General features: G+C 49.1%; 103 protein-coding genes and 3 tRNA genes (2 of these 106 cut by a window edge). 54 read left to right on the top strand and 52 right to left on the bottom strand.

Going from position 1 to position 115343, the window contains the following annotated elements; genetic code table 11:
- A protein-coding gene (pbpC, locus tag R3187_RS01015; protein ID WP_318964837.1) for a penicillin-binding protein 1C crosses the window boundary here: on the top strand, positions 1 to 186 show its 3' portion. Its footprint begins 2205 nt before the window's first position; the window shows 186 of its 2391 coding nt (coding positions 2206-2391); the start codon falls outside the window, past its left edge; the stop codon is at positions 184 to 186.
- Here pbpC and egtD read toward each other — a convergent pair.
- Positions 183 to 1169 (bottom strand): L-histidine N(alpha)-methyltransferase, encoded by a 987-nt coding sequence (egtD, locus tag R3187_RS01010; RefSeq protein WP_318964836.1) that lies wholly within the window; start codon positions 1167 to 1169, stop codon positions 183 to 185. The two genes, pbpC and egtD, sit on opposite strands and share 4 nt — an antisense overlap.
- Positions 1169 to 2446 (bottom strand): ergothioneine biosynthesis protein EgtB, encoded by a 1278-nt coding sequence (egtB, locus tag R3187_RS01005; protein ID WP_318964835.1) that lies wholly within the window; start codon positions 2444 to 2446, stop codon positions 1169 to 1171. The genes egtD and egtB overlap by 1 nt, the downstream gene beginning before the upstream one ends.
- Positions 2447 to 2686: 240 nt before the next feature.
- Between egtB and R3187_RS01000 the strand changes: the two genes are divergently transcribed.
- The 7 genes from R3187_RS01000 to R3187_RS00970 all read left to right on the top strand — a co-directional run bounded on the left by R3187_RS01000 (position 2687) and on the right by R3187_RS00970 (position 11794).
- Positions 2687 to 4048 carry an amidohydrolase family protein gene (locus R3187_RS01000; protein ID WP_318964834.1) on the top strand — a complete coding sequence of 454 codons (1362 nt, stop codon included), beginning with the start codon at positions 2687 to 2689 and terminating at the stop codon, positions 4046 to 4048.
- A gap of 75 nt (positions 4049 to 4123) precedes the next feature.
- On the top strand, positions 4124 to 5269 hold the full coding sequence (rlmC, locus tag R3187_RS00995; protein ID WP_318964833.1) for a 23S rRNA (uracil(747)-C(5))-methyltransferase RlmC: 1146 nt from the start codon (positions 4124 to 4126) through the stop codon (positions 5267 to 5269).
- Between the two features lie 67 nt (positions 5270 to 5336).
- The gene (gene imuA / locus R3187_RS00990) at positions 5337 to 6089 is read left to right on the top strand and encodes a translesion DNA synthesis-associated protein ImuA (protein ID WP_318964832.1); all 753 of its coding nucleotides are present in this window, start codon (positions 5337 to 5339) and stop codon (positions 6087 to 6089) included.
- A gap of 1 nt (position 6090) precedes the next feature.
- Positions 6091 to 7491 (top strand): DNA polymerase Y family protein, encoded by a 1401-nt coding sequence (locus R3187_RS00985; protein WP_318964831.1) that lies wholly within the window; start codon positions 6091 to 6093, stop codon positions 7489 to 7491.
- Between the two features lie 20 nt (positions 7492 to 7511).
- A complete protein-coding gene (locus R3187_RS00980) occupies positions 7512 to 10703 on the top strand; it encodes an error-prone DNA polymerase (RefSeq protein WP_318965237.1) in 3192 nt (1063 codons plus the stop codon).
- Between the two features lie 95 nt (positions 10704 to 10798).
- The gene (locus R3187_RS00975) at positions 10799 to 11245 is read left to right on the top strand and encodes a YqaA family protein (RefSeq protein ID WP_413229000.1); all 447 of its coding nucleotides are present in this window, start codon (positions 10799 to 10801) and stop codon (positions 11243 to 11245) included.
- Between the two features lie 156 nt (positions 11246 to 11401).
- Positions 11402 to 11794, top strand: coding sequence for a DUF2750 domain-containing protein (locus R3187_RS00970; RefSeq protein ID WP_318964830.1), 393 nt, complete (start codon positions 11402 to 11404; stop codon positions 11792 to 11794).
- Between the two features lie 23 nt (positions 11795 to 11817).
- On the opposite strand, the gene R3187_RS00965 is transcribed toward R3187_RS00970, so the two are convergent.
- Positions 11818 to 12798 carry a 2-hydroxyacid dehydrogenase gene (locus R3187_RS00965; RefSeq protein WP_318965235.1) on the bottom strand — a complete coding sequence of 327 codons (981 nt, stop codon included), beginning with the start codon at positions 12796 to 12798 and terminating at the stop codon, positions 11818 to 11820.
- Positions 12799 to 12883: 85 nt separating this feature from the next.
- Positions 12884 to 13363, bottom strand: a complete 480-nt coding sequence (locus R3187_RS00960; RefSeq protein WP_318964829.1) for a glutathione peroxidase — start codon at positions 13361 to 13363, stop codon at positions 12884 to 12886.
- Positions 13364 to 13508: 145 nt separating this feature from the next.
- Here R3187_RS00960 and R3187_RS00955 point away from each other — a divergent pair, with 145 nt between their 5' ends.
- Positions 13509 to 14390, top strand: coding sequence for an NAD(P)-dependent oxidoreductase (locus tag R3187_RS00955; protein ID WP_318964828.1), 882 nt, complete (start codon positions 13509 to 13511; stop codon positions 14388 to 14390).
- Here the strand turns inward: R3187_RS00955 and R3187_RS00950 are convergent.
- The 10 genes from R3187_RS00950 to R3187_RS00905 form a co-directional block, all read right to left on the bottom strand.
- The gene (locus R3187_RS00950; protein WP_318964827.1) at positions 14379 to 14849 is read right to left on the bottom strand and encodes an RES family NAD+ phosphorylase; all 471 of its coding nucleotides are present in this window, start codon (positions 14847 to 14849) and stop codon (positions 14379 to 14381) included. The two genes, R3187_RS00955 and R3187_RS00950, sit on opposite strands and share 12 nt — an antisense overlap.
- Before the next feature lie 154 nt (positions 14850 to 15003).
- Positions 15004 to 15453, bottom strand: a complete 450-nt coding sequence (locus tag R3187_RS00945; RefSeq protein WP_318964826.1) for an antitoxin Xre/MbcA/ParS toxin-binding domain-containing protein — start codon at positions 15451 to 15453, stop codon at positions 15004 to 15006.
- Positions 15454 to 15576: 123 nt separating this feature from the next.
- Positions 15577 to 16236, bottom strand: a complete 660-nt coding sequence (locus R3187_RS00940) for a CoA transferase subunit B (RefSeq protein WP_318964825.1) — start codon at positions 16234 to 16236, stop codon at positions 15577 to 15579.
- Positions 16237 to 16246: 10 nt separating this feature from the next.
- Positions 16247 to 16948 carry a CoA transferase subunit A gene (locus tag R3187_RS00935; RefSeq protein WP_290616592.1) on the bottom strand — a complete coding sequence of 234 codons (702 nt, stop codon included), beginning with the start codon at positions 16946 to 16948 and terminating at the stop codon, positions 16247 to 16249.
- A gap of 387 nt (positions 16949 to 17335) precedes the next feature.
- Positions 17336 to 18250: a hydroxymethylglutaryl-CoA lyase gene (locus R3187_RS00930; protein ID WP_318964824.1), complete on the bottom strand. Its 915-nt coding sequence runs from the start codon at positions 18248 to 18250 to the stop codon at positions 17336 to 17338.
- Positions 18247 to 20232 carry an acetyl/propionyl/methylcrotonyl-CoA carboxylase subunit alpha gene (locus tag R3187_RS00925; protein ID WP_318964823.1) on the bottom strand — a complete coding sequence of 662 codons (1986 nt, stop codon included), beginning with the start codon at positions 20230 to 20232 and terminating at the stop codon, positions 18247 to 18249. The genes R3187_RS00930 and R3187_RS00925 overlap by 4 nt, the downstream gene beginning before the upstream one ends.
- A gap of 2 nt (positions 20233 to 20234) precedes the next feature.
- Positions 20235 to 21041: an enoyl-CoA hydratase/isomerase family protein gene (locus tag R3187_RS00920; protein WP_318964822.1), complete on the bottom strand. Its 807-nt coding sequence runs from the start codon at positions 21039 to 21041 to the stop codon at positions 20235 to 20237.
- Positions 21042 to 21364: 323 nt separating this feature from the next.
- Entirely contained in the window at positions 21365 to 22972 is a 1608-nt protein-coding gene (locus R3187_RS00915; protein ID WP_318964821.1) for a carboxyl transferase domain-containing protein, read from the bottom strand.
- Between the two features lies 1 nt (position 22973).
- Complete coding sequence (locus tag R3187_RS00910) at positions 22974 to 24143, bottom strand: isovaleryl-CoA dehydrogenase (protein WP_318964820.1); 1170 nt, start codon at positions 24141 to 24143, stop codon at positions 22974 to 22976.
- A 34-nt stretch (positions 24144 to 24177) separates the two neighbouring features.
- Positions 24178 to 24582, bottom strand: a complete 405-nt coding sequence (locus R3187_RS00905; RefSeq protein ID WP_318964819.1) for a MerR family DNA-binding transcriptional regulator — start codon at positions 24580 to 24582, stop codon at positions 24178 to 24180.
- 276 nt (positions 24583 to 24858) lie between these two features.
- On the opposite strand from R3187_RS00905, the gene R3187_RS00900 reads away from it, so the two are divergent.
- The 7 genes from R3187_RS00900 to R3187_RS00870 all read left to right on the top strand — a co-directional run bounded on the left by R3187_RS00900 (position 24859) and on the right by R3187_RS00870 (position 33324).
- Entirely contained in the window at positions 24859 to 26052 is a 1194-nt protein-coding gene (locus tag R3187_RS00900) for an acetyl-CoA C-acyltransferase (RefSeq protein WP_318964818.1), read from the top strand.
- A 213-nt stretch (positions 26053 to 26265) separates the two neighbouring features.
- Positions 26266 to 27762, top strand: a complete 1497-nt coding sequence (locus tag R3187_RS00895; RefSeq protein ID WP_318964817.1) for a CoA-acylating methylmalonate-semialdehyde dehydrogenase — start codon at positions 26266 to 26268, stop codon at positions 27760 to 27762.
- 193 nt (positions 27763 to 27955) lie between these two features.
- Positions 27956 to 29113, top strand: a complete 1158-nt coding sequence (locus tag R3187_RS00890) for an acyl-CoA dehydrogenase family protein (protein ID WP_318964816.1) — start codon at positions 27956 to 27958, stop codon at positions 29111 to 29113.
- A gap of 180 nt (positions 29114 to 29293) precedes the next feature.
- Positions 29294 to 30067: an enoyl-CoA hydratase gene (locus R3187_RS00885; protein WP_318964815.1), complete on the top strand. Its 774-nt coding sequence runs from the start codon at positions 29294 to 29296 to the stop codon at positions 30065 to 30067.
- A 5-nt stretch (positions 30068 to 30072) separates the two neighbouring features.
- Positions 30073 to 31209, top strand: coding sequence for an enoyl-CoA hydratase/isomerase family protein (locus tag R3187_RS00880; RefSeq protein WP_318964814.1), 1137 nt, complete (start codon positions 30073 to 30075; stop codon positions 31207 to 31209).
- A 29-nt stretch (positions 31210 to 31238) separates the two neighbouring features.
- A complete protein-coding gene (mmsB, locus tag R3187_RS00875; protein ID WP_318964813.1) occupies positions 31239 to 32129 on the top strand; it encodes a 3-hydroxyisobutyrate dehydrogenase in 891 nt (296 codons plus the stop codon).
- A 436-nt stretch (positions 32130 to 32565) separates the two neighbouring features.
- Complete coding sequence (locus tag R3187_RS00870) at positions 32566 to 33324, top strand: SDR family oxidoreductase (RefSeq protein WP_318964812.1); 759 nt, start codon at positions 32566 to 32568, stop codon at positions 33322 to 33324.
- A 53-nt stretch (positions 33325 to 33377) separates the two neighbouring features.
- Here the strand turns inward: R3187_RS00870 and R3187_RS00865 are convergent, their stop codons facing one another.
- Positions 33378 to 34919, bottom strand: coding sequence for a LytR/AlgR family response regulator transcription factor (locus R3187_RS00865; protein WP_318964811.1), 1542 nt, complete (start codon positions 34917 to 34919; stop codon positions 33378 to 33380).
- 255 nt (positions 34920 to 35174) lie between these two features.
- Here R3187_RS00865 and R3187_RS00860 point away from each other — a divergent pair, with 255 nt between their 5' ends.
- The 7 genes from R3187_RS00860 to R3187_RS00830 all read left to right on the top strand — a co-directional run bounded on the left by R3187_RS00860 (position 35175) and on the right by R3187_RS00830 (position 44708).
- Positions 35175 to 37586, top strand: a complete 2412-nt coding sequence (locus tag R3187_RS00860; RefSeq protein ID WP_318964810.1) for an alpha/beta fold hydrolase — start codon at positions 35175 to 35177, stop codon at positions 37584 to 37586.
- Positions 37587 to 37898: 312 nt separating this feature from the next.
- Positions 37899 to 38348 (top strand): hypothetical protein, encoded by a 450-nt coding sequence (locus tag R3187_RS00855; RefSeq protein WP_318964809.1) that lies wholly within the window; start codon positions 37899 to 37901, stop codon positions 38346 to 38348.
- Positions 38349 to 38593: 245 nt separating this feature from the next.
- Positions 38594 to 39496, top strand: a complete 903-nt coding sequence (locus R3187_RS00850; RefSeq protein ID WP_318964808.1) for a tetratricopeptide repeat protein — start codon at positions 38594 to 38596, stop codon at positions 39494 to 39496.
- A gap of 79 nt (positions 39497 to 39575) precedes the next feature.
- Positions 39576 to 40478 carry a tetratricopeptide repeat protein gene (locus R3187_RS00845; RefSeq protein ID WP_318964807.1) on the top strand — a complete coding sequence of 301 codons (903 nt, stop codon included), beginning with the start codon at positions 39576 to 39578 and terminating at the stop codon, positions 40476 to 40478.
- A 185-nt stretch (positions 40479 to 40663) separates the two neighbouring features.
- Positions 40664 to 41107: a nuclear transport factor 2 family protein gene (locus R3187_RS00840; RefSeq protein ID WP_318964806.1), complete on the top strand. Its 444-nt coding sequence runs from the start codon at positions 40664 to 40666 to the stop codon at positions 41105 to 41107.
- Between the two features lie 114 nt (positions 41108 to 41221).
- Positions 41222 to 43537 carry a sigma factor-like helix-turn-helix DNA-binding protein gene (locus R3187_RS00835; RefSeq protein ID WP_318964805.1) on the top strand — a complete coding sequence of 772 codons (2316 nt, stop codon included), beginning with the start codon at positions 41222 to 41224 and terminating at the stop codon, positions 43535 to 43537.
- Positions 43538 to 43670: 133 nt separating this feature from the next.
- Positions 43671 to 44708: a nuclease-related domain-containing protein gene (locus tag R3187_RS00830; RefSeq protein WP_318964804.1), complete on the top strand. Its 1038-nt coding sequence runs from the start codon at positions 43671 to 43673 to the stop codon at positions 44706 to 44708.
- Between the two features lies 1 nt (position 44709).
- Here R3187_RS00830 and R3187_RS18780 read toward each other — a convergent pair whose 3' ends face one another.
- The 3 genes from R3187_RS18780 to R3187_RS00820 all read right to left on the bottom strand — a co-directional run bounded on the left by R3187_RS18780 (position 44710) and on the right by R3187_RS00820 (position 47160).
- Positions 44710 to 44826, bottom strand: coding sequence for a type II toxin-antitoxin system CcdA family antitoxin (locus R3187_RS18780; protein WP_413229009.1), 117 nt, complete (start codon positions 44824 to 44826; stop codon positions 44710 to 44712).
- A 910-nt stretch (positions 44827 to 45736) separates the two neighbouring features.
- Positions 45737 to 46108 carry a hypothetical protein gene (locus tag R3187_RS00825; protein WP_318964803.1) on the bottom strand — a complete coding sequence of 124 codons (372 nt, stop codon included), beginning with the start codon at positions 46106 to 46108 and terminating at the stop codon, positions 45737 to 45739.
- Positions 46105 to 47160: a hypothetical protein gene (locus R3187_RS00820; RefSeq protein WP_318964802.1), complete on the bottom strand. Its 1056-nt coding sequence runs from the start codon at positions 47158 to 47160 to the stop codon at positions 46105 to 46107. The genes R3187_RS00825 and R3187_RS00820 overlap by 4 nt, the downstream gene beginning before the upstream one ends.
- 487 nt (positions 47161 to 47647) lie before the next feature.
- Between R3187_RS00820 and R3187_RS00815 the strand changes: the two genes are divergently transcribed.
- A complete protein-coding gene (locus R3187_RS00815; protein WP_318964801.1) occupies positions 47648 to 48022 on the top strand; it encodes a VOC family protein in 375 nt (124 codons plus the stop codon).
- A 16-nt stretch (positions 48023 to 48038) separates the two neighbouring features.
- Positions 48039 to 48488 (top strand): SRPBCC domain-containing protein, encoded by a 450-nt coding sequence (locus R3187_RS00810; protein ID WP_318964800.1) that lies wholly within the window; start codon positions 48039 to 48041, stop codon positions 48486 to 48488.
- A gap of 142 nt (positions 48489 to 48630) precedes the next feature.
- Here R3187_RS00810 and R3187_RS00805 read toward each other — a convergent pair whose 3' ends face one another.
- Positions 48631 to 49281: a NirD/YgiW/YdeI family stress tolerance protein gene (locus R3187_RS00805; RefSeq protein WP_318964799.1), complete on the bottom strand. Its 651-nt coding sequence runs from the start codon at positions 49279 to 49281 to the stop codon at positions 48631 to 48633.
- A 430-nt stretch (positions 49282 to 49711) separates the two neighbouring features.
- Between R3187_RS00805 and lepB the strand changes: the two genes are divergently transcribed.
- A complete protein-coding gene (gene lepB, locus R3187_RS00800; RefSeq protein WP_318964798.1) occupies positions 49712 to 50392 on the top strand; it encodes a signal peptidase I in 681 nt (226 codons plus the stop codon).
- A gap of 82 nt (positions 50393 to 50474) precedes the next feature.
- On the opposite strand, the gene R3187_RS00795 is transcribed toward lepB, so the two are convergent.
- The 3 genes from R3187_RS00795 to R3187_RS00785 all read right to left on the bottom strand — a co-directional run bounded on the left by R3187_RS00795 (position 50475) and on the right by R3187_RS00785 (position 53885).
- On the bottom strand, positions 50475 to 51125 hold the full coding sequence (locus R3187_RS00795; protein ID WP_318964797.1) for a hypothetical protein: 651 nt from the start codon (positions 51123 to 51125) through the stop codon (positions 50475 to 50477).
- A gap of 110 nt (positions 51126 to 51235) precedes the next feature.
- The gene (locus tag R3187_RS00790) at positions 51236 to 51892 is read right to left on the bottom strand and encodes a DUF5666 domain-containing protein (RefSeq protein ID WP_318964796.1); all 657 of its coding nucleotides are present in this window, start codon (positions 51890 to 51892) and stop codon (positions 51236 to 51238) included.
- Positions 51893 to 52232: 340 nt separating this feature from the next.
- Positions 52233 to 53885, bottom strand: coding sequence for a response regulator (locus R3187_RS00785; RefSeq protein ID WP_318964795.1), 1653 nt, complete (start codon positions 53883 to 53885; stop codon positions 52233 to 52235).
- Between the two features lie 224 nt (positions 53886 to 54109).
- On the opposite strand from R3187_RS00785, the gene R3187_RS00780 reads away from it, so the two are divergent.
- Positions 54110 to 54421, top strand: coding sequence for a DUF6482 family protein (locus R3187_RS00780; protein ID WP_318964794.1), 312 nt, complete (start codon positions 54110 to 54112; stop codon positions 54419 to 54421).
- Between the two features lie 4 nt (positions 54422 to 54425).
- On the opposite strand, the gene R3187_RS00775 is transcribed toward R3187_RS00780, so the two are convergent.
- The 3 genes from R3187_RS00775 to wecA are packed head-to-tail and all read right to left on the bottom strand — an operon-like array spanning position 54426 to position 58024.
- Positions 54426 to 55598, bottom strand: coding sequence for a polysaccharide pyruvyl transferase family protein (locus R3187_RS00775; RefSeq protein WP_318964793.1), 1173 nt, complete (start codon positions 55596 to 55598; stop codon positions 54426 to 54428).
- A 10-nt stretch (positions 55599 to 55608) separates the two neighbouring features.
- Positions 55609 to 56922, bottom strand: coding sequence for a flippase (locus R3187_RS00770; protein WP_318964792.1), 1314 nt, complete (start codon positions 56920 to 56922; stop codon positions 55609 to 55611).
- A gap of 37 nt (positions 56923 to 56959) precedes the next feature.
- Positions 56960 to 58024 (bottom strand): UDP-N-acetylglucosamine--undecaprenyl-phosphate N-acetylglucosaminephosphotransferase, encoded by a 1065-nt coding sequence (gene wecA / locus R3187_RS00765; protein ID WP_318964791.1) that lies wholly within the window; start codon positions 58022 to 58024, stop codon positions 56960 to 56962.
- 155 nt (positions 58025 to 58179) lie between these two features.
- On the opposite strand from wecA, the gene R3187_RS00760 reads away from it, so the two are divergent.
- Genes R3187_RS00760 through R3187_RS00740 form a run of 5 tightly spaced genes read left to right on the top strand, consistent with a single transcriptional unit; the run spans position 58180 to position 62971 of the window.
- Entirely contained in the window at positions 58180 to 59256 is a 1077-nt protein-coding gene (locus R3187_RS00760; RefSeq protein ID WP_318964790.1) for a glycosyltransferase family 4 protein, read from the top strand.
- A 3-nt stretch (positions 59257 to 59259) separates the two neighbouring features.
- Positions 59260 to 60000: a WecB/TagA/CpsF family glycosyltransferase gene (locus R3187_RS00755; RefSeq protein ID WP_318964789.1), complete on the top strand. Its 741-nt coding sequence runs from the start codon at positions 59260 to 59262 to the stop codon at positions 59998 to 60000.
- A gap of 13 nt (positions 60001 to 60013) precedes the next feature.
- Complete coding sequence (locus R3187_RS00750; RefSeq protein ID WP_318964788.1) at positions 60014 to 60916, top strand: glycosyltransferase; 903 nt, start codon at positions 60014 to 60016, stop codon at positions 60914 to 60916.
- A gap of 50 nt (positions 60917 to 60966) precedes the next feature.
- The gene (locus R3187_RS00745; protein ID WP_318964787.1) at positions 60967 to 62289 is read left to right on the top strand and encodes a hypothetical protein; all 1323 of its coding nucleotides are present in this window, start codon (positions 60967 to 60969) and stop codon (positions 62287 to 62289) included.
- Complete coding sequence (locus tag R3187_RS00740; RefSeq protein WP_318964786.1) at positions 62273 to 62971, top strand: hypothetical protein; 699 nt, start codon at positions 62273 to 62275, stop codon at positions 62969 to 62971. Before R3187_RS00745 ends, R3187_RS00740 begins: the two co-directional genes overlap by 17 nt.
- Here R3187_RS00740 and R3187_RS00735 read toward each other — a convergent pair.
- Both R3187_RS00735 and R3187_RS00730 read right to left on the bottom strand, forming a co-directional pair.
- Positions 62940 to 67091 (bottom strand): EAL domain-containing protein, encoded by a 4152-nt coding sequence (locus tag R3187_RS00735; protein ID WP_318964785.1) that lies wholly within the window; start codon positions 67089 to 67091, stop codon positions 62940 to 62942. The two genes, R3187_RS00740 and R3187_RS00735, sit on opposite strands and share 32 nt — an antisense overlap.
- A 92-nt stretch (positions 67092 to 67183) precedes the next feature.
- The gene (locus tag R3187_RS00730) at positions 67184 to 68407 is read right to left on the bottom strand and encodes an MFS transporter (RefSeq protein ID WP_318964784.1); all 1224 of its coding nucleotides are present in this window, start codon (positions 68405 to 68407) and stop codon (positions 67184 to 67186) included.
- A 110-nt stretch (positions 68408 to 68517) separates the two neighbouring features.
- On the opposite strand from R3187_RS00730, the gene R3187_RS00725 reads away from it, so the two are divergent.
- Positions 68518 to 69531: an amidoligase family protein gene (locus R3187_RS00725; protein WP_318964783.1), complete on the top strand. Its 1014-nt coding sequence runs from the start codon at positions 68518 to 68520 to the stop codon at positions 69529 to 69531.
- Positions 69516 to 70211 (top strand): gamma-glutamyl-gamma-aminobutyrate hydrolase family protein, encoded by a 696-nt coding sequence (locus R3187_RS00720; protein ID WP_318964782.1) that lies wholly within the window; start codon positions 69516 to 69518, stop codon positions 70209 to 70211. Before R3187_RS00725 ends, R3187_RS00720 begins: the two co-directional genes overlap by 16 nt.
- On the opposite strand, the gene rrtA is transcribed toward R3187_RS00720, so the two are convergent.
- The gene (rrtA, locus tag R3187_RS00715) at positions 70149 to 70754 is read right to left on the bottom strand and encodes a rhombosortase (RefSeq protein ID WP_318964781.1); all 606 of its coding nucleotides are present in this window, start codon (positions 70752 to 70754) and stop codon (positions 70149 to 70151) included. The genes R3187_RS00720 and rrtA overlap by 63 nt on opposite strands.
- 186 nt (positions 70755 to 70940) lie before the next feature.
- Between rrtA and ggt the strand changes: the two genes are divergently transcribed.
- A complete protein-coding gene (ggt, locus tag R3187_RS00710; protein WP_318964780.1) occupies positions 70941 to 72692 on the top strand; it encodes a gamma-glutamyltransferase in 1752 nt (583 codons plus the stop codon).
- Between the two features lie 32 nt (positions 72693 to 72724).
- A complete protein-coding gene (locus tag R3187_RS00705) occupies positions 72725 to 73468 on the top strand; it encodes an enoyl-CoA hydratase-related protein (RefSeq protein WP_318964779.1) in 744 nt (247 codons plus the stop codon).
- Positions 73469 to 73500: 32 nt separating this feature from the next.
- Here the strand turns inward: R3187_RS00705 and R3187_RS00700 are convergent, their stop codons facing one another.
- Together R3187_RS00700 and cysK are read right to left on the bottom strand one after the other, a co-directional pair.
- Positions 73501 to 73947 carry a hypothetical protein gene (locus R3187_RS00700; protein WP_318964778.1) on the bottom strand — a complete coding sequence of 149 codons (447 nt, stop codon included), beginning with the start codon at positions 73945 to 73947 and terminating at the stop codon, positions 73501 to 73503.
- Positions 73948 to 74054: 107 nt separating this feature from the next.
- Positions 74055 to 75029, bottom strand: a complete 975-nt coding sequence (gene cysK / locus R3187_RS00695) for a cysteine synthase A (RefSeq protein ID WP_318964777.1) — start codon at positions 75027 to 75029, stop codon at positions 74055 to 74057.
- Between the two features lie 137 nt (positions 75030 to 75166).
- On the opposite strand from cysK, the gene R3187_RS00690 reads away from it, so the two are divergent.
- From R3187_RS00690 to R3187_RS00680, 3 genes are all read left to right on the top strand, one after another.
- The gene (locus R3187_RS00690; RefSeq protein ID WP_318964776.1) at positions 75167 to 76012 is read left to right on the top strand and encodes a MoxR family ATPase; all 846 of its coding nucleotides are present in this window, start codon (positions 75167 to 75169) and stop codon (positions 76010 to 76012) included.
- Positions 76013 to 76183: 171 nt separating this feature from the next.
- Positions 76184 to 77353, top strand: coding sequence for a vWA domain-containing protein (locus tag R3187_RS00685; RefSeq protein ID WP_318964775.1), 1170 nt, complete (start codon positions 76184 to 76186; stop codon positions 77351 to 77353).
- A 33-nt stretch (positions 77354 to 77386) separates the two neighbouring features.
- The gene (locus tag R3187_RS00680; protein WP_318964774.1) at positions 77387 to 78448 is read left to right on the top strand and encodes a sulfite exporter TauE/SafE family protein; all 1062 of its coding nucleotides are present in this window, start codon (positions 77387 to 77389) and stop codon (positions 78446 to 78448) included.
- A gap of 149 nt (positions 78449 to 78597) precedes the next feature.
- Here R3187_RS00680 and atcC read toward each other — a convergent pair whose 3' ends face one another.
- The 6 genes from atcC to asnB all read right to left on the bottom strand — a co-directional run bounded on the left by atcC (position 78598) and on the right by asnB (position 84338).
- A complete protein-coding gene (atcC, locus tag R3187_RS00675; protein ID WP_318964773.1) occupies positions 78598 to 79491 on the bottom strand; it encodes a cold adaptation protein AtcC in 894 nt (297 codons plus the stop codon).
- Positions 79492 to 79515: 24 nt separating this feature from the next.
- Positions 79516 to 80277, bottom strand: coding sequence for a cold adaptation protein AtcB (gene atcB / locus R3187_RS00670; protein ID WP_318964772.1), 762 nt, complete (start codon positions 80275 to 80277; stop codon positions 79516 to 79518).
- Positions 80274 to 80873 (bottom strand): cold adaptation protein AtcA, encoded by a 600-nt coding sequence (gene atcA / locus R3187_RS00665; RefSeq protein WP_318964771.1) that lies wholly within the window; start codon positions 80871 to 80873, stop codon positions 80274 to 80276. Before atcA ends, atcB begins: the two co-directional genes overlap by 4 nt.
- A 78-nt stretch (positions 80874 to 80951) precedes the next feature.
- Entirely contained in the window at positions 80952 to 81233 is a 282-nt protein-coding gene (locus R3187_RS00660; RefSeq protein ID WP_318964770.1) for a J domain-containing protein, read from the bottom strand.
- Positions 81234 to 81345: 112 nt separating this feature from the next.
- On the bottom strand, positions 81346 to 82488 hold the full coding sequence (locus tag R3187_RS00655) for a hypothetical protein (protein ID WP_318964769.1): 1143 nt from the start codon (positions 82486 to 82488) through the stop codon (positions 81346 to 81348).
- 185 nt (positions 82489 to 82673) lie between these two features.
- Entirely contained in the window at positions 82674 to 84338 is a 1665-nt protein-coding gene (asnB, locus tag R3187_RS00650) for an asparagine synthase B (RefSeq protein WP_318964768.1), read from the bottom strand.
- 208 nt (positions 84339 to 84546) lie between these two features.
- Here asnB and R3187_RS00645 point away from each other — a divergent pair, with 208 nt between their 5' ends.
- The 6 genes from R3187_RS00645 to R3187_RS00620 all read left to right on the top strand — a co-directional run bounded on the left by R3187_RS00645 (position 84547) and on the right by R3187_RS00620 (position 89724).
- Entirely contained in the window at positions 84547 to 85377 is an 831-nt protein-coding gene (locus R3187_RS00645) for a DUF3025 domain-containing protein (RefSeq protein WP_318964767.1), read from the top strand.
- 44 nt (positions 85378 to 85421) lie between these two features.
- Positions 85422 to 86219, top strand: a complete 798-nt coding sequence (locus R3187_RS00640) for an ATP-binding cassette domain-containing protein (protein WP_318964766.1) — start codon at positions 85422 to 85424, stop codon at positions 86217 to 86219.
- Position 86220: 1 nt separating this feature from the next.
- Positions 86221 to 87423, top strand: a complete 1203-nt coding sequence (locus tag R3187_RS00635; RefSeq protein ID WP_318964765.1) for an ABC transporter permease — start codon at positions 86221 to 86223, stop codon at positions 87421 to 87423.
- A 127-nt stretch (positions 87424 to 87550) separates the two neighbouring features.
- Positions 87551 to 87757, top strand: coding sequence for a bacterioferritin-associated ferredoxin (locus tag R3187_RS00630; protein WP_318964764.1), 207 nt, complete (start codon positions 87551 to 87553; stop codon positions 87755 to 87757).
- A gap of 176 nt (positions 87758 to 87933) precedes the next feature.
- On the top strand, positions 87934 to 88824 hold the full coding sequence (locus R3187_RS00625; RefSeq protein ID WP_318964763.1) for an aspartoacylase: 891 nt from the start codon (positions 87934 to 87936) through the stop codon (positions 88822 to 88824).
- 87 nt (positions 88825 to 88911) lie between these two features.
- The gene (locus R3187_RS00620) at positions 88912 to 89724 is read left to right on the top strand and encodes a substrate-binding periplasmic protein (protein WP_318964762.1); all 813 of its coding nucleotides are present in this window, start codon (positions 88912 to 88914) and stop codon (positions 89722 to 89724) included.
- Between the two features lie 42 nt (positions 89725 to 89766).
- Here R3187_RS00620 and R3187_RS00615 read toward each other — a convergent pair whose 3' ends face one another.
- From R3187_RS00615 to R3187_RS00555, 13 genes are all read right to left on the bottom strand, one after another.
- Positions 89767 to 90252, bottom strand: coding sequence for a GNAT family N-acetyltransferase (locus R3187_RS00615; protein ID WP_318964761.1), 486 nt, complete (start codon positions 90250 to 90252; stop codon positions 89767 to 89769).
- A 31-nt stretch (positions 90253 to 90283) separates the two neighbouring features.
- A complete protein-coding gene (gloA, locus tag R3187_RS00610; protein ID WP_318964760.1) occupies positions 90284 to 90685 on the bottom strand; it encodes a lactoylglutathione lyase in 402 nt (133 codons plus the stop codon).
- Between the two features lie 8 nt (positions 90686 to 90693).
- Entirely contained in the window at positions 90694 to 91326 is a 633-nt protein-coding gene (nth, locus tag R3187_RS00605) for an endonuclease III (protein WP_318964759.1), read from the bottom strand.
- Between the two features lie 15 nt (positions 91327 to 91341).
- A complete protein-coding gene (locus tag R3187_RS00600; protein ID WP_318964758.1) occupies positions 91342 to 92046 on the bottom strand; it encodes an electron transport complex subunit E in 705 nt (234 codons plus the stop codon).
- Positions 92043 to 92675, bottom strand: a complete 633-nt coding sequence (gene rsxG, locus R3187_RS00595; RefSeq protein ID WP_318964757.1) for an electron transport complex subunit RsxG — start codon at positions 92673 to 92675, stop codon at positions 92043 to 92045. The genes R3187_RS00600 and rsxG overlap by 4 nt, the downstream gene beginning before the upstream one ends.
- Positions 92672 to 93739 (bottom strand): electron transport complex subunit RsxD, encoded by a 1068-nt coding sequence (gene rsxD / locus R3187_RS00590; protein ID WP_318964756.1) that lies wholly within the window; start codon positions 93737 to 93739, stop codon positions 92672 to 92674. Before rsxD ends, rsxG begins: the two co-directional genes overlap by 4 nt.
- Complete coding sequence (gene rsxC, locus R3187_RS00585; RefSeq protein WP_318964755.1) at positions 93736 to 95673, bottom strand: electron transport complex subunit RsxC; 1938 nt, start codon at positions 95671 to 95673, stop codon at positions 93736 to 93738. Before rsxC ends, rsxD begins: the two co-directional genes overlap by 4 nt.
- A gap of 3 nt (positions 95674 to 95676) precedes the next feature.
- Entirely contained in the window at positions 95677 to 96228 is a 552-nt protein-coding gene (gene rsxB, locus R3187_RS00580) for an electron transport complex subunit RsxB (RefSeq protein WP_318964754.1), read from the bottom strand.
- On the bottom strand, positions 96228 to 96809 hold the full coding sequence (gene rsxA / locus R3187_RS00575) for an electron transport complex subunit RsxA (protein ID WP_318964753.1): 582 nt from the start codon (positions 96807 to 96809) through the stop codon (positions 96228 to 96230). The genes rsxB and rsxA overlap by 1 nt, the downstream gene beginning before the upstream one ends.
- 177 nt (positions 96810 to 96986) lie before the next feature.
- A complete protein-coding gene (locus R3187_RS00570; RefSeq protein ID WP_318964752.1) occupies positions 96987 to 98912 on the bottom strand; it encodes a GGDEF domain-containing protein in 1926 nt (641 codons plus the stop codon).
- Positions 98913 to 99061: 149 nt separating this feature from the next.
- Positions 99062 to 99138: transfer RNA gene (locus tag R3187_RS00565), tRNA-Asn, on the bottom strand.
- 23 nt (positions 99139 to 99161) lie between these two features.
- Positions 99162 to 99238: transfer RNA gene (locus R3187_RS00560), tRNA-Asn, on the bottom strand.
- Positions 99239 to 99263: 25 nt separating this feature from the next.
- Positions 99264 to 99340: transfer RNA gene (locus R3187_RS00555), tRNA-Asn, on the bottom strand.
- A 554-nt stretch (positions 99341 to 99894) separates the two neighbouring features.
- On the opposite strand from R3187_RS00555, the gene R3187_RS00550 reads away from it, so the two are divergent.
- The 5 genes from R3187_RS00550 (at position 99895) to R3187_RS00530 (ending at position 108183) form a co-directional block, all read left to right on the top strand.
- The gene (locus tag R3187_RS00550) at positions 99895 to 101253 is read left to right on the top strand and encodes an MATE family efflux transporter (RefSeq protein WP_318964751.1); all 1359 of its coding nucleotides are present in this window, start codon (positions 99895 to 99897) and stop codon (positions 101251 to 101253) included.
- Complete coding sequence (uvrB, locus tag R3187_RS00545) at positions 101250 to 103253, top strand: excinuclease ABC subunit UvrB (RefSeq protein WP_318964750.1); 2004 nt, start codon at positions 101250 to 101252, stop codon at positions 103251 to 103253. Before R3187_RS00550 ends, uvrB begins: the two co-directional genes overlap by 4 nt.
- A 153-nt stretch (positions 103254 to 103406) precedes the next feature.
- On the top strand, positions 103407 to 104495 hold the full coding sequence (locus R3187_RS00540) for an efflux RND transporter periplasmic adaptor subunit (RefSeq protein WP_318964749.1): 1089 nt from the start codon (positions 103407 to 103409) through the stop codon (positions 104493 to 104495).
- Positions 104496 to 104497: 2 nt separating this feature from the next.
- Complete coding sequence (locus R3187_RS00535; RefSeq protein ID WP_318964748.1) at positions 104498 to 107557, top strand: efflux RND transporter permease subunit; 3060 nt, start codon at positions 104498 to 104500, stop codon at positions 107555 to 107557.
- Between the two features lie 191 nt (positions 107558 to 107748).
- Positions 107749 to 108183, top strand: coding sequence for a hypothetical protein (locus R3187_RS00530; protein WP_318964747.1), 435 nt, complete (start codon positions 107749 to 107751; stop codon positions 108181 to 108183).
- A 17-nt stretch (positions 108184 to 108200) separates the two neighbouring features.
- Here R3187_RS00530 and R3187_RS00525 read toward each other — a convergent pair whose 3' ends face one another.
- Positions 108201 to 108680: a DUF2231 domain-containing protein gene (locus R3187_RS00525; protein ID WP_318964746.1), complete on the bottom strand. Its 480-nt coding sequence runs from the start codon at positions 108678 to 108680 to the stop codon at positions 108201 to 108203.
- Positions 108681 to 108758: 78 nt separating this feature from the next.
- On the opposite strand from R3187_RS00525, the gene coxB reads away from it, so the two are divergent.
- Genes coxB through R3187_RS00505 form a run of 4 tightly spaced genes read left to right on the top strand, consistent with a single transcriptional unit; the run spans position 108759 to position 113155 of the window.
- Complete coding sequence (gene coxB / locus R3187_RS00520) at positions 108759 to 109460, top strand: cytochrome c oxidase subunit II (RefSeq protein WP_318964745.1); 702 nt, start codon at positions 108759 to 108761, stop codon at positions 109458 to 109460.
- A complete protein-coding gene (ctaD, locus tag R3187_RS00515) occupies positions 109453 to 111969 on the top strand; it encodes a cytochrome c oxidase subunit I (RefSeq protein WP_318964744.1) in 2517 nt (838 codons plus the stop codon). The genes coxB and ctaD overlap by 8 nt, the downstream gene beginning before the upstream one ends.
- A complete protein-coding gene (locus R3187_RS00510) occupies positions 111966 to 112337 on the top strand; it encodes a hypothetical protein (RefSeq protein ID WP_318964743.1) in 372 nt (123 codons plus the stop codon). The genes ctaD and R3187_RS00510 overlap by 4 nt, the downstream gene beginning before the upstream one ends.
- Positions 112328 to 113155, top strand: a complete 828-nt coding sequence (locus R3187_RS00505; protein ID WP_318964742.1) for a cytochrome c oxidase assembly protein — start codon at positions 112328 to 112330, stop codon at positions 113153 to 113155. Before R3187_RS00510 ends, R3187_RS00505 begins: the two co-directional genes overlap by 10 nt.
- A 64-nt stretch (positions 113156 to 113219) precedes the next feature.
- Here R3187_RS00505 and R3187_RS00500 read toward each other — a convergent pair whose 3' ends face one another.
- Together R3187_RS00500 and R3187_RS00495 are read right to left on the bottom strand one after the other, a co-directional pair.
- Positions 113220 to 114101 (bottom strand): transglutaminase family protein, encoded by an 882-nt coding sequence (locus R3187_RS00500; RefSeq protein ID WP_318964741.1) that lies wholly within the window; start codon positions 114099 to 114101, stop codon positions 113220 to 113222.
- Between the two features lies 1 nt (position 114102).
- Positions 114103 to 115343, bottom strand: the 3' portion of a protein-coding gene (locus R3187_RS00495; RefSeq protein WP_318964740.1) for a circularly permuted type 2 ATP-grasp protein. Its footprint extends 1219 nt past the window's final position; the window shows 1241 of its 2460 coding nt (coding positions 1220-2460); the start codon falls outside the window, past its right edge — the gene reads right to left on this strand; it ends in the stop codon at positions 114103 to 114105.

Here is a 115343-nt window from a genome sequence, read left to right as displayed (position 1 = left end):
CAAGCCAGTTTTGATGGCGCAGTAACCAAAGCGCACTGGTTTGCAGATAAACGCTATCTGGGGGCGATAGCACCGGGCGAGACCCTGTTCTGGCAAGGACAGCCTGGCCAGGTGCAGTTATCTGTGGTGGACGATTTAGGCGGTGCCGCCAGTGTCACCATCGCGATAAGCGTGGCGCCACTTTAACAGCGGTTTCGCAGCAGGTAGGTCGCGAATAAATCCTGCTCTGCCAGCCAGGTTCGCTCTACCTGCCAGCCGGCCGATTGCGCCAGCTGACAAAATTCATCCGGAGTATATTTATAAGAGTTTTCGGTATGAATACTTTCACCGGCGGCAAACGCCACGGCACTGCCAAAAACATCGACTACCTGTTGCTCAGTACTGACCAGGTGCATCTCTATCCGGCCCTGGCCGGCATTGTAAAATGCATAATGCTCAAAGCTTTCCGGGTTAAAGTTAGCACCGAGCTCGCGGTTGATCCGGGTTAAAATGTTGCGGTTAAAGCGGGCTGTTATGCCATCGGCATCGTTATAGGCCCGGTGCAGATAAACCGGCGACTTTTTGGTGTCCACCCCGATAAGCAGGCAGCTGTCCGGGCCCAGCGTGCAGCGGGCATTTTCCAGAAAACTGGCTGCCTGAGCCGGACAAAAATTGCCAATGGTCGACCCCGGGAAAAAGCCGATTTTTTGCTGATGACCAAGTGCAGGCAGATCAACCGGAAAGCAGAAATCGGCTACCACCGGCTTAACTGCCAGCTCGGGATAGTCAGTTTGTAACTGCTGACAGGCCATTTCCAGATGAATACCGCTGATATCAATCGGAATAAACTGGCGGATACTGCTGATGCCACTGAGTAATGGCTTAATTTTTACCAGCGAACCGGCCCCAAATTCCACGATGGTGCAGTCTGCGCTGAAGTTGTCGGCTAAATCACTGGCTACTTTGGGCAGCAGGTTCAGTTCACTCTGGTAGGGGTAATACTCAGGCAGCTGGCAGATCTGGTCAAAATAATCTGAGCCCTGCTGATCATAAAAATATTTTGCGTGCAGTTGTTTCTGCGGTAAAGCCAGGCCGGTTAACACATCGTCGACAAAGTTGCGATCGACCACCGGGGTCAGGGGGGCGATGTTTAAATCCGGGGTATGAAACAGCGTCTGAGCTGATGGCATTATTGATCCTCCGCTAATCTGAGTCCGCTAAACTGCCAGCGTTGATGGGGGTAAAAAAAGTTTCGGTAACTGCTGCGTAATTGCTGGCGCGGCGAGGCACAGGAGCCGCCGCGCAGCACAAACTGATTGGCCATAAATTTGCCGTTGTATTCGGCAAGCTCGCCCTGGGCGGCACTAAAGCCCGGATAGCCGGTGTAGGGGCTTTGGGTCCATTCCCAGACATCGCCGAATACTTTTTGAAAATCCGGTTGGTTCTGACACGAGGTGGGCTGCCAGATATGTTGCTCCAGAAAATTAGCGTCGTTCATCGCCGCTGGCAGCGCCTCGGCAATGACTTCCCATTCCTGTTCTCGGGGTAAACGCTTGCCGGCCCAGCGGGCGTAAGCATCCGCTTCGTAATAACTGATATGGCAGACCGGCGCGGCCGGGTTCAGCGGATGTAAACCACTTAAGCTGAAACTTAGCCATTTCCCCTGATGCTGCTGCCAGTACAAAGGCGCCTGCCAGTCTTGTTGCTGGCAGCAATGCCAGCCATCGGACAGCCATAATAACGGGTTCTGATAACCACCATCTTCGATAAACTGCAGCCATTCACCATTGGTTACCGGCCGGCTGGCCAGTTTAAAGGGTTGCAGATAAAATTGATGACGCGGATTTTCACAGTCGTAACTAAAGCCCTGCTCAGTTGCCCCAACCTGCACCAGACCACCGTCGTGACTTAACATTTTTGCTAACGGCAGTTGCTGCTCGGAAGGTTGCGGGCTGGCTGGCGGCGGGGTTTGCTGCACGGCCGGTGCCAGTGGATTAGCTGATAATAAATGCAGCACATCGGTTAACATCAGTTCCTGATGCTGCATTTCATGGTGTAAGCCCAGGGTAAGTAATTCAGCCACCTCAGGTGGCCGGCGCTGCAGTAACGCCGCCATATGCTGCTCAATATGCTGGCGATAGGCCAGAATATCCTGCAGTGGCGGCCGGGTTAATAAACCTCTGGCCGGCCTGGCGTGCCTTGGGCCTATTGCATCGTAGTAAGAGTTAAACAGATAGCTGTAATCATCATTAAAAACCGGATAATTTTCGGCATAGGGCCGCAGGATAAAATGCTCATAAAACCAGCTGGTATGGGCAAGATGCCATTTTAACGGGCTGGCATCGGGCATAGATTGCACCACCATATCCTCGTCCGATAAGCCCTCGGTTAATGCGAGTGTCTTGCGCCGTACCCGTTGAAAGTTATCGAGAGCATCCTTAGCGTTGCCACTGTTGTTTAATTCCATTTTACTCCCCGCAACTTTTTCTTCCCAGCACTTACCGGCTGCTACTTACCGGAATGTGTTACAACTTTTCGTAATTAACAGTTAATTATCAGTTTAGCAGGCATATTCTGTTAATGCAGGGTTGCCAATTAATTTACCGGACCAACGTGCTGTTTTATCAGACAGAATAAATGGTTAAGTGGCAGTAATGCAGCTAAGTTAATTGCTTGCATAGCAAAAAATAAACAGGAAAAATCAATAATGCGGCTATTAATAACAATGATAATTACCATGATGATGGGACAGGCTCTGGCAGCAAACACAGCACTGGTGGGAGGAAGGCTTATTGATGGCTATGGTAATGCGCCTCTGGCGAACAGCGTTATCCTGGTTAAAGACAACATTATTGTTCAGGTAGGAACTGTCGACACCCTGCCGGTACCTCCAGGCTATACAGTTATTTCAACAGAGGGCATGGATGTGTTGCCGGGGTTATGGGAAAACCACGCTCACCTGATGCTGAACGGCCATGCTGATTATGTGCACTGGGATAAAACATACATAAACCGGTTGTCAGATGAAATTATGCCGGCAAGTGCTTTACAGTTATTGCTGGCAGGCGTTACCAGTGCCCGTGATTTAGGGGCGCCGTTACAAGACTCGGTAAATATCAAACAACGCATCGCTTCGGGTGAAATTCCGGGCCCAAGACTGTTTATTTCTGGTCCGTTTTTGCAGCACAGGGCCTATCCGGGTACTGAAGCCTTTCGCTGGAGTATATTCAATGTTAAAGACGCCAGAGAAAAAGTCGATAAGCTGGCTGCAGCAGGTGTCGATATTATCAAGTTGATTGATCAGGATAAAATGAGCCTGCAAGAAGCCACGGCTATCGTTGAGCAGGCCCATAAACATGGGCTGAAAGTCGTGGCACATGCTCACCGGCCGGATGAGATTCGTCGTGGTTTAGCTATCGGGGTGGATAATTTTGAACATACCGGGCTGACCACTGCACCAGGTTTTCCGGAAGATGTACTTAATCAGCTTAAAGAGCGCACAGCTACCGGTCGGGTTGCCGGCGGCCCATTATTCTGGACCCCGACAGTCGAAGGTTTATGGAATTATGATGCGATGGTGGCTAACCCGGAACATCTGGATGCCGATTGCTGGCAGCGGGGATTAAAGCCCGACACTATTGCCGATATAAAACAGTCGTTGCAACAGCCTGGAAAGCTTAGCTATATGCAACTGACTCCACTTAGAAAGCCAACGCTGAAAAATAAAATTGCCCAGCTGCGCGACGCAGGCGTCGTTTTTCTGGTGGGGACAGACAGTGGTATACCAACTAAATTTCATTGTCAGAGTACCTGGAATGAGTTAGCCGTATGGGTTGATGTTATGGATATTCCGGCCATGGATACATTGCGTGCTGCCACCTACTGGCCTGCAGTGATGATGGGGGTATCGGATAAACTGGGCACAATTAGCGAAGGAAAGTATGCTGATATCATTGCGGTAAAAGGGGACGTACTCCAATACATTAACCGGCTGTCAGACGTTAGTCTGGTAATGAAAAATGGTGTTATTTATAAAAAAGAAGGTCAGGTATTGGAAAATATTTTATAACCAGATAAAGCAAAATTGGCTCTTGGTGCCGGCTGCCTGAGTGGTAAACTACCTCACTTAAATTTGAGGTCAGTTATGTTTTGTCAGCATTTTAACGCCAAACGTTGTCAGTCCTGCCAGTGGCTGGCAAAACCCTATTTACAGCAGCTGGCTGATAAACAGCAACACCTGACTGATTTACTGGCACCGCTGCAACCCGCACAGATCCTGGCGCCGCAGGCAAGCGAGCAGCAGGGCTTTCGATATAAAGCCAAAATGGTGGTGCTGGGCACTGTTGCCACACCAATCCTCGGCATTATTAATAACCGCGGCGAGCAGGTCGATTTAACCGATTGCCCGTTATATCCGGCCAGCTTTGGGCCTGTGTTCAGCCTGTGCAAAGCCTTTATCAGCAAGGCCGGCCTTACCCCTTATGATATTGCCAGCCGCCTTGGGGAACTGAAATATATTCTGCTTAGCCAGAGCCTGCACAGTGGCCGTTTTATGCTGCGCTTTGTGCTGCGTTCGAAAAACTGCCTGGCTGTCATTACTAAACATTTACCCTGGTTATTGCAGCAATTACCAGAGCTGGAAATTTGTTCGGTTAACCTGCAGCCATTAGCGGCCGCTATTCTGGAAGGGCCGGAAGAAATTGTGTTAACTAAGCAAACGGTGCTGGCCGAGCAGCTCAATCAGGTACCGCTGTATTTACAACCACAAAGCTTTTTCCAGACCCAGCCGGTAGTGGCTGCCAGCTTGTATCAAACGGCGGCAAAGTGGCTGTCTGAGCTGCAGCAGCAACAAGGCCAGTTCAGCCAGATCTGGGATCTGTTTTGCGGCGTCGGTGGCTTTGGCTTGCATCTGGTTAAATCCGGCCAAAGCCTGACAGGCATTGAAATTGCCCCGGCAGCCATTGCCAGTGCCAAACGCTCAGCAGCTGAAATGGGATTAACAGATGTCAGTTTTCAGGCGCTGGATGCCACTGCCTTTGCCAGTGCCGCAGCAAGGGCCCCAAATTTACTGGTGGTAAACCCGCCACGGCGCGGTTTAGGGGCTGCCTTATGTCAGGATATTGAACGGCTGGCACCCGGCTGGCTGGTTTATTCCAGTTGTAATGCCCAAACCCTGACGGACGATTTAATCAGGCTTAAGCACTACAAATTACTGAAAGTTCAGCTGTTTGATATGTTTGCTCATAGCAGCCATTATGAAGTGTTAACCCTGTTGCAACGCCAGCGTTAGCGCTGGATATTGCATCTTGCAAAAAGCCATATATACTGTTTATATATACAGTATTTTATGGTGATGTATGTCTGCCTTATTAGATCAACTTGCCCGGCGCCAGCTGGTATGGCATGGCGATAGTCAACAACTGGCTTATCAGGCGGTTAGCTCGGGCTATCAGGAGCTGGATCAGCAATTAGGCGGCGGCTTGCCGGCAACCGGCCTGATAGATATTCAAACTGAAGCCGGTATTGGTGAGCTGCGCCTGCTGTTACCTTATTTACAACAGCAACAACAGCAGAGCCAGCGTTTGCTGGTATTTATTGGCCCACCGGCTGAACTTAGTGCCGATATGCTGGCCGGTAGCGGGCTTGAGCTAAGCCAGGTGCTGATCATTACCCCGGGCGAGCAACCGGCTTTTGGCCAGGGTTTGGATAAGCTGTCCAAGCTGACTACTGCGGCTAAAAACCCTAAATCCGTTAAAAAACTTTCGCCACAACAACAGGCGTTATGGGCCGCTGAGCAGTGTCTGCAAAGTGGCTGCTGCGCCAGCGTGCTGCTATGGCCTGCGGCCATCAGTTTAGCTCATGCCCGACGGTTACAACTCGCTGCAGAGCAGGGCGCTGCCAGCTTGATTGTGTTCAGGCATAGCAGCCAGACATTAAGCTTGCCGGTTAATTTAAGTATCAGCCTGCAGCCGGATCCCCAGGGGCTGCAGTTAACGGTACTTAAACGTAAAGGCAGCTGGCCAGCAGCGTCGTTTCTGGTAAGTATGCATCAGCAGTGGCCGGCACTGTGCTTAACAGGTACTGCTGAACCACTTCGTCAGGCTGGCTGAGATGGCGTTATTTTTATATCTGCATTTTCCGGCGCTGCAGTTGGATCATCTGCAGCTTAGTGACCAAAGCAGCAACTTGCCGGTCGCACTGGTTGATCAGCAGCATCAGCTATTACAAATAAATGCTGCTGCAATTAATGCCGGGCTGAAGCTGAAAATGGGCCTGGCCAGTGCCGCAGCCCTTTGCCCTGACTTGCAGCTGCTGCCTTATCAGCCAGAGCAGCAGGCTAAAGTACTGCATAGCGTTACCCAGCAGCTGTACCAGTTAAGCAGTGATATTGCCTTAGATAATCCCGCCGGGCTTATTCTGCGTCTTGATGGCATGTTGCAGCTGTATGGCGGGCTTGAACCTTACTGGCAGGCACTTAGCGCAAAACTTACTGCACTGACTTACCGCTACCAGTACAGCTGCGGTGCTACTCCTTATGCGGCTAAATGCCTGGCTTATCAGCAGGCGGGGTTAATTACTGCCGATAACCGGCTGTTTAATAACGCGCTTAACAGCAGCCCGCTTAGTGCTACAGAGCTCATCCCGGCAATGCAGCAGCAAATGATCCGGCTGGGTATCCATACCCTTGGCCAGTTACAGGCTTTGCCACCGGCGGAACTGGCCCGGCGCTTCGATAGTCAGTTACTTAGCTATCTGGGACGGTTACGGGGCGATTACTATCATGCGCTGGAGTATTTGCAACCTGAGCCTGGTTTCAGCCGTTATCTGGAACTGCTGTATGACATCAGCGACAGCACTGTGCTGGTTAAACCGTTAGCCAAACTGCTGCAGCAACTGGAGCAGCAACTTAGCCGGGCTAGCTGTCACTGCTATCAACTGCTACTTAGCTTGTTTTTCCGGGATAATCCGCCGCTTAAGCTGAGTATCGGTTCGGCCCAGGGCGAATATAAAGCAGAGGCCTGGCTGGCGTTATGTCAGCTGCAACTAGAGAGCCTGCCTTTGCCCGAACCGGTGTATGGCCTGCAGTTGGATGTTAATCATTTTGCCGGCCAGCAGCACGCTACTGCAGCATTATTTAATCAGCATCAGGCCAGAATGTCGGCATTACAGCTGATATCGCTATTACAGGCCCGTTTAGGCCAGGCTGCGGTCAGCGGTTTAACTCTGCAGGATCAGCATTTACCTGAAAAGGCCAGTAAGCGCAGCCCGCCGCTGACAAAGGGCGCAATCGGGCAGCCGGTGCTGGCACTACGGCCGGCATTTTTATTAGCCACACCACAACCCCTGACAGAAGCTGTGACGATTAATCAGGGGCCGGAGCGGTTGTGTCCTGATGGCTGGCAGCTGAGCGCACAGCGCGATTACTATATTGGCCGCAACCAGCAGGGCCAGTGGTTATGGCTGTATCGAACGGTCAGTCAGCAATGGTTTATCCATGGCTGGTTCAGTTAATGGCAACGCAGGTAACGGCCATGCAATACGCTGAACTGTTTTGTCAAAGCCATTTCAGTTTTCTGCAGGGGGCGTCCAGCCCGCAGGAGCTGGTAACCGAGGCCGCATCCCTGGGCTATCAGGCGCTGGCGATAACGGATGAATGTTCAGTTGCCGGTGTGGTGCGGGCATATCGGGCAATTAATGAACAGCAACTTAGCTTAAAGTTAATTGTTGGCAGTGTGTTTATGCTGGATAAACTGCAGCTGGTGTTGTTATGTCCGACTAAAGCGGCCTACAGCGAGTTATGCCGCGTTATCACCAATGCCAGAAGGCGCAGCCGTAAAGGCGAATATCAGCTGACTGAATGGGATTTAATGTCGGTTAAGCACTGTTTCATTTTATGGTTGCCAAGTGGAGATCCTGCCAGCGATCAGTACTGGGGGCAGTGGCTTAAAAAGTATCATGCCAGCCGGTTATGGCTGGCAATGCGGCGCTATTTAAACCATAACGAGATGCAATTTAATCAGTATTGTCAGCAATTGGCCGGTGAGTTTCAGCTTAGCCTGATGTGCTGTGGTGCTGTTTTAATGCATCAGCCCGGCCGGCTGGCACTGCAGCATTGTGTCAGCGCCATCCGGGCCGGCAGGCCGGTGCGTGAACTGGGGCGAGAGCTGCTGAGCAATACCGAACGGGCGCTCAGGCCTTTGCCCAAGCTGGCAAAATTATTTCCCGAAAATTGGCTGAATGAAACCGCGGTTATTGCCGGGCGCTGCAGTTTTAATCTTAGCGAGCTTAAATACCAGTATCCGGCTGAGCTGGTGCCAGCAGGGCAAACCGCCAGTAGTTATCTGCGGCAGCTGGTAGCGCATGGCAGTAAAATCCGCTTTACCGACGGCGTACCGCAAAGGGTACAGGCATTAATCGATAAAGAGCTGGACCTTATCAGCGAGCTTAATTATGAATATTTTTTTCTGACCATTTACGATTTGGTGCAGTTTGCCCAAAGCCGCAATATTTTATATCAGGGCCGGGGGTCAGCGGCTAATTCTGTGGTGTGTTATTGCCTGCAGATCACTGCTGTTGATCCGCGGCAAATTCAGGTGTTGTTTGAACGTTTTTTATCAAAAGAGCGCCAGGAGCCGCCTGATATCGACGTCGATTTTGAGCATGAACGGCGCGAAGAAGTGATTCAGTATCTGTATCAGAAATACGGCCGGGAGCGCGCTGCGCTGGCCGCAACGGTGATCAGTTATCGTTTTAAAAGTGCGCTGCGGGATGTTGGTAAAGCACTGGGATTGCCGGAAAGCCAGCTGGATTTCCTTATCAAAAATATTCAGCGGCGTAATCCCGCTACCAGCTGGCAGCAGCAACTGGGGGCGCTGGGGCTGGATCCTGGCAGCGAGACTACCCGTCAGCTTGTGCAGTTAGTGGATGAGCTACGCGGCTTTCCCCGCCATTTATCACAGCATGTGGGCGGCTTTGTTATCTCCGAAGGTCCGCTATATGAACTGGTGCCGGTGGAAAATGCGGCGATGAGCGACAGAACCGTGATCCAGTGGGATAAAGATGATTTAGAAACACTGGAACTGTTAAAAGTTGATGTGCTGGCGCTGGGCATGCTGACGGCCATTCGCAAGTGCTTTAATTTAGTCGAACAACATTATCAGCGGCCGCTCAGTATTGCCGGCATTAATGCCCTGGGCGATGATCCGGCAGTGTTTAAGCTCATTCAGCAGGCCGATACCGTCGGTTTGTTTCAGATTGAATCCCGGGCGCAAATGAGCATGTTGCCGCGCTTAAAACCGGCCTGTTATTACGATTTAGTGGTGCAGATTGCCATCGTCCGGCCCGGGCCTATTCAGGGCGATATGGTGCATCCGTATTTAAAACGGCGTAATGGCATCGAGCCGGTCAGTTATCCGTCACCGGAAGTCGAGCAGGTATTAAGCCGCACCATGGGCGTACCAATTTTTCAGGAACAGGTAATAGCACTGGCGATGGTCGCTGCCGGTTTTACTGGCGGCGAAGCTGATCAGCTGCGCCGGGCGATGGCCAGCTGGAAAAAAACCGGCGAATTGCTGCAATTTAAAGATAAGCTGATAAACGGCATGCTGAAGCGGGGCTATCAGCAGGAATTTGCTGAGCGGATATACCAGCAGATTTGTGGCTTTGGTGAATATGGTTTTCCCGAGTCGCATTCGGCCAGCTTTGCTGTGCTGGCCTATATTTCGGCGTGGTTAAAACATTATTATCCGGCGGCCTTTTATACGGCACTGCTTAACAGCTTACCCATGGGGTTTTACAGCCCGTCGCAATTGCTACAGGATGCCAAAAGGCATCAGGTTAAGGTATTACCGGTATGTGTTAATGGTTCATGCCAGGATTATACCTTGCAACCAGAGCAACCAGAGCAACCAGAGCAACCAGCGCAAGCGGATTATGCTATCCGGCTGGGGCTGCGTCAGGTCAAAGGGTTAAGTGCGACAGGCGCTGAGCGCTTACTGCAGCACCGGCCTGCAGAGGGTTACCGCTCACTGTCCCAGGTACGTCAGGCTGGCCTTAACAGTAGCGATTTACAGGCGCTGGCCAGTGCCAATGCCTTAGTGGCCATAAGTGGCGACAGGTACAATAGCCGCTGGCAGTTGCTGGATAAGCAGCAGAGCCTGCCGCTTTTTTGTGCCGAACAAAGCCATGCCAGTAATGCCAGTAATCAAAGTAATGCCAGTAATCAAAGTAACGAAAGTGAGCATGCAACTGCAGTGGTATCAGAACAGCCGGCTAATTATCAGCATGGGCCATTGCCTGCGCCATCTGAGATAGATGAAGTACTGGAGGATTATGCGGCCACGGGTCTGAGTTTACAGCAACACCCGATTGCGCTGCTGCGCCGGGCCGGTAAATTGCCGCGCAGTATTGCCGCTGAGTCGTTAAAAGAGGTTCGGCATAAAAGCCCGGTACGGATAAGTGGCCTGGTTACCTTACGCCAGCGCCCCGGCACTGCTGCCGGGGTTACCTTTATCTCGCTGGAAGATGAAACCGGTACGGCCAATGTGGTGGTGTGGCTGGCAACAGCCCAGGCTCAGCAACAGGCTTTTTTAACGGCGCAAATACTGCAGGTAGACGGTATTTTAGAGCGTGAAGGTGACGTAACCCATGTAATAGCCGGCAGACTGACCGATTTAAGTCATGAGCTGGCAGCCTTTGCCAGCAAGTCGCGGGATTTTCATTAACTGTATGATTTACTGTATTGCTCACTGTATTATCAACTGTGCCTGATAATCTGCTACAGTGCCTGCGTTTTTTTAAGCTGGGTTAATACCATTTTATGCTGTTGGGCTATTTTTCACTTTTTGCCAGCGGCTTTATTGCTGCCACTTTATTGCCGGCCTCCTCTGAAGTACTGTTACTGGCGTTGGCACAACAAGGTTACGCGCCATTGTGGCTATGGCTGGCCGCCACCTGCGGTAATACCCTGGGCTCCTGCGTTAACTGGTATCTGGGCAAAGAATTGCTGCGCTTTTCTGATAAGCGCTGGTTTCCGGTAAGCCCGGCGCAGTTAGCTAAAGCTGAGCAGCACTTTAAGCGCTACGGCAGCTGGAGCTTACTGCTGGCCTGGTTGCCGATAGTTGGCGACCCGCTAACTCTGGTAGCCGGCATGCTTCGGGTCCGCTTTGGCTTATTTTTACTGCTGGTGGCGCTGGGTAAAGGTGCCCGCTATGCGCTGTTGTTATATTTAGCCCGCCAACTGTTTGCGCTGCCGGCTGTACACTAAACCTGATACTGATACTGAACCTGAACCTGAAGCAACGCTGACACTGATCTATACTGATATTTTGGCCTGTTCGCGATGACAAAGCGGTTTTTCTATTGGCTTTATAAGGTTAAATCCGTCATCATTCATTCACTTATTTTTAAGCAGGAAATCATTATGGAATATCACTTAAGCACTGAAGAACTTAGCCGGGTTGTCTCACTGGATGCTGAACAACGTTATGAATATTTTGTTCATGCCGTGGCCGATTTAGAGGAAATCTGGATTTTAACGGATGAAGAAGGCTTCGTGCTGGTCAGCGCAGAAGATGAGCGCTGCATTCCGGTATGGCCTCATGCTGAGCTGGCCGAGCAATGGATTGAAGGTGAGTGGCAGCATTGCACCGCCAAATCTATTGATGTTAAAACCTGGCTGGATAAATGGACCTCAGGTCTGATTGGCGATGAGCTGGCTATTGCTGTAATACCCGATTCAGATGGCCCCGGCGTCGTGGTTACCCCGGAAGAGCTGTCAGAAACCCTGATGGACGAAATGAGCGGCAAAGTCTGAACATCTTTTCATTAATTAAGCCGCTATTGTACTAATTCATTGCCGGTGGTGCTGCCACCGGCAAATGCCATTAAGTTGTCACTGGTAATACTGCTTATTTGCTGTAACGCTTCTTTGGTAAAAAAGGCCTGATGGCTGGTTATCAGCACATTAGGGAAGGTCAGTAAACGCTTAAAGACCTCATCATCGATGACCTGCTCAGACAAATTTTCAAAAAAGATATCGGCTTCCTGCTCGTAAACATCTAAACCCAGATAACCAATTTTCCGGCTTTTTAAGCCTTCTATCACCGTTCTGGTATTAACCAGCGCGCCTCGGCTGGTATTAATCAGCATTACGCCATCACGCATTTTTGAGAGCGAATCCGTACTGATTAAATGCTTGGTGGCCGGCGTAAGCGGACAGTGCAGGCTGATAATGTCACTTTGCGCATACAACTCATTCAGGCTGACATAATGCTCTGAAAGCTCCGCTGCCGGCTCGATGTCGTAACAAAGCAGCTCGCAGCCAAAGCCTTTTAAAATACGGGCTGTGGCCAGGCCAATCCGGCCGGTACCAATCAAGCCCACTTTCTTGCCATGCATATTAAAACCGAGTAAACCGTCAATCGCGAAATTGTCGTCTCTGACCCGGTTAAAGGCTTTATGCAGTTTGCGGTTTAACGTCAGCATCATGGCAATAGTATGCTCTGCTACCGCTTCGGGTGAGTAAGCCGGTACTCGGGCAATCCGGATCCCCAGCGCTTTGGCGGTATCCAGGTCGACATTATTGAAGCCGGCACAGCGCAGCGCCACCATTTCAATACCCATTTCGGACATTTGCTGCAGCACTTCCGCTGACAGATCATCATTTACAAAAGCACAAATGGCATGACAGCCCTGCGCCAGTTTGACATTAACTGCATTTAAGCGGCTGTCAAAATAGCTGAATTGCAGGCTCGGATCTGCCCATTGGCTAAAGCCATCCTGATCATATTTTTTAGCACTGAATACGGCAACTTTCATTGGTAACCTCGCGCTGGGTTGCGGTCCGTTATTTTCTGCTAAGTGTAGATCAGTTGAAGTTGTCATAATTAGCGCCAGATCAAAGTTACAGCAATTCTTCTATTGTTTGGGCAATGCTGGCAGGCTTAGTGCGGGGGGCATAGCGTTTAACCACTTCACCCTGCTTGTTAATCAGAAACTTGGTGAAGTTCCACTTTATGGCCCGGGTTTTCAGTAAGCCGCGGGCGCTATCTTTTAAATGCTCGAACAATGGCGAGGCTTTTAAACCATTTACATTAATTTTCGCCATTACCGGAAAGCTCAGGCCATAGTTTAACTGACAAAATTGCTGAATATCGCTGTTGTCTCCCGGCTCCTGGCTGCCAAACTGGTTGCACGGAAATGCCAGAATAACCAAACCACGATCTTTATATTGCTGATACAACTCTTCCAGCTGCTGATACTGCGGGGTAAAGCCACACTGACTGGCAGTATTAACGATAAGCACCACTTTGCCGCGATAAGATGCCAGATCCACTTCCTGACCCTGGCCGTTTTTAACTGTAAACTGATGAATATTGGTCATTCTGCTTCCCGATTATGTTTTAAGTTCGACAATGATGTCGCATTATCAATGCTGGACCCGGCTATATCTTTGTTCAGCCGCTTTCTTTTATAAGACGAAGTTTGTAAGCTAACAGCTTATCATTTCACAGCTATAAGTCATTTTTATGTCAATTGAGAGTAAAGGTAAAGTCGCATTTATCGGTCTGGGTGTAATGGGATACCCAATGGCAGGCTATTTACAGCAAAAAGGCTACCAGGTCTGTGTCTATAACCGCACAGTGGCCAAAGCTGCGCAGTGGGTTAAGCAATACGGTGGCAGTCATGCTGCTTCGCCAGCACTGGCCGCAGCAGAAGCCGACCTGGTGTTTATCTGTGTCGGTAATGATGATGATGTGCGCTCGGTGGTGTATGGCGATGATGGTGTGCTGGCGACCCTGCAGCCCGGTGGCGTGCTGATTGATCATACCACGGCATCAGCGGAGTTAGCCCGCGAGCTCAGCATTGCTTGCGAAGCAAAACAGATCGGCTTTTTAGATGCGCCGGTATCCGGTGGCCAGGCCGGTGCCGAAAACGGCGTATTAACGGTAATGTTGGGCGGCCAGCCTTCGGCGTTTGACCAGGCCGAAACCGCCATTATGAGCTATGCACGTTGTGCTAAATTGCTTGGCCCGGCCGGTTCAGGGCAGCTGGCGAAAATGGTAAACCAGATTTGTATTGCTGGGGTGGTGCAGGGCCTGGCAGAAGCACTTAATTTTGCTCAGAATGCCGGCCTGGATGGCGCCGCCGTGGTTGAGGTTATTTCCCAGGGCGCAGCGTCGTCCTGGCAAATGCAGAACCGCTCGCTGACCATGCTTGATGGCAAGTATGATTTTGGTTTTGCCGTAGACTGGATGCGCAAAGACTTAGGTATAGCATTAAATGAGGCGCGTAAAAACGGCAGCCATTTACCGTTAACAGCGTTAGTCGACCAGTTTTATAGCGAAGTACAACAAATGGGCGGCAGCCGCTGGGATACCTCCAGCTTGCTGGCCAGGTTAAAGCGTTAAACGGGGATCAGGCATAAAATCAAGTTCTGTAACCTTTGCTAAACAAGCTTTAAAGCCGGGGTGCATGGGATTGAGCAAGATATTGTTTTCACGTGGTGCAATTATACTGGGCACAGCCAGTGCCAGGCTGGCCTTTTGTGTTAGCCAGTTATCACCAATTTGGGCAGTATCAGCGGTTGCTGGTTGCAGCTGCCAGTTGGCCGGTAAATTATTCAGGCTGACGGTTAGTATATCGTCGCTGTCGATAGTTAACTGAAATAACCGATACTGAGCCAGCGGCGCCCGGTTATTTAAATGTACCAGAATTTCCAGTATAGCCAACGCTTCAGAGCCAGCGGTGTACACACACAGCTGGCCCTTACTATTCCACCGTCCACCATATAAACGAGCACCTTCACCATCAAATGCCTGTGCTGCCCATTTGCGGTTTACTAAACGATAAAGTTTAACAGAACTCATAGAGCAGCATAGGTTAGGTTACAGAAGTGAGGTTGGAAACCCGTTAGCGCAACCACAGAGTGTCTGAAGGAGCGCCTTGGCGCGAGTGAGTTGCTGTGGTGAGCATAGCGGGTGTTGCAACCGAGCTCTGGTTGTCGATCTCCAGAGAACTCCATTAGGCAAAAACACCGTGTTCTAAGCGGCCAATTAAATCCAGTACAGCCTGTGTCTCAGCAGAAGTAACGAGCATTTCCAGTGGTGTTTTATCACCCAAACCATATACCGGTTCGGTCAGCCAGCGTTTAGTGGCCGTCATATCATCATTAAATAAGGCGCTGGCGGCCACTAATACAGTGGCAAAGCGAAATAATCTGTCACTTTCTTCCTGAGTAAATTTACCGCTCTTTGCCCGCCTTGCCAGCGTGGCCGGGGCTAACTGACACACTTGCGCCAGCTGTTTTTTATCCAGGGTCGACACCGCTGCTAATTTATCAAAAACAGCATAGGAAAACCCATCGTGCAACGCCTGATAAAGCTTGGGTCCGCGCTCAGCAATACCCAGCTGTTGCCACAAGGTGGGAGTAGTGTATAGAGAAGGTGTAAACTCACGAACTAAAGCAGTCATAATATGCACCAATCAACTGATATGGCTAAAGGTTATCACTTGATTGTGCTTTGGTCAAAAAAAAGCGCGATGATTGCAGTAATCAACGCGCCTTTATATATCAAAATACAGATTAACAGTAACTTAGTTAAACACCATCTCCGGGATTTCGCCTTCTACGACCAGCTTGCCGGCGGTTTTCTGCTGAATTTCCTCGACAGTAATGCCAGGAGCGCGTTCCAGTAAGTGGAAGGCACCGTTGCGTACTTCCAGCACCGCTAAATCGGTAACAATCTTCTTCACACAGCCAACACCGGTCAGTGGCAGCGTGCAGCTTGCTAACAGCTTGCTGTTGCCGTATTTATCGGCGTGAGTCATGGTAACGACAATGTTCTGGGCGCCGGCGACTAAATCCATCGCACCACCCATGCCTTTGACCAGTTTGCCCGGGATCATCCAGCTGGCGATGTTACCGTTCTGGTCAACTTCAAAGGCGCCCAGTACGGTTAAATCGACATGACCGCCACGGATCATGGCAAAGCTTTCTGCTGAGCTGAATATGGCTGCGCCTTTAATGGCGGTAACGGTTTCTTTACCGGCGTTAATCATATCGGCGTCAAGCTGTGCTTCAGTCGGGTACGGACCCATACCAAGCAAGCCGTTTTCAGATTGCAGCATTACTTCAATGCCTTCGGGCACGTAGTTGGCCACCAGGGTAGGAATACCAATACCCAGGTTAACGTAGTAACCATCTTCTAATTCCTGCGCCACGCGCATTGCTACCTGTTCACGAGATAAAGCCATGGTTGCCTCCTTAACCTTGCCGCACCATACGACGTTCGATGCGTTTTTCAAAGCTGCCTTTGATCACGCGCTGCACGTAAATACCTGGGGTGTGAATTTGCGAGGGTTCCAGCTCGCCCGGCTCGACAATTTCTTCTACTTCCGCCACGGTAATTTTCCCGGCGGTTGCGGCCATCGGGTTAAAGTTCATCGAGGTGTGACGGAAAACCAGGTTGCCGTAACGGTCGGCTTTCCAGGCGCGCACTATGGCAAAGTCGCCGGTAATGGCGGGCTCAAGCACATAATTGCGGCCATTAATCTCGCGGGTTTCTTTGTTTTCTGCAACGGGCGTACCGTAGCCGGTAGCGGTGAAGAAGGCGGGTATGCCAGCACCGCCGGCGCGCATTTTCTCAGCCAGGGTGCCTTGTGGCGTCAATTCCACTTCCAGCTCGCCGCTGAGCAGTTGTTTTTCAAACAGGGCGTTTTCACCAACATAAGAGGCGACCATTTTCTTGATTTGGCGGTCTTCCAGCAAAATGCCCAGGCCAAAGCCGTCAACACCGCAATTGTTGGATACTACCGTTAAATCGGTGGTACCCATTTTTTTTATCTGGGCAATTAAGCCTTCAGGAATACCGCATAAACCAAAGCCACCGGCAATCACGGTCATGCCGTCCTGCAGGCCTGCCATGGCGTCTTCGTAGCTATGTACGACTTTATTAAACCCTGCCATTTGTTGTCCTCTGTTCGTTGCTGAACTTTATTGTAGAGCTGTTCTTCGACTTCGCTGCTGCTACGTGTATTTTTGTCTGCGACACGCCGTGAACCCCTCCCTGGGGGCTCGTTTATAAACTTCATCCATGAAGTTTACCCTTCGGGCCAGCTGCGCTGTTCAAATTCGTTCCTGACGAATTTGTCCGCAGGGTTTCAACGGTCTCAGAAAAAATCACATCCGCATCCGCTTGCATCTGTGCAGAGGTTAGCGCGCAGTACACTTTGGCCGGAACCGTGTTTTTCATGGATGAAAAACAGGAGCCTACAGGGACGTATTTACGGCGTGTTTCGGCAAAGTTGTACGGAGTGCTTACCGTGTTCGAAGAACCTTTGTTTCTGCTGTTAACTAACCACCAGTTTGCTTGCACTTGGCCTTAAGTGCCAATCCTACTTTAGAACTAGGCTGCTTGCCGAGCTTAGCGGTAATAAACCAGCCTGCCTCTGCCAGCGCCGTTAAATCTATACCATGCGAAATGCCAAGGCCATTAAGTAAGTAGACTACATCTTCAGTCGCCACATTGCCTGACGCTCCGGCTGCATAGGGGCAGCCGCCCAAACCGGCAACGGCGCTGTCGATAATGCTAATGCCACGGCTAAGCGCCACATAAATATTAGTCAGGGCCTGAGCATAAGTATCATGAAAATGGACCGCCAGTTTTTCTGCCGGCACTACAGCCAGCACGGCATCGAGCATCGCATTAACGGTGTTCGGTGTGCCGACGCCAATGGTATCACCCAGTGACACTTCGTAGCAGCCCATTTCAAGCAGCGCTTTGGCGACCTGGGCCACTTCTGAAGGTGCCACTTCACCCTGATAAGGGCAGCCGACCACACAGGATACATAACCGCGCACCTTAATGCCGTCTGCCTGTGCTGCTGCCAGTACCGGTGCAAAGCGCTCCAGACTTTCGCTGATGGAACAGTTAATATTCTTCTGACTGAATGCCTCTGATGCGGCACCAAAAATTGCCACTTCAGTGGCGCCAGCAGCCTTGGCCGCTTCATAGCCCTTTAAATTCGGGGTAAGCGCCGCATAGGTCACGCCGGTTTTGCGGGAAATACCGGCAAATACCTCGCCGGAGTCAGCCATTTGTGGCACCCATTTGGGCGAGACAAAGGCACCGCTTTCAATGTAGCTGTGGCCGGCTGCGCTTAGCTTATCGATAAGCGCTATTTTATCGGCAGTGCTGACGCTTTGTTCATTTTGCAGGCCATCGCGCGGGCCTACTTCCACTATCCGAACGCGTTGCGGTAAGCTCATGCTTCCTCCGGCGTAAAATCGACCAGCTCGGCACCGTCTTTTACCAGATCGCCAGCGCTGTAAAATACTTCATTTACCACACCATCTTTGGGTGCTTTAATGCTGTATTCCATTTTCATCGCCTCCATAATCACCAGGGTTTCGCCGGCTTTGACATTAGCACCGGCTTTGGCCATAACCGCTACAATAGTGCCATTCATTGGCGCGGTTAAACTGCCGGCATGCTCACTGCCGTCAAGCTCTGGCGTCACTTCTGTGCGGTAAATAAAATCATACCGGTGATGCTTGATAAAGACGCTGATGGTGTCTTCATAACGACTTACCCGAACCTTGGTTTTATGATCGCCAAGCGTTGCGCTGAGTTCATCACCATTAAGCTGCGCCTGGCAGTTTATCTGTTGGCCCTGTAACTCGACGACATAATGCTGTTGCTGCTCACGGATGATCAGTTGCTCAGCTTTATCGTCATAAACTAAATTCAGCACCACAGTCGGCGTTTCATTTAAGCGCCAGCCATGGCTGTATTGCCAGGGGCTTAGGCGAGCACCGGCTGCGACCGGTGCTTTTTGCTGCTCTAAAATAAATAATGCCGCCAGCACCAACGCCTGATTGTTTTCTTTGTTGGCGACAGCGAACAGGGCGTCCTGGTGATGGTTGATAAAATTGGTATCAAGTTCAGCCGCTTTAAACGCCGGATGCTCGGTTAAGCTGGTTAAAAAGCTTAAGTTAGTGGTAACACCGGCAATCCGGTAATCGTCCAGCGCGCGTAACATCCGGGCAATGGCCCGATCGCGGCTTTCATCCCAGACAATCAGTTTGGCAATCATCGGGTCGTAATAAGGTGAGACTTCGTCATTTTCCACTACGCCGGTATCGACCCGCACATGACGGCTGGCTTCAGGCTGGCGTAAATAGGTCAGCTTACCGGTTTGCGGCAGAAAGTCGTTATCCGGATCTTCAGCATATACCCGCACTTCAATGGCGTGGCCATCTATCTGCACTTCATGCTGGCTAAGTGGCAGGGTTTCGCCGGCCGCTACCAGCAACTGCCATTTAACCAGATCCTGACCGGTGATCATTTCTGTTACCGGATGCTCTACCTGCAAGCGGGTGTTCATTTCCATAAAATAGAACGAGCCGTCTTCATCAAACAGAAACTCAACGGTACCGGCGCCGCGATAATCGATAGCTTTGGCAGCTTTTACCGCAGCTTCGCCCATGGCTTTGCGCTGCTCACTGCTGAAATTTGGGGCGGGCGCTTCTTCAATGACTTTCTGGTGACGGCGCTGAATAGAACAGTCACGCTCGGCTAAATACACGGCATTGCCGTGGTTATCACAAAATACCTGAATTTCAATATGCCGCGGTTTGGTCAAATAGCGCTCTATCAGCATTTTATCATTGCCAAAGCCGGCTTTAGCTTCACGTCGGGCACTGGCCAGGGCATCATTGAACTCTTCTTTTTTCCAGACCACCCGCATGCCTTTACCGCCGCCACCATAGGCCGCTTTTAACAGCTGTGGGTAACCCACTTTAGCTGACTCGCTGCTAAGCTTGTCATCTGACTGATCATCACCATGATAACCTGGCACCAATGGTACCCCGGCATCGGCCATAATTTTCTTGGCGGCGCTTTTTGAGCCCATCGCAGTAATAGCGCCAACCGGCGGGCCGATGAACACTACGTTGGCATCGCTACAGGCTTTGGCGAAGTCTTCGTTTTCAGATAAAAAGCCATAGCCCGGGTGAATAGCCTCTGCGCCGCTTTGTCTGGCTATATCGATAATTTTGTCGCTGCGCAGATAAGAGTCTTTACTTGGCGCAGGACCCAGCAGATAGGCTTCGTCTGCCATCCGCACATGGCGGGCATTGGCATCGGCCTCTGAATACACCGCTACGCAACGAATACCCAGTTTATGGGCAGTATCGATAACCCGACAGGCAATTTCGCCACGGTTAGCTATTAATATTTTGCGGAACATACTTATTTGTCCTGTGAGGTATTATCTAACCAGCCCGGGCGGCGTTTTTCCAGAAAAGCACTCAGGCCTTCCTGACCTTCCTCTGACACCCGGATTTCGGCAATGGCCTGGGTGGTATGCGCCACCACATTGTTGCTGATTTTGCGGTTATAAATATTATGAATAAGGGTTTTTGCCGCGCTGATAGCTGCCGGGCTGTTTTGCAGCAGGCTATTAATCATGCCATCGGCTTTTTCTGTCAAATCAGCGGCGCTGGTTACCTCGTGCAGCAACCCGAGCTCTTTGGCAGTAGCGGCACTAAAGCGCTCGGCGGTCAAAAAATAACGCCGGCTTTGCCGCTCACCGAGTGCCCGCATTACATAGGGGCTGATAACGGCCGGAATAAGGCCTATTTTAACTTCGCTTAAACAAAAGCTGGCATTGTCGCTTGCCAGTGCGATATCGCAACAGGCGACCAGGCCAACGGCGCCGCCAAAAGCTGCACCCTGCACCACGGCCACGGTGGCCTTAGGGAATTTATCCAGTTTGTGCATTAATCTGGCCAGTTCGTTGGCGTCATCCAGATTTTGCTCGTAGTCTTTTTCAGCCATCGAGCGCATCCAGTTTAAATCGGCGCCGGCAGAGAAGTTTTTGCCATTGGCGTTTAACAGCAACAGCCGTACGTCCGGATTAGCAGCCAGCTGGTCGAGTACCTGGATCAGTTCGGCAATCATCAGGTCGTCAAAGGCGTTATGCACCTCGGGCCGGTTTAACGTTAAGCTGGCCACGCCGCGCTGGTCGATACTTACTTGGGTGTAAACCTGATTCATTTTCTCTCCGAAAGTGTTAATGCAACCTGAGACTGTTTTTCTCCGGCATCGCGGTTGCTGCGTGTATTTTTGTCTGCGACACGCCGTGAACCCATCCATGGGGGCTCGTTTCCGCCCGTCCAGGGCTTCAACGGTCGCCGAAAAAATCACATCCGCACCCGCTTAATCCTCGTAGCAGCAAGCGCACAGTGCACTTTGCTCAGAACCGTGTTTTTCATGGATGAAAAACAGGAGCCTACAGGGATGTATTCACGGCGTGTTCTGACAAAGTTGTACGGCGCGATTGCAGCGTCTATGGCCGAAGCACCTGACAATCACTTGCATCACATCCGAAACACACCAAAATTCGTCTCTTCAATTGGCGCATTAAGTGCTGCCGCCATCGCCAGGCCCACGGTCATCCGGGTTTGTGCTGGGTCAATAATGCCGTCATCCCACAAACGCCCGCTGGCGTAGTAGGGGTGACCCTGCTTCTCATACTGCTCAATAATCGGTTTTTTAAGCGCTTGTTCTGCATCGCTTGATAAGGTTTCGCCTTTGCGGGCCAGACCATCTTTAGTAACCTGCGCCATGACGCCGGCTGCCTGCTCGCCACCCATTACTGAAATGCGGGCATTGGGCCACATCCACATCATGGTCGGATCATAGGCGCGGCCACACATGCCGTAGTTGCCGGCGCCATAGCTGCCGCCAATTAACACAGTAAATTTTGGTACTTTGGCGCAGCTTACCGCCATCACCATTTTGGCACCGTGCTTGGCAATCCCTTCGGCTTCATACTTTTTACCGACCATAAAACCGGTGATATTCTGCAGGAATAACAATGGAATTTTGCGCTGGGCACAAAGCTCAATAAAGTGGGCGCCTTTCTGCGCTGATTCTGAGAATAAAATCCCATTATTGGCGACGATGCCGACCGGATAACCGAATATTCGTGCAAAACCGCAAACTAAGGTGGCACCGTAGTATTGTTTAAATTCATCAAAATCAGAGCCATCAACCAGCCGGGCAATCACTTCTTTGACATCGAATGGCTTACGAAGGTCAGTACCGACGATGCCGTACAGCTCTTTGGCATCGTATAGCGGCTCTTGCGGCGGTTTAACGTCCATTGGCTCTGGTGCAGGCCGGTTTAACCGTGATACGGCATTGCGGGCCAGCTGCAGGGCGTGCTCGTCATTTAAGGCATAATGATCGGCCACGCCGGAAATTTTACAGTGAACATCGGCACCGCCAAGTTCCTCAGCCGATACTTCTTCACCGGTGGCGGCTTTGACCAGCGGCGGGCCGGCCAGAAAGATAGTGCCTTGCTCTTTAACGATAATACTCTCGTCTGCCATTGCCGGCACATAAGCACCACCGGCAGTACACAGACCCATTACCACGGCAATTTGCGGAATGCCTTTGGCTGACATATTGGCCTGATTAAAGAAAATCCGGCCAAAATGCAGCTTGTCAGGGAATACATCGTCCTGGCGGGGCAGGTTGGCACCGCCGGAGTCGACCAGATAAATGCAGGGCAGGTGACAGCGCTCAGCGATTTCCTGCGCCCGCAGGTGTTTTTTCACGGTAAGCGGATAATAAGTGCCGCCTTTAACGGTAGCGTCGTTGGCAACAATCATGCACTCAACACCACTTACCCGGCCAATACCGGCCACTACACCGGCACTGGGCACATAGTCTTCATAGCATTCCCAGCCGGCAAACTGACCTACTTCTAAAAACGGTGAGCCCGGGTCCAGCAGTTTCTGAATGCGCTCGCGGACAAACAACTTGCCGCGGGCCGTGTGGCGGGCAATTAACGCTTCGCCGCCACCGAGTTTAATTTGCTGTACTTTGCTGTTCAGATCGTCCACCACGGATTGCATGGCGTCGGCGTTTTTCTGAAATTCCTCAGTACGCGGATTAACTTTACTTACGATCTTAGTCATATCAGTTCGACTCAGTAAATAACTCGCGGCCAATCAGCATCCGGCGGATTTCTGAGGTGCCGGCGCCAATTTCATACAGCTTGGCATCGCGCAGTAAACGGCCGGTAGGGTATTCGTTAATGTAACCATTACCACCCAGTAACTGAATGGCATCCAGTGCCATCTTCGTGGCAAGCTCTGCCGAGTACAGAATAACGGCCGCAGCGTCTTTGCGGGTAGTTTCGCCACGGTCACAGGCTTTGGCCACGGTATAAACGTAAGATTTAGCGGCATTCATCTGAGTATACATATCGGCCAGCTTGCCCTGCACCAGCTGGAATTCACCAATGGCCTGACCAAACTGCTTACGGTCGTGAATATAAGGCACCACCACATCCATACAGGCCTGCATAATGCCCAGCGGGCCGGCCGATAACACCACGCGCTCGTAGTCCAGGCCGCTCATCAGTACCTTAACGCCACCGCCTTCCTGGCCGAGAATATTTTCAGCCGGTACTTCACAGTCTTCAAATACCAGCTCGCAGGTATTAGAGCCGCGCATCCCTAATTTATCCAGCTTCTGGGCGGTGCTGAAGCCTTTGGTGCCACGCTCTACAATAAAGGCGGTAATGCCTTTGCTGCCGGCATTAACATCGGTTTTGGCGTAAATCACATAAGTGTGGGCGTCAGGACCGTTGGTGATCCACATTTTATTGCCGTTTAAAATGTACACATCGCCTTTTTTATCGGCGCGCAGCTTCATACTGACCACATCAGAGCCGGCATTTGGCTCACTCATTGCCAGGGCGCCAATATGTTCACCTGAACATAGTTTTGGCAGATATTTTTGTTTTTGCGCTTCAGTGCCGTTGCGGAAAATTTGGTTAACACACAGATTGGAATGGGCGCCATAAGATAAGCCCACTGAGGCTGAGGCGCGGCTGATTTCTTCCAGTGCCACCACATGCTCTAAATAACCGAGGCCCGAGCCGCCGTATTTTTCGTCAACGGTAATACCCAGCAGGCCTAAATCACCAAATTTACGCCATAATTCATTCGGGAATTCGTTTACCTGATCAATGTGCTCGGCACGGGGTGCTATTTCTTCCCGGGCAAAGGCATTAACCTGCTCGCGGATCATATCGACGGTTTCGCCTAAATCGAAGTTAAGGCCTTTATAACTGCTTATCATGGTAAATCCCCGTTTGCTGTATATGTAAAACTGCTTAACCAGTTTTAGATTGTTTGGCGTCGGCTAAGGTATCGCGGCAACGTTTTTCAACGGTGACCAGCTCCATTAGCACTACTTTGATATCGTCCAGTTGCTGATGCAGTTCAGTTTTCTTTTGCTCAATTAATGTCAGCATGGTATTTAATTGGGTCACGCTGCTTTTATCCGCGTCGTACAGTTCAAACAGCTGGCCGGTTTCAGCCAGACTGAAACCCAGCCGCTTGCCGCGCAGGATCAGCTTCAGGCGGACCCGATCGCGTTTGCTGTAAATGCGGGTCTGGCCATTACGTAATGGCGAAAGCAGCCGCTGATCTTCGTAAAACCGAATACTGCGGGTAGTAATGTCGAACTCTTTCGCCAGCTCGCTGATACTGTAGGTTTTTTCTTCTTTTTCTGTCATGACTGCCTTCCCGAAAAACGCCATCAACTATAAGTGAAGTTTACGTAAAGGTAAAGCTGGTGGCAGGTGCTGGAAATGGACAAAAGTCCGTTTTAGCTGGCTTTGTAAAGCAAAAATGCCAGATTTTGCTGGTCTGACTGTACAGTTTAATGAACCATTTCCCGAACTATAACCCGCTGCCACTACCATAGTGCTAGATGGTTGACGTTGGCGTAAACGTAAATTTGGTGTAGGCTCTTGGGCATCTTTTCAGGCCAACCTTGATAGGAGAGTAAAATGGCTTCTGACAATACCGGACACAATATTGTAATTGTTGCGGCGAAACGTACCGCGATAGGCGGCTTTATGGGTGGCTTAACCAGTGTTGATGCCACAGTACTTGGCGCCACTGCCATTAAAGCTGCGCTGGAACAGGCCGGCATCGGTGCTGATAAAATCAATGAAGTGATTATGGGCAATGTGCTGCCAGCCGGCTTAGGCCAGGCGCCGGCACGGCAGGCGATGTTAAAAGCAGGTTTACCGTTAGGGGCAGGCGCCACCACGATAAATAAGGTATGTGGTTCTGGTTTAAAAGCGGTGATGCTGGCCAACGACTTGCTGATTGCCGGCAGCGCCGATGTCGTCGTCGCCGGTGGCATGGAGTCAATGTCAAATGCACCTTATCTGCTGCCAAAAGCGCGCGCCGGTTACCGGATGGGCCATGGCGAAATTAAAGATCATATGATGCTGGATGGTCTGGAAAACGCCTATGACGGCAAAGCCATGGGCTGTTTTGCCCAGGACACGGCCAATGACAAAAATATAACCCGTGAGCAGATGGATGCCTTTGCAGTGCAATCGACCACCCGTGCTCAACAGGCGATTGCCAATGGTGATTTTGACGCTGAAATCACCCCGGTTACGTTTAAAACCCGCAAGGGCGACGTTACCTTTAACGTAGATGAAGAGCCAGGCAACGCCAAACTGGATAAAATTCCTGGCTTGCGGCCGGCTTTTGCCAAAGACGGTACTATTACTGCGGCCAACTCCAGCTCGATTTCTGATGGTGCGGCGGCGCTGATTTTAATGCGCGAGTCCGACGCCAGCGCCCAGGGCGTTCAGCCTTTAGCCCGTATTGTCGCCCATGCTACCCATTCAATGGGGCCGGAACTGTTCACCGTTGCGCCGGTTGGCGCGATGCAAAAGCTGTTGCAAAAAGCCGGCTGGGACAAAGAGCAGGTTGATTTGTGGGAAATTAACGAAGCCTTTGCCATGGTAACCATGCTGGCCATTAACGAGCTGGGTCTGGATGATGCCAAAGTAAACGTAAACGGTGGCGCCTGCGCCCTGGGCCACCCGATAGGTGCTTCAGGTGCCCGTATTCTGGTAACGCTGATTCACGCCCTGAAAAAACGCGGCCTGAGCAAAGGTGTTGCCTCGCTGTGTATTGGTGGCGGTGAAGCCGTGGCCTTAGCCGTTGAAGTTCTGTAAATCAGACAGTATAAGAAATAACAGGAGTGAGGTTGGGAACCCGAAAGCGCAGCCACAGAGTGTCTGAAGATTTGTGTAACAAATCTGAGTTGCTGTGGCGAGCACAGCGGGTATCGCAACCGATCTCTTTGCACCGAAATACCGCCGTTCAGCACAACCTCTTATTAAACATATAACAGGCTGATGGCACACCCAACAACCGGGAGAAGCAATATGACACAACAGGTTAAGCATTTTATTGACGGCGAGTTCGTCACCTCAAACAGTGACAAACTGATCCCCGTCACCAACCCGGCTACCCAGGAAGTGATAGCTCAGGTGCCTTGCGCCACAGCAGAGGAAATGACCCGGGCGGTAGAATCAGCCAAAGCGGCCTTTCTGACCTGGAAAGAAGTACCGGTATCCGAGCGGGCACGACTGATGATGCGTTTTGCTCATCTGTTAAAAGAACATCAGGCCGATATTGCCGACATTATCTGTCAGGAACTGGGTAAAACAGTCGAAGACGCCAAAGGCGATGTCTGGCGTGGTATTGAAGTAGTAGAGCAGGCGGCCAATATCCCCTCATTAATGATGGGCGAAACGGTAGAGAACGTCGCGCGCAGTATCGACACCTACAGCTACATTCAGCCGCTGGGCGTTTGTGCCGGTATTACCCCGTTTAACTTCCCGGCAATGATCCCGCTGTGGATGTTCCCGATGGCGATTGCCTGCGGTAATACCTTTATTTTAAAACCGTCAGAACAAGATCCGATGACGGTTAACAAAATTGCTGAGCTGTTTGTTAAGGCCGGTGCCCCGAAAGGCGTGTTGCAGGTAGTACACGGCGCCAAAGAGCAGGTTGATGCGATACTGCACCACCCGGATATTAAAGCCATTTCGTTTGTTGGCTCGGTTAACGTTGGCCAGTATATCTACAAAACCGGTACCGATAATTTAAAACGGGTACAGGCGTTTGCCGGCGCGAAAAACCATATGGTGATTATGCCTGATGCCAACAAGCAGCAGGTGGTTAACGCCCTGGTTGGCGCCTCAGTCGGCGCAGCCGGTCAGCGCTGTATGGCGATTTCAGTTGCGGTGTTTGTTGGTGCCGCTGCCGAATGGATCCCGGACGTGGCCGCGGCCATTGGTAAAGTACGCCCAGGCGTTTACACCGATCCGAATGCGGCTTACGGCCCGCAAATCAGCCCGCAGGCCCGTGCCCGTGTGTTGTCATTAATTGAACAGGGTAAAAAAGAAGGCGCTACCTGTGTACTGGATGGCTCTGACTGCAAAGTTGAAGGTTATCCGGATGGTAACTGGGTAGGCCCAACGGTGTTCAGCAATGTCACCACCGACATGGAAATTTATAAACAGGAAATTTTTGGCCCGGTATTAACCACCATGCAGGTACCGAGCCTGCAGGAAGCGCTGAAAGTGGTCAACGACAGCCCGTACGGTAACGGTACCTCTATCTTTACCGCCAGTGGCGCGGCTGCCCGCAAGTATCAGCATGAAGTTGAGGTTGGTCAGGTGGGGATTAACATTCCGATCCCGGTGCCACTGCCGTTCTTCTCCTTTACCGGCTGGAAAGGCTCGTTCTATGGCGACCAGCATGCTTATGGTAAGCAGGCAGTGCGTTTCTATACTGAAACCAAAACCATTACTGCCCGCTGGTTTGATGACGATATTCCGGTATCTGGCCCGAATATGTCGATTAACCTGCGCTAAGCTCAGGGTCTAGAATAACAAGGCGGGTGGGAGACTTTATTTAGCCGACCGTTGCAGGCCATGGATGGCCGGAACCGAGCCCCAGGGAAGGTTTATAGCGTGTCAGCGTGTAAAGTGTGCCACCCAGCCCACCATAAGTTTTAACTACATAAGTAGTAGGGTGTCAGACACCAGAACCTGTAAAGGTGTATCAATGAATTTTAATTTAACAGAAGACCAGCAAGCCTTTGTTGATGTGGCGAAACAGTTTGCTGAACAAGAACTGGCGCCACATGCCGCGCAGTGGGATCGGGATCATCACTTCCCGAAAGATGTCATTCAAAAAGCCGGCGAGCTGGGTTTTTGCTCGCTGTATACCGCTGAAGAAGACGGCGGCATGGGCTTATCCCGCTTAGACTCGTCGATTATTTTCGAACAACTGGCGATGGGCTGTACTGCTACTACTGCCATGCTGACCATTCACAATATGGCCACCTGGATGATTGCCACCTGGGGTACCAGTGATGCGAAAGCACAGTGGGTTGAACATCTGGTTACAGGCCAAAAGCTGGCGTCATATTGTTTAACCGAGCCCGGTTCTGGCTCAGACGCAGCCGGCCTACGTACCAGTGCCAAAAAAGATGGCAGCGATTATGTGCTAAACGGCTCGAAGATGTTTATCTCTGGCGCTGGCGAGACCGAAGTATTAGTGGTTATGGCCCGTACCGGCGAAGCTGGCCCCAAAGGCATTTCTGCCTTTATTGTGCCGGCCGATGCCAAAGGCGTGATTTATGGTAAAGCGGAAGAGAAAATGGGCTGGAATGCTCAGCCGACCCGCTTAATTACCTTTGAAGATGTGCGTATTCCGGCGCATTACCTGCTCGGTAATGAAGGTGAAGGCTTTGGTTTTGCCATGAAAGGCCTGGATGGCGGTCGGATTAATATCGCCACCTGTTCTATTGGTACTGCCCAGCAGGCGCTTAATACTGCCCGCAATTATATGCTGGAGCGCCAGCAGTTTGGTAAGCCACTGGCGGCGTTTCAGGCATTGCAGTTTAAACTGGCGGATATGGCCACTGAGCTAGTTGCGGCCCGGCAGTTAGTGCGCTTAGCCGCCTTTAAACTGGACCAGAAAGACAGTGAAGCGACTGCTTACTGCGCAATGGCTAAACGTTTTGCCACTGACGTGGGCTTTCAGGTGTGTGACCAGGCGCTGCAACTGCATGGTGGTTATGGCTACATTAAAGAATATCCGCTGGAGCGGCATTTCCGTGATGTGCGGGTGCATCAGATTCTGGAAGGCACTAATGAAATTATGCGGCTGATTATTGGCCGGCGGTTACTGGATGAAGCCGCAGGCGACATTCTGTAACAAGTATCTGATTAAATTTAGTGAATTAACACTGGAGGAGGAATAGCCTTGTTCTAAAGCGACCGTTGCAGGCCATGGATGGCCGGAACCGAGCCCCATGGATGGTTTATAGCGTGTCGCTGTGGACAAGGCTGTTTCTCCGAGCTCACTTGCTAAGTGATGCTACAAAAGGAGACTGGAATGGCTCAATTAAAACTGGAAAAGCGCGATCACACAGCGCTTATCACGATGGCAAACCCGCCTGCCAACACCTGGACCCACGCCAGCTTAACCGAGCTGCGCGATATGGTTCAAAGCCTTAACAACGATAAAAATATTTATGCGTTAGTCATCACCGGGGAAGGTGAAAAATTCTTTTCAGCCGGCGCCGATTTAAAAGTGTTTGCCGATGGCGATAAAGCTGTCGCCAGCGATATGGCGCGTATTTTTGGTGAAGCCTTTGAAGCGTTAACTGATTTTCGTGGTGTGTCGATTGCCGCCATTAACGGTTATGCGATGGGCGGTGGCCTGGAAGTCGCATTAGCGTGTGATATCCGCATTGCTGAGCAACAAGCACAGATGGCATTGCCTGAAGCGAAAGTAGGCTTATTACCCTGCGCCGGTGGCACCCAGAATCTGGCATGGCTGGTCGGTGAAGGCTGGGCAAAAAAGATGATTTTATGCGGCGAGCGGATTAACGCTGAAAAAGCACTGCAAATTGGCCTGGTAGAAGAAGTGGTGCCAACCGGTGGCGCATTTGAAGCGGCTATGGCATTGGCCGGTAATGTTGCCCAGCAAAGCCCGGTGGCGGTAACAGCCTGTAAAAAGCTTATTCAGCAAGGGCGCAGCGGTAATATCAAGACTGCACTGCCGCTGGAGCGCGAATTGTTTGTCGGCTTGTTCGACACTAAAGATCAGGTGGAAGGGGTGCAGGCCTTTTTGGAAAAACGCCAGGCTAACTGGGTAAACGGGTGATGAGTATGAGCACAGACGTAGTGTTATATCAGGAACTTACGGCTGACAATGGCAAAAAAATTGCGGTTGCTACCTTAAACTCAGAAAAGTCGTTAAATGCGTTAAGTTTGCCGATGGTCGAGTCGCTGCTGCCGCAAATGCAGGCGTGGAAGAACGATCCAAGTATCGCCATGGTGCTGCTGCAGGGCGCTGGCGATAAAGCCTTTTGTGCTGGCGGTGATATCCGTGATTTATATCAGGCGATGAAAGAAAGCCCGGATTATTATCATCCCTATGTCGAAGAGTTCTTTACCAAAGAATATACCCTGGATTACCTGATCCATACTTTTGATAAACCAGTGCTGGTATGGGGTAACGGTATCGTCATGGGCGGTGGTCTTGGCCTGATGGCCGGTGCGTCGCACCGGGTTGTCACCGGCAGCAGCCGGATAGCCATGCCGGAGATGGCGATTGGTTTATACCCCGATGTTGGCGCCAGCTGGTTTTTAAACCGGATGCCACCAGGTTGCGGCATTTTCTTAGGCTTAACCGGCGCCTCAATTAATGCGGCGGATGCTAAATTTATCCATTTAGCTGATCATTTTATTCTGCACGAAGATAAAGCGGCGCTGGTAGATAAATTATTGACGGTGAAGTGGGGCGAAACCATTGCCCTGAATCATCAGAAATTATCCGATGTGCTTCGAAGTGCTGAAGATCAGTGCCGAACCAAGATGCCATTAAGCCAGATCCGGCCACATCAGAGCGCTATCACAGCCCTGGCAGATATCAAAAGCCTGCCGCAGGTTATTAGTGCTATCAATGCGATGGAAGGCGATGATAAATGGCTGGTTAAAGCCAAACAGTCGCTGGCCTATGGTAGCCCGATCACCGCGCATATTGTGTTTAAGCTGCTGCAACTGGGCCAGAGCAAAATCCTGGCCGACAGTTTCCGGCTGGAATTAGGGATTAGTGTGCAGTGTGGACAGCTCGGTGAGTTTCAGGAAGGGGTGCGGGCACTGCTGATTGATAAAGACTTAACACCAGACTGGAAATATAAGCAGGTTGATGAAGTACCTGCAGACGTTATCGAGCTGCTGTTCAGCTCACCGTGGCCGGATAACGAGCATCCGTTAAAAGATCTGGGCTTGTTAGATAGTTAATTTACCAGGACAACTGCAAGGAATTTATTATGGCTAAAGTTGCGTTTATCGGTTTAGGAAACATGGGTGGCCCAATGGCCACTAACTTATTAAAAGCCGGCCACGATGTTATCGCCTTTGATTTATCAAAAGATGCACTGGCGCAGATAGCAGCAGAAGGCGCTAAGGTAGCGACCTCTGCCAGAGAGGCGGTGGGTCATACCGATTATGTTATTTCAATGCTGCCGGCAGGCAAGCACGTGATTGACCTGTATCTGGGTGAGCAGGGCATTGCCAGTGCGATCAGCAAGCAGGCGTTGGTTATTGATTGCTCCACGATTGATGCTGAAAGTGCCCGCACGGTAGGCACTGGCCTGGCTGAGCAGGGTATCGCTTTTATCGATGCCCCTGTCTCAGGCGGAGTAGGTGGTGCTAAAGCCGGTACCTTAACCTTTATTGTTGGCGGCTCGGCGCAGGATTTTGAAAATGCCCACACTGTCCTTAGCAATATGGGTAAAAACCTGTTTCATGCCGGTGCGATTGGTGCAGGGCAGGTTGCGAAAATCTGTAACAATATGCTGTTAAGTATTTTAATGGCCGGTACCTCTGAAGCGCTGCAAATGGGCATCAATAATGGTCTGGACCCTAAAGTATTGTCGGATATTATGCTGAAAAGCTCAGGCCGTAACTGGACGCTGGAGCTGTATAACCCTTGCCCGGGTGTGATGGACAATGTGCCGGCTTCGAATAACTATCAGGGCGGCTTTATGGTTGATTTGATGGCCAAAGATTTAGGTCTGGCGCTGGAAGCTTCGAAACAAAGTAACAGTGATACCCCATTAGGTGAGCTGGCGCACAGTTTATATGTCAAGCATCAGCAGGCCGGCAACGGCAAACTGGATTTCTCCAGTATTTTTAAGATGTTTGAAAAGAAAGCCTGATAGTTGGTAAGAGGTTGACTCTGGTTAGGCAGTTGCAGTTGGATGGAGCGACTGCCACTGCGTACATTTTTTGTCTGACACGTCGTAAATACGTCCCTGTAGACTCCTGTTTTTCATCCATGAAAAACACGGTCTGCCAAAAAAGTACATCCGCGTCAGCCGCTGCAGTAGTTGTCTGACCTAAGTGAATTTAAACAGAGCGGAGTTGCAGACTTCGTTCCAAACAAGATGATAAGCCGGCGTGAAGATACTTTTTGCGTAAGACCGTTGCAGGCCATGGATGGCCAGACAAATTCGTCAGGAACGAATTTGGACAGCTTTGCTGGCCCCGCAGGGGTAAGCGTCATGGATGATGCTTACAGTCGAGCCCAACGTGTCGCAGCAAAAATGTTCGTAGCGCCGGCTCTTACGAAGAAATTTAAAGGGTAAAAGCCAAATGAAGCTGCAAAACAAAACCATCGTAATTACCGGCGGGGCTCAGGGCCTGGGTCTGGAAATGGCACGGATGTGCGCTGCTGAGGGCGCGAAACTGGCATTAATTGATATGAATGCCGAGCAGTTAGCTGCCGCTAAAGCGGAGCTGTCGGCTAACACTACCGTGCATACCTATAGCGCCAATGTGGCTGACGAAGCTCAGGTTGAAGCGACGTTTAGTCAAATCGACAGCGATTTTAACGGTATCGACGGTCTGATTAACAACGCCGGTATTTTGCGTGACGGCCTGCTGCTGAAATATAAAGACGGTGAGTTGGTAAGCAAAATGTCACTGGCCCAGTTTCAGTCAGTTATCGATGTTAATTTAACCGGCGTGTTCCTCTGTGGCCGTGAAGCAGCAGCAGTAATGGTTAAGCGTGGCACTAAAGGCGTTATTATCAATATGTCGAGCGTAGCCCGTGGCGGCAATATGGGTCAGACCAACTATGCGGCGTCCAAAGCCGGCGTAGTCGCCATGACAGTCACCTGGGCCCGCGAGTTGGGCCGCTTTGGTATCCGGGTAGGTGCTATTGCGCCGGGCGTTATCCGCACCGCGATGACCGATGCAATGAAGCCAGAAGCGCGTGACCGCCTGGAGAAAATGAAGCCGGTAGGCCGTCTGGGTGAAGCCAGCGAAATTGCCCACACTGCCAAATACATCTTTGAAAACGATTTCTTTACCGGCCGCGTAATAGAAATTGATGGCGGCATCAGCATGTAAGCTGCTTGCCAAACTTAAAAAGACGCTGCGGCGTCTTTTTAATATCCTGGTATTTAAGCTAAGTCAGCTGTTACCGCATCTCGTACCGATGGGATCAACCGGCGGCTTACCGGGATCTGCTGGCCAGTCTGCAACAGTAACGATGCGGCACTGCCACTTAGTTTGGCAGCGTTGGTATTCAGCTGTTTCACCTGTTGTAAATTGACCAGGTATGAGCGATGCACCCGTAAAAAAGTACTGGGTAATTCAGCTTCCAGGTTTTTCAGGGTGCCACTGTACAAATGCTGGCGTTTGTTTTCCAGATTGATCTCGGTGTAATCACCGGCCGCCTGACAAAAGCTGATCTGAGCAGTATTGATAACATCAAGCTTACCCGCACTGGCAATTTTCAGCATGGCCGGCTTATTTTGTTGTTGGTCCTGTTCCAGTCGTAACATAAGCTTTGCTATCTTTTCCTGATCAAGCTGGCGGTTGCTTAGTTGCCGATTGTAGTCCCATGCTTGTTGTATAAACAGAAAGCTCAACAACATCGTTACCAACACAAAGTACACGTTTTCGTGGAAGTAAGCTGTGGTGAACATAATAATCACTAAAAACAGGCTTAAAACCGCAGTTACTGCAGCAGACTGGGCGCTTTTATTGTGATACCAATAACGACAAACCAGTACTGCAGAGATTAACACCGGACAGAACGTTGCGATGGTGGTTTTATTATCAAAACCCGGTACCAGTAACATCGAAAGTAAGGTAAAAATAGCGCCGCCATAGATCCAGTGCAGTGCATAGCCGCGGGCAAAGCGAAGTGCCATAAATATCAGCAGGCAGAGTCCAAACATAAATGACATTGACGTGATAACAAGCAGTCGCAGATCATGCAGCGGGTAGGGGTAACTAAACAAACCACGGGCAATTTCGCTAAATAGTTGCAACGCTGCAAACAGGCTCATTAATGTTAATAGCACATGCCGGCTGCGTTGCAGCGGCTGCAGACTTCGGACGGTAAAGTACAGGGTAGCGGTAAGTAAAATACCTAACAACACCAGCATCCAATTGCTGTAGCGTTGCAAATAATGCTGAGGATCGTTGAACTGGCCAATACGGATAAAATGCAGCGGGTTAGTCAGAGTCAGCCAACCTTGTTGAGCAGACATCTTAATCACCAGTTGATTGTTACCCGTCTGCAGCAGATCCAGTGGCATATAAAATCGAGCATCTATATTGCCGGCGACTTCTTGCTGTTGATTACCTGGCTGGCCATTACTACCAAGAGGGTAACCATTTAAATAGACACTACTGGAAGCCTTGGCATTTAAAAATAGTGCCAGTGGCGGTTCAAGCCGGGTGATTGCCTGCTGATCTAACGGTATTAACAACCGCAACCACAACACCTTCGCCTGGGGATCTACCTTATACAACGGCATTTGCCAGCAATCAGCTGCGGCAAAATCGACCGGCCAGGCTGGCTGCGCTGCCGCATCGCACACCACCACGTCTTGCTGTCGCGACAGCGAAATATCCGCAAAACAGCAGCTGCTAAACCAGGCGAAAAGAATAAGCAGTAATGAAGCGGTTTTGGTGTTAAGTATGGCCGACATCAGTGTCCTGTTGTTTATAAAATATTCTACCGCTTATCGATAATCCGCTACCACTTACCAGTATTGGCTTGAAAATCGCTACCATTAACCGATAAGTGCTGTGCTGCCCGAGTTATTTGCTGTTTATTGTCAGCATCTTAATCACGGAGAGCATGTTATGTTATCAAAACAAAAAATAATAGCAGTGCATTTTTACCTGTCGGTAGCGATTATCGACTTAGTACCGCCGTCTGTAATCAAAGTAGGGAGATGGTAATGAAATTACTACTGCTGTTATTAAGTAGCGCCGTTTTATTTTTATCAGTGCAAGCAAATGAGGTCAACGGCAATAAGTACTGGAATGCCATTGAAAAAACGGTTCTGGAAAGTGGGTTCAATGGCACTATTGTCGTCGGTAACAAGACGCAGGTCATTTTACATAAAAGTATTGGCTATGCTGACAGTGACAACACAATTCCAATTACTGCAAAACATTTATTTAGCCCGGGCTCGGTTGGTAAAGAGTTTACGACTGTCTCTATTATGCAGCTTGCCAAAGGTAAGAGGCTGAATTACAAGGATAAAATATCAAAATATATCGATGACTTACCTTCTTGGGCGAATAAGATAACTGTAGAGCAGATACTTACTCATACTTCAGGTTTGCCCGATGTGAAATGGAAAAGGGATCTCAATACCACCGATGTTGTACAACAAATTAAGCAAGCGCAGTTGGCCTTTGAGCCGGGTACCCGATACAAATATACAAATTTGAATGTTGTGGTTCGAGCATTAATAGTGGAAAGCATCACTGGGCAACGTTATGCAGACTATGTTGCGGACACTATTTTCAAAATAGCAGGCATGACAGACTCGTTTCATCAAACCGAAAATGAACTTGCGTCCAAAAAGGTTGTTTCAGGTGATTTTCCGACGAATGTAGCAGGCTTAACCATCTATGTAACGCCGCTTGATTTGTTTAAGTTTGAGAATGCGTTATGGAGCGATTCGTTAATTAACACTGAGCAGATAAAGCAAGTGTTGTTGGGCGACACCTTGTCCGGAAAAGACAACCGGGCATATTTTGATTTCGGCGAGTATTGGCTCGACGACAGTCGCAACTTAATTTCCTGGCAGCATGATGGCTCCAACCCCAGTCATCACACACTTAAACATCATGATTTTATCACTGGCAACATATTTATTTTAATGTCGAGTGATGGCAACAAAGCAACGTTATACAAACTTTTAAATGAACTAAAAAACCATGTTCTACCTACATTGCCAGAGCCTAAAAAACCAAGTCAGACAACGGCTAATGAAGTAGCTATAACCTTTACTGCCGACAATGGTAAAAATACTGACGCTTATACCGGCTCATTCCAGGTGCCGGAAAACAGAAATAAGCCAGACAGTCGCCTGCTAACTATTCACTATGTACGTTTTCCTTCGCTGAGTGATAAACCAGCCGCGCCAATAGTCTATCTTGCCGGTGGGCCTGGTGGCTCTGGTATTTCCACTGCTAAAGGTCGCCGCTTTGAGCTGTTTATGGCATTGCGTCAGCACGCCGATGTTATAGCACTAGACCAGCGTGGTACCGGCTTGTCAGATCAGGTTGCGCCGTGTCAGTCTGGTCAGCTTATAGATCCGGTGGCATCTTGGAATGAACAAAAGCTAACAAAAGTTTATCAGCAGGCGCTGGCTGAATGCACTGCTTTCTGGCAGGGCGAAGGTGCCGATATTCTGGGTTATACCACTGTGCAAAACGCATTGGATATAAATGACTTGCGTAAACACTTACAGGCTGAAAAAGTCAGTTTGTGGGGCATCTCGTACGGTAGCCATTTAGCATTGGCGGCAATAAAACTGTTTGCAGACAAGTTAGATAAAGTGATCTTGGCCAGTGCCGAAGGCCTTGATCAAACAGTAAAACTGCCTCAGCACACCGATGCGTATTTTGCTGCTTTGCAGCGGGTTGTTGATGAGCAGCCAGCACTTAAGTCGCGTTATCCAGAGTTGGTAGCGATGATGAAAAGAGTCTTACAAAAACTTAATACTGCCCCGGTTTTGGTAAAGGTTGCCTCCGACAATGGCCGGAGTACTGAAATTTTGTTCCAGAAGCTGCATTTGCAATTGATATCGTCAATGCTGATAGCTGATCCTGGTCGTTCAGTCAGCTTATTGTTGGAGTTGTATCGCAGTTTAGATCAGGGAGAAACTGATGTACTGCAATTCGCTTTGCAACAAGGTTTTTTCTCCAGTGAACCAATCAAGATGCGAATTATGCCAACCGCTATGGACATTGCTTCAGGTATTTCTGACCGCCGTCTGCAGCAGTTTAAACAGCAAAGTGCCAGCTCGTTACTGGGGGGAGTATTAAACTTTCCAATGCCACATTTATTGGGGCAGGTGCCGGAGCTTGATTTAGGGGGTAACTTTCGCCAGCCACTTAGCTCTGACGTACCCGCATTATTGCTAAGTGGTACTCTGGATGGCAGAACCTATCTGGCTGAGCAAGTTGAGGCAGTGGCCGGCCTAACTCAGCTTAGCCAGGTGGTAGTAGAACATGCCGGGCATAATCTGCTGATGGCATCGCCAGAAGTTGAAACTGCAATACTGCAGTTTCTGGCAGAGGGTAAAACGGATACTAAGCGCATAACGCTGCCGCTTCCAAATTTCGGCATGTAATTGAAACACGGTCTAACATGGTAAAAAAGACGCTTTTGCGTCTTTTTTATCTGATAATTCAGATAATTAACCTGAGAACAGTCTTTAATCCGGCTTAATGTAGTTGGTATCGGGGTCTGTTATCAGTTACATCAACCCTTCGCGCATTTACGGTAGTACATTATAAAACTCGGAAAAATATGACTGCAACTTTATGAAATTAAAGGTTATAGTTGATATCTCAGCTTTTTCAGTATTTTCTACTATACTTCGGTGGCTCTTTGTTTATCTATGATGTGAGCAGTAATTATCATTCTTAAAAGGAAATTTAAAATGAAAAATACCCTCATCACACTGTTGTGTCTGGTTTTTAGTTTTGCAGTCTGTGCAAAAGACCGCTTAGAAGTCTATGAAGATTATGATATTGGTACTGAAATAACCGTGGTAACCACAGTTAAAGTCGACCCCAATATGGGAGATGTTTATTTAGCCGGCCTGAAGAACAGCTGGGTAAAAGCCGTGACGCTGCAAAAAGAGCTGGGCTTTATTAAAGACTGGAAAATTTATGGCAGTGATTTACCGAACAGCGGTGACTTCAATATGTTGTTAATGGTTACATTTAACAATAGTGCTGATTTAGAGCCCAGTAAGAAAAAGTATGATGCCTTTATGAAAAAATGGAGTGAGACTGACGAAAAAATGTCGAATGAAATATCAGCTAAATATCCTGAAGTCAGAACGATAACCGGTGAATATCAGTTGCGTCAGATAATGATGAAATAACGGCAAGTAGTATTATTTCTTTTGGTCTGCTTAGTCATCGGCTTTTCCAAATTAATTATATAAAGTGTCAGCGCCTGTACTCGTTTTATTCAGAAGAGTTCAGGCGCTTGTTAGCGCTCGTCTATTACCCCCTTCAACATAGCACCAGAATGTTCATTAATTGTAAAAAAGATGAGTGTTGACAGTCTCTATTTTTGATACTAATCTGAATTTAAATTAACCTGTAGTAACAAATGGACTGAAAAATGAAAAAGACAAGCAAAGTTCTAGCGGGTTTTAGCATATTAGGTATGCTGACCATGTTTCCATTGAGTGCGCAACCAGATAACCCTGACGCAATTAATATGGCCTGTACTGATGGCCAATGCGATGGTGACATACTCAGCCTCCATAAGTTGGCTCGTTATGGCAATTATCAGGCAATGACATTGCTTAGTATGGTTTATGCAACCGGGGATGGCCGCGAGGCTGACCCTGAAAAGGCGCTGAGTTACCTTGAGCGAGCAGTAAAGCATGGTTCTCCAATGGCAGTGTTTCTGCTTTCTGAGTGGTACCGGGAGGGGTTTGTAGTTGCTCAGGATCAACAGCAAGCTGCTAAGTTATTATCAGAAGCCGTGAAGTTAAACCATCCACCGGCGCAATACAGAAAAGCGTTGCAGTTACTACAGCAGTCAGAAACTAACGATATTAGGGAAGCCATTGCCTTACTGGAGCAAGCAAGTGAGGAGCGGCTGGTCGACGCGATGTTCTTACTTGCCAGACTAAAACAGAATGGTGCTTTTGTAGAGGCTGATCTTGAAGGTGCGGCCCAACTTTATAAGAATCTTGTGCTGTCTGGTCATGATCAATCCAGACCATACTTACAGCAAACGATTGCTAAGCTGGCAGCTGAACCTTCTAAATCACAGCTCGTGGCAGATTTGCAACAAGCTTATGATGTTGAAGTCATCCGGATTGTTGAACGTGATCTTAATGCTACCTCCTTGCTGAGCAATGCAATCAGTCAGATGAAACGCACAGGGGTATATTCTCGCGGCAGTACGAGCAAGTTTCCGGCTGCATCCTGTGATGTCCTGAATACCTGCCTTTCATTCAGGCCACAACCAGGTGAAAAAAGCCTCAGGCAAGTATTAACCGGACAAAAGTAAATCAGAAAAACTTTGCTACTTAGTGCGCCCGCTGTCAGAGCGGGCGCATTAAAAAGGATTGTTGTCATCAGGAGGCGCTGTGACAAAATTTAACAGGGTTTTATTTGTGGCCAGTATGTTGATTTCTGCGAGCCTTTCCCCTTTGCAAGCCCAGTCAAATAGTCCTGACCAGAATACTCTGGCCTGTGCTGATGACAAATGTAACGATGAAATCAGAACCCTGCACCGCATGGCACGTTTTGGCAGTTTTGAAGCCATGACCTTGCTCAGCATGGTTTATGCAACCGGCGATGGCCGTGAAGCCGATCCTGAAAGGGCATTGAGTTATATAGAGAGGGCCGTATCACATCGCCATCCAATGGCGGTTTTTTTGCTTTCAGAGTGGTATCAGGAAGGTTTTGTTGTGGCTCAGGACAATCAACAAGCTGACGCCTTATTGATTGAAGCTGTTAAGTTGAACTACGCGCCTGCCCAATATAAAAAAGCCCTGCAGTTGCTGCAGCAAGCTGAAGATGACAAGGTTGCTGAAGGACTTACTCTTCTGACTAAAGCAAGTAACAGTCGTTTAATTGATGCAATGTTCTTACTTGGCCAGCTTAAGCAAAAGGGGCATTATATGGCAGCCGATCTTGAGGCGGCCGCCAAACTGTTTGAAAATCTGGTTTTGTCCGGGCATGAAGAATCCAGACCCTTTTTACAGGAAACCATAGCGATACTGGCGGCAAAACCTGATAAAGCTGAATTGGTGGCTGACTTGCAACAGTCTTACGATATCGAAGTAATTCAGGTTATCGGCCGTGATTTTAAAGGTGATACCATGTTGACCAATTTTGTCAATCAAATGCGAAGCCTGGGGCTCTTCACCCGGGGCGGTGCGGGCAGGATTAAAACAGGTCGCTGCGATGGTCGTAATGGTTGTTATACCGTCGCTCCCAGAGCAGGGGATACTAACGTAGTTCAGGTACTTTCTGGTCGCCGGTAACGTAAGAGTTTTCAATCATAGTACTGTGCTACTGCACTGAGGGTTTTACTTGCCGGTGCTTTAAACGCAACGCATTAAAAATTATGGTGATTCCCGACTCGGAAAATCTGCATCACTGGTTACCCTAATTACACATTGTGTGATAGCTTAACTGTTAACAACAAGAGCTAGAACAGGGACCTACCATGAAAACCAGCTTACTGCTTGCTACGCTAATATTAACACCAGCATTACTTACCTCAACTTTTGTTATCGCTGATGATAAAGCCGAACTTACCTCGCTGCTCGGCGAGTTTTTAGATGGCGCTACCCGAAACGACCCGGCTATACACAACAAATACTGGGCTGACGAGCTTATTTACACCAGTTCCGCCGGCACCCGCTTTGGTAAAGCTGAATTAATGCAATCAGTAAACAGCCGTGGCGAACTAAAACCCGATGAAATAGGCATGCGTTACAGCAGCGAAGATGTGCAAATTCTGCAATACGGCGACACTGCCGTAGTCGCCTTTACCCTGGTCGGCACCTCAGACACCGAAACCCTGCGTTTTTTAAATAGCGGCACTTTTATTCGCAAAAATGGTAAGTGGCAGGCAGTAAACTGGCAGGCGACAAAGAAAGCGGGGTAGTTTTGTGGTACTTTGGGTACAAAAGCGATTCAGTTTGTTCTGATTCAAGCCTTAATGCCTGACCACTAGGCTTAGAAAAGTATTTAGGTGTTTATAATTACTATGGAAGTGAAAATGGATATTGGTAGTTTTCAATCGAAATATAGATTTTCAGAACTGTTTACTAACCGTGCAATGTTAATTCCTGTTGATGCAATAGGTTTGCCTGCTCGGGCGCTAAATATAATTATTTCATGCGACGCAAAGAATAGTTACGAAGCCTCGTTGATTGTTGCTAAGGGCTTTGTAGGGTTCACTGGTGTAGGAACAAAAACTATATCTGAAAGTGAAGATGCTATAGGTAGGTTTGTTGATATTGTAGAATCTGCAACTGAGGGCGAAATTAAACTTCTTATTGACCCAAGAGAAGAATTTTTATCTTCAGCGAAGGGGAATTTAGCTGAGGCTTTTCCAGCGATAATTGATTTATATTTTTCCAAGACAAAATCTCAAAATCCTCATCGAGATCATGATATTATAAAAAAACGTTTTGGATTGAATGGAGTTAAAAAATATATTCTTGAGGATTTGGGAGCATACTATGATGTTACTAGGGAGAGAGTTCGTCAAATTGAATCTAAATCAATAAGTAATATATCTTTGTTATTAAGAAATAACTTGAATCAAAAGGGGTGGACAATATGTTGTAAACTCCAGCGAGAATATCTAAATGTAGTTAAAAGGTTCAGTGATTTTGAATGGATTATCCTGAGGGAGGATATAGATAGAGTTTTTCATGAATGTTATGCTGATGCTGTTCCTGATGGGTATTTGGATCTTTTCATGGAAGTCTGCGGATACATAAAGCTTCCGAACAGTATATCAGGATTTAGGGGGGAAATAAGTGAGTCATGGTGTTTAGGATCTAAATATAAAAAGAATGAAATTGAGTCAATATTTCAAGCCTTAGATGTTATGTATGACACTCCAAATTCTATTACACTTTTTGATTTAGTAATTGCCGCAAAGAAAAGGCAAAAGTCTAGAAAAAATATATCAAATGAATCTTTAAAAATTGCACTTTCCGCAACTAATGATATAGATTTTGATGGGGAGAAAGTCGCCGTTAAATTTACTCGGTTACGTAGTGCGGCAGATAAAGCGTTCAGGATTTTAGAATCTCATAGAAAGCCAGTTCATTTTTCAAAAATAACTCAGGAGATTAATTTCTTAGGTGGAAATTCAAAATTTTCTAACCAAGTTAAAGAAACTAATTTGAAAAATCAGTTGGTAGCAGATAAGAGATTTACTCCAATTGGAAGGAGTGGTGAGTGGGGACTTACCGATTGGGATAATATTAATAATATAACCATTGTCCAAGCAATCGAAAAGGTGTTACATACTGCAGGAGGCCCCCTTTCATTTACTGCTATTGAAATTCGTGTTAAAGAACTAAGGCCAGATGCGTCATCAAAGTCTTTGACTGTATATTTGAATGATCAGCCATTATTCACACGAGTTGGAAAGAATGAGTTTGCGTTAAGTGCTTGGAGGATGAAAGCTGCAGTCAAGAAATCGAAGGCAAAGCCGGTTTCAGTCGATAGATTTAACCAGGCTTTAAAAGAAGTTTTTGTCAAAAAAAATCCCATTGACCTTGCTACGTTAATCTCAGAGTTAATGCTAATTACAGGGCATTCTAGAATAAGTGTTCGTCAGAAAATACTTGCTACAAATGGAATCGATATTGCCCAAAACGTAGGGAGTCGTGATAAAACAATTTCATGTAGTGATCTAGGATCGCTCGACAAAAATAATGAAGAGAAAGTTTTGCTAATTGATAAAGTTCAATCAGAGATAAGATCAATATTGTTCGAACGGCCAAACGTACCATTTAAAAAGGGCGATCTGTACAAGGAAGTAAAAAAGGGTGTCGAATGCCTAAGACCGACGTTTTATCGTTACTTAGAATTGATGAATGACATTCATCAATATAAGGAAGGAAATGATTACTACGCAGTACTCCAACATGAAGAAGTGGTAGAAAAAATTGAGATTAATGTCGAAAAATACTCCAATGATGAGAGCACTAAAGAGTTTTTGAGAAGGGCTTTGTCGCTGCTAACTCTGGATAATGTTGATATTGCGCTTTTTGAGTTAGGTTTGAAATTCGAAAATACACTGAAAAATTACTTACTACATGCAAAAAATAAAGGTGAAATTACTGTAAATTCAAAAGACATGTTAAAACTTGCAAACATGGTTGACTGTGTGGTCCGAGAGAAAATTGTTACAAAGGGGCATCATCTTAGTACTCTAAGGGAAGAACGTAACAATAGGGCGCATGGTGAGGTACCGAGTATTGCAGAGCGAAGAGAATTGTTTAATAAAGCGCATTATATCTCCGACCTTTTTGTTAAGTATATATGTTTTTTTAGAGCTAAAATGCTTTAGATATATTTCGGTTGGTTCGAGGCGCAGGGGGTAGGCCCTGAAAGTTGAAGCGAGGCTTAGTGGCAGGCTTAATGGAAGTTAAGATAACAACGGGCAAGTGAAAAAGAGCTTAGCCGCTAATTAGAAAATACCAATGATTTTAAAAGAAAAAATCCAAACCAATTCTTCATCCGTCAAACTCGCTGCTGGCATTAATCAAGAGCAGGATGTGGCGTTTTACCTGCGTCGGGCATACAGAAATAGCAACCGGGTAATGGTGCTTAATGACTTGCGGATTGAGCATGACGGCGAAACTGCGCAGATTGATCACCTGATAGTTCATAGCTTTGGTTTTACGGTCGTGGAGTCTAAAAGCATTCGTGGCGAAGTGCGGGTAAATGAGCATGGTGAGTGGAGCCGCAGTTATAAAGGGCAGTGGTCTGGTATGCCATCGCCAATTAAGCAGGCGGAGCTGCAGCTAAAGTTGCTAAAAGAGTACCTGTGCGACAACACCTTGCAGATAATTGGTAAGTTTTTAGGTGTTCAGCAAGGGCTGGGCGCTCGTACCTATGATGTATTCTGCGCTATTTCCAGCGATGCGATTATTGACCGCTCGGCTGCACCTGCAGCGCTTGCCCATAAACTGGTGAAATCAGAATTTATTGCCGATGCGCTAGATAAGCAGATGAACTTTAAAAAGTTCTATCAGTTAGTGGCTAAAGTCGCTGATACCCGGCCGACCTTTAACGAGCAAGAGCTGATGCGTATTTGCTGGTTTTTATTGGGCGAAACGAATCAAGCAGTAACTGAGTTTACAGCAATCGAACCCCAGCCAGTTTCATCTCAAATACCTCAACCAGCAGCGACTGAGTATCCTATTTGGCAAGGTAGCGTTGCTAATGAAGTGAATGAGCCGCCAGCGGCAGTCACACGGTCGCCAATAATATCTGTGAACAATGACGTAAAAAACACGCCACTAATTGTGCAGTGCAAACATTGTGGCGAGTGCAGTGGACTAAGTCCGCAGTCAGGCCGCTTTGGCTATTACGTGCAATGTAGCAGCTGTGGGGGCAATACCCCGTTAAAACGGCCCTGCGTGAGTTGCAGCAGTCAGAATACCAGGGTGAGTAAGGCAAAGGCTTTGTATCGATTAGTCTGTGGTGACTGTCAAAGTGTTAGTGAGTTTAGATAAACTAAAACATCCGGTACTGCGCTAAGGGTAAGCCATGCTGGTTAACAAATTCGTTAGAACTCTTAATCGCCCCGGCATTCTTCTTCAACCATAGGATTTGTTTAGTTTGGGTAGTGATTTTTTAGCCGAGAAAGCGGCTTTAGTGCTGCTCATGACGTGCTCAAATTGACGAATATAACCGAACGATAGCCAATATTACGGCCGTATTCAAACTTCTACGAGCTCAATACACGCAAATTGTCGTAATGTCAAAACTACCGCCAAAAATAACTCGCGATAAGACCACTCACTATCATGCCGTAGCATGAGATAAATAACCAAGCAGCTAATAGCCTGTCTTTGCGATTGGCGTATTTCTTAACTTCTACCGGATCCAGTAGCGGGTCGCGGGAGTTATTAAACCCGCATATCGGTAAGAATATTGCCCAGGCATACCACATTACCCGCCAGCCAGGGCCATCCCACTGGCTGATAGTATCTTTCCTTGCGGCCCGCATTTTTCTCTCAATTGGCCGCATACTAAATTGAGCAAATATCAGCCAGGAGATGATGGTCGAGACTAATAAAGACAAGCAAACCACGGCTAGTAGTTCTGCTGTGTGAGTTCGTTCTATCACCAGCTTTTATCCCATAGCCCAGCTAGCTAAAAATAAAGTCAATAATTACAGTGCTAATCATCAGATAGACAGATAGAAATACCCACGCCGCTAGCCACCAGTCTTTACGGCTCGCATATTTTTTAACTTCTACTGGATTTAAAAACGGATCACGGGAGTTATTAAACCCGCAAATTGGTAAAAATATCGCCCAGGCGTACCACATTACCCGCCAGCCTGGGCCGTCCCACTTACTAATGGTATCTTTGTGAGCGGCCCTCATCTTTCGCTCTATTGACCGCATGCTAAGCATTGCAAAACCAGCCAGGAAATAACAGATGAAACCAACATTAACCCGAAAAGATTGCTTAGTAATGAAAATTCAGTTTCGCTGTTTGCCACAAAGGTTTTCTAATAATTAAAGTGATGATTTTACCCGGCTGTTTTCCACACATAACTACCGATAAGCCCACTCAAAACCATTCCGGTTATCGAGATAAAAAACCAAGCAGCTAAAATACGGTCTTTTCTACCGACATGTTTTTTTACTTCTACCGGGTCGAGCAGCGGATCTCGGGAGTTATTAAAACCGCATATCGGTAAGAATATTGCCCAGGCATACCACATTACCCGCCAGCCAGGGCCATCCCATTGACTAATTTTATCTCTATTCCCTGCCTGCATTTTTCTTTCAATAGGACGCATACTGAACTGAGCAAATACTAGCCAGGAAATAACCGTTGAAATAAGTAATATTGCGAATAAATCACCCAACCAAAAGCTTTCCAACTGGATTTCTGTCACCTACGCATCCTTGTTATTTGATCATATTTAGCGCCGAAATATTCTTGCGCAAACTCATCAGTCTCTTTAGAAGCATTGTAACCAGCATATAAACCTAGTCCAATCAGAACAACCCAGCCTACCGGGCCCAATGCCAGTTTTATACCGATACCTACTGCTACCTTACCTACTAAAAGCCCTGTACCAATTGAAGCAGTTAGTCCTGCACTTTGAACTACAAACTCTCTGGTGCCATCACCGCCGTTTGCGCTCACACCTCTAACTTTATTTGCTCTGAAACCAATATCTATAAGGATAGCGCCATTACCCAGAATACGGCTATATCGGGCGTAGTTATTCAGGGCGACAACTTGCTGGGAAGTACTGACCTGCAGCGTATTGGCGGTCCGTTGGCTACCCGCTGAATTGCCATGCATATTACGGCCATTTTTGGCGACATTAATGTTGCGGTCAACATTCGCCAGGGTAGTTTTGGTTCTGCTGGCTTTATTCAGTGCGGCATAGCGCTTTAACTGGGCCTGGAAGCGTTCAATCAGATCTGAATGCGCCGCACGAGCTGCTGCCTCTTTGGCCGCGATTAGGGGGTTGTGGGCACCTCTGGCACGTGCGCCGCTAACAGCGCTTTTGGCCTGACTGGCTTGATGTAAATCTTCCAGTGCAAGCTGATATTTTATTAATGCCTTTTGCAAAGCACTACTTTGCTCACTTGCTAAGCTGATAGCCGCAGCCGTTGCTGGTAAGCCATGTAACTCAATCCGTTCCATTACTGGTTTAACATGTTCATCGACGGTTTGCGCAATGGGTAAGGTGTACTCTTCATAGTGAGAATAGGTTTGGGCAATACGCTGTTGAGCTGCAAGGGGCATGGCCGACATATGCCCGGAAATAAAAGTATCGTTTGGGCCGCAAGAGGTTAAATAAGGTTTGCCCGGAACCAGTATATCCATGGTGCTGGTGCGGTTAAACTCGTTAAAGCGCGCAAGTAAATCGGGATCTGACGCAAAAATGTCACTGGCGCGCTGCGCGCGGGTTGCAATGTAGAACTCGGCCATATCAATATCCTTATCGTGGTGGTAAGCCGAATTTTAGGCAAGCTAATGCAGGATATCAATAAGAATTAACTAATAATAAACTAATTAATCACAAATTAGTTGCTGCAGATAAGCAGGATCCCGTGCAGGCTAACAATATTGATACCCCATAAATTGTTGTAATGTCTTTGAATTAAAAGTAACTTCAAAACTATTAAATAGACCAAAGCAGATACTTTGATTAGATCTCATTTATTAAAATACATCGGCCGGGTAAGTGACTTGTTCCTCGTCGCTATGACGATGGCTTATCTCATTTTTATATTTCTAGTGCGGGACCAGTTTGACCCGATGCATTTAGTTATATTTTTCGGTCTGGGTTTAATTGCCATTTTTATGCTGGGCCGGGCACTGTTTAAAAAAATCACTGGAATAAAAACTAGTCCTCATTAATTCGTTTGTAGCCAAGCTACACTTAAGCTTATCTTTGTTTTAGCGGAGCAGGCTTATGTCTGAACTAAGCGGCCATATTGGCCAGATTGCGCTGACAGTCAGCGATGTAGAAAGAGCATTGCGGTTTTACCGCGATATTCTGGGTTTGCCTTTTTTATTTCAGCCATCGCCTGATTTGGCATTTTTGCAAGCGGGTACTGTTCGCTTGATGCTAAGCACACCGCAGGGGGCGGGGGTGGTTGGTGCAAATTCAGTGTTGTATTTCACTGTTAATAATATCAGCGCGACCTATGACAAACTGGTCGCCAAAGGAGCTAAAGCTGAGCGGGCACCTGTGCTGGCGGCGAAAATGTCGGATCACCATCTGTGGCTCGGTTTTATGCGCGATTTTGATGGTAACCTGCTTGGCTTAATGGAAGAGATACGCTGATTAAGGAGAACTTTTAATGCGCAACGTAACAACGATAAACTTCAGTACTGTAATTAACGCGCCAGTAGAACTGGTATGGCAGCGGATGTTTGATGATGCCGGTTTTCGCAACTGGACGTCGGCATTTTGCGACGGCTCTTATTTTGAGGGAAGCTGGCAGCAGGGCGAGCCTATTCGATTTCTATCGCCATCCGGCGATGGCATGGTAGCGATTATTGCTGCGCTAAAACCACTTGAATTTGTTTCGATTAAACACCTGGGATTCGTTGTAGATGGTAAAGATGATCTAAGCAGCGAGCAGGTTAGTGGCTGGGCACCGGCCTTTGAAAATTATTATTTTCAAACCGTGCCGGAGGGTACCGAGGTGAAAATTGAGCAGGAAATTGATCCGTCATACCAGCAATTTATGACAGAAAAGTGGCCTCAGGCGCTGCAGAAACTGAAAACCTTATGTGAGCAGATTTGAACCTGATGCTTATGATGGTGATATATCTCCGCATTAACTGCCAACACGAGCCAGCAAGTGGTTAGCATGAAAAAAAGACTGGCTTACCATGAATGGTAAGCCAGTCCAGGCCTTTCTTACTAACAGAGCTGTCTGGCAAGTGTTAGTTGTATGAAACGATAGATTCTGCAGTAATTTCATTGTTATCAAAGATATTCACATCTAAGTCGCCAGAGACGCTAACGAAATCACCCTTTTCAATTTGCTGAACACCAATACTATCCAGTGGGTTATAACCCATATTTATCGTATCAACCGTTACTTTGCGCTGACCATTGTCGACAGTAAACTCACGGCCAGAGATAGAGGTAACCGTACCTGCAATCTGAAAATCGTAATCAGCAGGGACACTGAAATAGGTATAAGTTACCGGCATGCCTTCTTCATCTGCAGTTGATGGGGCTGTGACCATGGTATTTGAATCTTCAATGTATACGCTACCAGCTTCTATCGTTTTGCTTTCATAAAAGCCATTGTCGACTACGCCGTATACAGTGACCTTATCACTCTCGTTAATGGCCCAACCATCACCGATGCTGTCCCAATCATCTGTTTCAACTAAAATCGTACCTTCACCGTAATCAAGAGTAAAGGCTTCGGGTGTATGGGACACAACCTTACCGCTTAAAGAAACCCAGCTGCCATCGACTTTATTTTTAACGGTGTCGGCCTGGATAGGTAGTGCAAAGGCCGCAGCAATGCTGACCGCACATGCTGTTTTAAGCAAATTAATGTTTTCAGGTAAAAAATTCATTGTTACACCTCCCAGGTTGTATTATCGAACTAAAAATAGGGTGCGAAGATCTCTGCCAATACTTGTCTGCACCGTGCTAGTGAGTCCTTCGCTCGCATTAATAATGACGCAAATAACTTGCCAAATTTAAATAATTCTATTTTTCAAAATGTTATGGTTTTAAAGTCAAAGGATTGTTTTCTGCTGCTGACATGCCAACGTTGTCTGATGTAGTTGTTACATGCAGAAAATGAAATATATTCAGTTTTCAGCGTCATAACCTTTAAAGGTAAGTTTTAGGTTATTAGCTTTGAACTCAGCATTGAACTCCGTTATATCCGGCCGGTCATATTGCAGGTCGGGCAGCTATCTGACATCTTTAGCAACACTTTCCCGGCGATTTGCTCGCAACTTGCTCAAAATTCAGCATCATAAACAGACAGGAGTCACAGTGAACGTTTTAAAAAAAACAAAGCAAATCTGGCGCAATAACCGCGGCTTTATTGTGTTTATCGGTTTAATGTTGGTATTTCGAAGTGCGATTGCTGACTGGAACGATGTACCTTCTGGTTCAATGCAGCCAACTATCGAAATTGGCGACCGGATTTTAGTGAATAAAATGGCTTATGATCTGCGTCTGCCTTTTAGTACCGTCTCGTTGCTAAAGCTGGCCGATCCAAAGCGTGGCGATATTGTTATATTTATGTCAGAAGCCGCCGACAACCGCCTGGTGAAACGGGTAATAGGTATGCCCGGTGATGTAGTGGCAATGCAGCAAAATGTCTTAACAATTAATGGCAAGCCGCTGACATACCATGAAGTGGATGAAGCGACTGCTATGCAGGCAGCGACTTCCAGCAGTGAACTGCTGCTAACCGAGCAACTTGGCAGTGTTGCCCACCCGGTAAAGCTGGCGCCGGTAGCCAGTGGTCTGGCTGATTTTGCACCGGTAGAGGTGCCAGACGGGCATTATCTGGTACTGGGCGATAATCGCGATAACAGCGCAGACTCGCGTGTTATTGGCTTTGTGCCACGAGACGAAATCGTCGGCCGTGCGGGTAAAGTGTTATTCTCGCTGGATTATCAGAATTACTATCTGCCGCGGAGTGAGCGTTTTTTCAGCAGCCTGTAAAGGTAGTACAGGTTGTTTTTCTGGTCACAGGTAACGACGACCACAGCTCACTGTGATCTTTGTTACCTCTGGCCAGACTGCTTTAATTGTAAGTGACAATGCTTTCGGCGATAACGGCAGCATTATCGAATATACTGCGTTTTAGCTCACCGCGGACACTGACAAAGTCGCCTTTCTTTATTTGCTGTAATCCCTGGTTATCCAGTGGGTTATAGCCCAGGCGTATGGTGTCTATCGTGACTTTGCGGCTACCGGAATCTATTGTAAATTTGCGATCGGTTACTGACGTTACGGTACCGGCAACCTGCAAATCGTAGTCAGCTGGAACGGTAAAATAGGTATAGCTATCGGCCATATTCTGCTGATCCGTTACTGGTGCTGACACCATGGTGCTGGCATCTTCCACATAGATGCTACCTGCATTGATCACCTTATTCTGATAAAAACCTGCTTCTACCAGGCCATAAACGGTAACGTTATCACCATCGCTGACTGCCCAACTGTCACCGACAGTATCCCAGTTATCCGTATTAACAGTGACAAAGCCATCACCAAAGTCGAGTATAAATGAGTCGTCAGTGTGTGATACTACCTGGCCGCTAAGGGCTACCCAGCTGCCTTTTGGCTCGCCTCTCAGCGATTCTGCTGCCTGCAATGGCAGCAACAGTGTTGCTGCCAACCCCAGGGCAATGGCTGTATGCAGCAGATATTTGCTGCTGACTGAACTATTCATCGTTATTCCTCCAAAATGTGTTGTCTGACATCACTGTGCTGCAGCTGGGAACCCGGCGAGCCGGGTCCGCAAATACCAGTCAGACTTAGAGCTCTCACCGGCAAGAGGCGTTAGTTGTATGAAACAATCGTTTCTGCATTGATCAGAGCGTTTTCAAACATATTAAGGTTTAAGTCGCCGGTTACACTGACAAAATCGCCCTTTTTAATTTGCTGTACCCCGATGTTATCTACCGGGTTATAGTCCATGCCCAGCGTATTGACAGTGACTTTACGTTTACCGGTATCAATGGTGAAATTGCGGCCGGAAACAGACGTGACGGTACCAGCCAGCTGCAAGTCGTAATCGGCCGGGACACTGAAATAGGTATATGTTACCGGTGCTGCTTCTTCATCGGCGTTGGAAGGCGCTGTAACCATAGTGCTTGAGTCTTCAATATAGACACTGCCTGCTTCAATCCGTTTTGTTTGATAAAAGCCGTCATCCACCAAGCCGTAAACGGTTACTTTATCGCCCTCACTTATAGCCCAGCCGTCACCAAGACTATCCCAATCGTCAGTTTCCACTAAAATAGTGCCTTCGCCGTAATCAAGGGTGAATTGACTGGGCGTATGGGTAACTACCTGGCCGCTGAGCGCTACCCAACTGCCATCAGTCTTATTTTTGACGGGATTAGCCTGCGAAGGCAGGGACAAAGCCAGTGCGCTGGCAAAACCAAAGGCACAACCGGTTTTAACTAATGTTGAGTATTTAGTTGTGAATTTCATTTTCACACCTCCATAGGTTTCATCAATGAACCAGGATCCGGGCGAAGACCAGTGGCAGCGCTGCGAAGGTTCTGAAATCACATTTGCTGCAACAGCATCGCATCTTCGCTTGTTTGGTTATTGCTGTTTGAATAAAGCAAGAATTTTGCCAGCTCGTTAATCGTTGGTTCAGGTATTACTGTCGGAGGGTTGAAGCAACCGGGATTGGCCAGGGTGGCAAATGGACTGTATATGTTACAGACAGAATATGAAAGAAATTCAACAAGCGTTCAGCTGCAATTCGGATTCAATGGCAAGCTATACTAATACAAACACTGAATCTGCAAGCAGCTGGACGTGACTAACTATTTGCTTTAGGTCTGCGAGTACGGACTACAAGCTGTGGGTAGTTCTTGCACAGCAAGCTCACGTAGTGTTTAAACTTCACCTGACTGGATGTCTCCAGCACAGAAGACTTCAGTAACTTAATGGCCTGCTTGCAGTAGCGCAGATATTTTTCGGGTAGCTGCTCACATTTGCTGGCGGTTTGCAGAATATTTTGAGCAATAATGGTATTGGTGGGCATATGGTCAAAGGTTTCACAGAACAGACTGACCGCCTGAATAAAAAAACCATTCTCATAGGCGTCGGCGGCTTCACCGCTGATTTGTTTAATGGTTGCCTTTAACTCTTCGTGGCGGAACTTTTCCATCTTCAGCATGATTTTCTGGGTTTCTGTCAGATAATCATCGTTAACTAAATAGCCCGCCAGTTTATCGATATAAAACTGACTGCTATGAATGTCGCCCAGTTCAAAATAAGCTTTGGCAGCGTCCATACAGCTGTCGATGGTGATTTTTTCTGCCTTGTCGGCAACGCCATTGTCCAGCAATGGCTGGCGGGCTTCAATTAACAAACCTTTAGCAGCCAGGATCCGGCTGCGGACCACATTTATTGCTTTTTGCCAGTCTGTATCGGCAAATCGTTTGCTTACATTGTCGAGTAACTGACTGGCATTTTGCAGAAGAATAGTGCGCTCCAGTGGGTTTTTGCTGTACGCAACGTCAATTAAACTGCGGGCATGGTTCAGATAGTTTTCGGCTGACTCTTCAACCGAATAGCGGGCGGCGGCCACCAGCTTGCCATTGATCCTGGCGGCGGCTTCCTTATCGCCGATAATCACATTCAGATTGCTGAGAGTGCGCTGGCGTTTAATATTTTTAGGGGACAGCAGTACCGCCTGATATAAAGTCTGCTGGGCAGCCTCATAGCGGTCATATTTGACCATCAGGTGCGACAACCAATCCAGTGCTTCAACTTTGGTGATTTCATACTGGGTTAAATCAGCCAGTTGTAATTCAGTATCATCCCATCTTTCCAGATAAAAAGCGGCAATAGCGGCGCCAAGCCGGGCCCATGGCAGTGCTTTATCTGCTAACACACTTTTATAAAAGTGCTCGGCTTGCTGGTACTGGCCGGTTTTCAGCAACAACTCACCTTTAATCCGCAGCGCCTGATAGGCAAACTCGGGTTTAGTCCTGACCACACCGTCGCATTCTTTTATTGCTCCGGCATAGTTATTTTCAAACAGATTTAAATATACTTTTCTCAGGGCAATTTTTTGCTTCACAGCCCGGATCAGGCGTTCATTTAAAATAGGAAAGGTAAAAGGTTTCAGAATATAGTCGTCGGGCTGGAGCTCAATAACACCATGCACCAGCTGCCGCTGACTTTCGGCGCTGATAATAATAAAGCAACATAACGGCGGCATCAGTGCCTGCTGTTTCAGGGTTTCGAACAGCTGATAACCGTCTTTTCCATCGCCAAGATTGAAGTCACACAAAATAAAGTCATAAGGAATGTCGTGGCAGCGGGTCAGCGCATCGTTGGCATCACGGCTTAAATGAATAGCTTCAAAGCCCATTTGTTGCAACATGCCTTTAACCGATGCACGCACGGGGGCACTGTCTTCAACAACGAGAACCTGCTTACAACGAAAAAAACTGGCATCCATGGCAGTACTCAGAGGCGATGGAGGATCGCAAAATATAACAATGTTGCTGATAGTAGCGTTAATTTAAGGTGCAGGTAAAGTAATCAATATACCGACGCCTGGCTGATCCAGTGCTGTATTTGTTTGCCAGCCAGTTTAAAAAATAATCTGTTGATCAATTCGCTGCGTATGACAAATGGCCAGATCTGATAAACATTATTAACAACGAACAGGGGAGCCATGCCATGCATTACCATCGTCTAGCCCATTTAAACCGGCAGGAAGTCCGGATTGATGAGATAAGTATCCATTCGTTAGAAATGGGCATATATCTGGTGGAAGTTGTGTTTGACAGCCGCAAAGGGTTTATTGTTGATGATAGTAACCGGCCGCAGCAATTTCACAGTGTTGAAGAAGTAAAACAGGCCCTGACTGAATGTGTCGTGCGTCAGGCATTTCTGGTGCACCAGTCTGCTTATGATGAAATGTGTGGCGGCCCCGAAAAAGTGGACAACACGCTTTGCGTTGCTATCCACTTTGGCCGCAATGGTGACTAACCGCTCAGCGCTGTTTTGCCGGCGTTAAATGTTGATGCAGTTGTTGCCACATTTGCTGATTGCGCTCTTTAAGCTGAGCGGCGCGTTCTGCCAGTTGCGGCAGAATGTCGGCCTTACTGGCCAGCAGCAAGTCAATCGCCAGACACAGACTATCTGCAGTGAGTTCTTCAACGCAAAAATCAGCCATAGCAAAATCACTCATCATCGCGTGGTACTTATGGCTCCAGCTGGTTGCAATGCAGGGTACCCCTTGGCTTAAGGCGTTTACTGCGCCATGAAAACGTGAACTGATAACAAGCTCAGCGCCACCGATAAAGGCTTTAACCGCCAATGGGTCTTCAATTTGTACTAAGCCGCAAGGTGATAATTTGGCGATTTCAGCGCAAAGCTCTGCATCTTCCCGCCCTTCATGATTCACCAGTATTACCTGGTAGCCCAGCACAGTCAGCTTATCTGCCGCTGCGGCAAAAGCGCTGACATAACTTGCCCGCATTGCTTCAGCGTCCGCATGATTGTATTTTGACACCACTTTAGAATTTGGAATAAGCGCAGCATAGGGTTTTACTATATCGGGAATTTCATGATTGGCTTGCGGCGTCAAACCCACGGTAAAGTCGGGGGTCAGCACCACATTTGCCGGCAGCGGGTTAACACAACTTTGCAGGTGGCTTAATGACACCGGATCCCTGACAAAAATTAGTCTGGCATGCTCAATAATGTCACGCATGGCTGTTTTACTTTGCTCGCTGGCAAAAGGGCCGAAGGCTTGCGGCATAAAAATAAAGGGTTTGCCGGCGGCAGCAAAACGTTTTACTTCTTTGGCGGTATTTTGCAAAAACTGTAATGGCCACTGATCGCCATAGGCAAAACCACTCGCTTCCAGCACAATATCCACATCGCGCTCGGTAACCATGCCATAGCGTTGAAACAGACGTTGCACCGCAGCGGGTAACCTGGCAATCAGGCCCGTTAAGTCGATACCTTTGCGTCTGAAGGCCAGTTTTTGCCAGGCACCGAGCCGCGCCCGCTCCGGATAGGGTAAATTGGGGCCGGGTGATAAAACTAACTGATAGTCTGGCAGGCTTTTCAACCCATCAAGGCAGGCCAGTAACATCAGATAGGCGCCTTTATTGCGAAACTGAACCCCTTTAATTTCAACCAACAGTGGCTTGCTCATATAAAATCCTTTAATGATGGCCAGTTTTACGCGCGGTAATAAGCTGCCATAGCTGTTTGCGGGTACTGGCGAAGATAAATAAAAAGAAAAAGGACGCGAAAGCATAAGAAACCAGAGTTGCCCACGCAGCGCCAAGAATACCCATCGTTGGTATCAGCCAGAGATTAAGCCCGATATTCAGCAGGGCACCCACGCCATGGCTAAGCAGTGACAAAGGCTCCTGCTCTGTAATGACCAGGTGCTGGCTGATCAGGTAACGGACAAAGATAAAACAACCGGCCCAGATATGGATCCGCAGTACTGCAATTGCCGCACTGAAATCGTCGCCAAACAGCAGGCTGATTAACCAGGGCGCTGCCAGCGTCATCAACAGGGCAATGCTGAACGCTGCACTGAAAAACAACAGGGCGAATCGCCGTAGTTTCAGGTAATAGGGTGTCAGCCCCTGCTGATACGCTTTTAGCATATCCGGATAGTAGCGGGTGGCGAGTGTGGCCGGAAATACATACCACAATTCTGAAAGCCTGCTGGCGGCCGCATATACACCTGCTTGTTCTGTACTGGTCATCGCACCGAGCATAATAATATCAATCTTCAGATAGACTACGGCGACAATGCCCGACAGCCACAACCAACTGGAGCGTTTTAACAGCGGCGTTATTTGCGCCGCGCTGAACCAGCGGGGATGGTAAGGTGGCCAACGGGCTTCACCCGGTATAAAAGGTTGTTGTTTGTAGCGGTACAGCAGATATTGACCCATTCCCACCAGCATAAACTCAATGCCGGTTATTAATAGTAAACTGGCAATACCAAAGCCGCTGTACAGTAACGCCAGTTTGGCGGCAAAACTGAACAGGGTTATTGTGGTTTTAAGGTAGGCAGTGCTGCGAAATGTGCCCTGATAGTTCAGATAAAATTCAAACAGCAGTAAGCCAAAAAAACTTTGCAACAGAAACAGCACCGGAATAGCAACAGCAGTATTGCCTCTGAACATATCAGGGTACAGCAGATAAAACCCCAGCAGCATCAGGCTGCCGCCAAACAAGCCCAATGCCAGCCGGACAGTAACGGCGCTGTATAACAGGGTCATCGCTTGCTGTGCATCTTGTTGCTGTACCATGCGCCTTACCACATTGTTATTCAGGCCCATGCTGGTTAGCGGCACTAAAAATGCACTCCAGGCCATGACAATCGAATAGATACCAAGCTCACTAGCGCCTAAAACCCGGGCCACAAAAATGGTTAACACTGCCGCCGCCAGTAGCTTAACCAGCCGGTCTCCCAGCATAGCGGTTGCTCTGGCGACTAAGATTTTTTTCAGCATAAGGTACTCAAGGCGGATGTAATTAAGAAAGTCATGATTAGCGCCGGTTGGCAATGTTGTGACGAATAGCTGAAATAATCCGCCAGATATTTTGCAACAGGCCGATGTACAGGGCAAACACCAGAAAAAACAGTAACAACATGGCGACGTCCGGCACCAGCAAGTACTCGCCGATAATGCCAATACAGGCAAACACCCACGCCAGCGCTGTAATTAAAATCAGTGATTCACGCGAGTTCAGTCCCAGCCGCAGTGATATATGATGCAAATGTTCCCGATCGGCCTGAAATGGTGACTGACCTTTTAATATCCGCCGTAACATAATAGCGACCATATCCATAAGCGGGATAGCGATTAACCACAGTGCCGTAACCGGCCGGAAACTGGCCGTTTCACTTTGGGTGCTTATCAGCAACAGCCAGATCACTGACAAGCCAATTAACATGCTGCCGGCGTCACCCATAAAAATTTTCTTATTTTTAATCCAGCCCAGATTAAAAGCGAGGTAGGGCAGCAAGGCGGCAATAAACACCAGCGGTAGTAAAGCTTGTGCCGGTTGCCCCCACAGCAGCATAAACACGGCGATACTGCCAATGCTGACCACACTGAGTAAACCGGCCAGGCCATCTATGCCATCGGTCATATTAAAGGCATTAATAGCGGCAATAACGGCCAGCAGAGTAAACGGAATACCGAAAATACCTAGTTCAACTGTGCCTAATCCAAAGATGTTTCCCAGATTATTAATATGCAAATCAAGGCTATAAATCATCGCAAGGCCAACCAGCAGCTGCACCGCCAACCGTAATTTCACACTTAAATCCAGCGCGTCATCAAAAGCGCCTAATATAACGATAGCCGCGGCGCAGGCCAGATAATAGCCAAGGGTAATGTCTGATGAGATATGATTTGCCAACACCAGCAACAGCGTCAGGTATATTGCCAGGCCACCAATTAAGGGTACAGCGCCGCTGTGCTGCTTGCGGCCCTGCGGAATGTCCAGCAAGCCCAGTTTGGGAGCCAGTGGCCGCAACAGCAGGATAGCGAGTAAGCTTACGGCGATCGCCATCATTGCACTGTATGATGTTTCAGTTATCGGCATGTTTGTTCCGTATCTGTGCTATTCAGCCTGTCGTCAGCTGCAATCGGTTTATAATCTGGTTTAGTACATGCTTAACGGGTTAATTTAAGCTAATTAACTATAAACTAAGTGTTTTTAATAGGCATTACGCCTATTGTAGTCAGGAATACCGGCTTTTGGACAGCAAAACCTTGAATAGCACACCCCGTGTATTAATTATTACCAATATGGGCCCGAAACCGGCTGCACCGTTTCAGGGTTTATTTGTCCGACAGCAGGTAGCTGCGCTCGCTGCGCTTAAACCCGGCTACCATTTTATGCGTTGGCATACTGACTCACGGCTGAACCGGTTATTGAAATATCCGGTATTTTTGGCCGACTTTATCTGGCGCTTCCTGCTGAGCCGCCAGAAATACCACATTCTGCACGTGCACTTTTTTTATCCGACCATCTGGCTGGCATTGCTGTATAAGGCGCTGCGTAATCCTGCTGCCAAAATTATTGTCACCTGTCATGGCAGTGACATTTATAAATATCAGCCCCCCGGATTCTGGTATCGTTGGTGTGCCGCTAAAGTGCAACACTGGATTTTCACCAGTGCCGCGCTGCAAAACCGTTTTTGTCTGCCAAGCCCAAATAGTTCCGTGCTGTCGGCCGGTATTGCCGATAGCTTTGCCGCGGTAACTCAGCTTGAGTTCAGCAACAAATCAACAGACTTACTTTTTGTTGGCAGCCTGGACCATAATAAAGGCATTGATCGGTTAATCGCTTTATTGCCATTTTTACAGGGCCGGAAAGTGGTGATCGCTGGTACCGGCCCGCTGCAGCAGCAGTTAACTGACGCGACGGCGCCCTATGCTGATATCCGGTTAGCGGGTCCGCAAACAGCCAGTGAACTGGCAATATTATATCAGCAGGCCCGATGTTTTATCAGCCTGTCGCGCTATGAATCCTTTGGGTTGGTTATGGCCGAAGCCATGGCATGTTACACCCCGGTCGTTGCCACTTTTACCGATGGTGCGGCAGCACAGTTGCAAAACGGTGTGAACGGGTATCTGGTGGCTCAGAACAGTGAACAGACCCCGTTGAATGAACAGCAGCTTATTGCAGAATTGCAACACGCTTTAACCAAAATCTGGCAACTACCTGCCGAGCGGTACCGGCAAATGCAGCTGGCAGCAAGAGCGCGGGCAGAGCAATGTCTGGTGAGTGATGTTGCTGCTAAACTTATTGATATTTATCAGGAAATGTAAGTTATGTCAGAAGTGACGCAAACTGCAATGCCACAGCAGGTAAAAGTGGGCGTGATAGAGGTTGCTGCTTTTAAAGATATGGCAGCCTTGCTGCAGTACATTGTACCCGCAGACGGTCCGGTATATGCCGGCTCTGCCATCGCCATTAATCCGGAAAAAGTGCTGGCTGCCAGTCACAACCCGCAGTTGCGTGCGGTAATAGAAGCGGCTGATATACGTTACGCCGATGGTATCGGCGTGGTAAAGGCCATGCGCCGGCGGCTGGGCCGACCTGTTGCGAGGATCCCCGGCTGTGAGCTGTGGCAGGCGTTGATGTTGCGTGCCGTCAGCTATCAGGTGCCGGTATTTATTATCGGCGCCAGGCCCGAAGTGCTGAACCAAACCCGCGAAAAGTTGCTGGCAGCCGGCACTAAGCTGGTGGGGGCGGTCGATGGCTATTTCAGCGATGAAGCGGCGTTGATTACCCAGCTTCAGCATGCTAACCCGAGAATTGTCAGTGTGGCCATGGGATCACCCAGGCAAGAGTTGCTTATCCAGCGTCTGCAACAGGCCCACCCCGACTGTTTTTACATGGGCGTGGGCGGCACCTACGATGTTTATACCGGGAATGTGAAACGGGCACCGGCACTGTGGTGTAAACTGAACCTGGAGTGGGCCTACCGGCTGGTACTGCAACCGAGCCGGATTGGCCGCCAACTCGGCTTGATGCGTTATCTGTGGTGGTATTGGACTGGTAAAGTGTAACAGGATGACAAGCATGAATTCACAACAAGACTGGCCATTAATCAGTGTGTATATGCCAACCTATAACCGGGTGGCGATGGCATGCCGGGCGATTGATTCGGTGCTGGCTCAGGATTATCCCAACCTGGAGCTGCTGGTAGTTGATGATGCTTCTACTGATGATACCTGGCAGAGCCTGACCAATAAGTACGTTAAGGAAGAACGGGTACGGTTTTTCCGGCAAGCCGAAGGTAAAGGCGCCTGTGCTGCGCGTAACCGGGCAATAAAAGAAGCAAAAGGCGACTTTGTGACCGGTATTGACGATGACGATGAATTTTTACCCCATCGGCTCAGTAGTCTTTACCGGGCGTACGATCCGCAGTACAGCTGCGTCTGCTCTGGTTACATCTGGGATTATGGCAGCGTACAGAAAACCTTGTTTGCCTGGGATGAAACAGTAACCCTAAGCAGCTTGCTTGATTTGCATACGTTATCAAATCAGGCACTGGTTAACCGGGAGCGAATGTTGCAACTGCAGGGGTTCGATGAAGCCCTGGCGGCATTTCAGGATTACGATATGTGGGTTAGGGTGGTGGCGGCTTTCGGGCCGGCCAGACGAATAAGCGATGCCAGTTATAAGGTCAATGTCGGTCATGAACTAGGCCGGATCACTAACTCGCCAAAACGACTGGATGCACACAAGCAATTTGTCGCCAAGCACCGGTCGCTGATGAGTGAGCGTAACTTACAAAACCAGATGTTTTACCGGCTGATGATGGAAAAGCGGCCACTGAGTTTGCTGGAGCTGATCCGGCAGTGCCGCTTTGGTCTGGCAAAATTGAAGTGGCGCTATTATCTGAAGCAAAAAATGGCCTGGTTAAGCAGTATGCGGATCCGCTTATTCAGCAAAGGGCTGGCGGGGTTATTTAAAAAGTAATGCGGCCAGCTCTGTTAGCGAACTTAACCTTTTCTCAGCGGATACCCGATATGCCCAGGCTGGCGGCAGGCAGCTGGCCGGCATTTCTGCTGTTTTATCTGGCGCCCTGGTTTCTGCTGACAGACAGCATCAGCGGTGCACTGCAACACACCGCTGGCGAATTGCCCTGGTCGCTGATGTTTAAAGGGCTGTTGCTGGGTCTGCTGATATGGCAACTGATATTGTGGCGTAATAAAAACCTGTTATTGCTGCTTGGCCTGCTGCTATTGGGGCTAAGCGGGCCGGTTTACAGCTATCTGACGATTCCGGCCCTCAGCGGGCAAACCGTGCTGCACTTTATTGCCAGAGAACTGCCATTGCTGCTTAAAGCTTTGGCCCCGCTGCTGGCGTTCAGTTTTTTGCTGCAGTTTTGCCGGCGATACCCGCTGGCTTTGCTGGCGATGACAGATAGGTTGATGTTGCTCAGTTACAGCATTGTCGTGCTGAACCTGACATTGGGCTTGCTCGGCTTTGGCTACACCGCCTATCAGCCAATGGATAATGTCGCCCAGCCATTTTTAGGGGTAAAAGGCTTTTTCTATTCAACCAACGAGCTTGCCGTGGTATTGCTGGTTGTCAGCTGCTGGTTATTGTGGCGCAGCTGGCCGGCGAACAAAATGCGCTATTTGTTAGTTAGCCTGTTAACAGTTGGCTGTGCCGGCTTGTTGCTGACCAAAACCGGCTTGCTTGGCAGCTTGTTGCTTGTGACGATGATACCCTTTCTGACAGCAAAGCCCGGGTTTTACCGGCAATTCAAAAGGCCACTGTTAACTGGTCTGTTGCTCACGCTCTGCAGTTTGCTACTGCTGATCTGGTATGCCGAGCCATTACTAAGGGCTGCCGGCTTATACGATAAGCTGGCTTATGCCTATCAGCAGCGCGGGGTGGCGGGCATTTTGCTTTCATCCAGAGACTTATATTTATCGGTTATCTGGCAGCAGACCGAGCAGCACTATCAGCTGCTTCATCGGGTATTTGGGGTAGGTATTGCCGGGGTCAGTGTACTGTTGAAAAAATATTTTATTGAAATAGATCTGTTCGATTTACTGGTGTTTTACGGTCTGGCTGGCGGGCTGATTTTCAGTCTGACATTTGGCCGTTTTTTTTACAGCTGCTACCGCCAGCTAGGCAGCCATCCGCTGGCCAGCACGGTATTGTTGCTTAACCTGTTGTTGCTTGGGGTGGCGATGCTGGCAGGACATGTTATAACCTCTGGTATGCTGTGGTTACCCTGGGCGGTGCTCAATGCTGCAGTGTTTAATCCTTATCTGCTGACACCAACTACTGCTGCTAACGCAACTATGGCGCGGGGGCCTGATGAAAGATCTGCTTGAACCCTTTTTGTATCCACAGAATATTTTCCTTTATGCTCTGTTGGTGGCTTGTCTTTTTTACCGGAAAAAAGGCCTGTGGTTGTTACTGTTGGCTTTTTATCTGGCTGGCAATACCTATTTTGCCAATATGGTACGCAGCCACTATGCTGCCCAAATTGGCGGCAGCAGCCTGCCACAAAGCAACAGTACCTATATTATGCTGGGGTGTGGCGGCTCGGCTGACGCGCTGCCGGCCTGCGCCCGGGCCAGACTGGATCGGCTGGGACAAATTCTGGGGGGGCAGAGTGCACCGGTTATTATCACTACCCGTTACTGTCAGCCCTATCAGGACTATCTGTTAAGCCAGCAGTCACAGCCGCTGGTGCTTGATTGCTTTGATGGTGGTGACAACACTTATCAGGAGTTCAGCAGTTTGAGTCAGCGCTTATCAAAGCGGCAACGGTTGCAATTTATTACCAGCGATTTTCATGGCTGGCGGGTAAGCAAATTAATTGAATATCATCAGCTGAATGCCGGGCTGAGTACCGTTAGCAGCCAGACTTTCCGACCGCTTAATTGCAGCTGGAACTGCATGTTCACCGTTAATCTCAGCAATTTTGATCTGTACAGCAAACTGATTGCCGAATACGCCAGCTACCTGGTGTGGCGCTTTAGCGCAGAAGCTGCAGTATGGCAGCAATAGTGTGCCGATCATTTTCCAGATAATGGCTAAGGAGCTCGACGGGCATGGGTTTGGCAAATAAATAGCCCTGAATGAGCTGACAATCCCGTTGCTGCAGATAATTTAATTGATCTGTCGTTTCGACGCCCTCAGCAATACAATCAAGTTCCAGATTTTTTGCAAGAGTCAAAATGGTATCCAAAATGGCATGAGGTTTTGTCGGAATTAAATCGCGGATAAAACGCCGGTCAATTTTTATTAAATCTATTGGGAATTCCTGCAAATATGTCAGCGACGAATAGCCGGTACCAAAATCGTCCAGATACAAACTAAAACCAGCGGCCTTTAGCTGATGCATGGTGTCTATCGCCAGTTTACGGTTAGTCATAATAGCGCTTTCAGTAATTTCCAGCTTGATCCTGGGTAACAGTGCCGGCTGCGCCGAAAACAAGTTTTGTAGTTGGTTAGCTAAGTTAGCAGTGCATAGTTGTACTGCGGATAAATTTATTGATAAATCAAGGGAATGGCCGGCCTCATCGAGGTGTTGTAAGTCAGTTATAGCCTGGCGTAAGGATTGCCAGGTTAACTGAGCAATCAGCCCCAACTTTTCGGCCAGTAATATAAACTGGTCTGGCGGTATCATGGTGCCGTTGTTATTCCAGCGCAGCAGCATTTCAATACTGACCACTTTGCCACTGTTGATATCTACCACCGGTTGATAGTAATTCTGCAGTTGCTGGCATGCCAGTGCCTGTTTGAGCTGGTGTTCCAGGGTCAGATTATGCAAAGCTTGCTGCTGCATTGTAGCCTGATACAGCAGAAACGGCTGATGGCTCTGATTTTTGGCATGGTACATAGCAATGTCGGCTTGCTTTAACAATTCTGCCGCCTTGATACTGTCTGCCGGGTAGCGGCTTACTCCGATACTACAGCTGATGCTTAGCAGGCCATTTCCCAGTTTTATAGATTGTTCGAGTTGGTACAGTACGCGTTGCAGAAGGTCTGCCAGTTGCTCTGTTTGATCCAGGGTTAATACCAGAACAAACTCATCACCACCCAGGTGTGCCAGCAAATCATCAGCACGCTGCAAGCTTTGTAAACGGCCAGCAATAACCTGCAACACCTGATTGCCAGCTTCATGACCGTAAGAGTCGTTTATTTGCTTAAACCGGTTTAAATCGATAAAGCATACTGCCAACATAGTCTGCGGCTGCAGTTTTTCATGTAGCAAAGTCAGCAGCATCTTTCGGTTCGGCAAGCCGGTTAAACTGTCATGGTGTGTCAGTTTAGCCAGGGCATGTTCGGTGAGCTTACTGGCTGTAATATTTGTATAAATGCCAGTTATTTGTCGGGCATTGGTTTTACCTGACTGAGTTACTTTGCCGACATCTTTAAACCATAACCATTTTCCCTGTTGATCTTTTACCCGGTAAGTCAGATCCAGCTTTTCGGTTTGCTGCTCTGCCAGCTGCTGCCAGCTTCGCTGATAATCGCTGACATCATCCGGATGGATCAGGGTCAGATAGTCATGAATAGCAATACCGTTCCCTGCCTGCTTAAACCCCAGTAACGACAACCTGGCCTCGTGGACTATCCGGTCAGTGTCAGCCTGCCATTGCCAAATATTGCTGTCGGCAGTATCCAGCGCCAGCTTTAAGCGTTGTTCTGATTGCTGCAATTGCTGATTATGATTCAGCAGTAACTGGCGTTGCTGCCGGCGCCGGTGAAGCCAGTAGCCAATAGCAGACACAACTAGAAGCAAATAAAAAAATCTGGCCAGGTTGCTTAACCAGGGGGCCGGTTTAACGATAATCTCGACAAACGCTGGCTCAGTAGAATGTTCAGTTATCGGGTCAAAGGCGGTTACCTTCAGTAAGTGCCGGCCGGCTTTTAACTGTGGCAGCAACAAGGTTGGCTGCCTGCTGCTGAAAGCGGGAATAGCTGAAGGCCCGCTCAGCTCAAAGCGGTATTGACTTTGCTGCTGCTGTTTATAGCTAAAGGTGGATAAATGAATTTGAAGCCCGTAATCCTGATGATCAAGTTCCAGGCGGATATTGTTTGCTGGTTGTAATAAGTCTGGCAGTTGTCGGGACATCAGGCTGAGATGACTGACAGCCAGTGTGGGGGTCTTAGCCTGTTGCAGAATAAACTGGTCGGGTGCAAACAACGTTAGTCCCTTCATGGAGCCAAATGCCAGCCGGCCGTCCGCCAGCTTTGCGCTTACCATACCGTTAAATTCGTTGGTTGCCAGGCCATCTAACACAGTATATTGCTGGAAATTATCGGCCTGACGGTTATAGCGCCATAACCCCTGGTGACTACTTAACCACAAATAACCATAGCTATCAGATTGCATGGCATATAAAGAATAAGCGGGCAGTTCATCGGTAAATTTCTGCTGTTTTACGGCCAGTGTTTTGCGGTCAAGCTCAACCAGAGCCTGTTGGTAAAACAGCAACCATAAGCTGTCGCCATTTACCACAATACTTTCCAGCTGACTTGATTCACGTTGCATTCCTGCTGGCAGCTGATACAACAGCATAAGCTTGCTGGTCTCAATATTGTAGCGCCAGACTGCGGCATCAAAAGTGACAATAAGGGTATTACTCAGTTGTGGGTCAATGGCGTAAATATTGCTGTAACTCACGTTACGAGCAGCTTCGTTTAACACGGTTAACGGCTGCATCGCACTGCCATCAGCCCTGATCTGGTAGAAGCCGTTGGCATTTTGCAGGTATAAATTGCCCTGTTTATCCGCCGCCATACTATAGGGAACTTCCGACAATTGCGCTGCAACTTGCGGGTTTTCAGGAGGTACTTCACGGAGTGTCTGACTGTTGAACAGCCGGATATTGTCTGCAGTCATTAACCAGAGCCGATTTTCAGCCCCTGGCAGAATATGATAAATGGTAGCCTCGGAGAACACACTGTTGGGGTCTGTTTCAAGCAGATAACTACTGACATTATTGTCTGGCAGAGTAATTCTGTTTAAGCCGTTCTGACTGCCTGCCCACAGTAACTTGTCGTCACTAAGCAAACTGAAAATGACAGGATGGCTCAATTGTTCAGTAGCACCAATGTTGGTAAACCGTTGCTGCTCTGGTTGCCAGTAATAAGCGCCATCGCCCCGGGTGGCCAGCCAGTAGTTGCCGTACTGATCCTGGATTGCGTCTAAAATAGTATCGTCGTAGTGTGGTTGAGCGGTGCGGGAGGGCTGAAACAGCGTGTTGATAGTTAAATCATCTGCTAAGTGCAATAAACCGCTTCCGGTTGCCAGCAATACGCCTCCTTGCTGCGCTGGCTTTATTGCCCAGATATTAGTATTAGCCAGGATGAGTTCGCTGGATGTGGCTAATGTTTTGCTATTGCTGGTTTGATTAAGTTGATCCAGTCTGATCCGCTGTAAACCCGAGACCGTGCCCACATACAAAAATTGATCATCTGCATATAAAGCCTTGCTATCACCTTGATCTGCAGTACTACCAGCTGCCAGATACCGAATTTGCTGTTTCTCACCACTGCTGATATTCAGCTGCCATAACTGTTTATTGCTCGCAATATAAATATGGTCGCCTACTTGCAATACGTCGCGGATATAGTGCTGGATAACATTACTGTCAGGTAAGGTAAATATGCTTGTCAGCTGTTCGTTCTGCCGTTTAAAAACCTCACTAAAGTTGGCATACAGTAAAGTGCCTTTATTGTTCTGGCGGATAAGATAAATCATCTGACTGTATTTGTCGGCCAGATTGTGGTCAATTTGCTGCAGTTCACTAATGCTATGATTAGTTAAGTTAATTTGCAGCAAGCCATGAGTGGCAGAGGCGATCTGTACGATGTCAGGCTGGATAAACAGAAAGTCCTCGATTAAGGTGGTCTCAGCGAGTAAGCCGAAACGGATGGGATTGACTCTGTAACCATCAAAAGTGTCCAAACCATCTTCATTGGCAAGCCAGAGTTTATTATAAGGGTCTAATGCCAGTTTAAAAACATTGCCCTGGCTGAGATCATTGTCGGGAGACAGACGAAACACCTTTTGAACTGGTGCCAGCGGTACAGCGCTGTTGCTAATTTCAGCCGCTACAGAACAACGAAGGCTGAGCAAAAGTGCTGCAACACAACATAAAATCTGTCTAAACATAGTTTCTCTTTTTACCAAGACAATTACAGCTATCTACTGCCTGAATAACATTAAGCTAACGGGCTGAGCGCAAAATTGCAATACGCCACCGGCTAATCATCATTTAACGCGTTATTTATCATGGTCTGAGTTACCTGGGTGGGTGAAACCGCATTGGAATGAGGCCGCTGGCTGGTGTGACGCCGGAAGCAGTAGTGGTAAAATGCCATCAGCGCAACGACAGCGGGCAACAACCCAATGAAGTAGAAAAACACGGCACTGCCAAACTTATCCAGTAACACACCCGATAACAGTAAACCACCAATTGCGCCCAAACCATTAGCCCGGATTAACACACTGCTGGCTGCTACCATTTGCCGTTTGGCCAGATGATCATTAGTGTGGGCGATAGCCATCGAGTACAGCGGCAAAAACAGGGCGCCGAAAATATAGCAGGCTAAATACAGCTGCCAGCCACTGGCTGCGGTCAGTTGCGCCAGCCACATTGCAATGATACTGGCGCCAAACCCACATACTGTCATAATCAGTTTACGATCGAAGCGATCAGATAACTTACCTAACTGAAACTGCATACACAGACAGCCGAAGATAAATATCGCCATCAGGCTGGCGATATGCAGCAGCGACAAACCCAGGCGGGAGAAATAGACCGGGCCAAAGCCAAACATCGAAGCATAACCAAACTGCAGAATAAAACAGCCCAGTACACCAAGCGGTACCATTTTCAGCAGCTGACGGACCGGCATTTTCTCGGCCTGCTGAAAAGTGGGGGCCGGGGTTTTGGTAATCAGCAGTGGGATCACCGCCGCGCTGATCAGCACCGATACCAGGGTAAACTGAACAAAATCGCGGGGATCACCAACGGTAATTAAAAACTGGCCCAGGCCAATACCACCAAATAACATCGAAACATAGATTGATAAGAGGGTGCCGCGGTTCTGATTATCGGCTTTATCGTTTACCCAGCTTTCAGCAATAACAAAAATGGCGGAAAAGCAGAAACCGGACAGCAACCTTAAAACAAACCAGGCATAGGTGTTAACCCAGATCGCATGCAGCAGAATGCTGATTGATGCCATTGCCGCCAGTGCTGCGAAGGCGCGGATATGGCCGACCCGCATAATCATTTTCGGCGCCCGGATAGATCCCAGTAAAAAACCTATAAAATAACCGGCCAGCATCAAGCCAATACTGACACTGGCAAAACCTTCCAGTTCGGCCCGCAAAGACAATAAGGTATTCTGCAGTCCGGTAGTCATGCCAACAATCGCAACGCCAAGAAACAGCGGCCAGCTTGAGTGAAAAATAGTTTTCAAAACAACCCCTTCCTGTACAGGTTCGTCAGTAGTTTAACCTAAAGTAGCAGTGATTGCTGCATCAGACCGCGTATTTGACAAGGCCTGGCCGCTGCCTTAGGCTAAACTAAATGACTGAATGCGAGGTGGTTTTGTCCTGTTCGTCCCAATTACAAGCCTTACCCTGGCAAACCAGTTACGCTGGCAATGCACGGCGCTTTGGTATCGAAATAGAATTCAGTGGTCTGGAACTTGCCGATGTCACCCAGTTAATTGCAAAGCAGCTGCAGCTGAGCGTTGAAGAGGATGGCCGCTACCGTTACAGAATAACCGGTGATAAGGCCGGCGACTGGCTGATTGAACTTGATTTTCAGCGGCTTACAAAAATGGGTGAGCAAAAGTTTGATACTGACTCATTAACGGACAACCTGCAGGAGTCGCTGGAAACGATGCTGGCCGCGGTGGCTAAAAAAGTGGTGCCACTGGAATTAGTGACGCCGCCGTTACCCTTTGCACGGCTGAGTGAAGTTACTGATTTGGTCGCGCTTTTGCATCAGCACGGTGCCAAAGGCTCGTCTGAATCGTTGCAGTACGCGTTTGGACTACAATTTAACCCTGAAATACCCTCCACTGACGTAACAACGCTGCTGCGGATTATTCAGGCATTTGTTTGTCTGCAGGACTGGTTACGCCAGCGTGAGCATATCGATGTTGTCCGCAGTCTGACCTCTTTTATTGAGCCCTATCCAAAGGCTTATCAGCGAAAAATTACTAATAAAGAGTATCAGCCGGCACTGAGTGAACTGATAGACGATTATCTTGAATTTAATCCTACCCGTAACCGCGCGTTGGATTGCTTGCCGCTCTTTCTGCATTTAGACAAAAAACGCGTCAGAGCCGTAACAGATGATAAATTAATTAAAGCACGGCCTGCCTTTCATTACCGGCTGCCAAGTTGTGAAATTCATCGCAAAGCCTGGAGTTTGCAACATGCCTGGGATGGCTGGGCTGAAGTTGAATCGCTTGCTGCAGACCACAAACGCTTAGCCCGGTGTATGACAGCATATCGGCAGCATCTGTCTTCTCTGAGCAGTACCAGTGCCTCCTGGGTAAGCAAGGTGGAAAAACAATGGCTAAACCGGTAATTGCGATAACGGGCCCCGAGCGTGGCGCATTCGGGCCTCGGTTTCTGGTGGCGCTGGCGGTGCGTTGGTATGGCGGCAAGCCACTGCAGATAAGGCCGTCAGATAAGGTTGATGCCAAATTATTTGATGGTGTGGTGATCACCGGTGGCCATGATATTGACCCGGTGCTGTATGCGGCCAAGGCTGAAGTGCATCCTAAGTATGACGCGGCGCGCGATGAGCTGGAAATGGCAGTCATTAAAAAGGCAGAAGCTCAGACGTTACCACTGCTGGGAATTTGTCGCGGCGCCCAGCTGTTAAATGTCAGTCGTGGCGGCAGTTTATTTCAGCAACTGACCGAGCAGCGCCGGCATACCTCACATCGCTGGACCGTATTGCCCCTGAAAACACTGTGTCTGGCCGATCCCGCATCTGGTTTAAAACGGATTTTTCAGTGTGAAAAAGCCCGGATTAACAGCTTACATAATCAGGCAATTGATAAGCTGGGAGATAATTTACAGGTTGTCGGTCGTGATCTGGACAATATTGTGCAGGCGGTGGAAGATCCGGGCCGCGATTTTGTGCTGGGGGTACAATGGCATCCGGAGTTTCTTATTTTTCTGCGCCGCCAGCGTCACTTATTTAAAGCAGTGGTAGCGCAGGCCCGCGCGCGGCTTGAGCAGAACCAGGGCAAACAGTAACGCACCACTTATTACCCCGTATAAATGTGCCTCAATGGCAACGGTTGCGCTGATTAGCTGGCCTAATTCGGCATCCGGCCCCTGATATTGCTCGTAGCCAATTTTTGCCAGAATGCCGAGGGTGAGTAAGATACCGCCGGTTTTTTTGGTTTTAATATCCAGCAGTGCCCCAAAAAACAGTAAGCTATGCAATATACCGGATAAACCAACATAGTGCTGGATTTCCGGATTAAACCAGTAAATCAGACCGCTAATGAATAGCGCACTAATTAAAACCTGCCACAGCAGTGAGAGCTGGCGCTGATAACCGGCATGCAGCAACATAATAATCAGCAAGCCCCCGCCATTGAGCAGCAAATGGTACAAATTGGAGTGCAGCAAATGGCCACTGAATAACCGCCAGAGCTCACCGCCCGCCAGCTCCGCTCGCTGATAAGCAAATAACTGCTGCAGCGGTTGTGGTAAAACAAACAGCAACATCGCCAGTAACAGCAAGCTGCAAAAGGGCAGGTAGCCGCGGTTAAAATCAAATAAAGTCTGCATAGCTGCCAGGATGAACCCCTTCAAATAAATCAATGATATTTACCGTTAAAAGTAGCGCTATCCCAAACTAATTTGGCTGTGATATCAAGTGGTATTTTGGTTCGCGTTAGCAGAAGACACTGAAGCTGCTTGATCTGGCTGACGCTTCTGGTTAGGGTGTAAAGCTGCATGTAACGAGAGCACGATATGAAGCTGTTTTATCTGTTTTTAATTAATATCAGTTTGTTGCTGAGCAGTCAGGCTGCGGCTGTCAATTCGCCGCCAAAACAGGAAATCCGCGAGCCGGAAGCCGCTACCGGTTTAACCGAGCAGCAGCTGGTTCGCAGTAAACAGGCCATGGTGGCAGCAGCGCATCCGCTGGCAGTGGCAGCGGGGCAACGTATACTGGCAAAAGGCGGTAGCGCTATAGATGCCGCAATTGCCACCCAGCTGATGCTTGGTCTGGTTGAACCACAAAGCTCAGGCATTGGCGGTGGCGCTTTTATTTTGCACTGGCATAAGGCCGGTCAACGTCTGACCAGTTTTGATGGTCGGGAAACTGCGCCCTCTGCAGCAGATGGCAACTTGTTCAGTAACAACGGTAAACCGCTGGACTGGCGTGAAGCCTATGTTGGTGGTAAATCGGTTGGGGTGCCTGGCGTATTGCAGGCATTAGCTCAGGCGCATCAGCAATACGGCATGTTGCCCTGGCCAGCTTTGTTTGATGATGCGATAACCACTGCTGAGCAGGGCTTCACTGTCACGCCGCGGATGGCCAAACATCTTGCTATGGGCTGGAATGAGGGCGTAAAAACCCTGGCGCCGGCCAAAGATTACTTTTATCCGGCTGGCCAGGCGCTGACGGCAGGTGAAAAAATCACTAATCCTGCTTATGCCGGTATTCTCAGAGCTATTGCGAAAGACGGCGTCAGTGCGTTCTATCAGGGCAAGAATGCAGAAGACCTGGTGGCTGCGGTGCAAACTGCCGCAACCAACCCCGGCAGCCTGTCGCTGGATGATTTGCGAGACTACCGGGCAGTTGAACGTGAAGTGCTGTGTCAGCCTTACCGGCAGTATCAGGTATGCGGTATGGCCCCGCCAAGCTCTGGCGGTATTGCGGTGCTGCAAATTCTGGGCATATTGTCAGCGTTTGAACTTGACCAGCTACAGCCAGGTTCTGTGCAGGCTGTGCATCTGCTTAGTCAGGCGGCCAGGCTGGCGTTTGCTGACAGAGAGCGTTTTCTGGCAGATGCTGATTATAGCCCGGTACCGGTAGCAGGGCTGCTGGACCCGGCTTATCTGGCGCGTCGGGCAAAACTGATTGATCCCAGCCGGAATCTGGCAGGGGTTAGCGCTGGTATACCGGCCGGCGCCGAAGCGCTGGCGGATGCCGAAGCGATAGAGTTTGCAAATACCAGCCATTTATCGGTGGTTGATCAATACGGCAATGCGGTTAGCATGACTACCAGCATTGAAAATGTGTTTGGTTCCGGGCTGATGGTGAACGGTTATTTACTGAATAACCAGCTTACCGATTTCAGTTTACGGGCAGAGGTTAACGGCAAACTGGTCGCCAACCGGGTGGAAGGAGGCAAGCGCCCCCGCAGCTCAATGGCGCCAATGATGGTATTTGATCAGGATAACAAGCTGAAACTACTGAACGGTTCGCCCGGCGGCAGCCGGATTATTAATTATGTGGCGCAGAATCTGGTAGCCGTGCTGGACTGGCAGTTAAACCTGAAGCAGGCGATTAACTTACCGCGCTTTACCCACCGTAATGATTATCTGGCGCTGGAGGCAGGTACGCCGCTGGCGACGTTAGCGCCTGTGCTGGAAAAAATGGGTTATCAGGTTAAGGTGCAGGATTTAAATTCCGGCATCCATGCTATTGAAATAAAGGCTGATGGCCTGGAAGGCGTGGCCGATCCGCGGCGTGAAGGCACCGCGGCCGGCTTTTAATCCTCAGAACAACGTTTAATAAGAGACATAACATGACAGTAAGCATCAGCCAGAGCCCGGCAGGAGTGCTGACCCTTAGCCTGAACCGGCCAGATAAAAAAAATGCATTGAGTCTGGCAATGTATCGCCAGCTGACGGATGCCCTGCAGCAGGCAGAGCGGGATCCGGCTGTTAAAGTTGTAGTGTTACAAGGCTCGGCCAGCTGTTTTTCCAGTGGCAACGACTTGCAGGATTTTTTAGCTGCCGGGGAGCTGGATGCCCATCATCCGACAGTTGCTTTTTTATATCAGCTTAATGCCTTTACCAAACCGATAGTGGCGGCGGTTGCGGGGTTGGCAATTGGCATTGGTACTACCGCACTATTGCATTGCGATCTGGTGTATGCGGCGCCGGACTGTCGCTTTCAGATGCCGTTCAGTCAGTTAGGACTATGTCCGGAAGCGGCATCAAGCTTGTTACTACCACAATTGATTGGCTATCAGCGAGCGGCGCAATACTTATTGCTGGGGGAGCCCTTCGATACGGCTCAGGCGGTGGCAATGGGCATGGTTAATCAACAAGTTGCCAGCGATAAATTACTCGAATTTGCCGCAGCAAAAGCAGCCGAGCTGGCAAAACTACCAGCAGAAGCGGTGCAGCAAAGTAAGGCATTAATCCGCGGTAAAATAAAACGCAAGGCTGATAAAGTTATCGCAACTGAGCTGGAGGTGTTTGGCGCACTGCTAAAAAGTGATGCCTGTCAGCAGCAATTACAGGGCTTTTTTGCCAAAAAATAATATAAGCGGCACAACAAACTGCCACTGCTCTGCTAGTAGGTTGCAGTACTGGCAAACGGGTCGGCTTTTACCGCAGTTACCCGCCAGCTGCCACTTTTTTTAACCATACTGACGGTACGCAGATTATCAACCTGCTTGCCGGCATGCTCACCACTAAACACCAGGGTAACATCGGCATCGTCGTCATATTGCTGGCGCAGATTCTGGCCACTGCGATTAACCTCGATGGTGACAGTATCATAGGACATATTCATCAGAGTTCTGGCTACCTGGCGGGGAGTGACGTAAGACTCGAGCAGTGCAGCAAACTCTTCGGTGCAAAAGCTTTTGGCTTTCTCCAGATCTTTGTCGTTATAAAGGGCATGAAAAAACTCGGTTGCAATATGCTCGGGCGTGCCCCAGTGCGCATTACTTTTCGGCTTTTCATTACAGGCGCCAAGCAAAAGCAGGCTGATAACTAACGCATACACTAATTTCATCTGTGGCCACCCCTGAACAGCAGTTAAGTCAGCAGTGTGGAAGTTTTCTTGGCAGCTGTAAAGTGAAAAGGCCGCATTATGCGGCCTTTTCAACGTGTTTAGCTGGCTTAGGGTTGCAACTCTTGTTCGGTAAAGATGTTAGCAAACAAAGGGCTGGATAAGTAACGTTCGGCGGCGCTGGCTAAAATAACCACAATGTTTTTACCGGCATTCTCAGGCCTGGCGGCCTGGCGCTGAGCCGCCACCAGGGCGGCACCAGACGAAATACCGGCCAGTATTCCTTCTTCGCGCATTAAGCGGTGCGTGGCGGCAATGGCATCGTCGCTGCTTACGGTTTCCACTTCATCAATCAGGTCTAAATCCAGGTTGCCCGGAATAAAGCCGGCACCAATACCCTGAATTTTGTGCGGGCCGGGCTTTAATTCTTCGCCTGCTTTGGCCTGGCTGATAACAGGAGACTCCACCGGTTCAACCGCAACAGTATGCAGCGGCAGGTTTTTAACCTGTTTTAAATAGCGGCTTACCCCGGTAATGGTGCCACCGGTGCCGACACCGGCGATAAAAATATCTACTTTACCGTCAAGATCATTAAAAATTTCCGGGCCGGTGGTATCGACATGAATTTGCGGGTTGGCCGGGTTTTCAAACTGCTGCAGCAACACATAGCGATTTGGATCAGATGCCAGAATTTCATGGGCTTTTTCAATCGCGCCTTTCATGCCTTTCGGGCCTTCGGTCAATACTAAATTTGCACCCAGTGCTTTTAACAGCTTACGCCGCTCCAGACTCATGGTAGATGGCATGGTCAGGGTTAATTTGTAACCACGGCTGGCGGCGACAAATGCCAGGGCAATACCGGTATTGCCTGAGGTGGGCTCAATTATTTCTTTCTCTGCTGTTAACACGCCGCGTTTTTCAGCATCCCAGATAAGGGCGGCGCCTAAGCGACATTTGACACTGAAGCTGGGGTTGCGCGATTCAATTTTAGCGTACACATTAGCACCACCGGGTACAGTCCGGTTTAATTTGACCAATGGGGTGCGGCCGATAGACAATGAGTGGTCTGCAAATACGTTTGCCATAAAAAGCTCCAATTACAAAGAATTTGGTTATAAGAATACGCCAGCAGCATAAAAGGTGAAGTAGCGTTTGGCTATAACTTATATCATTTCACTTTAGCATAGAGTGTAGCCTGAATTTTAGCCCGAAGAGGATCAAGATGGCCTTTGAAAGTACTGACAATTATATCGTATCAACCGAGCTTGCGCTGGCAGTAAATGCCGCAGTAACCCTTGAGAAGCCCTTGCTGATTAAAGGCGAACCTGGCACCGGTAAAACTCGGCTGGCAGAGGAGCTGGCACAAAGCCTGAACACTGAGCTTATTCAATGGCATATTAAGTCCACCACCAAGGCCCAGCATGGCCTGTATGAATATGATGCAGTATCGCGGCTGCGTGACAGTCAGCTCGGTAGCGACAAAGTGCAGGATATCAGCAACTATATCCGCCCGGGCAAGCTGTGGCAGGCTTTTACTGCGAACAAGCGCCCGGTGCTGCTGATAGATGAGATTGATAAAGCCGATATCGAGTTTCCAAACGATTTGCTGCACGAGTTGGATCAGATGGCGTTTTATGTCCATGAAACCGGTGAGCAAATCCGCGCCAGCGAGCGGCCAATTGTTATTATTACCTCCAATAATGAAAAAGAGCTGCCTGATGCCTTTTTGCGCCGCTGCTTTTTTCATTACATTCGGTTTCCCGATGCGGATACCTTGCGGGCCATTGTCGCGGTGCATTACCCCAATATTCAGCAGCAGTTGTTAAGCACGGCGCTGGAAATGTTCTTTGAACTGCGTGAACTGCCGGGCTTAAAGAAAAAGCCATCAACTTCTGAGCTGCTCGACTGGCTTAAATTACTGTTAGCTGAAGATATTCCGGCCAGTGTGTTAACCGATAAGCAGCAAAAAGGCGGCCTGATGCCGATGTTTGGCGCGCTGCTGAAAAATGAGCAGGATGTGGCGCTGGTCGAAAAACTGGCGTTTCTGGCGAAGCGGCAAGGTAGGTAGGGAGTGGATATTTGTTGCGGCGATATCGGTGTAATACGCGCCGACCACAATATTTGCCCTGGCTCGTCGCAGCAACTCGCTGCGGCTGGCGCCTTCGCTCAGACACTCTGCGCCGACCAGAACAAATTTCTGGTCGTCTCTTTTGACGGTTTGGCTTGTGACCAATAGATTATGCTAATTGACTTCTTTTTTACCCTGCGCAAATACGGTTTAAAAACCAGTATTACCGAACTGCTGGATTTACTGAATGCATTAAAACAGCAGGTGATCTTCGCCGATACTGAAGCCTTTTATCAGTTGTCCCGGTTATGCCTGGTAAAAGATGAAACCCAGTATGATAAATTCGACCGGGCTTTTGCTGACTATTTTGCCGGCGTAGCCGAAGTGGATATTGCCGCCAGCATACCGCCGGACTGGTTGGTACCAGAAGTGCTACGCAAATTAAGTGATGAAGATAAAGCCAAGCTGCAGGCACTGGGCGGCTTAGATAAATTGCTGGAAACGCTGCGTGATCGCTTAAAAGAGCAGCAAAAGAAGCACAGTGGTGGCAATAAATGGATAGGCACCGGCGGTACCTCACCTTTTGGCGCTTATGGCTTTAACCCCGAGGGGATACGGATTGGTCAGCAGGGCAGCGGGGCACGCCGGGCCGTAAAGGTATGGGATAAGCGTGAATTTCAAGACCTGGATACCGACAGCGAGCTGAATAACCGCAGTATTAAACTGGCATTGAAACAACTGCGTAAATTTGCCCGTAGTGGTAGCGAAACCGAACTGGATTTACATGGCACTATCCAGGCAACATCAGAGCAAGGCGGCTGGCTGGATCTGCGCTTTATTCGTGAGCGGCATAATGCGATAAAATTATTAGTATTTTTTGATGTTGGTGGCTCGATGGATGACCATATCGAGCAGTGTCAGAAATTGTTTGCCGCGGTAAAAACCGAGTTTAAGCATCTGGAATTTTTCTATTTTCATAACTGTGTGTATGAAGGCGTCTGGCGGGATAATAAACGCCGTTATACCGAGCAGATAAAAGTTGACGATATTATTCACACCTATGGCAGTGACTATAAGCTGATTTTTGTCGGTGATGCGACGATGGGGCCTTACGAAATAGAATATCCCGGTGGCAGTGTTGAGCATTTTAATGAACTGCCGGGTAAAGTCTGGTTACAACGACTGACAACTCAGTACCCCAAAGCAGTCTGGCTGAACCCGCAACCAGAGCAGTGGTGGAGCCACTACTATTCGATAGAGATGATCAATCAGTTAATGACAAAGCGGATGTATCCGCTGACACTGGACGGGCTGGGCAGGGCAATTAAAACCTTATTGTAAGCGCAGACACTAAATGTATTCAGGATGTGCCGTATGACTTTACCTTCGATCGGGAAAGCGCCACTAAAATCCAGGTTATGGCTCTGGTTGCTGTGGCTGGCAGGCTTTTATTCTGTCTGGTTATGGTTGGTTGCGGGTATGGGTTACTGGTCTGATGCGGTGGCGCATTGGCCAATGGCCGTGGCAATGGCCGTTGGCAGCTATGCGGCGGGTTCTACGCCGATGGGCGGCGGCACAGTTGGCTTTCCGGTATTGGTGCTGCTGTTCAAGCTGCCGGCAAGTTTAGGCCGTGATTTCAGTTTTGCTATTCAGTCCATCGGCATGACGAGTGCCGCTATTTTTATTCTGGCCAGACGCCAGCCATTGGCCTGGGCCACGTTAAAAGGTGCCATGCTGGGGGCGTTAATCGGCACGCCCTGCGGGATCTTCTTTATCGCGCCCTATATTCCTGAGCTATGGATTAAGCTGGTATTTGCAGTTATCTGGGCCAGTTTTGGTTTGCTGCATTTATTTCGCTTAAATGAAATAGCCGGCCACACCGGCATGACCGACTTTGATGAGCGCTGGGATTTTAAGCTGGGCCTGTGGATTGGTGTGCTGGCAGGTGCCACTGTAGCAGCGGTGACCGGTGTCGGCATTGATATGGTGCTGTATACCGCGCTGGTATTGCTGTGTCGCGCCGATTTAAAAATTGCTATTCCAACCTCAGTAGTCATTATGGCTTTTACCTCAGTGCTTGGTGTTGCAGTTAAAACCCTCTCGGGCCAGGGGCTGGCTGCGGGCGTATTTGAAAACTGGCTGGCAGCAGCACCGGTGGTGGCAATAGGCGCGCCGCTTGGCGTTTTTATTGTCGCTAAAATCGGCCGTAAGCCGACCTTACTGGTCGTTGCTACGTTATGTGTTGGCCAGTTTATCTGGACCTTGTATGCAGAGCAGCAGCGACTGGGCGTAAGTGGCATAGTGCTGGCACTGCTGGCTGTTACAGCCTGTCTGGCCGGATTTGAGCTGTTGCGGCGCTGGGGTGCGGTGTTAGTGGGTGAGAAAATGGCCAGAGCAGAGGCAGCGCTGCTGACAGAAGCACAGGCAGCGAAGTAGCCTGAACCAGGTTAGCAGATAGCCACTCTGCATCCGGGTGATACAAGCTTTTGATTCATTGAAGTGCATTAAGCCACGCAGCGATCTAAGGTGCGGGCAGCGCGTTGCTATAGCTGCCCGGAAAATGATAGACCGGTGGCTAAGGTATACTACAGCTCCAGATACTGCGGCCAGCCGAGTAATGGGTTGGTTAAGCCTTGTTTACCTTCAAAGGCATCAAGCTTCTCCGGTGAGGCGTCCTGTTTTGCCAGGGTCTGATATTCTTTAGCAAAGTTAAGAGTGCGCAGCAGCGCTGGCACAAAATGCTGACCTAAATCCTGACGGATAGCATCGGCGTTGGCCTTTGGCAATTCAGCCAAAGTTGCTTCAGTTTGCAGGGTAAAGAAGGTTTCATTAAACCAGTGCGGTTGCAGCGTAATAGTGTGCAGGCGTTTTTTCAGGTCCTGCCGCACTTTGTCTCCACCGGTCAGCGCCCGATAAAATACCACTTCGGCCAGGACTTCTTCCAGACTGAAATGCTCAAATTCATCGAAGTGACTACGGGCATAAAACTGTTGTTGCAGCAACTGCATTGACTGGCTGCGCCGGTGCTCGGTTAACGCCTGCTGATAATATTGCCAGCCGGCCCAGTCTTCAGCATCGGGTGGGCTGGATAGCTGTTGCAGTAACTGTTCGTCTACGTCGCCATACAACGATTTAGCCCCGGCTGGCCGGCTGACGGTGCTGAGCATAGACCAGCCTTTCTGAAAGGGTTTTACCAGCCCTTCCGGCGCCAGTAACAACGCCAGCGCCCGCTGCGGGTCTTTATCTGTCAGCTCCAGTAAGCCAAGGCTTACCACCCCTATCACATCGTGTGCTGCTTGCTCCAGCAAATGCATTTTATATTTGTTGTAAAATTTATCGGCAAATTTCAGGCTCATCAGCACGGCTTTGCTTTTAATTTGCTGCAGCTGTGCAGCGCTTAGCTGCTCTGCGGCAACGGCTTTATTGATAACCTGAGTTAAAAAGGGGCCGGTGCTACCATCCCGAAGCATTAACTGCATTGGTCTTATCCTTTAAGTGCGGGGTTAGTCGAGAAAACTGAACATATCGTCCACTTCAGCAAATTCATCGCTGGCCTGGTTTTTCTCTTTCGCCTGCATAACCAGCTCGGTTGCAAACTTATTAATAATGCCTTCCCAGCCTGAGTTTTCGTTCCGGATAAGTGCTTTAATCGCCTGTTCTACTGAGGGCGCTAACTGACGGATAAGGGCCAGTAAGCTGCGCGGATCGTCGATACCCAGACCGTGGGCATCTTCGTTCATCTGCCGCTCGGTGTAGCGAACGGCTTCTTCCAGATCTTCCTCTTCATCATGCAGCATGTCGTGCAGGCCTTCATCGTCTGGTATCGCTTCGCCGCGATACAATTCAATAAAGGGGATAGATAAATAGAACAGTCCGGCCGGATCGTCGGCAACGCATTCCAGAATTTCTGCTTGTTTCTCTTCGCTGTCCTGGGTACGGATAAGATAGGTTAGAAAATCGAAAGTGTGTTGCTGCAGCTCTTCGGCATTGTTTTTAATCTTTTCTTCCCAGTACAACGGTTGCTGACAGACAATGTCGCGGATCCGCTCTGGGCTCATCAGTTCAGAGATAATAGACGGAAATGAAATATCGTGCTGGCTGTTCATCTGAGTGAGGGTGACAATATCAATATTTTCAATTACTTCAACTAATTGCTCATCGCTCATTGTGTTGGCAATAAGCTCAAATTTTTTGCTGGCCTGTTTGGGCTCGATTACCGCCAGCTCTTTAATTTCGGCAGCCGCAATCTCAATTAAATTTGTCATTCAGGTTTCTCTCTGTTAAAGCGAATGTCGTCATACTGATTGTCGTAACCGGGTTCGTCGGTGTCGTCGTCCTGATCATTGTCACTGTCATAATCGTCACCACCATAGTTTTCAGCGGTATAGCTGTCGTTGTCATCGTTAAAATCATCCTGCTCGCCAGTGTCATCGCTGCCGGCAACCCTGCTCTGACCGGGTTTACTACTGATATCGCCATGTTCCATTAAAAACAGCACTGCGCAGCTTTCAATCAGCAGCGACTCAGAATAAGCACGGATAGCTTTAACCAGCTCAATATCAGCATTATTAAAGGCCGCGGAAACTTTAAATTCATCCCAGTCCGGAGCCGTGCCGGTGCTTAGCCAGTGCTGCCATTTTGCGATGGCCGCCGGCACAAACTTTACCCGGCCATACAATGCCACTGGCAGATATTCTGGCAGCGATGCCAGTAATTCCGGGTCACGCAACAATACTGCTTTCATTTTTGCAGTATATTGCTCCAATGCTTTCGGGGTTTCCGGGTCCAGATAGGATTCTATATTTTCTCTGGCATCGGTTTGCAGCGCACGAATGCGCTTTAAATTCAGTTTTGCAGCCATAAAAGGGTAACGACCTTATTCTGGTTAACCAGCGTTAGTTAAAAGTAGTAGTAAATCCTGACAATAATAGCAGATTACTTAGTAATACTGGTCCCATAGCTCCTGCATGGCAGCAGCGGGATCGGTAACGATTACGTTGTTAAAATCTTTTATAAAGGCTGATTTCAATTTTGGATCGGCCAGCACATCATAGGCCTGTTTTACCCGTTGTAACTGGATGGCAGCCTGCTCTTTTTCATCGTCGCTCAGCCCTAAAAGCTTATCGGGATGATAACGGTTAGCCAGACGTTTATAGGCTTTTTTAATATCTTCATCGCTGGCGTTGGTTTTAACGCCAAGCACGCGAAAATGGTTAATCATAGATGATCCTGCAACAGGGTTATTAAAGCAGTATGGCCAGCTGGCGTTATGATACTCCCAGCACCAGCACCAGCGACTGGCCGATAATCATAGCAGAAGGCAGCCTGGCTACCTAGTGCTGCGTGCTGCCATTTTGCTCTGGCTGGATAAACCAGCGCGGATCAATGCTCAGTTGGAACAGCAATGGCGAAAAGCGTTTAAAATTAGTGGCATTCGCCTGACACTGAATATTTTTCGGATACTGGCTTTTCCACGGATCGTTAACCAGATAAACCTGATTGTCCGCCACCGCGACGCCCTCTATCGAGCTGTTATCCATCTTTTCATAAGCGGGACAATTGTTGTTGCTGTTGGTTGGCGCATAAAAATGCAAAGTCTGGACAAAAGGCGTTTTTTGCTGGCTGATATCGATGATCCAAAGCTGGTTATCATTACGCGCCGCGCCAATCAGATAACCCGGATGGCTACTGTCGGGATGAGGCAGATAATCCAGACCATTTAGCGGATGATTATTGGCGTCGGGAACCGGCAGCGTAAAACCACTGTCAGCAACTGCAATAAAATTTGCTGAAGACCAGAAGTCTGCGGTGTAGGGCGTAACAAAAATCATCGGTGCATTGGCCTGGTTTTTCTCCAGCGCCAGATACAAATTACCGGCGTTATCAAAAGCCAGGCCTTCAATACCGTCATTACTGAAATTACCTACCTTGGCCGCTGCGGGAAACTGTACCGGCCTGATCGCAACAATTTCGGCCCGGCTAAGGGCTTTATCGGTTTGGATTTTTACCAACAGAGTAGGGTATGGCGTCGAGTGAGTAGCACGATAGCGCTTAGCGCACTGTGGGCTCAGGGTAAAATCAGACGAGTCTTCGGTTACGCTGATAAGTGTCGTATCGTCCTGACGGTCCCAGGTCAGGGATTCCCAGTCAGGATAGTTTGTCAGAAGCTCAGCAAAACAGCTATTTTTCAGGTGGTTGGCGACGGTAATAGTAACCGGTGGTGCAATCAGCTGACCGGTTTGCGGATTTATTCTGAGCAATATATTGCGCATAGCCACAGCTGAGCTGTTATCGCCAATATGGACAAGCTCACCGTGGCGCAGGGTTAAGCCGGAGCTTTGCGGATCAAGCAGGGTCTGGCCCGCCTCATCGGTCAGCCACTTACCGGCCAGATGCAATTCTGTGGCAGCAGCTTGAAAAAAGCCAGTCGCTGCTAATGTCAGGCTGCCGGCTAAAATAGTGGATAATAAATGCATGGTGTCTGTCCCTGGCAATGCTTTGCGGTTGAACGTTTGTCAGTGCAACCGCGATAACGTTATCGCATGGTCATCATTAACCTTTATTGTGCCAGTTAATTGCCGCAGCGCCTATATTAGCCAGGGAAATTAGCTGCACAAATAAAAAAGGCCACCCTGAGGTGGCCTTGACACACTAGGGCGTGTTAGTAGCCCTGGGAGTGCACGTCACGCACTGCCCGGCCGGATGGGTCGGTCATTTCGGCCATTTTGGCATCCCACGCCAGTGCTTCGGGTGTCGAGCAGGCGACTGATTTACCGCCCGGTACACAGCTGATGGCGCCGGCATGCGGGAAGTGCTCTTCGAAAATAACCCGGTAATAGTAGGCTTCCTTGCTGTCCGGGGTATTAACCGGGAAGCGGAAGCTGGCAGTGGCCATTTGTTGATCACTGACTTCTTTGGCTGCGTGAACTTTTAAACTGTCAATCCAGTTGTAACCGACGCCGTCTGAAAATTGCTCTTTCTGGCGCCAGAGAATTTCGTCTGGCAGCAAACCATCAAACGCCTGGCGCAGAATCTGCTTTTCCATTTTGCCGCCGCCGCACATTTTTGCCTTTGGATTTAAGCGCATGGCGACGTCCATAAACTCTTTATCAAGGAACGGCACCCGGGCTTCGATACCCCAGGCCGACATGGCTTTGTTTGCCCGGTTACAATCAAACATATGTAAGCGGTCAAGCTTACGTAACGTTTCTTCATGAAACTCTCTGGCGTTGGGCGCCTTATGAAAATACAGGTAGCCGCCGAATATTTCATCAGAGCCTTCGCCTGATAACACCATTTTAATGCCCATCGCTTTAATTTTACGGGCCATCAGATACATTGGGGTAGAGGCACGAATTGTGGTTACATCGTACGTTTCCAGGAAGTAAATCACATCACGCAGTGAATCCAGTGCTTCCTGCACGGTAAAGTGCACCGTATGATGCACAGTGCCAATGGCATCGGCTACTTTCTGCGCCGCCACTAAATCGGGTGAACCGGGTAAGCCCACTGCAAATGAGTGTAGCCTGGGCCACCAGGCTTCTGACTGGTCGTTGTCCTCAATCCGCCGTTTGGCATATTGCTGGGCAATGGCTGAAATAAGCGAGGAGTCCAGGCCGCCTGATAACAATACCCCATAAGGCACGTCTGACATCAGGTGGGTTTTAACGCTGTGCTCAAGCGCCGCTTTTAATTCCGCTTCGCTGGCCGGGTTGTCTTTAACGGCATCAAAACTCTGCCAGTCGCGTTTATAATAGCTGCGTAGCTCGCCAATCTTACTATCGAAATAATGGCCTGGCGGAAATTCTTTAATCTGCTTACATACCGGCACCAGGGCTTTTAATTCAGAGGCCACAAATAGCTGGCCGTTCTCATCATAGCCATAGTACAGCGGAATAATACCGATATGGTCGCGTGCTATCAGATAGCGGCTTTGCTCGGCGTCATACAGAATAAAGGCAAACATACCGTGTAACTGGTCAATAAAATCGGCGCCATGTTCTAAATATAATGGCAGAATAACTTCACAATCTGACCTGGTTTTGAATGGATAAGGACTGGCAAGCTCTTTTTCGAGTTGCTTATGATTGTAGATCTCGCCATTCACTGCCAGAATGTGATTTCGATTATCATTAATAAGAGGTTGGGCGCCATTTTCAGTATCTACAATTGCCAGACGCTCGTGCACCAGAATGGCATTATCGTCATTCCAAATGCCTGACCAGTCCGGACCGCGATGACGTAATAACTTAGATAACTGTAGCGCCTGCTGGCGCAACGCTTTAACATCAGTACTGATGTCAAGCACCCCAAATATCGAACACATGATAACCTCTATTAATTTATAATCGAAAAAATTTTTACCCAATGGATTTCGAAAGACGATGGGTAAATTTTGGCAGTATGTACGTCTATACGTACCCAGTGAATGTGCCATGCCAGCATAAAATTGCAAGCGCTTTTTGCCGGTTTCGTTAACTAATTCGGCGCAATGAAACCGACAGCGTATCAAGACAGGATAACGAACAAACGCGATGAGCAGCAAAAACCGTAAAAACCGTTTCGTTGCCCCGGTGGATTGGTCAGTGCAATTACTGCAGCAAAATCCGATATTCAGCGACTTAACCAAACGCTATCCGTTGGCTGATTATAATGAGTGGCCAAGCCTTAACGACCTTAATCAGTGGTTGCAGCACACGCCAGTTCAGTTGGTACCCAATGAGGTATTAGAACAGGATGGTCGCTATTACGAGCAATTTATAGCTTCCGCCAAACTGGTTCCAACCCGGCTGAACAACTGGCATGACTTTTTTGGCGCTTGTATCTGGGGTTTATTTCCGCAGACCAAAGCCCTGCTAAACCAATTGCATATCAATGAAATAGCCAAACACGGTCTGAAACAGCGTGGTCAATTACGTAATAAACTGACCCTGTTTGATGAGTGCGGGGTGAAAATTTGCCTGGAGCCAGCGGCAGCAGCGCATGCAACACTGCTGCGCCAACACCAGTGGCAGCAAAGCTTTGTCGACAGACGTGCTGATTGGTGGCAGAGTATCAGGCCGGTAATTTTTGGCCATGCAATCTATGAAATGGCGACTGCACCTTTTATTGGCTTAACCGCCAAATGCCTGTTTTTAAATGTTCCAGCAGGGTTTAGCCAATGGTCTTTAACAGATGCTTACAGTTTTCTTGACCAGAAATTGCAGCAACAAATTGCTAACGGCCAGTTACTTCTTGATAATCAACAACTGACCCCTTTGCCACTGTTAGGGGTGCCTGGCTGGTGGAGTGACAACTGTCAGCCAGAGTTTTACCTCAATACGGACTATTTCCGGGCGCTGGCTGTAAAAAAATTAAAGGTGTAAAAAAATTAGCAGCGAAAAAACCAAGCAACGATTAGGAAGCTTAGATGATTGAAATAAAAGGGTTAGCTAAGGCGTTTGCTATCAGCAAAGGCAATAAATTATCGGATACTGAAAAGCAGGATGTCCGTTACAGTGAAAAAGCGTTTCATTCGGTACGCGATGTCAGCTTTTTATGCGGTTCCGGTGAAGTGCTGGGCTTACTGGGGCCAAATGGCGCCGGTAAAACAACCACTTTACGAATGTTATCTACCGCGCTGAAACAAGACAGCGGCTCGGTATTTATTAATGATATCGATGTGTTACAAAAGCCGATTCAGGCCCGCAAGGAAATTGGCTTTTTGTCCGCGGATACCGGCCTGTATGGCAAGCTGACCGCCTTTGAGAATGTCGCCTATTTTGCCCGGTTACATGGCATGAAAGATCCTGCTATAAAAACCCGGATTGATGAGCTGTTCAGTATGCTGGATATGCATACGTTCGCTAACCGGCGGGTCGATACGATGTCGACCGGTATGAAACAAAAAACCGCCATCGCCCGCGCGGTGGTGCACTCCCCTAAAGTGGTTATTCTGGATGAGCCAACCACGGGTTTAGATATTATGACAGTTCAGACGGTGTTGGATTTTATAAAATCACTAAAAGCACAGGGCACGCCAGTGATTTTTTCCACTCATCACCTCGATGAAATCGGCGCTCTGTGTGATCGGGTTGTGGTAATCGACAAAGGCATCAGCAGTTTTTCCGGCAGCCTGGAACAGTTCCGGCAACTGACACCGGATGGTGATTTACGTCAGGCATTTTTAGCCGTTATTGCTAAGCAACCACAGCAGGGAGCAGCCTAATATGTGGCAGGTCTATTTTAAAGAGTTAACTGAATTACTTCGTGATAAAAAAACCCTTATTTTTGTAATTTTATTACCCATTCTTATTTTTCCGGTGCTGTTTGGTATTGTCGGCCTGGTAATGGCCACTACAACCAGCAAAGCGATGGAAGAGCAGCACCGCTATGTCATCATCAACGAGCAGCAGGCGCCTGAATTTGCCGAAGCGTTGTTTTACCATAAAAATTTTAAGAAAGTTGAAACCACATTAAGCAGCGAACAAGAGCTGGTAGCTGCCATCCGTAATGATGAGTTTGATGTGGCGCTGGTCATTCCGGCCGACTTTGCCAGCCGCAAAGCCGCGGTGCAGCAAACCGAGTGGCAGTTAATTTATAACCGCTCGTCGCAGCTGGATTTTATGTATAACTATTTCGATGAAATGCTGAAAACCTACACCGAAGAGTTGCAGCGAGCTACGCTGAGCCAGCTGGGGGTAGATCCGGCTAACCTTACGGCGTTATTAAAACCGGTTCAGTTAACCCGGGTGAATACTGCAGAGCAGCGCGAAAACATTGGTGAGAGCATGGGCGCTATTTTGGCCTATGCCCTGGTATTGCTGTGTTTAAGTGGTGCTATGTATCCGGCGGTGGATATGGGCGCGGGTGAAAAGGAGCGCGGCACGCTGGAAACCCTGTTAATTTGTCCGGTCAGCCGCACTGCTATTGTGTTGGGTAAGTTTTTAACCGTCCTGACGACGGCACTGATGACGGCGCTGATAACGGTGGTAAGCCTCGGTGTATGGGGCGCAATTATCAGTGCTTTTGCTGATCTATCCAAGGTGTCTGAGGCGCTGGCCAGCATAACTATCGTTGATTTAGTGCTGATGTTCTCGTTACTGCTGCCAACAGCGGCCATTTTTGCTGCCTTGCTGCTGGCTATCTCGATATATGCCCGTACCTTTAAAGAAGCGCAGAATTATATGAGCCCGCTGACGATATTGGTGATTGTGCCATTAATGATAGCGATGGCGCCTGGCATGGAGCTGGATGTTACTACTGCTTTAATTCCATTGACGAATATTGCACTGGCGATTAAAGAGTTACTTAAAGGTACCGCAGATTACGGCTTACTGGCACTGATCTTCGCCTCCACCACGGCGTTGGCTGCTGCGCTGATTGCGTTCTGTGTTCATTGGTTCCAGCAGGAGAAAGTCTTGTTCCGCTAAGCTCAGTATTGACGCTGACTGGCCGGCAAATGCCGGCCATTTTACTAAAATGGTATTGATAACAATTCGCAGTTAGATTAAAATGACGCTGTTTGTTAACCAATAACGGTAAAGGTAAGGCAGCGCGATGTACGTATGTTTATGCAAAGCAGTATCAGATAAAGCCATCAAGCAAAATATTGCCAATGGTGCCTGCACTATGCGTGATCTGAAAGCTAACCTTGGTGTCGGCAGTCAGTGCGGTAAATGCGTAAGTCAGGCCAGTGCTATTTTGCATAACGAACTGGTTAAACAATGCCGTGATGTCAACGATTTGGCCAAACCTGCTGCCTGAGCATCAGCATCGTTCTTCTTAAGCCTGCCGCCGCTGCCATTATCGGCAAATAAATCCGTACTTTTATGTCTGTTCAGTTCTGTTTTCTTACCATTAACGCCATAATGCATACATATCAATACGCTAAGCTTAGTGCGTAGCGGTAAAGCGCTGACGGCATTACTAATGGAGATAATATGGATAAAATAAAACAGGTCGCCATTGTTGGCGGCGTTCATGGTAATGAGTTCTCTGGGATTTATTTAGTTAAACATTATCAGGCAAGGCCAGAACTTACCGAACGAACCAGTTTTGATTGCCGCTGTGTCTGGGCAAACCCCGAGGCGCATTATGCGAACAAACGTTATTTGCACAGCGACTTAAACCGGCAGTTTAAAAATGCCGATCTCGCTAATCCTTCGCTTAGTAATTATGAGCAGAGCAGGGCGAAAGTCCTGAATGCGGAACTCGGTCCTAAAGGTGCAGCAAAAACCGACTTGCTGATCGACCTACACAACACCACCAGCAATATGGGCGCCTGTTTGATTCTGACCCAGGCCGGGCCTTTTTATAATCAGTTGGCTGCCTATGTCAAAATGGTGATGCCGGAAGCGATTATCTCAAGGGACGAAGACCATTTTAATGCCGAAGACCATGCGCTGATGTGTACTCTGGGCCGCTATGGCGTGTTGGTAGAGGTGGGTCCACAGCCGCAATCTGTCCTCAGACATGATGTACTGGAACTGATGGACCGGATGACCCGCCATATTTTAGATTTTGTTGAGTTGTATAACACCGACAAGGTACCTGAACTGCCAAGTCAGACAGAAGCCTTCCGTTACTTGCACAGTATTAAGCTGCCGATGAATGAACAGGGCGAGCGACTTGGCATGGTCCACAAAAATGTGCAGGACAAAGACTATCAGCCGATTAACCCCGGCGATCCGATTTTTATGTTATTTGATGGTACCGAAATTTGTTATGACGGTGAGCAGACGGTTTATCCGACATTTATCAATGAGGCGGCTTACTATGATAATAATCTGGCAATGTCGTTAAATGAAAAAGTCGTTATTACCCTGGATTAAAAATTCTGCCGGTACGTTTTTTTATTGGAATATATGTGTTATTAATTTGCTACGCATTTAATGGCAAATCAAACCGGAGTCGTTTGCATGCCGAAGTTTATGCTTAGTTTAATCCTGATAACGAGCGGATTGCTCTGTAGCAGCATGGCAGATGCAGTGCCAATGCAGGCCGAGCCGCCAATTTTGCAACTGTATACCGAACACAGTCCGCCCGGAGAGTATCTTGATGCCAATGGCAACGTCAGCGGCGCAACGGTGGAGCTGATTAAGTTGTTACTCAGCCGGCTGGACCAGCCTGCCACTATTGAGTTGTTGCCCTGGGCCAGAGCATTCGAGCGGGCAAAGCTGCAGCGCAATAGTGGTGTATTTGAAACAGTGCGCAATGCTGAACGCGAAGCAGATTTCAAGTGGGTGGGGCCACTGAAGATGCATGCTATTGGTTTATATGGCCGCAGTGATATTTTCAAAGGCAGTAATCCAATCCCGGTGGCAAGTAATAAATATCTTGCCTGTGAGTACCGGCAATCGGTTCATGTTAACGCATTAAAAAGAATGGGCTTCACCGAAGGACGTAACCTGGTTCTGACGGTAAACCATGGTGATTGCTTTACCTTGTTGCTCAAAGGCCGGGTGCAACTGGTGGTGCTGAATGAAGCTGCCGTTAGCGAACGACAGTTACAGATGCAGCAGGCCGGTTATGAACTGGTGTTGTTACAACAGTTAAGTCAGGTGCGGCTGTATCTGGCGCTGTCGCTGGATATCGATGACAATGTTGTCGAGCGCTGGCAACACGCACTGGAACAAACTTATCGCGACGGTAGTATGCGACGGTTGTATCAGGGTATATATAGTGAACAAATGATCAGCAATCTGGAAGATTTCGCCCGAAAACCAGGCTGAGCAGACACCACCGCAATGCGGTGGTGTTGGCCTGACTGCGGCTTAGTCAGCCGTCGCCAATGCTTTTATCTGTTGTTCAGTCAGGCGGTAACCCAACCATTCGGTTTTTTCCTGGGCGCTTAATGCCTGATAGAATTTAATCGCCGGGGTATTCCAATCCAGTACACTCCATTCAAAGCGGCCACAATCGTTTGCGGCGGCAATTTTTGCCAGTGCTTTAAATATCGCTTTACCCGCTCCGGTGCGCCGTGCTGTCGGCGTAACATAAAGATCTTCCAGATAAAGGCCATATTTGCCAAGCCAGGTTGAGTAATTATAAAAATAAACGGCAAAGCCAATTGGCTGGCCTTCATTTTCACATATTAGTGCATGAGCTTTAGCATCGCTGCTAAATATAGTTTGCCGGATCATTTCAACTGAGGTCAGCACTTCGTGCTCGGCCTTTTCAAAGATGGCCAGCTCAGTAATAAATTGTAAAATCGTCTCTGCATCACTGGGTGTTGCCTGGCGTACGGTAAGGTCGGTCATGGTTGCTCCATTGTCTTCAAGACACAGTGAGTTACAGGCTGTCGTAGCGTGCTTTCTTCTGAATAAGTTCTATGGCGTAATTATCAGGATCCCGGACAAAAGCGATTTCAGTGGTACCGCCTTTTACCGGCCCGGGTTCACGGCTTATTACGCCACCTTTAGCACGAATTTTATCGCAAGCGTCGTATACATTGTTTACTTCCAGCGCGATATGGCCAAAGGCATTGCCTGAATCATAGCTGCTGGTATCCCAGTTATAAGTCAGCTCCAGCACTGTATGTTCACTTTCATCACCGTAACCAACAAAGGCCAGCGTGTACTTATATTCGGTGTTTTCAGACTGGCGCAGTAATTTCATGCCCAGTACGTCCGTGTAAAAGGCGATAGATTTTTCCAGGTTACCGACGCGCAGCATGGTGTGTAACATTCGCATAAAAACTCCTATTCGGTTTTGTCTTTATATTCGCACAAGTCTTCAATGATACAAGAGCCACATTTAGGCTTGCGCGCAACACAGGTATAGCGGCCGTGCAGAATAAGCCAGTGGTGGACATCGAGTTTAAATTCGTTCGGCACCACTTTAAGGAGTTTATGTTCGACCTCGTCGACATTTTTACCCGGTGCCAGTTTAGTGCGGTTAGATACCCGGAAAATATGGGTGTCTACTGCAATGGTGGGCCAACCAAAGGCGGTATTTAGCACTACGTTGGCGGTTTTTCGGCCAACGCCGGGCAGGGCTTCCAGCGCTTCGCGGTTTTCCGGTACGATGCCACCATGCTGCTCAACCAGAATACGGCAGGTTTTAATCACATTTTCGGCCTTGGTATTAAACAGTCCGATGGTTTTAACATAGTGTTTAACCCCATCGACGCCAAGGTCCAGCATGGCCTGCGGCGTGCGTGCCACCGGGAATAAATGCTTCGTCGCTTTGTTAACGCCAACGTCAGTCGCCTGGGCAGATAATAAGACGGCTATTAACAGCTCAAAAGGTGAGCTGTATTCAAGCTCAGTGGTCGGCTTTGGATTAGCTGCCCGCAGTCGGCTGAGGATTTCAATGCGTTTTTGTTTATTCATTAATCAGATATCGCCCTACTGAGCAGCGCCGGTAACCCGGGCCCGGGTAATACTGGCTTCCTGCTGCTGCCGCTGTTGTAATCTGGCATCAATCAGGTTTTTCAGGGCAATTAACAGCCCCATGCCAATAAAGGCGCCAGGCGGTAATATCGCCAGTAAGAACTGGGTCTCCAGCTTGAACAACTCTATCCGCAATACCGCAGCCCAGTCACCAAGCAACAGATCAGCGCCATCAAACAAGGTGCCCTGGCCCAGGATTTCCCGCATGGCACCAAGGGCCACCAGAACCAGCATAAACCCCAGGCCCATCATCAGCGCATCAATGGCTGACGGTAGCACAGCATTTTTAGAGGCAAAGGCTTCGGCGCGACCAATAATGGCACAGTTGGTAACAATTAACGGGATAAAAATGCCCAGTGACTGATACAGACCAAAGGTATAGGCGTTCATCAGCAGCTGCACTACGGTAACAAAACTGGCAATAATCAGCACGAAAACCGGAATGCGGATCTCTTGCGGTACCACCGTTCTGACCATTGACACCACGATGTTAGAGCCCAGTAAGACCAGCAGGGTTGCCATGCCCAGGCCAAGAGCATTGGTTACCGTACCGGTAACGGCCAGTAACGGGCATAACCCCAGCAGCTGCACCAGCCCCGGGTTATTGCGCCACAGCCCCTGTACCGCGAGTTCACGAATACTGTTGGTATTGTCGGTCATTGCATTGCTCCGCAATTAGCCGGCCGGCTTGCCAGTTCAGGTTGTTGCAATACCAGCAAGCCGGCATTGTACACAGCGTTAACCACCGCCCGTGGCGTAATGGTTGCGCCAGTGAACTGATCAAACTGACCGCCATCTTTTTTCACAGCCCAGGCTGACTTATTATCAGGGCTGACTTGCTTGTCCTGAAAGCTTTCAATCCAGGCTGAGCGCCGGCGCTCAATCTTATCGCCAAGCCCGGGAGTTTCCTGATGGTTCAGCACCCGGCTGCCCAGAATGCTGCCTTCCGGGGTTACTGCAACCATTAAATCAATATTACCGCTATAACCATCAGGTGCTGTGGTTTCAACCACAAAAGCACTGATTTGGCCATCATCCCGTAAGCGATAGATGGCTTGTGGGGTAGGGCGGCCCAATAAGTCTTCATTTGTTACCAAAATGCAGTCGGCCAGTAAGCTTTCACTTGCAGTATTCTGGGGCAGCACATCGTTCAGTGTGGCCAATTTATTTTTCAGCTGCTGTTCGGCAATTTTAGGTTGAGCCAGTTGGTTTACTAAACCCAGAATAGCCACACAAATCAGCGCAACCAGAGCCAGCAGCAGCGCGTTTTTTGATATAGGCAATATCATTTTTCAGCTCTCCTGGCTTTGTGACCGTATGTCCGGGGCCGGGTATAATAATCAATTAATGGCACGCTCATGTTAGCCAGCAAGATGGCAAAGGCCACCCCATCTGGATAACCGCCATATTTGCGAATAATAAAAATCATAAAACCAATCAGCGCGCCGTAAAACAACCGGCCATTATTGGTAGTAGATGCCGAGACCGGATCGGTGGCAATAAAAAAGGCCGCCAGCATGGTCGCTCCGGAAAACAGCTGAAACAGCGGGCTGGGATTAGTGTCAGCGGCCGCCAGCCAGCTTAGCAAACTGATCAGAAATAAACTGCCGAGTACCGCTACCGGAATTCGCCAGCCAATAACCCCAAGTTTTATTAACATTAAACCGCCGGCAAGGTAGGCCAGGTTTACCCAGAGCCAGCCGGTACCGGCAATGCCGTAAAACACTGGTTTTTGCAGGCTTTCTGTTAGCGTCAGGCCGGCAGCGAGATCAGTTCGCAGTGTATCCAGCGGTGTCGCCATCGACACACCGTCAATGCCACTTTGTAACTGACTAATGCTGAAACCACTGCAACTGTACTGACTGAACACCGCGCAGACGGCATCTAACGGTGTCAGTGATTCAGGTTGCAGACTGATACTCGGCAGCCACTGGGTCATTTGCAGCGGAAAAGCAATCAGCAACATAACATAGGCTGCCATTGCCGGGTTAAACAGGTTGTTGCCAAGGCCGCCGTATAATTGTTTAACGATGACGATTGCAAAAAATGTCCCGATAACAATCAGCCACCACGGCGCATAGGGCGGTATGGCAATGGCCAGTAATACCCCGGTCAGCAGGGCGCTTTGATCTTGGAGCCGTAGCAGTACCGGCTTATTTCGCAAGCGCATAACCAATGCTTCAGCCAACCAGGCAGTTATGATTGCCAGGATTAACTGCACCAGCACGCCGTAGCCAAACAGCAGCGCTTGCAGCACAATACCGGGTATGCAGGCCATGACCACTAACAGCATTATCTGCGCAGTACTGCGGCTGACTCTGTTGTGGGGCGAGCTGGCAATTTTAAAACTCATGATTTCTCGCTGTCTGCTTGTTTTTTTGCTTTAGCCCGGGCAACGGCCGCGGCAATAGCGGCTTTGCGTGGATCTGTCTCGGCCTGCGGGGTGCTCTGGTCTATCGGTTCTGGTTGTTTGGTTTGCTCCGCCTCAACCATTGTTTCCTGCATATCGGCCTGAGCCTGAGCGGCTTTTTTGGCTTTGGCTCTGGCAATAGCCGCAGCGACTGCTGCACTTTTGGCAGTTGCCGGCTTATCAGCTGGTGCTTGCTCGCGGCTGGCGTCCTGCTGGGCTGCAGGTTCCTTATCAGGCTCGGTTGTGGGCATGTCAGCAGCCTTCGCCGCCTGGTAGGCCCGGGCTTGTTGCTTTTTCGCTTCCCGCTCGGCCAGTATCTGCACACGATCTGCGGGGGCGGCATTTTGCTCCGCCTGTTTAGCTTTAATTCTGGCGAGCGCATCTGCTACCGCAGTACTGTTGCTGCTTGTTTGCTGCGCTTGTTCCCGTGCCTGGGCAAGTTGCTGATTACGAGCCATCCGCTCACGTTTTTCCTGCTCCAGTCGGGCATTTCGTGCCTCGAAGCGGGCTTTAGCCTGCTCTGCTTTTACCGCTTCTCGTTGCTGCTCCCTGATGTCAGCTTTGGCCACCCGGTAATATTGCACCAGCGGAATTTCACTGGGGCAAACGTAAGCACAGGCGCCGCATTCAATACAATCAAACAGGTTATATTCATCCAGTTTCGCCGGATCTTTGGCTTTGCTGTACCACAGCAATTGCTGTGGCAACAAGCTGGCCGGGCAGGCATCAGCACAGGCACTACAACGAATACAGTCGAGTTCAGGCCCAGGCTCTGGCAACTCTTGCAGGCTTGGTGCCAGAATGCAATTGGTTGTCTTCGTGACCGGCACAGATAAATCGGGCAGGGTAAAACCCATCATGGGTCCACCCATAATGATTTTGCCGCCATTTGGACCCTGATAGCCGCAAAATGTCAGAAGGTCGCTGACAGGAGTGCCAATTAATGCCTGCACATTCTGCGGTTGACGCAACGTTTCACCGGTGACGGTGATTATCCGTGACAGCAGTGGCTGATCATCCAGCACGGCCTGAGCAATAGCAAACGCAGTACCGACATTCAGCATCACAATCCCAATGTCGATGGGGCGGCGACCGGCCGGAACCTCTTTATTAGTTAACAGCTGAATTAGCTGTTTTTCACCGCCGGACGGGTATTTTGTCGGGACTTCGCGAACATAATAGTGCTCGCGCTGACTGCAGGCCGCTTGTAATGCAGCACTGGCAACAGGTTTATCATCTTCGATGCCAATTAATACCGCTTTTGGATTAAGCAATTTACACAGAATATCAATACCTTTGACAATGGTAATCGCTTCTTCCTGCATTAACGCATCATCAGCACTGATATAAGGCTCGCATTCCACGGCATTAATAATCAGGTAATCTACCGGTTGGGTTAAGCCCGCCTTTAAGTGAGAAGGAAACCCAGCGCCGCCCATGCCGGCAATACCGCTTTCCTGAATGCGCTCCAAGAGGCTCAGATTATCGGTAGTGGCCAGATTGAGCGGATGGCGGTCGCGCCATTCATCCAGCCCGTCCGGCAGTAGCGTGATGGTGTTTTCCGGCAATGCTGACGGATGGGCACTGGTATGGTCGCCAATGGCCTCAATCGTGCCAGAGGTGGGGGCATGCACCGGAACAGCCATCGAGTTATCAGCGCTGGTTAGCGGTTGACCTTTTAGCACCCGCTGACCGGGACTCACCATTATATGGCCAGCGACACCAATATGCTGGCGTACCGCAATATAAAGGCGCTCGGGCAGAGGCAGCACAGCAATAGGTTTTTGCGCGGTTTGCGCCTTGCGGGTAGGCGGATGAACGCCACCGTGAAAGTCCCACAATTTACCTGCCTGAATTTGCTCAAATAAACTCGGCACCTGTTACTCCACCTGGGTTATCGGAATGGCTTTTAGATCCCACTTCCAGCGCTCTGGAGTTGGGGTTACCGGTAACATATCAATACAATCAACCGGACAGGGATCAACACATAAATCACAACCCGTGCATTCATCGACGATAACGGTGTGCATCAGTTTTGATGCACCGACTATCGCGTCTACCGGGCAAGCCTGGATGCATTTGGTACAGCCGATACACTCATCTTCCCGGATATAGGCTACCCGCTTAATTGCGACAGTCTGGGCGGCATTTAGTGGTTTAGCTTCCACGCCCATTAAATCGGCCAGTTTACGAATAGTGCTGTCCCCCCCCGGTGGACACTTATTAATATCATCGCCATTGGCAATGGCCTCAGCGTAAGGCCGGCATCCCGGGTAGCCGCACTGGCCGCATTGGGTTTGGGGCAAAATATCATCAATCTGCTCGACCAGCGGGTCGCTCTGTACTTTAAAGCGCACAGCGGCAAACCCAAGCAAGCCACCAAATAGCAGCGCCAGCCCGCCCAGGATAAGTAGTGCAGTCAGTAAACTCATCAGACTTTCACCAGACCGGTAAAGCCCATAAATGCCAGTGACATCAGACCGGCAGTAATCATGGCGATGGCCGCGCCTTTAAACGGCACCGGGACATCGGCTGCGGCGAGTCGTTCGCGCATGGCAGCAAACAAAATTAATACCAGCGAAAAGCCCGCTGCAGCGCCGAAACCATAAACCACTGAGTTAATAAAGTTGTGCCGTTCATTGACGTTTAATAAGGCTACGCCCAGCACAGCACAATTGGTTGTGATCAGAGGTAAAAAAATCCCGAGCAACCGGTACAGGGTAGGGCTGGTTTTATGAACCACCATTTCGGTGAACTGCACCACCACTGCAATAACCAGAATAAAGCTTAAGGTGCGTAAATAAAGCAAATCAAACGGGGCTAATAAAAAGGTGTCTACCAGATAACTGCAAATGGAGGCCAGGGTCAGCACAAAAGTGGTTGCCAACGCCATACCAATAGCTGTCTCCAGCTTCGAGGACACGCCCATAAAAGGACACAGCCCCAGAAACTTTACCAACACAAAGTTGTTAACTAACACTGTACTGATCAGTAGAAGAAGGAATTCGGTCATCGTTAGGCTTAAATAGTCCGGCTCAGACAGTTAACAGGCCGGTATTATGCAATGATGTCAACGTGGTTACAACCAAACAAACTGTAGGGTTATTGCGGAGGATACTGCTGTTGTCAGGTTTTCATGGCAGTTAACCCGCTCTGGCTGAGCCGATTAACTGCCTGACGGTAGCCGCATTCAGATAGGGGCAGGTTTACCAACATAGTAACCCTGGTTACCATCGATAAACAACGACTCCAGCATGTGCTTTTCTTCCTGCGTTTCGACACTTTCAGCAAATACACCCACCCCAATCCGGTGGGCCAGGTCTATCATTAACCGCATAAAGTACTGATTATTTTTGTCTTCATCGATATGCCGGGTATAACTGCCGTCCATTTTGACAAAGTCGGGCTTTAAATCGCGGAAAAACTTAAACGAGGTAATTCCGACACCAAATTTCTCGACTGTTATCCGGGCTCCGGCGCGGTGCACCATATCAATAAAGCGTTTGCTGGTTTTCAGGTTTTGCTGCAGGCCAAATTCTGATACTTCAAAAATCAGTTTTGCTGCAATGTGGGCATCTTTCAGCAGCCGGCGTTCCAGCCAGATCACGAACTGATCATCATGCACGCAGCGTGGTGACAAATTCAGACCAAAATACTGATCCTGCAAATTGCGGTTTTTAATGGTGGTCAGTGCTGTTTCAATAATTAACCGGTCGACTGCAATAATTTTATCCAGTTTTTCTGCCATCGCTAAAAACGAAGCCGTTGGCAACACCTGATTCTCCTGGGTTTTAAACCGTACCAGAATTTCTGAATAGGCTTTGGCAGAGCGGTTTGATGGCTGAATAAGCTGGGTCAGCAGAGAAATGCGATTGTTATTTAATACATCTTCAATCACATTACGCCAGTTCTGATTACCATAGCCACTGCTTGCCATCTCCAGGCCTGCTGAATCTTTCTGTAAGTGCCAGGCATTGGTTTGTTTGGTTTGCGCCAGGCTTATTGAGGTATCAGCAACCGCTAATAATTCGCCAAGCGCCTTGCCGCTTTCATAGGTTACCAGGCCGGTATAGGCGATAGAGTCGAGTTCAGCATTCTTCTGATACTCGTTAAAGCGGCTTTGTAGTTGCAGCGCAAAGTTTTCTGCTTCTTTAGGGGTGATTCTGGGTAGTAAAATACCAAAATCTGAACTGTTTAAGCGGAATAATTTAGCGTCTTTATAAGCATCGGCCACTTTACGAACTATATTGGATACATCTTTAATATATTGATCGCCTTCCTGATAACCGCGGGTCTGGTTCAGGCTTTGTAGTTCTGTGCAGCGGGTAATGGCAAATACTCCAAAGTCAGTATCCTTGGATACTTTGCAGTGGTCTTCATAATATTGCACAAACCGGTTGCGGTTTGGTAAATCGGTTACCGGATCTTTATAGGCTTCTTCGGCAATCTGATAGGCCGCAGTGGTCATTTCGCTGTATTGCTTTTTGCTGAAATTGGCCAGCTTTTGCAAAGCGACATTAATGTCAGAAAATTCACGTGGAATATTATTCCAGTTTGGTTCGGTTTTTTGTGGATCCTGAATAAAGCCGTCAATCAGCTGATTAACGGCTTGTGATGTTTTACGATAGCTGCGGTTCAGGCTGCTTTTGGCAATAAGAACCGTTAGCCAGCCAATGACGAAGGGCGCCAGCAACAACACAAAACCCAATTGTTGTAATGGGGCCAGCATTGGGCGGTGATTCAACTGATAACTTAGTAGCAGGCCATGATCTTCATTTCGCAACGTTACCGGCCTGAACTGACTACCAGCCGTTTGCAGCGCCCACATTGCTGCGGTAGTTGCCGTGCGTGGATTATTCTGCTCGTGCAGTACAGTGCCATCCAATTGACTTATCCGCAGGCTTTGTAATTCAAAACTGCGATCTAACTGCCGGCTAAGCACTTTAGCGTCACCTGACAGGTGATGCTCCAAAATTTGTTCTATAGTATTTCGCGCATTCCGTTCGCGAATCTCAACCAGTTGCTGGCTGTACAGCACCAGAGCTGACACAGTGACGGCTGCCAATATTACTGCAGTGAGTAATTGCGCCATTAGTAAGGTTTTAAATATCTTCATAAGCCCTGACCACCAAACATAATTTGCTTCCTTGTCTAATGCTTAATATAGTTTAGCTAAAAAGAATAGAAAGCTAATTAAATCAAAAAAATACCTAGAAAGGAATAAATAACGACAGATAGCAGGAAAAACAGCTGAGAAGCAGTTTTTGGCTCCCCAAGTTGGACTCGAACCAACGACCTACGGATTAACAGTCCGCCGCTCTAACCAGCTGAGCTATTGGGGAAAAGAAAAAACTGATATAGCGGTTGGCTCCCCAAGTTGGACTCGAACCAACGACCTACGGATTAACAGTCCGCCGCTCTAACCAGCTGAGCTATTGGGGAAAAGTATAACTGTTGTTGATGCTTGTGGCTCCCCAAGTTGGACTCGAACCAACGACCTACGGATTAACAGTCCGCCGCTCTAACCAGCTGAGCTATTGGGGAACAGCATTCAACGGGGCGCAATACTAATGCCAGCTATGGACACTGTCAACACTTTGCTGCGCAGATTTGTCTCTGTCTGGTTTACTTGCATATTGTTTAAGCAAATACCGGTTTTTTCAATCAGGAAGCGGCTATAACAACCCATTTTTTTAACCAGTGGCTCCAATTCTGATGTTCCGTAATTGCTGCCAGCGCCAGTAGTTACAGCGTTCTTAAAAGTTACCCACAGAAGCTGTGGATAAGTCTGTGCGTTACTCTGTATTTAGCGGGGCTAAGCCTTGTATTCTGTGCCTTTCAAGGTGGTCAAGTCGCAAAGTGAAAAAAATAATATGCAATTAAATCAATGCTTTAATAAAATTGCTGACTGGCGGCATTTCCCTTAAAACAATCCAAAGTGGCACAAAATAAGCAGGGGCCGAATTGTGAACTATTTGTCGCATCAGAGCGTTATGAGGCAGAGTTTTTCACTATTGCCACGCTTTTTAAGGCTTTGCCATGGTATGGATCAACGCTTTTCACTACAATAGCAGCTTATTTTTCAGCAGGCCGGATGTATGAGTAACCAGGCGCCGCCCGCCAATAAGATTTTACATGGTAATATCGGCAGTACGTTGCGCAGCATGACAGTACCGGTTTTGGCCGGTATGTTAACGTTGATGACCTTTAACCTGGTCGACACCTTTTTTATCAGTATGCTGGGCACAACACCGCTTGCTGCTATCAGCTTTACCTTTCCGGTAACGTTTACGGTAATCAGCCTGGCTATTGGCCTTAGTATCGGTACTTCGGCGATTATCGCCAGGGCGTTGGGAGCCGGCCACAATAAAGAAGCGCAGGCTGATTCTCTGGCCGCATTATGGTTGGCAACTTATTTAGTATTGGCGTTGAGTCTGCTGGGAATGGCGCTGATCAATCCAATGTTCCGGCTGCTGGGCGCCGGTGAAACAACCCTCGGTTATATTCAGGACTATATGCTTATCTGGTTTGCCGGGGCGGTACTGCTGGTAATGCCGATGGTTGGTAATGCGGTGCTCAGGGCATCAGGTGATACCAAAACGCCCAGTTTAATTATGGCTTCTGGCGGTGTCGTTAACGCCATTTTGGATCCGCTGTTTATTTTTGGCTTAGGTCCGGTGCCGGCGATGGGGATGCAAGGTGCTGCTGTGGCCTCTGTGCTGTCATGGGCGCTGGGTTGTGGCATGATTATCTGGTTATTATTTAAAAGGCGTTTGCTGATAGCGGTATGGCAACCGTTTGCCACCGCACTGCCGATTTACCGGAAAATTCTGCGAATTGGTATGCCGGCCGCCGGGGCGAATATGTTAACGCCGCTGGCGATGGCTGTGTTAACCGCTATTATGGCAAGTTACGGTGCGGCTGCCGTTGCTGCTTTCGGGGTAGGCGCCCGGCTGGAGAGCCTGGCGTCTTTAGTAGTGCTGGCGCTGTCAATGACCTTGCCACCTTTTATCAGCCAGAATTTCGGGGCAGATAAGTTGCTGCGGGTGCAACAGGCTTATCAGTTGACCACATTTTTTATTATTCGCTGGCAGTTTGCCGTTTACCTTATTCTGGCTGCACTGGCCTGGCCGATTGCCGCTATGTTTACCGATGATCCGGATGTGGCACGTTATATACGCTGGTTTTTATGGATAGTGCCACTGGCTTATGGCCTGCAGGGTATCACCATACTGACCAATTCTTCTTTTAATGCGTTGCATTTGCCGGTTAATGCCCTCTGGCTTAGTTTAATCCGGCTGTTTGTGTTTTATGTACCACTGGCCTGGGCCGGCGGCAAATTATTTGGTGTAATAGGCGTGTTTGCCGGTTGTGTTGTTGCCAATCTTTTTACTGCCGCCATTGCCTATAGCTGGTTTAACCGGGTCAGCTTATTTAAATTAAAGGAGTCCGCATGACCCGTCCGTTTGAACTAGTATCGGAATATCAGCCTGCCGGCGATCAACCTGATGCGATAGCGAAACTGGTTGATGGTCTTGAAGCCGGACTGGCGCACCAGACTCTGCTGGGAGTAACCGGTTCCGGTAAAACCTTTACCATGGCCAATGTGATTGCCAAAGTAAACCGGCCAACCCTGATTATGGCCCATAACAAAACCCTGGCTGCTCAGCTTTACGGCGAGATGAAGGAGTTTTTCCCGAACAATGCGGTAGAGTATTTCGTCTCTTACTACGACTATTACCAGCCCGAAGCCTACGTGCCCTCTACCGATACCTTTATTGAGAAAGATGCTTCTATTAATGAGCACATTGAGCAAATGCGCCTGTCTGCCACCAAAGCGCTGATGGAGCGGCGTGATGTGGTGATTATTGCGTCAGTGTCGGCAATTTATGGTCTGGGCGATCCGGAATCTTATATGAAAATGTTGCTGCATTTAAAAGTAGGCGACATTGTTGATCAGCGTTTTATCCTGCGCCGGCTGGCTGAGCTGCAATACAGCCGTAACGACATTGAGTTCCAGCGGGCAACGTACCGGGTGCGTGGTGATGTGATTGATATTTTTCCGGCTGAATCAGATGAGCTGGCAGTAAGGGTGGAATTATTTGATGAGGAAATTGAGCGGATCAGTATTTTTGACCCGTTAACCGGTGCGGTCGAGCAGGTTGTCACCCGCTATACCATTTATCCGAAAACCCACTATGTGACACCACGGGAAAAAATTCTGGCTGCCGTTGAGAATATTAAAACGGAACTGGCAACGCGCCGGGCTGATTTACTCAGTGACAATAAACTGCTGGAAGAGCAGCGGATAGCCCAGCGCACCCAGTTCGATATCGAGATGATGGTGGAGCTGGGCTATTGTTCAGGTATCGAAAATTACTCCCGCTATTTATCAGGCCGGGCCAATGGCGAGCCACCGCCAACCTTACTGGATTATTTTCCGGCCGATGGCCTGATGTTTATTGATGAATCGCATGTGACGGTATCGCAAATCGGTGCCATGTATAAAGGTGATCGCTCACGCAAGGAAAACCTGGTTAATTATGGTTTCAGGCTGCCATCGGCACTGGACAACCGGCCGTTAAAATTTGATGAGTTTGAGGCGATTGCGCCGCAACGGGTTTACGTCTCGGCAACCCCGGCAAAATACGAGCTGGAAAAATCAGGCGGCGAGGTTATTGAGCAGGTTGTAAGGCCGACCGGCCTGGTGGATCCGGTGATTGAAATAAGACCGGTTGCCACTCAGGTAGATGACTTAATGTCTGAAGCGCTGGCCCGTGCTGAGGAGAATGAGCGCGTGCTGGTGACTACCCTTACCAAAAAAATGGCAGAGGATTTAACTGAGTATCTGAGTGAGCATCAGATCCGGGTGCGTTATCTGCATTCAGATATTGATACTGTTGAGCGGATGGAGATTATCCGTGATTTGCGCCTAGGTGTATTTGACGTGTTAGTTGGTATTAATTTGCTGCGCGAAGGACTGGATATTCCTGAGGTGTCGCTGGTAGCGATACTGGACGCTGATAAAGAGGGTTTTCTGCGCTCAGACCGTTCGCTTATCCAGACTATGGGCCGGGCCGCCCGAAATCTGAAAGGAAAAGCTATTTTATATGCTGATCGGATCACCGGCTCAATGCAGCGTGCCATTGATGAAACCGAGCGGCGGCGGGCGAAGCAGATTGCTCACAATTTAAAACTGGGCATTGAACCTGCGGCAATCCGCAAGAAAATTTCTGATGTGATGGACTTAGGTCAGGCGCCGACCGCACCGACTGCACTGCGTAAAGTGGCCGAACAGGTTAAGCTGATTAAAGGCAAAACGCCGTATCAGCTGCAGGCGCAAATCAAGCAGCTAGAACATAAAATGTTACAACATGCCAAAGATTTAGAGTTTGAGCAGGCGGCTGCGCTGCGGGATGAATTACATCAGCTGAAACAGGCATTGCTGGAAATCTGAGCCGTTATTAAAAAACTTGCTGTGAACAGACGGTTTTTGATGTTTAATCAGTAATGCTGGTCAGATCTGTTTGGCGCACTTTAATCATTCTGGTTAAAAATCGTCGCCTGTGTTGGCCTGTTATCAGTTTAATCAGCATTATGGGAACTAACTATGCGGCGTTTTTCAAAACTTTTACTGATTGTCTGCTCAGGTGCCATGTTAACAGCTTGTACTGAGCCAGCACCTCAAAGCACTGAGCCGTTAATCCGGCCGGTTAAGTTATATCAGGTTGGCAGTGATGCTGGCGGTGCAGTTCGCCAGTTTCCGGCGGTGGTAGAGCCAACAGTGCGGGCGAATTTAACCTTCAGAGTCAGTGGCAAATTGGTCGAATTGCTGGCCCGGCCCGGCCAGCAAGTGCAAAATGGTGAGTTGCTGGCCAGGCTGGATGATACTGACTTTAAATTGAAACTCGATCAGGCCCGCGCTCGTTATGAACTGGCTCAGACCCAGTTTAACCGCGCTGAACAGCTGATTGCCCAGAACCTGGTATCGCAGGCGGTATTTGACGAGGCCAAAGCTCAGCTGCAGGTCGCGCAGGCAGATTTATCGACCGCTGAAACGGCACTGAGCTATACCCGGCTGCAAGCGCCGTTCGCTGGAATAATTTCCCGCTTACTGGTTGAAAACCATGAAAACATTGCTGCTCAGCAGCCGATAATGGAGTTGCAGGTGCGGGATCAGGTTGATGTGGTCATTCAGGTGCCGGAAGATGTTATTTCCAATGTCCGCAAAGATTTTGATTACCAGCCAGAAGTGGTGTTTGACTCGCATCCGATGTATCGCTACCGGGCCAGGATCCGCGAGTGGGATACCCGTGCTGATCCGGCCACCAATAGCTTTAAAGTGGTATTTAGTATGGCGACGCCTACGGAGTTTAATGTGCTCTCAGGCATGACGGCCAATGTCATTGCCGAAGTCAGCAAAATAAATGCTGCCTATGTCGATGCATTGTTTATTCCGGCCAGCGCGCTCTTTCTGCCCAATGATACCGCTTTACCAAGCCAGCAGAGCTATGTATGGGTATTTCAGCCCGACACTGGCCGGGTAGATCGTCGGGCGGTTACCGTAAGCAGTTTGACCAGCGCGGGCGCGGCGATTACCGCCGGACTTACTGCTGGTGAGCAAGTTGTCAGTGCCGGCGTTCAGCATCTGACTGAAGGGCAGCAGGTAAGGCCCTGGGTGCGTGAGCGGGGGCTCTAACAATGGATCTGGCCCGCTATTTTATCCGTTACCGCACTTCTTCCTGGTTATTTGCTGCCATTTTATTGTTTGGTGGTATCGTATCTTATGCAGGCCTGGGCCGGTTAGAAGACCCGCAATTTACCCTGAAGCAAGCGCTAATTATTACCCAGTATCCTGGCGCATCGCCAACCCAGGTGGAAGAGGAAGTCACCTATCCGCTGGAGAACGCCATTCAGCAGCTACCTTATGTTAATCATGTCAGCTCGGTATCGTCGGCCGGGCTGTCGCAGCTGATGGTAGAAATGAAAGACACCTATCGGGCGCAAGAGCTGAAACAAATCTGGGATGAGCTGCGCCATAAAGTCAATGATTTACAACCCCAATTGCCACCTGGCGTGAAAACTCCGCAGGTTAAAGATGATTTCGGCGACGTTTACGGTATTTTGTATGCAATAAGTGGTGAAGGCTACAGCGGCGAAGAACTGCGGGACTATGTCGATTTTTTGCGGCGGGAGCTGGTACTGGTGCCTGGCGTTGGCAAGATAGCTGTTGGTGGGGTGCAGCAGCAACAGGTTATTGTTGAAATTTCCCGGCCACGGTTAACGGCACTGGGCATAGCGCCACAAACCTTATCAGCTTTGCTGCAAAGCCAGAACATGGTTGCCAATGCCGGCTCTATTAAAGTCGGGCCGGACCGGTTACGAATTTATCCTACCGGCGAATTTGAATCGGTAGCGGAACTAGAAAGTCTGATTATTTCCAGCCCTGACTCAACAGAGTTAATCTATCTGGGCGATGTGGCGCGGGTTTATGTTGAGAATACCGAAGTTCCTAATCAGCTAATCCGCTTTAACGGCCAGAATGCACTGACCCTCGGTGTCTCTTTTTCTGCCGGCGTGAATGTGGTTGAAGCCGGTGAGCGCGTACAGCAACGGCTGGCTGCGCTGGAGTATAACAAGCCGGTTGGAATAACGCTTAACACGATTTACAACCAGCCGGATGAAGTGGCCAGTTCAGTGAGTGGTTTTATTATAAACCTGGCAGCAGCCGTCGCTATTGTGATTGTGGTGCTGCTGCTGTTTATGGGCGTTCGCAGTGGCATATTAATTGGTCTGATACTGCTACTGACGGTACTGGGTACCTTTATCTTTATGCGGCAAATGAACATTGAGCTGCAACGGGTATCGCTCGGTGCACTGATCATCGCGCTGGGTATGCTGGTCGATAATGCCATTGTTATTACTGAAGGTATTTTAATTGGTATGCAACGACGCCTTAAACTGGCTGATGCCGCCAGTCTGATTGTCAAACAAACGCAATGGCCATTGTTAGGTGCCACGGTTATCGCAATAGCAGCGTTTGCGCCTATCGGTTTGTCCAGTGACGCGACCGGTGAGTTTGCCGGCAGCCTGTTCTGGGTGCTGCTGGTCTCGTTACTACTCAGCTGGATAACGGCAATTACCCTGACGCCGTTTTTTGCCAGTATTTTGTTTAAAGATAACATAGCAATAACTGACAAAGAGCCAGAGCCGTTGTATCAGGGGGCGGTGTTTAACCTGTACCGCCAAGTATTGTGGTTTGCCCTGCGTCACCGGCTGGCGACGTACATGCTGACTGCCGGTTTACTGGTGGCAGCTGTTATTGGTTTTGGCAATGTTAAACAGGTGTTTTTTCCACCGTCTAATACGCCAGTTTTTTTAGTCGACTTATGGCAGCCTGAGGGTACCGATATTCGCCATGCCAGTGAAGACGCGGTGCGCCTGATGAATTATCTGACCACCCTCGAGGGGGTCAGTCATGTCACCAGTACCAGTGGCCGTGGCGCAGAACGCTTTATGCTGACCTACCAGCCAGAAAAAAGCTTTGCCGCTTACAGCCAGTTGATTATCCGGGCGGAGCAACGTGAACAACTGCCGGCGTTAATGCAGCGTACCCGTGACTATATTAATGAGCAACTGCCAAGATTACAGCATAAGTTGTTGCGGCTGGAAGTCGGACCGTCGACCCCGGCCAAAATTGAAGCCCGCTTCAGCGGCGCAGATCCGGATGTGCTGCGCTCGTTAGCAGAGCAAGCAAAAACAATTTTACGCTCTGATGGCCAGGCAGTCAGTATCAGGGATAACTGGCGACAACGGGCAAAGGTTATCCGGCCGCGTTTTAATGAAGCCATGGCGCGCCGGGCGGGGATCAGTAAGCAGGATATTGATGAGGTTCTGTTAACCAGTATGTCGGGACGCACTGTCGGTCTGTACCGGGATGGCACCCACTTGCTGCCAATTGTTGCCCGGTCACCGCTGGCTGAACGCGATAATCTGGATGCATTATTCGACTTGCAGGTGTACAGCAATAAATTGCAGCGTTATGTGCCGATAACCCAGGTGGTGACTGGTTTTGATTTAGTCTGGGAAGATGCACAAATTCAGCGCCGTGACCGTAAAAGAACCATTACCGTGATGGCGGATCACGATACGCTATCTGACGACACAGCTTCGGCACTGCAAGCCAGAGTGCAGACCCAAATAGAGGCTATTCCGTTACCGACCGGCTATTTTCTCAGCTGGGGCGGTGAACTGGAAGCGCAGCAAAAAGCCCAGCAAGCCTTGTTCAGCTCGCTGCCACTGGGATATCTGATGATGTTTGTGGTGACAGTGCTGTTGTTTAATTCGCTGCGCAGTGCCCTGGTGATCTGGGCTTGTGTGCCGCTGGCTATTATTGGCGTCAGTTTTGGCTTATTGCTACTTGATGCTCCCTTTGGTTTTATTGCTTTGCTGGGCTTTCTGAGTTTATCCGGCATGCTGATTAAAAACTGCATCGTGCTGATTGAGCAGATAAAGCTGGAGCTAAGCGAGGGCAAGGCCGCGTTTGATGCAGTATTTGACAGTGCAGTAAGCCGGGTGCGGCCGGTTGCCATGGCCGCTATTACCACTATTCTGGGGATGATACCCTTGCTCGGTGATGTTTTCTTTGCCAGTCTGGCGGTGGTTATTATGTTCGGTCTAGGTTTTGCCACCATATTAACACTGCTGTTTTTACCGGTATTGTATTGCAGCGTTTTTAAAATCAAAACGGTTAATCTGTAGCCGCTCTACTGAGCTGCCGTGCCAACGTCCAGATATTTCTGCTCCACTCCCGGCGGCTAAAAGTTTTGCAGTCGCCGGGCTGCGCTTTTAATTTTGTCTGCTACAGTTAACTACACATTCTAAAATATTCGTTTAATTAACATGTTATCTGAGGTTCCGTTTATTTTTCCTGTAACTAATGGAATGAGTTAATGGTCTGGTTGTTGTTTTTGCATATCGGCGGCCTGGTGATCTGGGCGGCTGCCTTAACTGTCTTATTATTGCTAATGTCACGCAAAAACCGGGATGGTTTAGAGCGCAATAGTGATGGCGATATTCTGGAGCGCTTGTTTTTTACCAGGCTGGCCAGCCCGGCTGGCTTACTGGCGATCGTATCAGGCACAGTGATTTTTATTGTTAATCGTCAGCTGGATAGCTGGCTATTGTTAAAACTGACATTAGTTACCGGTCTGGTAGTCTGTCATGTAATTGCCGGCATGCTTATATTATACAGTACCCGGTCCAGCGCCCCTTCGATAGCCGGCAAATCGGCATCACTGCTGCTGCTGGTTTTGTTGCTGCTGATAACTGTGATTGGTCTGGTATTAGTAAAACCGGGCCAGGAGGCGTTGTTATGGTTCTGGTAACCAGCCCAAAAGCGGCATCAGGTGCTGGTGTCTTCCTGCAACATGTCGTCGATATTAACCCCAACCGCGTTTTCGTAAACCAACCGGCCGCCGAGATAGCCGGTAACGGTGATCAGCAAGCCACAGAGCAGCGACAAATAAAGCCCTTGCGGCATGATGTTAGCGGAAGCGTCAGGCAGTCGCAGCAACCAGTTGAAGGTAGCCAGCGACAACAACATCACTGCCAGCATGGCGTGACACCAGCCGGTGATCAAGCGTCTAATCTGGCTAACCAGCAACAAATCCATCAGCCCGGCGGCGCTGGCCAGCCAGCCACCAATTGCGCCTACTCCGGCCAGCCAGACACTGGCTCTGGCCCAGAACGGATCAGCACTGAACACAAATGCCAGATCAGCGGCAATCAGACCAATCAATGCGGCTACCGGGAAATGAATAAGTCCGGGGTGCAACGGATGACCGAAAATTTTAATCTGACTGACAATTGGATCCATCGACATAACACACCTCAGCAATTGTTAACTGGCGCTAGCAAACCCTTTTTTGCTAGCAAAGCCTTATTTCGTAAAAGTCTAGCAGTGTTTTGCTCTGGCGGCCTGCTGCTGACGCAAAGTGGTTGCAGCGGCCCATTTTCCAGTCTGGACCCGCAGGGCCCGGCAGCCGCAGAGGTTGCGATGCTATGGTGGCTGATGTTCGGTTTTTTCAGTCTGGTGTTGCTTACCGTTATCGTACTATGGCATTACGCCATTAAGCGACGCGCAAACGATATGGTAAAAAGCAGCGCTGTCAGTGGCTGGATTATCTGGGGCGGCCTGGCGTTACCCATTGTCAGTATCATAGCGCTGCTGCTTGTTGGGGTGCCGGTTGGCCAGCGAATGATACCGCTGGAGGCAGACAATGCCGTGCAGATTAACATTACCGGGCATCAGTGGTACTGGCAGGTAAATTACCCGGACCATGATATTCAGCTGATTGATACGCTGCATATTCCGGTAAATACTGTGGTGCACCTGCATTTAAGCAGTGCTGATGTTATTCACTCATTCTGGGTGCCCAGGCTCGGGGTTAAACTGGATTTGATACCCGGTCGCACCAATGTGCTCAGGCTGGAAGCGTCTGCTGCCGGCATTTATCGGGGGCAATGCGCCGAATATTGTGGGGTGGGCCATGCTCATATGCAATTTACCGTGATTGCTTACGAGCAAGCGGCTTTTACCAGCTGGCTGAATACCTTTAAATCGCCACATCTATATTTACAGGAGAAAAATACAGATGACTGATACCAGGCAGGGCCAGGCAGAATTAGCCAGTCAGCTTGGCCGGGTTTGGGCTAATTTACCGGGCAGGGGCAGCCTGGCTGCGGTAAACCATGGCACCATCGGCCTGCGCTTTATGGTTACCGGTATGCTGTTTTTTCTGGTAGGCGGCGTGCTGGCCATGTTGCTGCGGACCCAGCTGGCTCTGCCTGAGCAGCACATTATCAGTGCTGAAACCTATGGTCAGCTGTTTAGTATGCACGGTACTGTAATGATGTTTTTATTTGCCATTCCGGTGCTGGAAGGGTTGGCAATTTATTTAATTCCGAAAATGATTGGTGCCCGTGATTTGGTGTTTCCACGGATCAGCGCGTTGGGTTATTACTGCTACCTGTTTGGCGGCATTATTATTATGGCCAGCTTGCTGCTTGGGATAGCACCAGCATCCGGCTGGTTTATGTATACCCCGCTTAGCAGCAGTGAATTTGCACCCGGTCCGGGGTCAGATTTCTGGCTGCTGGGGATCACCTTTGTTGAAATTTCGGCGATGGCAGCCGGTATCGAGCTTACGGTGTCAATTTTATGCAGCCGGGCCAAAGGGATGACGCTAAGCCGGATGCCACTGTTTTGCTGGTACATTCTGGTGATGGCGCTGATGATTGTGTTTGGTTTTCCGCCGTTAATTCTGGCCAGTATTCTGCTTGAGCTGGAACGTGCTGCTGGTATGCCATTTTTTACCGTGGCCGCGGGTGGCGATCCGCTGCTGTGGCAGCATTTATTCTGGCTGTTTGGTCATCCCGAGGTTTACATTATTTTTCTGCCAGCAGCCGGCATTGTTTCTACCCTGATCCCGGTATTCAGCGGCCGGCCGATTGTTGGCTATCGCTGGATAGTGATTGCCATTATTTTAACCGGATTTATCAGCTTCGGGCTCTGGGTGCATCATATGTTCACTGTGGGCATTCCGCAGCTGGCACAGGCCTTTTTTTCAATCGCCAGTATGCTGGTGGCGATACCCACAGCAATTCAGGTTTTCGCCTGGCTGGCGACGTTGTGGCAGGGTAAAGTGGTTTTCAGGCTGCCGATGCTGTGGATCAGCGGCTTTCTGGTGATTTTTGTTTGTGGCGGCCTGACCGGGGTGATGCTGGCACTGGTACCGTTTAACTGGCAAGTTCATGACACCCACTTTGTCGTCGCCCATATGCACTACGTATTGGTGGGAGGGATGTTTTTCCCATTAATTGCCGGGCTGTATTACTGGTTGCCGTTGGTTTCAGGCCGGATGCCGTCAGCAGTAATAGGCCGCTGGGGCTTCTGGCTGACGTTTGGCGGCTTTAATATGACTTTTTTACTGATGCACGTGACCGGTCTACTGGGCATGCCGCGCCGGGTTTATACTTATGAAGCCGGGTTAGGCTGGGATGGCTTAAATCTGTTGTCGTCGGTAGGTGGTTTTGTTATGGCCATTGGAGTGGCATTAGTGTTGCTGGATCTGTTGCTGCATTTCTGGTTTGGCAAACGCGCCAGTGCCAATCCGTGGCAGGCCGATACCCTGGAATGGGCGTTGGATATGCCGCCGGCTCAGTATAATTTTGCCAGTTTACCGGCTGTCAGCAGTCGCACGCCGCTGTGGCAGGACTCACAGCTGGCCGGGCGTATTGCGGCTGGCGAGGAAGGCCTGGCCGATGCCAGCAGAGACAAAAGAGAAACCTATGGCACGTCAGCCATCAGTGCACAGTTACAAAAAGTGTTGCAGCTGCCGGCTAATTCCTGGTGGCCGCTCTACAGCTCGCTGGCACTGGCTGCGGTATGTATCAGTCTGCTATGCCGCTGGTATCAGCTGGCATTATTAGCTGTTGTGGTCACGGTACTGCTATTACTGCGCTGGAGCTGGGAAAATGGCGGCCATCCGAAAGCGTCACCGCAAAAAAGCCGGGCCGGTCTTGAGCTGCCGGTGGAGTCGCAAACCCTCGATGGCCCGGGGCGCTGGGGCATGATTGTTACCTTGCTGGCCAATGGCGCTTTGTATATGTCGTTGCTGTTTGGCTGGTTTTATTTATGGACTGCGGCGCCAAAGTGGGCCGCGCCGGATGAGGGGCCGCTATCTGTCTGGTGGCTGTTAGCGTGTGGCATACCAGGCTGCGTTGGCGGCTGGCTGTTTCATCAGCTATGTCAGCGTCTGGCAGAGCAGGATGATAGCCGGTTACAACAAAAGCTTTGGTTCAGCGCTGCTTTTGGCCTGTTGCACCTGGTAATATTGCTGCTGTTGTTTATTGAGGTGCCGCTTGATTACACCGGTAGCGCCCATGATGCCGTGCTGATGGTCATTTTGTTGTATCTGCTTGGCCATGCCGCACTGACGGTGATATTAACCGGATTACAGGCGCTCAGAGTCGGTCGCGGTTATGTCAGTGCCGGTTTGCCCTATGAGCCCCAGGTTATTAAGCCGTTGTGGTTTTACTATCTGGCGGTGTACTGGCTAAGTGTGGCGCTGTTTTTTATCTTACCGCTGGGATGGGGGAGCCAGTTATGAGCCGTTATTCCTGGTTTGACCCTTGTCATCCGGCTCAGCTGGTTATCGGCCTGACAATCTGGAGTATCTGGTTTGTGGCAATGTATGCCGGCTTATCCGTCGTCTGCCAGTTGGCGCCACCTGCTTCTGAGCCGGGAGCTCTTAACTGGCTTAATGTCAGCTTATTTTTATTAACGTTATTGGTGTTAGCCGTACTGCTGGCCCTGGCCTGGCGCACCGGTCGCGCCTGCCTGCAGCAGCACAAGGCCAACAATGCCGGCGGTGTTAAACATTTTACCGGCTATGTCAGCACCGTATTGTATCTCGCTTCCGCCATAGCAACGCTTGCCGGCGGCCTGCCGGTACTGGTATTTGCGCCATGCAGTTAACAGCAAGACGGTTAATTATCAATGCAGCGGTGTTATTTTTAAGCGTTATCAGCTTGCCATTACAGGCGCATAACCCATTGCAAAGCGACGGTGCCACCTTCTGGGCCGCCGTGGTGGCCGTGTTTATGCTGGCGCTGTTCTGGCTGGTTTATATTCTGGGTAGCATTAAAAGGCCGCCGCCACTTTGGCGGGCGCTGTTATTTCATAGCAGCTGCCTGTTGTGCGGTTATGCTGCTATCGGGCCGCTGGATCAGTTAGCGGAAACCAGTGCCAGCGCCCATATGGTGCAGCATATGTTGTTTATGGTGGTTATTACGCCGATGTGGGCGCTGAGTTTGCCATTGCCGCAGTTTGCTGCGGCAACGGGTCGCTTTGGCCGGCTGGTCTGGCAGCCGCTACTGAAACTAAGCGCTTATCCGCTTAGTCTGGCTTATCTGCATGCCGCTATGGTCTGGTTCTGGCATACCCCACGGTTTTATGTGCTGGCACTGGAGCACCCGTGGTGGCATTTAGTGGAGCACTTTTGTTTTATTTTTACCGCGGCGATGTTGTGGTGGGCTGCATTAAGTAGCAACGAGCGTAGTCGCAGCTGGGCATTGCTGGCCTTACTGTTTACCTTGATGCACACCGGATTTCTGGGCGCTATTCTGACCTTTGCCGATACATTACTGTATTATCCCAGTCATCAGCTGGCTGATCAGCAACTGGCCGGCTTACTGATGTGGGTACCGGGTGGGCTGCCATATCTGATAGCTGCTGCCTGGCTCGGGTATCGTTGGCTGACTGGCCGTGCTGCCAATGCCGATCTCAGTCATTAGCCGGCAGACTGCTGAAGTTTGCTGAGCAGAACAATGTTGGCCGGGCCGCTGACGTTTGGGATATTTAACCTGTCATGGGGGCCACATCAACAGCGACAGTAAGGGTATGCTCACCGGTACCCTGTAGTAAACCTTTTAATGGCACCACATCGGCGTAATCCCGGCCAAATGCCACAGTAAGATGCTGCTCATCGGCCAGCAGGTTATTGGTCGGGTCAAAATCTATCCAGCCAAACACCGGATCAAACACGGCAAACCAGGCATGCGAGGCATCAGCACCAACCAGTCTGGGTTGTCCTTCCGGTGGCCGGGTTTCCAGATAGCCGCTGACATAGCGCGCCGGAATGCCGATACTACGCATGCAGGCTATTGCCAGCTGAGCGAAGTCCTGACATACCCCGCGCTTATGTTGTATTACGTCGCTAAGGGGCGTAACGACCGTACTGAATTCCGGATCATATTTAAATTCACTGAAGATAAACTGATTAACGGCTTGAGCCAGTTGCAGCACATTTTGTTTATCATGCAGCATTGGCGTTATAAGCGCCCGTGCCTGTGGCAGCAAAGGAATAAGCTGACTGGCATGACTGCACAGCTTTGCCTGCAATGTTGCGCTATCATACTCGCGGTTAAGGTGTTGCTGTAACTGACTGAGACTGGCACCATCCTGAATTTTCAGCACATTGTCCCGCCGCTGCACATTAACAATGCTGTTTGCTGTTACAGCCAGCTGCAAATGCGGGCTTTGTAAGTGAATAAAATGTTGGGTATTACCAAAATAGTCTGTTCTTTGCTGAACGTCTGACGGGTAGGGCTCAACATCAAGCTGGGTTTGTTCAACCTGTTGATAAGCCAACTGACGTGGTGTCAGACAAGCCAGGTTGTAGCTGTTAGCAACCGGCTGCGGATAGCTGTATTGGGTAAGATGACGCAGGTTATATCTCATCTCAGAAGCGCTGCCATTGGTTATGAGTATCAATATGGCTGAAATACGATAAGGTTATTGAGTCTGATAACTGCCGGAGCCGCAGTTGCAGTTGTAACAGCAGGTGGCTCAGTTCCAGCTGCGGTTGCAATGCTTGATCAAAAAGTTGCTGCGGATCTGTTTGTTGCAGCAAGGCCAGTAATTCACTGCTAAGCTGACTTTCATTGCCTGGCAGCTGACTGCCGGGCGCTGAATTTTGCTGAGGAGGTAACTTTTTAATCTGATGTACTAACACCGTGCACTGATAAGCCACTGAACGTGGCGTGCTATCGTCCAGTAACAGCAAATCAATGATAGGCACCGGATGCAACGCATTATGGTAGCGCCTCCGATATGTCAGCAGGGTATCGGCCATCCGCAGCAACGCTTCGAGTAAACTTGCTGAAGCGCTGGTCTGACAGAACACCGAGTGCAGCAAGCCACAGGTTTGCAGCGCGCGTTCAAGGTGCTGGCCTAAATCCATAAATCGCAAACTGTGGGTACGGGTCATGGTTTCACTGTTGATACCATAGATTGCTGTTTGCAATAAAATAATTTCATCAAGGGTTCTTAACAGCAGCGCAGGTTGCTGCCAGTCCGGCTGAGCTGGCCAACGGTAAACGGCACTTTGCAGTTTATCGAGAACATACCAGGTGTCTTCACCAAAGTATTCACGGACCGACTGCGCATTAAACAGCAGATTTTTCAGGATGGCGACCAGCCCCTGCGGATTGCTGGCAGAAAACAACGGTTCCAACAGTAACTCAATGCTGGCGTTTGGATCAGGCTCGGCGCCATTGGCCTGCAAACAAAACTGCAGCAGGGCCCGGGCATCCTGCTGTCCGCGGGCCGGATCTTCATCGTTAAGTAACGGTAAAGCGGCACGCAGCGCCCGGCAAATTAAATTCAGTCGCTCGTTATAGCGACCAAGCCAGAATAAATGATCAGCGACTCTGCTGGATAGTAATCCGGCCTGTCGTGATAAGGTGATACTGTTGCTGGCACTTTGTAATAAGCTGTTGCTGAGATTTTTATCTGCCAGCACCCAGACATCTTTGGCATTGAACTGCTGATTAAAACCTTGCTGTAACATCGTTTGTAAGACTAACGGGCTTCGGTCAGTCCGGCCCAGTGCCCCGGGCAATACTGAAATAGTCTGCTGATGGTCCAGCAAACTAAACAGTCGCAAGGCCCCGGTCTGCAGCTCTGAGCTGCCAGTGTCCG

Source organism: Arsukibacterium sp., assembly GCF_033721375.1.
Lineage (GTDB): Bacteria > Pseudomonadota > Gammaproteobacteria > Enterobacterales > Alteromonadaceae > Alishewanella.
This window is presented reverse-complemented; position numbering and strand designations above follow the sequence as displayed.

Coding starts and splice junctions, on each gene's coding strand:
- egtD (WP_318964836.1), bottom strand. CDS start 1,169: ATGCCATCAGCTCAGACGCTGTTTCATACCCCGGATTTAAACATCGCC.
- egtB (WP_318964835.1), bottom strand. CDS start 2,446: ATGGAATTAAACAACAGTGGCAACGCTAAGGATGCTCTCGATAACTTT.
- R3187_RS01000 (WP_318964834.1), top strand. CDS start 2,687: ATGCGGCTATTAATAACAATGATAATTACCATGATGATGGGACAGGCT.
- rlmC (WP_318964833.1), top strand. CDS start 4,124: ATGTTTTGTCAGCATTTTAACGCCAAACGTTGTCAGTCCTGCCAGTGG.
- imuA (WP_318964832.1), top strand. CDS start 5,337: ATGTCTGCCTTATTAGATCAACTTGCCCGGCGCCAGCTGGTATGGCAT.
- R3187_RS00985 (WP_318964831.1), top strand. CDS start 6,091: ATGGCGTTATTTTTATATCTGCATTTTCCGGCGCTGCAGTTGGATCAT.
- R3187_RS00980 (WP_318965237.1), top strand. CDS start 7,512: ATGCAATACGCTGAACTGTTTTGTCAAAGCCATTTCAGTTTTCTGCAG.
- R3187_RS00975 (WP_413229000.1), top strand. CDS start 10,799: ATGCTGTTGGGCTATTTTTCACTTTTTGCCAGCGGCTTTATTGCTGCC.
- R3187_RS00970 (WP_318964830.1), top strand. CDS start 11,402: ATGGAATATCACTTAAGCACTGAAGAACTTAGCCGGGTTGTCTCACTG.
- R3187_RS00965 (WP_318965235.1), bottom strand. CDS start 12,798: ATGAAAGTTGCCGTATTCAGTGCTAAAAAATATGATCAGGATGGCTTT.
- R3187_RS00960 (WP_318964829.1), bottom strand. CDS start 13,363: ATGACCAATATTCATCAGTTTACAGTTAAAAACGGCCAGGGTCAGGAA.
- R3187_RS00955 (WP_318964828.1), top strand. CDS start 13,509: ATGTCAATTGAGAGTAAAGGTAAAGTCGCATTTATCGGTCTGGGTGTA.
- R3187_RS00950 (WP_318964827.1), bottom strand. CDS start 14,849: ATGAGTTCTGTTAAACTTTATCGTTTAGTAAACCGCAAATGGGCAGCA.
- R3187_RS00945 (WP_318964826.1), bottom strand. CDS start 15,453: ATGACTGCTTTAGTTCGTGAGTTTACACCTTCTCTATACACTACTCCC.
- R3187_RS00940 (WP_318964825.1), bottom strand. CDS start 16,236: ATGGCTTTATCTCGTGAACAGGTAGCAATGCGCGTGGCGCAGGAATTA.
- R3187_RS00935 (WP_290616592.1), bottom strand. CDS start 16,948: ATGGCAGGGTTTAATAAAGTCGTACATAGCTACGAAGACGCCATGGCA.
- R3187_RS00930 (WP_318964824.1), bottom strand. CDS start 18,250: ATGAGCTTACCGCAACGCGTTCGGATAGTGGAAGTAGGCCCGCGCGAT.
- R3187_RS00925 (WP_318964823.1), bottom strand. CDS start 20,232: ATGTTCCGCAAAATATTAATAGCTAACCGTGGCGAAATTGCCTGTCGG.
- R3187_RS00920 (WP_318964822.1), bottom strand. CDS start 21,041: ATGAATCAGGTTTACACCCAAGTAAGTATCGACCAGCGCGGCGTGGCC.
- R3187_RS00915 (WP_318964821.1), bottom strand. CDS start 22,972: ATGACTAAGATCGTAAGTAAAGTTAATCCGCGTACTGAGGAATTTCAG.
- R3187_RS00910 (WP_318964820.1), bottom strand. CDS start 24,143: ATGATAAGCAGTTATAAAGGCCTTAACTTCGATTTAGGCGAAACCGTC.
- R3187_RS00905 (WP_318964819.1), bottom strand. CDS start 24,582: ATGACAGAAAAAGAAGAAAAAACCTACAGTATCAGCGAGCTGGCGAAA.
- R3187_RS00900 (WP_318964818.1), top strand. CDS start 24,859: ATGGCTTCTGACAATACCGGACACAATATTGTAATTGTTGCGGCGAAA.
- R3187_RS00895 (WP_318964817.1), top strand. CDS start 26,266: ATGACACAACAGGTTAAGCATTTTATTGACGGCGAGTTCGTCACCTCA.
- R3187_RS00890 (WP_318964816.1), top strand. CDS start 27,956: ATGAATTTTAATTTAACAGAAGACCAGCAAGCCTTTGTTGATGTGGCG.
- R3187_RS00885 (WP_318964815.1), top strand. CDS start 29,294: ATGGCTCAATTAAAACTGGAAAAGCGCGATCACACAGCGCTTATCACG.
- R3187_RS00880 (WP_318964814.1), top strand. CDS start 30,073: ATGAGCACAGACGTAGTGTTATATCAGGAACTTACGGCTGACAATGGC.
- mmsB (WP_318964813.1), top strand. CDS start 31,239: ATGGCTAAAGTTGCGTTTATCGGTTTAGGAAACATGGGTGGCCCAATG.
- R3187_RS00870 (WP_318964812.1), top strand. CDS start 32,566: ATGAAGCTGCAAAACAAAACCATCGTAATTACCGGCGGGGCTCAGGGC.
- R3187_RS00865 (WP_318964811.1), bottom strand. CDS start 34,919: ATGTCGGCCATACTTAACACCAAAACCGCTTCATTACTGCTTATTCTT.
- R3187_RS00860 (WP_318964810.1), top strand. CDS start 35,175: ATGAAATTACTACTGCTGTTATTAAGTAGCGCCGTTTTATTTTTATCA.
- R3187_RS00855 (WP_318964809.1), top strand. CDS start 37,899: ATGAAAAATACCCTCATCACACTGTTGTGTCTGGTTTTTAGTTTTGCA.
- R3187_RS00850 (WP_318964808.1), top strand. CDS start 38,594: ATGAAAAAGACAAGCAAAGTTCTAGCGGGTTTTAGCATATTAGGTATG.
- R3187_RS00840 (WP_318964806.1), top strand. CDS start 40,664: ATGAAAACCAGCTTACTGCTTGCTACGCTAATATTAACACCAGCATTA.
- R3187_RS00835 (WP_318964805.1), top strand. CDS start 41,222: ATGGATATTGGTAGTTTTCAATCGAAATATAGATTTTCAGAACTGTTT.
- R3187_RS00830 (WP_318964804.1), top strand. CDS start 43,671: ATGATTTTAAAAGAAAAAATCCAAACCAATTCTTCATCCGTCAAACTC.
- R3187_RS00820 (WP_318964802.1), bottom strand. CDS start 47,160: ATGGCCGAGTTCTACATTGCAACCCGCGCGCAGCGCGCCAGTGACATT.
- R3187_RS00815 (WP_318964801.1), top strand. CDS start 47,648: ATGTCTGAACTAAGCGGCCATATTGGCCAGATTGCGCTGACAGTCAGC.
- R3187_RS00810 (WP_318964800.1), top strand. CDS start 48,039: ATGCGCAACGTAACAACGATAAACTTCAGTACTGTAATTAACGCGCCA.
- R3187_RS00805 (WP_318964799.1), bottom strand. CDS start 49,281: ATGAATTTTTTACCTGAAAACATTAATTTGCTTAAAACAGCATGTGCG.
- R3187_RS00795 (WP_318964797.1), bottom strand. CDS start 51,125: ATGAATAGTTCAGTCAGCAGCAAATATCTGCTGCATACAGCCATTGCC.
- R3187_RS00790 (WP_318964796.1), bottom strand. CDS start 51,892: ATGAAATTCACAACTAAATACTCAACATTAGTTAAAACCGGTTGTGCC.
- R3187_RS00785 (WP_318964795.1), bottom strand. CDS start 53,885: ATGGATGCCAGTTTTTTTCGTTGTAAGCAGGTTCTCGTTGTTGAAGAC.
- R3187_RS00780 (WP_318964794.1), top strand. CDS start 54,110: ATGCATTACCATCGTCTAGCCCATTTAAACCGGCAGGAAGTCCGGATT.
- R3187_RS00775 (WP_318964793.1), bottom strand. CDS start 55,598: ATGAGCAAGCCACTGTTGGTTGAAATTAAAGGGGTTCAGTTTCGCAAT.
- R3187_RS00770 (WP_318964792.1), bottom strand. CDS start 56,922: ATGCTGAAAAAAATCTTAGTCGCCAGAGCAACCGCTATGCTGGGAGAC.
- wecA (WP_318964791.1), bottom strand. CDS start 58,024: ATGCCGATAACTGAAACATCATACAGTGCAATGATGGCGATCGCCGTA.
- R3187_RS00755 (WP_318964789.1), top strand. CDS start 59,260: ATGTCAGAAGTGACGCAAACTGCAATGCCACAGCAGGTAAAAGTGGGC.
- R3187_RS00750 (WP_318964788.1), top strand. CDS start 60,014: ATGAATTCACAACAAGACTGGCCATTAATCAGTGTGTATATGCCAACC.
- R3187_RS00745 (WP_318964787.1), top strand. CDS start 60,967: ATGCCCAGGCTGGCGGCAGGCAGCTGGCCGGCATTTCTGCTGTTTTAT.
- R3187_RS00740 (WP_318964786.1), top strand. CDS start 62,273: ATGAAAGATCTGCTTGAACCCTTTTTGTATCCACAGAATATTTTCCTT.
- R3187_RS00735 (WP_318964785.1), bottom strand. CDS start 67,091: ATGTTTAGACAGATTTTATGTTGTGTTGCAGCACTTTTGCTCAGCCTT.
- R3187_RS00725 (WP_318964783.1), top strand. CDS start 68,518: ATGACTGAATGCGAGGTGGTTTTGTCCTGTTCGTCCCAATTACAAGCC.
- R3187_RS00720 (WP_318964782.1), top strand. CDS start 69,516: ATGGCTAAACCGGTAATTGCGATAACGGGCCCCGAGCGTGGCGCATTC.
- rrtA (WP_318964781.1), bottom strand. CDS start 70,754: ATGCAGACTTTATTTGATTTTAACCGCGGCTACCTGCCCTTTTGCAGC.
- ggt (WP_318964780.1), top strand. CDS start 70,941: ATGAAGCTGTTTTATCTGTTTTTAATTAATATCAGTTTGTTGCTGAGC.
- R3187_RS00705 (WP_318964779.1), top strand. CDS start 72,725: ATGACAGTAAGCATCAGCCAGAGCCCGGCAGGAGTGCTGACCCTTAGC.
- R3187_RS00700 (WP_318964778.1), bottom strand. CDS start 73,947: ATGAAATTAGTGTATGCGTTAGTTATCAGCCTGCTTTTGCTTGGCGCC.
- cysK (WP_318964777.1), bottom strand. CDS start 75,029: ATGGCAAACGTATTTGCAGACCACTCATTGTCTATCGGCCGCACCCCA.
- R3187_RS00690 (WP_318964776.1), top strand. CDS start 75,167: ATGGCCTTTGAAAGTACTGACAATTATATCGTATCAACCGAGCTTGCG.
- R3187_RS00685 (WP_318964775.1), top strand. CDS start 76,184: ATGCTAATTGACTTCTTTTTTACCCTGCGCAAATACGGTTTAAAAACC.
- R3187_RS00680 (WP_318964774.1), top strand. CDS start 77,387: ATGACTTTACCTTCGATCGGGAAAGCGCCACTAAAATCCAGGTTATGG.
- atcC (WP_318964773.1), bottom strand. CDS start 79,491: ATGCAGTTAATGCTTCGGGATGGTAGCACCGGCCCCTTTTTAACTCAG.
- atcB (WP_318964772.1), bottom strand. CDS start 80,277: ATGACAAATTTAATTGAGATTGCGGCTGCCGAAATTAAAGAGCTGGCG.
- atcA (WP_318964771.1), bottom strand. CDS start 80,873: ATGGCTGCAAAACTGAATTTAAAGCGCATTCGTGCGCTGCAAACCGAT.
- R3187_RS00660 (WP_318964770.1), bottom strand. CDS start 81,233: ATGATTAACCATTTTCGCGTGCTTGGCGTTAAAACCAACGCCAGCGAT.
- R3187_RS00655 (WP_318964769.1), bottom strand. CDS start 82,488: ATGCATTTATTATCCACTATTTTAGCCGGCAGCCTGACATTAGCAGCG.
- asnB (WP_318964768.1), bottom strand. CDS start 84,338: ATGTGTTCGATATTTGGGGTGCTTGACATCAGTACTGATGTTAAAGCG.
- R3187_RS00645 (WP_318964767.1), top strand. CDS start 84,547: ATGAGCAGCAAAAACCGTAAAAACCGTTTCGTTGCCCCGGTGGATTGG.
- R3187_RS00640 (WP_318964766.1), top strand. CDS start 85,422: ATGATTGAAATAAAAGGGTTAGCTAAGGCGTTTGCTATCAGCAAAGGC.
- R3187_RS00635 (WP_318964765.1), top strand. CDS start 86,221: ATGTGGCAGGTCTATTTTAAAGAGTTAACTGAATTACTTCGTGATAAA.
- R3187_RS00630 (WP_318964764.1), top strand. CDS start 87,551: ATGTACGTATGTTTATGCAAAGCAGTATCAGATAAAGCCATCAAGCAA.
- R3187_RS00625 (WP_318964763.1), top strand. CDS start 87,934: ATGGATAAAATAAAACAGGTCGCCATTGTTGGCGGCGTTCATGGTAAT.
- R3187_RS00620 (WP_318964762.1), top strand. CDS start 88,912: ATGCCGAAGTTTATGCTTAGTTTAATCCTGATAACGAGCGGATTGCTC.
- R3187_RS00615 (WP_318964761.1), bottom strand. CDS start 90,252: ATGACCGACCTTACCGTACGCCAGGCAACACCCAGTGATGCAGAGACG.
- gloA (WP_318964760.1), bottom strand. CDS start 90,685: ATGCGAATGTTACACACCATGCTGCGCGTCGGTAACCTGGAAAAATCT.
- nth (WP_318964759.1), bottom strand. CDS start 91,326: ATGAATAAACAAAAACGCATTGAAATCCTCAGCCGACTGCGGGCAGCT.
- R3187_RS00600 (WP_318964758.1), bottom strand. CDS start 92,046: ATGACCGACAATACCAACAGTATTCGTGAACTCGCGGTACAGGGGCTG.
- rsxG (WP_318964757.1), bottom strand. CDS start 92,675: ATGATATTGCCTATATCAAAAAACGCGCTGCTGCTGGCTCTGGTTGCG.
- rsxD (WP_318964756.1), bottom strand. CDS start 93,739: ATGAGTTTTAAAATTGCCAGCTCGCCCCACAACAGAGTCAGCCGCAGT.
- rsxB (WP_318964754.1), bottom strand. CDS start 96,228: ATGAGTTTACTGACTGCACTACTTATCCTGGGCGGGCTGGCGCTGCTA.
- rsxA (WP_318964753.1), bottom strand. CDS start 96,809: ATGACCGAATTCCTTCTTCTACTGATCAGTACAGTGTTAGTTAACAAC.
- R3187_RS00570 (WP_318964752.1), bottom strand. CDS start 98,912: ATGAAGATATTTAAAACCTTACTAATGGCGCAATTACTCACTGCAGTA.
- R3187_RS00550 (WP_318964751.1), top strand. CDS start 99,895: ATGAGTAACCAGGCGCCGCCCGCCAATAAGATTTTACATGGTAATATC.
- uvrB (WP_318964750.1), top strand. CDS start 101,250: ATGACCCGTCCGTTTGAACTAGTATCGGAATATCAGCCTGCCGGCGAT.
- R3187_RS00540 (WP_318964749.1), top strand. CDS start 103,407: ATGCGGCGTTTTTCAAAACTTTTACTGATTGTCTGCTCAGGTGCCATG.
- R3187_RS00535 (WP_318964748.1), top strand. CDS start 104,498: ATGGATCTGGCCCGCTATTTTATCCGTTACCGCACTTCTTCCTGGTTA.
- R3187_RS00530 (WP_318964747.1), top strand. CDS start 107,749: ATGGTCTGGTTGTTGTTTTTGCATATCGGCGGCCTGGTGATCTGGGCG.
- R3187_RS00525 (WP_318964746.1), bottom strand. CDS start 108,680: ATGTCGATGGATCCAATTGTCAGTCAGATTAAAATTTTCGGTCATCCG.
- ctaD (WP_318964744.1), top strand. CDS start 109,453: ATGACTGATACCAGGCAGGGCCAGGCAGAATTAGCCAGTCAGCTTGGC.
- R3187_RS00510 (WP_318964743.1), top strand. CDS start 111,966: ATGAGCCGTTATTCCTGGTTTGACCCTTGTCATCCGGCTCAGCTGGTT.
- R3187_RS00505 (WP_318964742.1), top strand. CDS start 112,328: ATGCAGTTAACAGCAAGACGGTTAATTATCAATGCAGCGGTGTTATTT.
- R3187_RS00500 (WP_318964741.1), bottom strand. CDS start 114,101: ATGAGATATAACCTGCGTCATCTTACCCAATACAGCTATCCGCAGCCG.